The 83,526-nt window shown below is 71.8% G+C and carries 78 protein-coding genes (1 of these 78 only partly in view); 51 read left to right on the top strand and 27 right to left on the bottom strand.

Annotation, left to right across the window (positions count from 1 at the left end):
• A protein-coding gene (locus AB0N81_RS21225; protein WP_365360457.1) for an alpha-L-rhamnosidase crosses the window boundary here: on the bottom strand, positions 1-1,533 show its start. It extends 1,716 nt beyond the left edge of the window; only the first 1,533 of its 3,249 coding nucleotides appear in the window; it begins with the start codon at positions 1,531-1,533; its stop codon lies off the left edge, out of view.
• Positions 1,534-1,760: 227 nt separating this feature from the next.
• Here AB0N81_RS21225 and AB0N81_RS21230 point away from each other — a divergent pair, with 227 nt between their 5' ends.
• From AB0N81_RS21230 to AB0N81_RS21265, 8 genes are all read left to right on the top strand, one after another.
• Positions 1,761-3,257, top strand: a complete 1,497-nt coding sequence (locus tag AB0N81_RS21230; protein ID WP_365360459.1) for a sugar ABC transporter ATP-binding protein — start codon at positions 1,761-1,763, stop codon at positions 3,255-3,257.
• Positions 3,258-3,324: 67 nt separating this feature from the next.
• Positions 3,325-4,338, top strand: a complete 1,014-nt coding sequence (locus AB0N81_RS21235; protein WP_365360620.1) for an ABC transporter permease — start codon at positions 3,325-3,327, stop codon at positions 4,336-4,338.
• The gene (locus AB0N81_RS21240) at positions 4,331-5,320 is read left to right on the top strand and encodes an ABC transporter permease (RefSeq protein ID WP_365360461.1); all 990 of its coding nucleotides are present in this window, start codon (positions 4,331-4,333) and stop codon (positions 5,318-5,320) included. The genes AB0N81_RS21235 and AB0N81_RS21240 overlap by 8 nt, the downstream gene beginning before the upstream one ends.
• Positions 5,321-5,389: 69 nt before the next feature.
• Positions 5,390-6,484 (top strand): rhamnose ABC transporter substrate-binding protein, encoded by a 1,095-nt coding sequence (rhaS, locus tag AB0N81_RS21245; RefSeq protein ID WP_365360463.1) that lies wholly within the window; start codon positions 5,390-5,392, stop codon positions 6,482-6,484.
• Between the two features lie 141 nt (positions 6,485-6,625).
• A complete protein-coding gene (locus tag AB0N81_RS21250; RefSeq protein ID WP_365360622.1) occupies positions 6,626-7,678 on the top strand; it encodes a LacI family DNA-binding transcriptional regulator in 1,053 nt (350 codons plus the stop codon).
• 63 nt (positions 7,679-7,741) lie between these two features.
• Positions 7,742-9,043, top strand: coding sequence for an alpha/beta fold hydrolase (locus tag AB0N81_RS21255; protein WP_365360465.1), 1,302 nt, complete (start codon positions 7,742-7,744; stop codon positions 9,041-9,043).
• Positions 9,044-9,148: 105 nt separating this feature from the next.
• Positions 9,149-9,910 carry a PIG-L deacetylase family protein gene (locus AB0N81_RS21260; protein WP_365360467.1) on the top strand — a complete coding sequence of 254 codons (762 nt, stop codon included), beginning with the start codon at positions 9,149-9,151 and terminating at the stop codon, positions 9,908-9,910.
• Between the two features lie 64 nt (positions 9,911-9,974).
• Positions 9,975-10,808, top strand: a complete 834-nt coding sequence (locus AB0N81_RS21265) for an enoyl-CoA hydratase/isomerase family protein (RefSeq protein WP_365360469.1) — start codon at positions 9,975-9,977, stop codon at positions 10,806-10,808.
• 39 nt (positions 10,809-10,847) lie between these two features.
• On the opposite strand, the gene AB0N81_RS21270 is transcribed toward AB0N81_RS21265, so the two are convergent.
• Positions 10,848-11,801: an SDR family oxidoreductase gene (locus AB0N81_RS21270; RefSeq protein ID WP_365360471.1), complete on the bottom strand. Its 954-nt coding sequence runs from the start codon at positions 11,799-11,801 to the stop codon at positions 10,848-10,850.
• A 35-nt stretch (positions 11,802-11,836) separates the two neighbouring features.
• Here AB0N81_RS21270 and AB0N81_RS21275 point away from each other — a divergent pair, with 35 nt between their 5' ends.
• Positions 11,837-12,082 carry a hypothetical protein gene (locus tag AB0N81_RS21275; RefSeq protein ID WP_365360473.1) on the top strand — a complete coding sequence of 82 codons (246 nt, stop codon included), beginning with the start codon at positions 11,837-11,839 and terminating at the stop codon, positions 12,080-12,082.
• Positions 12,083-12,220: 138 nt separating this feature from the next.
• On the opposite strand, the gene AB0N81_RS21280 is transcribed toward AB0N81_RS21275, so the two are convergent.
• Complete coding sequence (locus AB0N81_RS21280; protein WP_365360475.1) at positions 12,221-12,826, bottom strand: methyltransferase domain-containing protein; 606 nt, start codon at positions 12,824-12,826, stop codon at positions 12,221-12,223.
• Between the two features lie 174 nt (positions 12,827-13,000).
• On the opposite strand from AB0N81_RS21280, the gene AB0N81_RS21285 reads away from it, so the two are divergent.
• The 7 genes from AB0N81_RS21285 to AB0N81_RS21315 are packed head-to-tail and all read left to right on the top strand — an operon-like array spanning position 13,001 to position 18,954.
• Positions 13,001-13,258 (top strand): acyl carrier protein, encoded by a 258-nt coding sequence (locus AB0N81_RS21285; protein WP_365360477.1) that lies wholly within the window; start codon positions 13,001-13,003, stop codon positions 13,256-13,258.
• A gap of 40 nt (positions 13,259-13,298) precedes the next feature.
• Positions 13,299-14,579, top strand: coding sequence for a beta-ketoacyl-[acyl-carrier-protein] synthase family protein (locus tag AB0N81_RS21290; protein ID WP_365360479.1), 1,281 nt, complete (start codon positions 13,299-13,301; stop codon positions 14,577-14,579).
• Positions 14,576-15,877, top strand: a complete 1,302-nt coding sequence (locus AB0N81_RS21295) for a ketosynthase chain-length factor (RefSeq protein WP_365360480.1) — start codon at positions 14,576-14,578, stop codon at positions 15,875-15,877. Before AB0N81_RS21290 ends, AB0N81_RS21295 begins: the two co-directional genes overlap by 4 nt.
• 9 nt (positions 15,878-15,886) lie before the next feature.
• On the top strand, positions 15,887-16,147 hold the full coding sequence (locus AB0N81_RS21300; RefSeq protein ID WP_365360482.1) for an acyl carrier protein: 261 nt from the start codon (positions 15,887-15,889) through the stop codon (positions 16,145-16,147).
• Positions 16,148-16,158: 11 nt separating this feature from the next.
• Positions 16,159-16,980, top strand: coding sequence for a 3-oxoacyl-ACP reductase FabG (gene fabG / locus AB0N81_RS21305; protein ID WP_365360484.1), 822 nt, complete (start codon positions 16,159-16,161; stop codon positions 16,978-16,980).
• Positions 16,981-17,020: 40 nt separating this feature from the next.
• Positions 17,021-18,013, top strand: a complete 993-nt coding sequence (locus tag AB0N81_RS21310) for an SRPBCC family protein (RefSeq protein ID WP_365360486.1) — start codon at positions 17,021-17,023, stop codon at positions 18,011-18,013.
• 44 nt (positions 18,014-18,057) lie between these two features.
• Complete coding sequence (locus tag AB0N81_RS21315; RefSeq protein WP_365360624.1) at positions 18,058-18,954, top strand: MBL fold metallo-hydrolase; 897 nt, start codon at positions 18,058-18,060, stop codon at positions 18,952-18,954.
• Here AB0N81_RS21315 and AB0N81_RS21320 read toward each other — a convergent pair.
• Positions 18,920-19,933 carry an acyltransferase domain-containing protein gene (locus AB0N81_RS21320; RefSeq protein WP_365360488.1) on the bottom strand — a complete coding sequence of 338 codons (1,014 nt, stop codon included), beginning with the start codon at positions 19,931-19,933 and terminating at the stop codon, positions 18,920-18,922. The genes AB0N81_RS21315 and AB0N81_RS21320 overlap by 35 nt on opposite strands.
• A gap of 165 nt (positions 19,934-20,098) precedes the next feature.
• On the opposite strand from AB0N81_RS21320, the gene AB0N81_RS21325 reads away from it, so the two are divergent.
• From AB0N81_RS21325 to AB0N81_RS21335, 3 genes are all read left to right on the top strand, one after another.
• Positions 20,099-21,064 carry a DUF6081 family protein gene (locus AB0N81_RS21325; protein WP_365360490.1) on the top strand — a complete coding sequence of 322 codons (966 nt, stop codon included), beginning with the start codon at positions 20,099-20,101 and terminating at the stop codon, positions 21,062-21,064.
• A gap of 82 nt (positions 21,065-21,146) precedes the next feature.
• Complete coding sequence (locus AB0N81_RS21330; RefSeq protein WP_365360492.1) at positions 21,147-22,052, top strand: nitroreductase/quinone reductase family protein; 906 nt, start codon at positions 21,147-21,149, stop codon at positions 22,050-22,052.
• Between the two features lie 12 nt (positions 22,053-22,064).
• Positions 22,065-23,129, top strand: coding sequence for an aldo/keto reductase (locus AB0N81_RS21335; protein WP_365360626.1), 1,065 nt, complete (start codon positions 22,065-22,067; stop codon positions 23,127-23,129).
• Between the two features lie 81 nt (positions 23,130-23,210).
• Here the strand turns inward: AB0N81_RS21335 and AB0N81_RS21340 are convergent, their stop codons facing one another.
• A complete protein-coding gene (locus AB0N81_RS21340) occupies positions 23,211-24,317 on the bottom strand; it encodes a DUF6081 family protein (RefSeq protein WP_365360494.1) in 1,107 nt (368 codons plus the stop codon).
• A gap of 229 nt (positions 24,318-24,546) precedes the next feature.
• On the opposite strand from AB0N81_RS21340, the gene AB0N81_RS21345 reads away from it, so the two are divergent.
• From AB0N81_RS21345 to AB0N81_RS21355, 3 genes are read left to right on the top strand one after another with little or no spacing between them, the layout of a single operon-like run.
• Positions 24,547-25,488, top strand: coding sequence for a pseudouridine-5'-phosphate glycosidase (locus AB0N81_RS21345; protein ID WP_365360496.1), 942 nt, complete (start codon positions 24,547-24,549; stop codon positions 25,486-25,488).
• Positions 25,485-26,228: an HAD family hydrolase gene (locus AB0N81_RS21350; protein WP_365360498.1), complete on the top strand. Its 744-nt coding sequence runs from the start codon at positions 25,485-25,487 to the stop codon at positions 26,226-26,228. The genes AB0N81_RS21345 and AB0N81_RS21350 overlap by 4 nt, the downstream gene beginning before the upstream one ends.
• Entirely contained in the window at positions 26,228-27,226 is a 999-nt protein-coding gene (locus AB0N81_RS21355) for a DUF6081 family protein (protein ID WP_365360500.1), read from the top strand. Before AB0N81_RS21350 ends, AB0N81_RS21355 begins: the two co-directional genes overlap by 1 nt.
• Positions 27,227-27,539: 313 nt before the next feature.
• Here AB0N81_RS21355 and AB0N81_RS21360 read toward each other — a convergent pair whose 3' ends face one another.
• Both AB0N81_RS21360 and AB0N81_RS21365 read right to left on the bottom strand, forming a co-directional pair.
• The gene (locus tag AB0N81_RS21360; RefSeq protein ID WP_365360502.1) at positions 27,540-28,706 is read right to left on the bottom strand and encodes an acyl-CoA dehydrogenase family protein; all 1,167 of its coding nucleotides are present in this window, start codon (positions 28,704-28,706) and stop codon (positions 27,540-27,542) included.
• A gap of 178 nt (positions 28,707-28,884) precedes the next feature.
• Positions 28,885-30,414, bottom strand: a complete 1,530-nt coding sequence (locus AB0N81_RS21365; RefSeq protein WP_365360504.1) for an MFS transporter — start codon at positions 30,412-30,414, stop codon at positions 28,885-28,887.
• A gap of 250 nt (positions 30,415-30,664) precedes the next feature.
• On the opposite strand from AB0N81_RS21365, the gene AB0N81_RS21370 reads away from it, so the two are divergent.
• From AB0N81_RS21370 to AB0N81_RS21380, 3 genes are all read left to right on the top strand, one after another.
• Positions 30,665-31,117 carry a MarR family winged helix-turn-helix transcriptional regulator gene (locus AB0N81_RS21370; RefSeq protein WP_365360628.1) on the top strand — a complete coding sequence of 151 codons (453 nt, stop codon included), beginning with the start codon at positions 30,665-30,667 and terminating at the stop codon, positions 31,115-31,117.
• Between the two features lie 110 nt (positions 31,118-31,227).
• On the top strand, positions 31,228-32,112 hold the full coding sequence (locus AB0N81_RS21375) for an NAD(P)H-binding protein (RefSeq protein WP_365360506.1): 885 nt from the start codon (positions 31,228-31,230) through the stop codon (positions 32,110-32,112).
• The gene (locus AB0N81_RS21380; RefSeq protein ID WP_365360508.1) at positions 32,109-32,582 is read left to right on the top strand and encodes a nuclear transport factor 2 family protein; all 474 of its coding nucleotides are present in this window, start codon (positions 32,109-32,111) and stop codon (positions 32,580-32,582) included. The genes AB0N81_RS21375 and AB0N81_RS21380 overlap by 4 nt, the downstream gene beginning before the upstream one ends.
• Before the next feature lie 127 nt (positions 32,583-32,709).
• On the opposite strand, the gene AB0N81_RS21385 is transcribed toward AB0N81_RS21380, so the two are convergent.
• The 3 genes from AB0N81_RS21385 to AB0N81_RS21395 all read right to left on the bottom strand — a co-directional run bounded on the left by AB0N81_RS21385 (position 32,710) and on the right by AB0N81_RS21395 (position 35,169).
• Positions 32,710-33,663, bottom strand: coding sequence for a 3-hydroxyacyl-CoA dehydrogenase NAD-binding domain-containing protein (locus tag AB0N81_RS21385; RefSeq protein ID WP_365360510.1), 954 nt, complete (start codon positions 33,661-33,663; stop codon positions 32,710-32,712).
• Positions 33,660-34,445: an AfsR/SARP family transcriptional regulator gene (locus AB0N81_RS21390; protein ID WP_365360512.1), complete on the bottom strand. Its 786-nt coding sequence runs from the start codon at positions 34,443-34,445 to the stop codon at positions 33,660-33,662. The genes AB0N81_RS21385 and AB0N81_RS21390 overlap by 4 nt, the downstream gene beginning before the upstream one ends.
• Before the next feature lie 118 nt (positions 34,446-34,563).
• Positions 34,564-35,169: a response regulator transcription factor gene (locus tag AB0N81_RS21395; RefSeq protein WP_365360514.1), complete on the bottom strand. Its 606-nt coding sequence runs from the start codon at positions 35,167-35,169 to the stop codon at positions 34,564-34,566.
• A 233-nt stretch (positions 35,170-35,402) separates the two neighbouring features.
• On the opposite strand from AB0N81_RS21395, the gene AB0N81_RS21400 reads away from it, so the two are divergent.
• Positions 35,403-36,404 (top strand): beta-ketoacyl-ACP synthase III, encoded by a 1,002-nt coding sequence (locus AB0N81_RS21400; RefSeq protein WP_365360516.1) that lies wholly within the window; start codon positions 35,403-35,405, stop codon positions 36,402-36,404.
• On the top strand, positions 36,401-36,910 hold the full coding sequence (locus AB0N81_RS21405) for a flavin reductase family protein (RefSeq protein ID WP_365360518.1): 510 nt from the start codon (positions 36,401-36,403) through the stop codon (positions 36,908-36,910). The genes AB0N81_RS21400 and AB0N81_RS21405 overlap by 4 nt, the downstream gene beginning before the upstream one ends.
• Positions 36,911-36,959: 49 nt before the next feature.
• Here the strand turns inward: AB0N81_RS21405 and AB0N81_RS21410 are convergent, their stop codons facing one another.
• From AB0N81_RS21410 to AB0N81_RS21440, 7 genes are all read right to left on the bottom strand, one after another.
• A complete protein-coding gene (locus AB0N81_RS21410; protein WP_365360520.1) occupies positions 36,960-37,931 on the bottom strand; it encodes a threo-3-hydroxy-L-aspartate ammonia-lyase in 972 nt (323 codons plus the stop codon).
• A 60-nt stretch (positions 37,932-37,991) separates the two neighbouring features.
• A complete protein-coding gene (locus AB0N81_RS21415) occupies positions 37,992-40,493 on the bottom strand; it encodes a hypothetical protein (RefSeq protein ID WP_365360522.1) in 2,502 nt (833 codons plus the stop codon).
• On the bottom strand, positions 40,486-40,644 hold the full coding sequence (locus tag AB0N81_RS21420; protein ID WP_365360524.1) for a hypothetical protein: 159 nt from the start codon (positions 40,642-40,644) through the stop codon (positions 40,486-40,488). The genes AB0N81_RS21415 and AB0N81_RS21420 overlap by 8 nt, the downstream gene beginning before the upstream one ends.
• Before the next feature lie 26 nt (positions 40,645-40,670).
• Positions 40,671-42,521: a carbamoyltransferase gene (locus tag AB0N81_RS21425; protein ID WP_365360526.1), complete on the bottom strand. Its 1,851-nt coding sequence runs from the start codon at positions 42,519-42,521 to the stop codon at positions 40,671-40,673.
• A gap of 39 nt (positions 42,522-42,560) precedes the next feature.
• On the bottom strand, positions 42,561-44,831 hold the full coding sequence (locus AB0N81_RS21430; protein ID WP_365360528.1) for an iron-containing redox enzyme family protein: 2,271 nt from the start codon (positions 44,829-44,831) through the stop codon (positions 42,561-42,563).
• A 116-nt stretch (positions 44,832-44,947) separates the two neighbouring features.
• Positions 44,948-45,955 carry an IopA gene (locus AB0N81_RS21435; RefSeq protein ID WP_365360530.1) on the bottom strand — a complete coding sequence of 336 codons (1,008 nt, stop codon included), beginning with the start codon at positions 45,953-45,955 and terminating at the stop codon, positions 44,948-44,950.
• Positions 45,956-46,123: 168 nt separating this feature from the next.
• Entirely contained in the window at positions 46,124-47,269 is a 1,146-nt protein-coding gene (locus AB0N81_RS21440; RefSeq protein WP_365360532.1) for a histidine kinase, read from the bottom strand.
• Positions 47,270-47,472: 203 nt separating this feature from the next.
• Here AB0N81_RS21440 and AB0N81_RS21445 point away from each other — a divergent pair, with 203 nt between their 5' ends.
• From AB0N81_RS21445 to AB0N81_RS21485, 9 genes are all read left to right on the top strand, one after another.
• Complete coding sequence (locus tag AB0N81_RS21445) at positions 47,473-48,084, top strand: XRE family transcriptional regulator (RefSeq protein WP_365360534.1); 612 nt, start codon at positions 47,473-47,475, stop codon at positions 48,082-48,084.
• 123 nt (positions 48,085-48,207) lie between these two features.
• Entirely contained in the window at positions 48,208-49,176 is a 969-nt protein-coding gene (locus AB0N81_RS21450; RefSeq protein WP_365360536.1) for an NADPH:quinone oxidoreductase family protein, read from the top strand.
• Positions 49,173-50,360, top strand: a complete 1,188-nt coding sequence (locus AB0N81_RS21455; RefSeq protein WP_365360538.1) for an acyl-CoA dehydrogenase family protein — start codon at positions 49,173-49,175, stop codon at positions 50,358-50,360. The genes AB0N81_RS21450 and AB0N81_RS21455 overlap by 4 nt, the downstream gene beginning before the upstream one ends.
• The gene (locus AB0N81_RS21460) at positions 50,357-51,448 is read left to right on the top strand and encodes an acyl-CoA dehydrogenase family protein (protein WP_365360539.1); all 1,092 of its coding nucleotides are present in this window, start codon (positions 50,357-50,359) and stop codon (positions 51,446-51,448) included. The genes AB0N81_RS21455 and AB0N81_RS21460 overlap by 4 nt, the downstream gene beginning before the upstream one ends.
• A 131-nt stretch (positions 51,449-51,579) precedes the next feature.
• Positions 51,580-53,175, top strand: a complete 1,596-nt coding sequence (locus tag AB0N81_RS21465) for an ABC transporter substrate-binding protein (RefSeq protein ID WP_365360540.1) — start codon at positions 51,580-51,582, stop codon at positions 53,173-53,175.
• A gap of 59 nt (positions 53,176-53,234) precedes the next feature.
• Positions 53,235-54,200 carry an ABC transporter permease gene (locus tag AB0N81_RS21470; protein ID WP_365360630.1) on the top strand — a complete coding sequence of 322 codons (966 nt, stop codon included), beginning with the start codon at positions 53,235-53,237 and terminating at the stop codon, positions 54,198-54,200.
• Positions 54,193-55,059: an ABC transporter permease gene (locus AB0N81_RS21475; RefSeq protein ID WP_365360542.1), complete on the top strand. Its 867-nt coding sequence runs from the start codon at positions 54,193-54,195 to the stop codon at positions 55,057-55,059. The genes AB0N81_RS21470 and AB0N81_RS21475 overlap by 8 nt, the downstream gene beginning before the upstream one ends.
• A gap of 44 nt (positions 55,060-55,103) precedes the next feature.
• The gene (locus AB0N81_RS21480) at positions 55,104-56,033 is read left to right on the top strand and encodes an ABC transporter ATP-binding protein (protein ID WP_365360632.1); all 930 of its coding nucleotides are present in this window, start codon (positions 55,104-55,106) and stop codon (positions 56,031-56,033) included.
• Complete coding sequence (locus AB0N81_RS21485; protein WP_365360544.1) at positions 56,026-56,700, top strand: ATP-binding cassette domain-containing protein; 675 nt, start codon at positions 56,026-56,028, stop codon at positions 56,698-56,700. The genes AB0N81_RS21480 and AB0N81_RS21485 overlap by 8 nt, the downstream gene beginning before the upstream one ends.
• Before the next feature lie 19 nt (positions 56,701-56,719).
• Here AB0N81_RS21485 and AB0N81_RS21490 read toward each other — a convergent pair whose 3' ends face one another.
• Positions 56,720-57,121 (bottom strand): RidA family protein, encoded by a 402-nt coding sequence (locus AB0N81_RS21490; protein WP_365360546.1) that lies wholly within the window; start codon positions 57,119-57,121, stop codon positions 56,720-56,722.
• Positions 57,122-57,230: 109 nt separating this feature from the next.
• On the opposite strand from AB0N81_RS21490, the gene AB0N81_RS21495 reads away from it, so the two are divergent.
• From AB0N81_RS21495 to AB0N81_RS21510, 4 genes are all read left to right on the top strand, one after another.
• Positions 57,231-57,611: a helix-turn-helix domain-containing protein gene (locus AB0N81_RS21495; RefSeq protein ID WP_365360548.1), complete on the top strand. Its 381-nt coding sequence runs from the start codon at positions 57,231-57,233 to the stop codon at positions 57,609-57,611.
• A gap of 217 nt (positions 57,612-57,828) precedes the next feature.
• The gene (locus AB0N81_RS21500) at positions 57,829-58,689 is read left to right on the top strand and encodes a phosphatidylinositol-specific phospholipase C/glycerophosphodiester phosphodiesterase family protein (RefSeq protein ID WP_365360550.1); all 861 of its coding nucleotides are present in this window, start codon (positions 57,829-57,831) and stop codon (positions 58,687-58,689) included.
• A gap of 129 nt (positions 58,690-58,818) precedes the next feature.
• Complete coding sequence (locus AB0N81_RS21505; RefSeq protein WP_365360552.1) at positions 58,819-59,013, top strand: hypothetical protein; 195 nt, start codon at positions 58,819-58,821, stop codon at positions 59,011-59,013.
• Positions 59,014-59,105: 92 nt separating this feature from the next.
• Positions 59,106-60,674, top strand: coding sequence for a hypothetical protein (locus AB0N81_RS21510; protein ID WP_365360554.1), 1,569 nt, complete (start codon positions 59,106-59,108; stop codon positions 60,672-60,674).
• Positions 60,675-60,678: 4 nt separating this feature from the next.
• On the opposite strand, the gene AB0N81_RS21515 is transcribed toward AB0N81_RS21510, so the two are convergent.
• Complete coding sequence (locus tag AB0N81_RS21515) at positions 60,679-61,887, bottom strand: phosphodiester glycosidase family protein (protein WP_365360634.1); 1,209 nt, start codon at positions 61,885-61,887, stop codon at positions 60,679-60,681.
• Positions 61,888-62,033: 146 nt separating this feature from the next.
• Positions 62,034-62,417 carry a DUF779 domain-containing protein gene (locus AB0N81_RS21520; RefSeq protein ID WP_365360556.1) on the bottom strand — a complete coding sequence of 128 codons (384 nt, stop codon included), beginning with the start codon at positions 62,415-62,417 and terminating at the stop codon, positions 62,034-62,036.
• 129 nt (positions 62,418-62,546) lie between these two features.
• On the opposite strand from AB0N81_RS21520, the gene AB0N81_RS21525 reads away from it, so the two are divergent.
• Complete coding sequence (locus AB0N81_RS21525; protein ID WP_365360558.1) at positions 62,547-63,215, top strand: L,D-transpeptidase; 669 nt, start codon at positions 62,547-62,549, stop codon at positions 63,213-63,215.
• Positions 63,216-63,257: 42 nt separating this feature from the next.
• Here AB0N81_RS21525 and AB0N81_RS21530 read toward each other — a convergent pair whose 3' ends face one another.
• Complete coding sequence (locus AB0N81_RS21530) at positions 63,258-65,375, bottom strand: choice-of-anchor A family protein (protein ID WP_365360560.1); 2,118 nt, start codon at positions 65,373-65,375, stop codon at positions 63,258-63,260.
• Between the two features lie 197 nt (positions 65,376-65,572).
• Here AB0N81_RS21530 and AB0N81_RS21535 point away from each other — a divergent pair, with 197 nt between their 5' ends.
• Both AB0N81_RS21535 and AB0N81_RS21540 read left to right on the top strand, forming a co-directional pair.
• Positions 65,573-66,484 (top strand): glycoside hydrolase family 16 protein, encoded by a 912-nt coding sequence (locus AB0N81_RS21535; RefSeq protein WP_365360562.1) that lies wholly within the window; start codon positions 65,573-65,575, stop codon positions 66,482-66,484.
• 157 nt (positions 66,485-66,641) lie between these two features.
• Positions 66,642-68,120 (top strand): esterase, encoded by a 1,479-nt coding sequence (locus AB0N81_RS21540; RefSeq protein WP_365360564.1) that lies wholly within the window; start codon positions 66,642-66,644, stop codon positions 68,118-68,120.
• Between the two features lie 25 nt (positions 68,121-68,145).
• Here AB0N81_RS21540 and AB0N81_RS21545 read toward each other — a convergent pair whose 3' ends face one another.
• Complete coding sequence (locus AB0N81_RS21545) at positions 68,146-69,270, bottom strand: hypothetical protein (protein ID WP_365360566.1); 1,125 nt, start codon at positions 69,268-69,270, stop codon at positions 68,146-68,148.
• Between the two features lie 337 nt (positions 69,271-69,607).
• Here AB0N81_RS21545 and AB0N81_RS21550 point away from each other — a divergent pair, with 337 nt between their 5' ends.
• From AB0N81_RS21550 to AB0N81_RS21580, 7 genes are all read left to right on the top strand, one after another.
• Positions 69,608-70,648: a phytanoyl-CoA dioxygenase family protein gene (locus AB0N81_RS21550; RefSeq protein WP_365360568.1), complete on the top strand. Its 1,041-nt coding sequence runs from the start codon at positions 69,608-69,610 to the stop codon at positions 70,646-70,648.
• A complete protein-coding gene (locus tag AB0N81_RS21555) occupies positions 70,630-71,949 on the top strand; it encodes a DUF6271 family protein (RefSeq protein ID WP_365360570.1) in 1,320 nt (439 codons plus the stop codon). The genes AB0N81_RS21550 and AB0N81_RS21555 overlap by 19 nt, the downstream gene beginning before the upstream one ends.
• 77 nt (positions 71,950-72,026) lie before the next feature.
• Positions 72,027-73,172, top strand: coding sequence for a type III PLP-dependent enzyme (locus AB0N81_RS21560; RefSeq protein WP_365360636.1), 1,146 nt, complete (start codon positions 72,027-72,029; stop codon positions 73,170-73,172).
• Positions 73,169-73,729 carry a GNAT family N-acetyltransferase gene (locus AB0N81_RS21565; RefSeq protein ID WP_365360572.1) on the top strand — a complete coding sequence of 187 codons (561 nt, stop codon included), beginning with the start codon at positions 73,169-73,171 and terminating at the stop codon, positions 73,727-73,729. Before AB0N81_RS21560 ends, AB0N81_RS21565 begins: the two co-directional genes overlap by 4 nt.
• Complete coding sequence (locus AB0N81_RS21570) at positions 73,713-74,900, top strand: MFS transporter (protein ID WP_365360638.1); 1,188 nt, start codon at positions 73,713-73,715, stop codon at positions 74,898-74,900. The genes AB0N81_RS21565 and AB0N81_RS21570 overlap by 17 nt, the downstream gene beginning before the upstream one ends.
• A 167-nt stretch (positions 74,901-75,067) precedes the next feature.
• Positions 75,068-75,982, top strand: coding sequence for a diiron oxygenase (locus AB0N81_RS21575; RefSeq protein ID WP_365360574.1), 915 nt, complete (start codon positions 75,068-75,070; stop codon positions 75,980-75,982).
• A 38-nt stretch (positions 75,983-76,020) separates the two neighbouring features.
• Complete coding sequence (locus AB0N81_RS21580; RefSeq protein ID WP_365360576.1) at positions 76,021-77,694, top strand: FAD-dependent oxidoreductase; 1,674 nt, start codon at positions 76,021-76,023, stop codon at positions 77,692-77,694.
• Here AB0N81_RS21580 and AB0N81_RS21585 read toward each other — a convergent pair whose 3' ends face one another.
• Positions 77,695-78,423 carry a hypothetical protein gene (locus AB0N81_RS21585; protein ID WP_365360578.1) on the bottom strand — a complete coding sequence of 243 codons (729 nt, stop codon included), beginning with the start codon at positions 78,421-78,423 and terminating at the stop codon, positions 77,695-77,697.
• A gap of 323 nt (positions 78,424-78,746) precedes the next feature.
• Here AB0N81_RS21585 and AB0N81_RS21590 point away from each other — a divergent pair, with 323 nt between their 5' ends.
• Entirely contained in the window at positions 78,747-79,676 is a 930-nt protein-coding gene (locus AB0N81_RS21590; RefSeq protein WP_365360640.1) for a DUF5829 family protein, read from the top strand.
• 31 nt (positions 79,677-79,707) lie between these two features.
• On the opposite strand, the gene AB0N81_RS21595 is transcribed toward AB0N81_RS21590, so the two are convergent.
• The 4 genes from AB0N81_RS21595 to AB0N81_RS21610 form a co-directional block, all read right to left on the bottom strand.
• Positions 79,708-81,105 carry an aminopeptidase P family protein gene (locus AB0N81_RS21595; RefSeq protein WP_365360580.1) on the bottom strand — a complete coding sequence of 466 codons (1,398 nt, stop codon included), beginning with the start codon at positions 81,103-81,105 and terminating at the stop codon, positions 79,708-79,710.
• Positions 81,106-81,248: 143 nt separating this feature from the next.
• Positions 81,249-81,629, bottom strand: coding sequence for a VOC family protein (locus AB0N81_RS21600; protein WP_365360582.1), 381 nt, complete (start codon positions 81,627-81,629; stop codon positions 81,249-81,251).
• Between the two features lie 55 nt (positions 81,630-81,684).
• The gene (locus tag AB0N81_RS21605) at positions 81,685-82,203 is read right to left on the bottom strand and encodes a hypothetical protein (RefSeq protein ID WP_365360584.1); all 519 of its coding nucleotides are present in this window, start codon (positions 82,201-82,203) and stop codon (positions 81,685-81,687) included.
• A gap of 46 nt (positions 82,204-82,249) precedes the next feature.
• Positions 82,250-83,470: a hypothetical protein gene (locus AB0N81_RS21610; protein ID WP_365360642.1), complete on the bottom strand. Its 1,221-nt coding sequence runs from the start codon at positions 83,468-83,470 to the stop codon at positions 82,250-82,252.
• Between the last annotated feature and the right edge of the window lie 56 nt (positions 83,471-83,526).

Genomic DNA, 83,526 nt, shown 5'->3' on the forward strand with positions numbered 1-83,526 from the left:
CCACTCGGAGTCGTCGAAGCCGGCACGGGTCCACCCCGGCGTCTCCCGGCGGGCGTCGTACTCCTCGCCCGACATCAGATCCGCGCCGGTGACCGGGCCGAGAGCGGCACGCCACCGGGGCCCCGACAGCACACGCTCGGTCGTCCCATCGGCGTACGTGACCTCCAACTGGGCGAGGAGTGCGGGGCGTTCTCCGTACTGGTGAGGGCCGAACCAGCCGATGTTCCCCGCGTACCAGCCGGTCGCGAGCGTCACGCCGAGGGCGTTGGCTCCGGAGCCGACGAGTTCCGTCACGTCGTACGTCTGGTACTGGACGCGTTTGCGGTAGTCCGTCCAGCCCGGCGCGAGGCGGTCCTCGCCCACACGCCTGCCGTTGAGGTGCGCTTCGTAGAGGCCGAGCGCGGTCGCGTACAACCGGGCCCGGACGATCTTGCGGCCGCTCAGCCGGAACTCGTGGCGCAACTGCGCGGCCGGGGAGTGCGCGGGGACGACCTTGCCCCACGGGCCCCCGCCCCACGCGGCGAGAACCTTGGCGGCGGCCCAGGAGCCGTCGTCGTACCCGGGGGCCCGCCAGTCACCGTCGGGCTCCTTGTCGGCGGCTCTCCACGCGGCATCGGTGAGGAGGGTGCGCACGCCGTCGGCGGTGGTGAGTTCCAGGAGGCCGAGCAGGCCCGCGGGCCCGGCGGTGGCGTTGGTCGCGGAGACGGCGAGGACGGCGGCACCGGGGCGCAGCTGCTCGGTGACGTCCACGAGCACGGGCCGGCGCCAGTTGTCGGCGGCGCTGTCGGCCTCGGTGTGCGCCACGCGCGCGCCGTTCACGTACGCGGTGAACCCGTCGTCGGCCGTGAGGACGAGGCGGGCACGCCGCACGCCCTCGGGGACGTCGAGACGGCCGCGGAACCAGCGGGTGGCGGCCGGGGCACTGTCCGCTGGTTCCCCTTCGGGGAACCAGATCCAGGACGCGTCGTCCAGGGCGGGGGCGCCGACGAGAGAGGCGGGCGCGCCGATCCACCGGGCGGACCAGTCGGACGCGGAGGTGAGACCGGTCTCCCACCAGGACGGCTCGCTCCAGGGGGAGGGCTCCCCGGCGGTGTCCCAGACGCGGACCGACCAGAAGTACCGCGTGCGCGCCTCGAGTTCGGGGCCGCCGTACGGAACGAGGACCGAATCGGGCGAGTCGACCTTGCCGCTGTCCCACACGTCGGGCTCGTCGAGGCGCTCCGGTGCGGTGGCGACCCGGATCCGATAGGCGCTCTGCGCGTGGCCGGGGACGTCCGACGCCAGCGGCCAACTCAGCCTGGGCCGGGCGGTGTCGATGCCGAGCGGATGTCGCGCGTACTCGACGGTGGGCCGGGTGACGCGCAGGGATTTCGTGCTGGTGCCGGTGCCGGTGCCGGTGCCGGTGCCGACACCGGTGCCGGTCAGGGAGGCGGCGGAGGCGGACGCGGCTGCCGAGGCAGGGGTGGTTCCCGCGACAGCTGTGCCCAGGGCGATGGTGCCGGTGGTGCCGAGCAGTCGTCTTCTGCTGATCACAGGGAGCTCCGTAACGACTCGGGAATGAATCGTTTCACGGACGGCGAAGCTAGGCGCAGGGGCTGCCGCTGTCAATAGGTCGGGCGGGAGGAATGTGCCGTTCACCCCTTGAAAATCCGCGACCCCGCAGGATTCTCAAGTCCTCCCCATTGACGGTGCAGTTGGCGCGGGTCTAGCTTCCCTGCCACTTGGTTGAAACCTTTCACGCCCATCGATCGGTGCTACCCATGAGAGAGCCCCCCGTATTGGCCGCGCACGGCCTGAGCAAGTCCTTCGGCGCCGTACGCGCGCTCCGGGACGTCTCCCTGCAGCTCCACGCCGGAGAGGCGCACGCCCTCGCGGGTGAGAACGGTGCCGGGAAGTCCACCCTCATCAAGACCCTCGCCGGCGTGCACCGGCCCGACACGGGAGGGCTCACCCTCGACGGCGAACCGGTCGTCTTCCACGGGTCGGCCGCCGCCCGTGACGCCGGGGTCGCCGTCATCTACCAGGAACCGACGCTCTTCCCCGACCTCTCCGTCGCCGAGAACATCTTCATGGGCCGACGCCCGCGCCGCTCCCTGGGCCGGGTCGACCACAAGGCGGTGACCGCCGCGGCCCGTTCGCTCTTCGCACGGCTGGCCGTCGCCCTGGACCCCGAGCAGCCCGCGCGCGGACTGTCCATCGCCGACCAGCAGATCGTCGAGATCGCCAAGGCGCTGTCCTTCGACGCCCGCGTGCTCATCATGGACGAGCCGACCGCCGCGCTCACCGGCAGCGAAGTGGCCCGCCTCTTCGGCGTCGTGCGCGCCCTGCGCGAACAGGGCGCCGCCGTGCTTTTCATCTCCCACCGCCTGGAGGAGATCTTCGCGCTCTGCCAGCGGGTCACGACCCTGCGGGACGGCGCCCTGGTCGCGAGCGAACCCCTAGACGGCCTCACCGAGGACGACCTGGTGCGCCGCATGGTGGGCCGCGACCTCGACGAGCTCTACCCCAAACAGGCCACCCGGGCCGGTGACATCGCGCTGAGCGTGCGGCGGCTGACCCGCGAGGGGGTCTTCACCGACGTGTCGTTCGACGTCCGGCGCGGGGAGATCGTCGGCCTCGCCGGGCTCGTCGGAGCGGGCCGCAGCGAGGTGGCCAGGGCCGTGTTCGGCGTCGACCGGTGGGACGCGGGGACCGTCGAGGTCGAGGGCAGGCCCCTGACCAACGGCGCCCCCAGCACGGCCATGGCGGCCGGACTCGCCCTCGTACCCGAAGACCGGCGCGCCCAAGGCCTGGTGATGGACATGTCCATCGAACGCAACATCGGCCTGACCGGGCTGCGCGCCGACGCCCGCGCCGGGCTGATGAACCGCCGTGCCGAACGCGACCGCGCCATGGACTGGGCGCTCAGACTCCAGGTCAAGTACGCGCGGATCGCCGACGCGGTCGGCACGCTCTCCGGCGGCAACCAGCAGAAGGTCGTCCTCGCCAAGTGGCTGGCCACCGGGCCGCGCGTCCTGATCGTCGACGAGCCGACCCGCGGCATCGACGTCGGCACCAAGGCCGAGGTGCACCGGCTGCTCTCCGAACTCGCCGCGGACGGCGTCGCGGTGCTGATGATCTCCTCCGACCTGCCCGAGATCCTCGGCATGGCCGACCGTGTCCTCGTCATGCACGAGGGACGGCTCACCGCCGAGATCCCGCGCTCCGCCGCCACCGAGGAGTCCGTGATGGCGGCGGCCACGGGGAGGGCGGCATGACCGTGACACTCCGGAGGGCGATGTGACCGTGACGACAGAGAGTCCCGCATCAGCCGTCGACCCGCGGATGGCCGGCGCCGCCCGCATGGTCGAGCGCGTCTTCAAGATGCGCGAACTCGCCATCCTCCTGGTCTTCCTGGTGATGATCGTCCTCACCCAGGCGGGCAACAGCGAGTTCCTGTCCGAACAGGGCATCAAGGACCTGCTCCTGAACGCGACGATCCTCGTCCTCGTCGCCACCGGGCAGGCCCTGGTCGTCATCACCCGCAACGTCGACCTGTCCGTCGGTTCCACGCTCGGCATCAGCGCCTTCGCCGCGGGCGACCACCTCCAGGGCGGTGGTACGGCCGGCACCGCGATCCTCCTCGCGGTCGCCCTCGGCATCGGCTGCGGGCTCCTGAACGGCGCGCTGGTCAGCCTCGGCCAGGTGCCCGCGCTCGTCGTGACCCTCGGCACCCTGTACGTCATCCGCGGCATCGACTCGATCTGGGTCGGCTCGCGCCAGATCACCGCCTCCGATCTGCCCGGCGGATACGTCGACTTCGGGTCCGGCGGCATCTCCGCGGTGCCCTGGCTCGCGCTGATCGCCCTCGTCGTCCTGGTCGGCGTCGCGTACTACCTGCGCCACTACGGAGGTGGCCGCGAGCTGTACGCCCTCGGCTCCAACCCGGAGGCGGCACGCCTGGCCGGAATTCCGGTCCGCAGGCGGATCCTCATCGCGTACACCGTGTGCGGCGCCTTGGCCGGCCTCGCGGGCGCCCTCTACCTCGCCCGCTTCGGCAACGTCGACTCCGCGACCGGAAACGGCTACGAACTCACCGTCGTCAGCGCCGTCGTCGTCGGCGGTGTCGCCTTCACCGGAGGCTCCGGCAGCGTCTACGGGGCGGCGCTCGGCGCGCTCCTGCTGACCTCCATCAACAGCGTGCTGCCCGCCCTCGGCGTCAGCTCCGTGTGGGTGCTCGCCATCAACGGCGTCCTGCTCGTCCTCGCCATCGCCGTCGACCGCGTCGTGGCCCTGCGGGTCGCGCGGGCCCTGAAGAACAGGTCCGCATCGAACAGAAGGAGTGGCCGCAGTGACTGACTCCCCGCTCGCGCGTGCCGTCCGCTGGGACACGGTCGTCGGCGTCCTCCTCGTGGTCCTGCTGCTGCTCTCCTTCGGCTTCGTCGACGGCTTCGGCAACGCCCTCAACCTGTCCTTCCTCATCGGCAACACCCTGCCGATCGCGTTGATCGCCCTCCCCATGACGCTGCTCGTGGTCTCCGGAGAGATCGACCTCTCCGTGGCGTCCACGGCGGGACTCTCCGGAGCGGTGATGGGCGCCCTCTGGAACGCGGGCCTGGCCATCGAGACGATCATCCCGCTCTGCCTGCTCCTCGGCGTCGTCTGCGGACTCGTCAACGGCCTCCTGGTGACCCGGCTCGGACTGCCCTCCCTTGCCGTCACCATCGGCACCATGGCCGCCTACCGGGGCATCGCCCAGATCATCCTCGGGTCGGACGCCGTCACCGACTTCCCCACCCAGTACCTCGACTTCGCGGCAGGACGCATCGGCGACACCTTCGTCCCGTACGCCTTCCTGCCCTTCCTCGCGCTGCTCGCCCTCGCCGTCGTCGCCCTGCACGCCACCCCCTTCGGGCGCTCGCTCTTCGCGATCGGCGCCAACGAGGAGGCCGCGCGGTTCGCAGGGGTGCGGGTCAAGCGGCACAAGCTGTGGCTGTTCGTCGCCACCGGTCTCATGGCCTCCCTCACCGGAGTCTTCTGGGCGCTGCACTACGCGAGCGCCCGCTACGACAACGCCACCGGACTCGAACTCTCCGTCGTCGCGGCCGTCCTGCTCGGCGGCATCGACTTCGACGGCGGCAGGGGCACCCTCGGCGGCGCCGTCGCCGGTGTCTTCCTGCTCGGCGCGCTGCAGAACGCCATGAGCCTGCTCAACGTCTCCGCGCAGTCGCAGATCGTCGTCACCGGCGTGCTCCTCGTGGTGTCCGTGCTCGCGCCCCGCGTGGCACGGCAGGTGACCATCGCGCGCGCGGGACGCCGAGCGGCGGCCCCCGTCCCCTGACACCGCCCGGAACCAACTGCCCGCCCTCCTCCCGGCCTCTGAGCACCCCGCTTCCGAAAGGGACCCGCCATGTCCTCTCCCGTGCTCCGCAAGCCCGTCCCGCGTCGTGTCGGGGCCGTCCTCGCCGCCGCCGCGCTGACCCTCGCCGCCACGGCCTGCGGGGGCACCACGAAGAACTCGACGAAGGACGACGACAGCGCCAGGGCCTCGGACGCGAAGGCGGACCCGAACGCCGCCACCAAGAAGGACCTCACCGTCGCCTTCCTGCCCAAGCAGGTGAACAACCCGTATTTCACCGTCGCCGACAAGGGGGGTGAGAAGGCCCTGGAGGAGCTCGGATCGACGTACAAGGAGACGGGCCCCAACAGCGCCACCGACACCAGCGGGCAGGTCGGTTACGTCAACACGCTCACCCAGCAGCAGGTCGACGCCATGGCCGTCTCCGCACAGGATCCCGGCGCGCTGTGCACCGCGCTCAAGCAGGCGATGAGGAACGGCGTCAAGGTCGTGACGTACGACTCGGACACCAAGCCCGCCTGCCGGCACGTCTTCGTCTCCCAGGCGAGCGCCGAGGCCCTCGGCCGCAGCCAGGTGCGGCTTCTCGGCGAACAACTCGACTACAAGGGAGAGATCGCCATCCTCTCCGCGGCCCAGACCGCGGCGAACCAGAACACCTGGATCGGCTACATGAAGGACGAGCTGAAGAAGCCCGAGTACAAGAACATGAAGCTGGTGAAGACCGCCTACGGGAACGACGACGCGCAGCAGTCCTTCCAGCAGACCCAGGGCCTTCTCCAGGAGCACCCGAAGCTCGCAGGGATCATCTCGCCGACCACCGTGGGCATCAAGGCGGCCGCCCAGTACCTGTCAGGCTCCAAGTACAAGGGCAAGGTCCTGCTGACCGGCCTCGGCACCCCCAACGACATGCGCCGGTACGTGAAGAACGGCACCGTCGAGGGCTTCGAGCTCTGGGACCCCGCCAAGCTCGGCGCGCTCGCGGCCCACACCGCCGTCGCCCTCTCCTCCGGGCAGATCACCGGCAAGAAGGGCGAGAGGTTCGAGGCGGGCGACCTCGGCACCTTCACCATCGGCGACGACGGTGTTGTGGACCTCGGCAAGCCGACCGTATTCGACAAGAAGAACATCGACCGGTACAGGTTCTAGGGCCGCCTCCGCCTTCGAAGCCCGAAGCCCTGAAGCCCCCACGCCCGACGCCGCCAGGCCCGAGGCCACCGCCCCCGGACCGCGGTGCCTCAGTACGCTGGGCGGCACGGCCGGTGACGGCCTCACAGCAGGATGGAGCACCTGGAACGCATGGTCGGCATCAAAGACGTGGCGAAGCACGCCGGAGTGTCGGTGGGCACCGTGTCGAACGTGATCAACCGCCCGGACATGGTCTCCGAAGAGACCCGCCACCGGGTGCTCGCGGTCATCGACCGGCTCGGCTACGTGCGCAGCGAATCGGCGCGCCAGCTGCGCGCGGGACGCAGCCGCATCATGGCGCTGCTCGTCCTCGACATGGGAAACCCCTTCTTCGTGGACGTCGCCCGCGGCGCGGAACGGGCGGCGCGGGAGGCCGGGCTCCGCGTCATGGTGTGCAACAGCGGACAGAGCCCCTCCGAAGAGGCCGAATATCTCGCGCTCTTCGCCGAGCAGCGGGTGCACGGCGTCCTGCTGACGCCCGCGGACGCGACCGGACGGAACATCGAGGCCTTCCGCAGGCACGGCATCCCGTTCGTCCTCGTCGACCGGGTCGCCGAGGGCGCCACCGAGTGCTCCGTCTCCGTGGACGACGTGATGGGCGGTGCGCTCGCCGTCCGCCATCTCGTGGACGCGGGGCACCGCGCCATCGCGTACGTGAGCGGCCCGCCCGGACTCAACCAGGTCAAGGACCGCCGCGAGGGTGCCCTCCAGGCGCTCGCCGAGGCGGGGCTCGACGCGTCGGCTCTGCGGGAGCTGCCCACCGAACGGCTCGACGTGGCCGCGGGGCGCGACGCGGGCGCCCGCATCCTCGGCCTCGCCGAGCGCCCCACCGCCGTCTTCTGCGCCAACGACCTGCTGGCGCTCGGGGTGCTCCAGGCGATGTACGCGGCCGGGGTGCGCGTTCCGGAGGACGTCGCGATCGTCGGCTACGACGACATCGAGTTCGCGGCCGCCGCTGTGGTGCCGCTCACCTCGGTGCGCCAGCCCGCCGTCACCATGGGGGCGATGGCGGCGGAGCTGCTCCTGGAGGAGACGGCGGGCACAACGGGAACAGCGGCGACGGCGGAGGGGCAGCCCGCCGACGCGCACGAGCACCGGCGCGTGGTGCTCGTGCCCGAGCTGGTCGTACGCCGCTCCAGCCTGCCGCCCCGCTGACGAGGCCCGTGTGCTGGACTGGTGCCCGAACACACGTACCCGCCACGTCGTCCGGGAGCAGCTTTGACCATCACGTACCGCCAGCCGGGAGCAGTCCTCACCGACCGCCGCTTCAGCGTGCCGCTCGACCACGACGATCCGGCGGGGGAGCGGATCGAGGTCTTCGCGCGCGAGGTGGTGTCGGCGTCCGAGGGCGGCCCGGAGCTGCCGTGGCTGGTCTATCTGACGGGTGGCCCCGGCTTCGGGGCGACCCGCTTCAACGGCAGGGAGTCGTGGCTCGGCCGCGCCCTGGAGGACTTCCGCGTCCTCCTCCTCGACCAGCGGGGCACCGGCAGCTCCACACCCGCCAACCGCCAGACGCTTCCCCTGCGCGGCGGCCCCCGCGAACAGGCCGACTACCTCGGCCACTTCCGTGCCGACTCCATCGTCCGCGACTGCGAGGCGATCCGCGCCGAAGTGACCGGCGGCGCCCCCTGGACCGTCCTCGGGCAGAGCTTCGGCGGCTTCTGCGTCACGCACTACCTGTCGGCGGCGCCCGAGGGCCTGGCCACCGCGCTGATCACCGGTGGCCTGCCCACGCTCGACGGCCACGCGGACGACGTGTACCGCGCCGCCTATCCGCGCATGGAGCGCAAGGTCGCCGCGCACTACGCCCGCTACCCGCAGGACGTCGAGCGGGCCCGTCGCATCGCCGCCCACCTCGCCGAGCACGAACCGGTCCTGAACGGCGGCTACAAACTGACCGTCCCGGCCTTCCAGTCGCTCGGCATCCTGCTCGGCCAGGGCGACGGCAGCCACCGCCTGCACTACCTCCTCGAGGACGCCTTCGTGCGGACACCCGACGGGGTGGCGCTCTCCGACGCCTTCCAGGAGAACGTGCGGTCCGCACTCTCGTACGCGGGCAACCCGCTCTACGCGGTCCTGCACGAGGCGATCTACGGCCAGGGCGGGCGGCCCACCGCCTGGTCGGCCGAGCGGGTGCGCACCGAGTTCCCGCAGTTCGACGCGGAGAAGGCCCTGGCGGGCGACGCGCCGCTGCTGTTCACCGGCGAGGCCGTGCAGCGCTGGATGTTCGACAGCGATCCCGCGCTGCGTCCCCTGCGCGAGACCGCCGACCTCCTCGCCGAGCGCACCGCCTGGCCGCGCCTGTACGACCCGGAGCGCCTCGCCGCCAACGAGGTGCCGGTGGCGGCGGCGATCTACCACGACGACATGTACGTCGACACGGAGCACGCCCTGCGCACCGCCCGGACCATCCGTGGCCTGCGCACCTGGGTCACCGACGAGTTCGAGCACGACGGGCTGCGCGTGAGCGGTCCGCGCGTGCTCGACCGGCTGCTCGCGCTGACGCGCGGCGAGGCCTGAGCGCATGGGCGCCTGAGCGCTTGAGAGCCTGAACCGCCTGAGGCCCGCGCGGGCCTGCCGTGAACGCCCGGCTCGTTGTCGGACCCCGGCGATAGGCTGGGACGTATGACCGAGCCGCAGAGTTCAGCCGCCCCAGCCGACCAGCTCACCCCCATGCCCGAGGACTGGCGGCGCGCGCTCGCCGTCGTCGCCCACCCGGACGATCTGGAGTACGGGTGCTCGGCGGCGATCGCCGGCTGGACGGACGGCGGCCGCGAGGTCACGTACCTCCTGGCGACCCGTGGCGAGGCCGGCATCGACACGCTCGACCCGGCCACCTGCGGGCCGCTGCGCGAGCGCGAGCAGCGGGCGAGCGCGGCGGTGGTCGGCGTGGACGCCGTGGAGTTCCTCGACCACAAGGACGGCGTCGTCGAGTACGGCACGGCGCTGCGCCGCGACATCGCCGCCGCGATCCGCAGACACCGCCCCGAGCTGGTCATCACGCTCAACCACCGCGACACGTGGGGCGGCGTCGCCTGGAACACCCCCGACCATGTGGCGGTCGGCCGCGCCACGCTGGACGCCGCGTCGGACGCGGGCAACCGCTGGATCTTCCCGGAGCTGATCGAGGAGCAGGGACTGGAGCCGTGGGACGGCGTGCGATGGGTCGCCGTCGCCGGTTCGTCGGCGCCCACGCACGCGGTGGACGCGACGGCGGGCCTCGACCGGTCGGTGGCCTCGCTCCTGGAACACCGCACGTACATCGAGGCGTTGACGGACGAGGACCCCGAGAAGTACTGCCGCAGGTTCCTGACGGGGAACACCCAAGCCCTGGCGCCGCGCTTCGGTGGCAAGCCGGTGGTGGGGTTCGAGGTCTTCAGTCGGTGAGCCCGCGCCCTTAGCCTGACGGCCCATCAGGAGTGATGGGCCAAGTGATGGGTCAGGAGAGCGGATGATCGACACCATCGGCACGGACATCCCGGAGGGCGAGGAGCGGCTGCGCCTCGACGTCGAGGACGGGCTCGGCGTCCTCACCCTCTGCCGCCCCCGCAAGCTCAACGCCTGGAGTTGGGAATCCACCCGGCAGTTGGGCCTGTTCGCCGACCGGATCCGCTTCGACGACTCGATCCGGGCGGTGCTGCTGCGGGCCGAGGGCCGGGCGTTCTGCGCGGGCATCGACCTCACGGCGCCGGGCGGCGCGATCACGGGCCGCTCCGGTGCCGAGCGCACCCGGAACTACTACGAGGGCATGCGCTGGGTCCACGAGCGTTTCCGTACCTTCGCGGAGCTCCCGCAGCCGGTCGTCGCGGCCGTCCAGGGATACTGCCTGGGGTTCGGCTTCGAGCTGGCGCTCATGGCGGACGTGCGGATCGCGGCGGACGACGCGGTGTTCGCGCTGCCCGAGGCACGGCTCGGCGTCGCGGTGGACGCGGGCGGCGATCTGCGTATCGCGCGGGAGGCCGGCGCGGGCTGGGCCAAGTTCCTCGCGCTCACCGGCCGCCGCATCGACGCGGCGACGGCCGAGCGGCTGCGCCTCCTCCAGCAGCTCGTCCCGGCAGCGGAGTTGGCTGGGACGGCCCGCTCCTTGGCCGCCGAGATCGCGGCGAACGCACCGCTGGCCGTGCAGGGCATCAAGCGCGGCATCGATGCCTACGCCGACGCGGGCATGGCGGGCGCGCTCGACCGCGTCGCGGTGAACGCGGCGCTCACGCTCACGTCCGAGGACTCGCGCGAGGGGTTCGGGGCGAAGGCGGCGGGCCGGTCGGCGTCGTTCGAAGGCAAGTAGGGAGGGCACCTTCACTCTTCACCCTTCATCCTTCATCCTTCACCCCTCGAAGGGCCCCCTCCCCATCTGTTCCCGCACCGTCACCACCGGCGGGCTCACCAACCCCCTCCGCTGCCAGTTCGCACCGTCGACCACCAACGTGTGGCCCGTGATGAAGCGGGCGTAGGGAGAGGCAAGGAAAGTCGCCGCCCAGCCCAGTTCGCGGGGCAGGCCGACGCGGAGGGCTGGCTGGCGAACAGCCTTGTCCCGGGCCGGGTCGGCCGGGTCGGTCCGGCCAACCCGATCGCCCCCGTCGAGTGCGCCGCGGATGTCGTCGGTCATGTCGTCGTGCGGCATCAGCCCCGGCACCAGGCCGTTGATCTGGATGCCGTACGGGCCCCACTCCACGGCGAGGGTCTCCACCAGGCTCTTCACCCCGGCCTTGGCCGCCGCGCTGTGCGCGAAGCCGGGGCCGCCCGTCCAGGCGTACGACGCCCCGACGTCGATGACCGAACCGGGCGTGCCCGCGGCGAGGTGGCGCCGGCCGAACTCGCGCGTCATCAGGAACGTGCCGGTGAGGGTGGTGTCCACGACCGCACGCCATGCGTTCGGCGACATGTCCTCCGCGGGGACGGGGAAGTTGGCGGCCGCGTTGTTCACCAGGACACCCGGTAAGCCGTACGCCTCCTGCGCCGTGTCGAAGACCTCGGCGACGCGGTCGGCGTCCCGGATGTCACAGACGGCGGTCGTCACGCGCCCGCCCAGCGCCGCCAGTTCGTCGCGCGCCGCCTTCAGCCGGTCCTCCTTGCGGCTCGCGATCACCAGGTCGGCGCCGAGCCGTGCGAACTCCGCCGCGACGGCCTTGCCGAGGCCGGTTCCGCCGCCCGTGACGAGGACGACGGTCCCGTCGTACGTGCCGGGCGGCAGCGCGCTCGCTCCTGGCGGGGGAGGGGCGGGCAACCCGGGCAGCGCCCGATCTTGCCCGGAGGAGCGCGGGGCTTCGTCGTCCGTCATGCGCGCATCGATACCGCGTACGGGACGAGACCGCCATGCGGGCGGCTGAATCCGCCGGTCGGCGCGGGCCACTGGTTCTGCTGCCGAGACAGACCACCCGGCCTGGTCCGGACAGCTCATCGCGCGGGCGGGCCTCGGCGCACTGGACCGTCTCACCCGACGACGGGATCCGCGTGGTCGACGGCTACTTCCGCACCGGCGCCCTCGTGCGCCGCACCCCGCAGGGTGACCCGGTGGTGACCGGCCGCGTCCGCGACACTGCGCGGCGGGGAAACAGCTGAGGCCGGTGGGCGGGACCCGGTCGAGTCCCGCCCACCGGCGAACGCCTCGCCATGGCCGAGGCGATGTGCCGCTGGCGGGTCACGCCCGCGGCACACGGTATGGGTGCCTGCCGACCGGAACGACGCCCGGCCGCCCGGCTAGTCGTCGGCCGGCCGACGGGCGAGGATGGCGACCGCGGCGCGGCCCATCGTCCGGCCGCGGACGTCGAGCTCGACGTCCTCCCACCCGTCCTTGACGAGTTCGTCGCGCAGCTGTTCAGGACTGGTGTTCATGGTGTGGCGATGGTGGACGATCACCAGCCGGCCGCCGGGGCGCAACACCCGCCGCAACTCCGCGTACGCGGCCGGGCGGTCCCACAGGGTCACGTTGTTGACCGACAGGGCGGCCGTGACCGACGCGTCGGGCAGGCCAGTCGCGTCCGCGGTCCCCTCCCGGAGCGAGGCGTGCCCCACCGCGAGGTGCAGAGCGCAGCGCTGCCGGGCCATGGCCCGCATCGTGGCCGAGGGATCCACGCCGATCGCCCGGCCGCCCGGCGCGACCGCCTCCGCGGCCAGGGCGAGACCGATGCCCGGCCCCGGGCCCACCTCGAGCACCTGGTCGCCGGGCCGCAGTCCGGCGTGTTCGACCGCCCACGCCTCCTGTTCCGCGTTGCCGCGCTGCATGATGGCGCCTCCGATGAGGCCCGGAATTCCGCTGGGGCGTCCGAAGACCGGCCCGAGGAGCGTCAGTAGGAGCGAGTTCATCCGGTCGGCATCCCAATCTCTGTGAGTGACGGCTGAGGACGAAGCGTGGAGACCGGACCTCGAAGCTCACTGGAGAACGCTGCGTGACCGCCGGACTCCGGCCATCCAGTAGTGCTCGACCACCAGTCGAGCTCTGCCGCCGACGGTGACGCCCCATCGATTGAAAGGGGCGCCATGAGCGGGTTCACCTTCACCGATTTCCAGAAAGTCGTGGAGCACTGCTTCGAAGGGGCGGACGTGACCTCTCTGGAGGATTCCGCGCTGAACACCGAGTTCGGCGACCTGGGTTACGACTCCCTGGTCGTCTACGAGATCGCCATGCGGGTGCAGGACGAGTACCGGGTCTCCGTCCCGGACGAGGCGTTCGACGAGCTGACGACGCCGGCGGCCTTCATCGCCTACGTGGACGCCAGGATCCCGGCCGACCGATGACCGTCACGCGTGGCCGTACGCGTGGGGAGGAGCTGCCGCAGTGAGCCGAACAGTCGCCATCACCGGGATCGGGGTCATGGCCCCCAGCGGTGTCGGCCGCAAGGCGTTCTGGGATCTGCTGGTCTCCGGACGAACCGCCACCCGAACCATATCCAGCTTCGACGCCTCCCGATTCCGCTCCCGGATGGCGGCGGAGGTCGACTTCACGGTGGAGCAGCAGAGCCTGTCGCCCCGTGAGATCCGGCGTCTCGACCGTGCCGCGCAGCTCGCGGTACTGAGCACCCGCGAGTGCCTGGACGACAGCGGACTTGACCTCTCCGCCCTCGACCCCGAGCGCATCGGCGTCAGCGTCGGCACCGCCGTCGGCGGCACCACCAGCCTGGAGCGCGAGTACCTGGTGCTCAGCGACAGCGGCCGACTGTGGGAGGTGGACGGGGCCTACCTGTCACCTCATCTGTACGACGCCTTCGTGCCCAGCTCCTTCGCGGCCGAGATCGCCGCGATGACAGGCGCGGAGGGGCCCGCGGCCGTCATCTCCACCGGCTGCACGTCAGGCATCGACTCGGTGGGCCACGCCCGGGACCTCATCGTCGAGGGCGTCGTGGACGTGATGATCGCGGGCGGCACCGACGCGCCCGTCTCACCCGTCGCTGTGGCGTGCTTCGACGCGATCAAGGCCACGTCACCCCGCAACGACGACCCGGAACACGCCTCACGGCCCTACGACCGCACGCGGGACGGCTTCGTGATCGCCGAAGGCGCGGCCATGCTGGTCCTGGAGGAGCTCGAACACGCCCGCGCCCGGGGCGCGCACGTCTACGCGGTCATCGACGGCCACGCCTCCCGCTGCAACGCCTTCCACATGACCGGCCTGAAGCCGGACGGCCGGGAGATGGCGGACGCGATCACCGCGGCACTGGACGAGGCCAGGATCGCGCCCGAAGCGGTCGACTACGTCAACGCCCACGGATCCGGCACCAAGCAGAACGACCGGCACGAGACGGCGGCCTTCAAGCTGGCGCTGGGCGAGCACGCCTACCGCACACCGGTCAGCTCCATCAAATCGATGGTGGGGCACTCACTGGGCGCGATCGGCTCCATCGAGATCGCCGCCTGCGCCCTCGCGATGGAGTTCGGGGCCGTACCGCCCACGGCCAATTTGCACGAGGCCGACCCCGAATGCGACCTCGACTATGTGCCCCTCGAAGCGCGTGAGCGCGAACTCGGCACCGTCCTGACGGTCGGCAGCGGCTTCGGCGGCTTCCAGAGCGCCATGGTCCTCTCCCGAGGTCCGAGGAACGGGAGAGGAGCGGTGACATGACGCGGACCTCCGCGGCCCTCGCGGATCAGCGGACTCCCACGGCGAACCACCCGCCGGTGATCACGGGCATCGGTGTGGTCGCCCCGAACGGCATCGGTACACAGGAATGGTGGGAGGCGACTCTGCGGGGTGAGAGCGGCATCCGCCCGGTGCCGGGGTACGACGCCACTCGCTACCCCTCGCCCCTCGCCGGAGTCGTGACGGGATTCGACGCAGCACAGCGCCTGCCGGGGCGTCTGCTCCCCCAGACCGACCGGGTCACCCGGCTCGCCCTCGTCGCCGCCGACCTGGCGCTCACGGACTGCGGCGCGGACCTCTCGGCGCTGCCCGACTACGCGACCGGGGTGGCCACGTCCAACGCGACCGGTGGATTCGAATTCACCCACCGTGAAGTGCGCAAACTGTGGACCAAGGGACCGCAGCACGTCAGCGTCTACGAGTCGTTCGCCTGGTTCTACGCGGTCAACACCGGCCAGATCTCCATCCGGCACGGCATGCGCGGCCCCGGCAGCGTGATCGTCGCCGACCAGGCAGGGGGCCTCGACACCTTCGGACTGGCGCGGCGCACCCTGCGCAAGGGGGCCGCGCTGGTCGTCTCCGGCGGCGTGGAATCCGCGCTGGACCCCTGGGGCCTGCTGTCCCACCACTCGGGGGGACGGCTCTCGGGAGCACGCGACCCGCGGCGGGCGTACCTGCCCTTCGACGAGCGGGCCGCGGGGCACGTACCCGGAGAGGGCGGCGCGCTCCTCATCGTGGAGAGCGCGGCGGGCGCCGCGGAGCGCGGTGCCCGCCAGGTGTACGGACACCTGGCCGGACAGGCGGCCACCTTCGATCCGCCGCCCGGCTCGGACCGCCCGCCCGGCCTGGCCCGGGCCGCCCGGCTCGCGATGGCCGAAGCGGGAGTGGCGGCCCAGGACATCGACGTGGTGTTCGCCGACGCCGCGGCGCAGCCGGCGCTCGACGACATCGAGGCCGCCGCCCTCACCACGCTCTTCGGCCCCTACGGCGTGCCCGTCACCGCCCCCAAGACCCTCACCGGGCGGCTGACCGGCGGCGGGCCGCCGCTGGACGTCGCCGCCGCGCTGCTCAGCATGCGCGACGGCCTGATCCCCCCGACCACCCACGTCGGAAGGCCCGTCCCGCGGCACCGGCTCGACCTGGTGCGCGGGGAACCCCGTACGGCCCGCGTCGACGCGGCGCTGATCCTGGCCCGCGGCCACGGGGGCTTCAACTCGGCCCTGGTCGTCACCGCACCGCGCCACCCGCGCGGGGCACACGGCGACCGGCGAACAGATTGAGAGAAGCACATGATGCAGGAGCTGATCTTCACCGATCTCCGCACCATCCTCGTCGAGTGCGCCGGCGAGGAGGAGGACGCCACCTTCACCGAGGAGGTCCTCGACGTGCCCTTCACCGAGCTGGGCTACGACTCGCTCGCGGTGCTGGAGACCGCGGCGGCCGTCGGCCAGCGGTACGGCGTCGAACTGCGCGACGAGGACGTCGCGGACGCCGTGACCCCGCGCGCCTTCCTACAGCTCGTCAACCACGCCCTGTCGACCGCCGCTTGAGGAGCCCCGCCATGACCGAGACCATCGCCGCTCCCGCCGCGCCGCCCGCCGCCACGTCCCACCGGGGCCCGGCACTGGTGACCGGCGCGACCCGCGGCATCGGCCGCTCCGTGGCGCTGGCCCTGGCCCGCCGGGGCCATCCGGTGTTCCTGTGCGCCCGTGACGAGTCCGGTGTCGCCGAGGAGGTGGAACGGCTCACGGGCCTCGGTCTGACCGCGGCCGGCGCCGCCTGCGACGTGACCGATCCCGCCCGGGTCCGCGCCTGGGTCGCGGCCGCCGTCGAACGCTTCGGGCCGGTCCAGGTGCTCGTCAACAACGCGGGCCGCAGCGGCGGCGGGACGACGGCGGAGCTCCCCGACGAGCTCTGGTACGACGTGATCGACACCAACCTGAACAGCGTCTTCCTGGTCACCAGGGAGGCGCTCACCACGGGCGGCATGACCGGCCTCGACACGGGCCGCATCATCAACATCGCCTCGACCGGCGGCAAACAGGGCGTCGTCCTGGGCGCGCCGTACTCCGCCTCCAAACATGGCGTGGTCGGCTTCACCAAGGCACTCGGCCTCGAACTGGCCCCGACGGGCATCACCGTGAACGCCGTCTGCCCCGGCTATGTGGAGACGGACATGGCGGGCGGGGTCCGCCGGGGCTACGCCGCTCTCTGGGGGGTCGACGAGGACGCCGTGCTCAAGCGGTTCGAGGCGAAGATCCCGATCGGCCGCTACACGGAGCCCGAGGAAGTGGCCGCGTTCGTCGGCTTCCTCGTGAGCGACGAGGCGGCCGCCATCACCGCGCAGGCGCTCAACGTCTGCGGCGGCCTGGGCAACTACTGACACGGACCCCGGCAACTACTGACACCGGAAGGGGTCGGCCATGCCGATCGATTCGACCACCGCACCCTCACCGCGCCGGCACCGCGCGGAGCACACGGCGCACTACACCGGACCGGCCGGCCGCGGATACCGGCTCATCGCCGACGTGACCCGCTGGCCGCTGCTCTTCGCGCCGTGCCTGGCGGGCGAAGTCCTGGACAGCGACCGGGACTCGGAGCGGATCCGGCTGTGGGCCGTCACCGGCTCTGAGATCCGCAGCTGGACCTCCTTGCGCAAACTGGACGACGAACGGATGCGCGTCGACTTCCGCCAGGAGACCCCCGGCCCTCCGTTGGAGTGGATGAGCGGGCACTGGCAGTTCGAGGAGAGCGAAGGCGGCACGCGAACGGTCCTCGGGCACGAGTGGGTCCTCGCGGCCGACGCGGCGGTGTCGGCCGAGTGGGCCGCGCAGGCCCTGGACCACAACAGCGAGGTCGAGGTCGCGGCGGTGGCCCGCTGGGCGGGGCGCCCCGAGGAGCTGGAGGACCTGCTGTTCACCGTCCAGGACGAGTGCGTCGTCCCCGGGCCGCTGCGTGAGGTCTACGACTTCCTGTACCGGGCGGACCTGTGGCCCGCGCGCGTCCCGCACGTCGCGAGCCTCGACCTTCAGGAGGACCCGGCGGCCGCGGTCGGCGGCGCGCGGGTCCAGACGCTCGACATGCGCACCCGCGGCGACGACGGCTCCGTGCACGGCTCGCAGTCGGTCCGGCTCTGCTTCCCGTACGAACGCCTCGTCTACAAGCAGACGACGGTGCCCCGAGGACTGCTGGGACACAGCGGCGCCTGGCTGCTCTCGGCGGCGGGGGAGAACACCCGCGTCACCGCCGTGCACCACGTCGCCCTCGACCCCGACGCGGTCGACGAGGTCTTCGGCCCCGGCACCTCGCTGACCGCGGCCCGGGAGCGGACCGGGGCGCTGCTGGCCGGGAACAGCAGGCGCACGCTGGAGAGCTGTGGTGCCCATCTCGCCCCGGCGGCGGGAGGGGGACGGTGACCGCGCCGGGCGTGCTGACCTCGGCACCGCACGGGCCCGCGCGCATGGACGAGATCGCGGACGGGGTCCATGCCTATCTTCAGGAGTCGGCGGGCTGGTGTGTGAACAACGCCGGGGTGCTCCTCGACGCGGGCCGCGGCCCGGTGGTCGTGGACACCGCGGCCACCGAGGCGCGCGCCCGCCGACTGGGCGCCGCCGTCCGCGAACTCGCCGCCGCACCGCCGCGGCTGCTGGTGAACACGCACTTCCACGGCGACCACACGTTCGGCAACGCGCTGGTCGGCGAGCCGGACACGCTCGTGGTGGCGCACGAGCGGGCCCGGCAGGAGATGGCGGCTGCGGGGCTGGGGCTGACCGGTCTGTGGCCGGGCGTCGGCTGGGGCGCGGTGGAACTGCGCCTGCCCGACGTGACGTACGACGGCCGGCTGGAGCTGCACCTCGCACGGCGCACGGTGCGGCTCCTGCACCCCGGACCGGCCCACACCACCGGTGACACGCTCGTGTGGCTCCCCGAGGACCGGGTGCTGTTCGCGGGAGACGTCGTGATGCCCGGCTGCACCCCGTTCATCCTCATGGGCTCGCTGCACGGATCGCTGCGCACTCTGGAGTACCTGCGCACGCTCGCCCCGCGCGTCATCGTCGGCGGGCACGGGCCGGTGTGCGGCCCCGAGGCGATCGACGAGACCGAGGGGTACCTCCGGTGGCTGCTGCGGACGGCGGAAGGGGCTCTGGCGGCCGGGCTCGCACCGCTGGAGGCGGCACGCCAGCTCGGCACCCACCCCTACCAGCAGTGGACGGACCCCGAGCGCCTGGTGGGAAATCTGCACCGGGCGTACGCGGAGCTGCGGGGCGGTGCGTACGGCGAGCCCCTCGACGTGGTGGGGATCTTCGGCGAGATGGTGGAGTTCAACGGCGGGAGACTGCCCGCGTGTTACGCGTGATCGCCTCCTCGATGCTCTCCACGGCCTGTTCGAAGATCTCCGCGTCTGCCGGGCCGCCGGTGGACCGGGGCGGTGCGAGGAGAGGGACCACCCGGGTGGTACCGGCCCGCACGGCCGGGTGACGGCGCGCCGGGGCGCTGAGCGAGCGGCTGGGGTCCGCGTCGAGCAGCAGCAGTCCGGGGTCGGTGCCCGAGGCGTCGAGCAGCGAGGAGAGCGCGGGCCAGTACCGCACGGGCAGGGCCAGTTGGTCCGCCCAGAACGTCGCGTCCACCGCCTGCCGGTCGAGGAGGGGCAGCGCCGTGCGCGTGGAGATCAGGGGCGAGCGGGCCGGCGCCGGCCGCAGCGCGGCCACCTCGTGGGCGAGGCGCCGGGCGGCGCCGGCCATCGACGGACTGTGGAAGGCGCGGTCCGACCGCAGCCGCAGTGTGGTGTGGCCCGCGGCCCTCAGCAGGCCGTCCACGTGCTCCAGTGCGTCGAGGGGCCCCGCCAGCACGGTCTGACGAGGGCCGTTGACCGCGGCGACGACGACCGGGTACATGTCGAGGGGCAGGCCGGACAGCGGTGTGGCCACCGCGAGCATGCCGCCCCGGCCGTCGTCGCCCAGGACACGTGTCCTGGCCGCCGCGAGGCGGCCGAGGTCGGCCTGCCGGAACACCCCGGCAAGACAGGCGGCGGCGAGTTCGCCCACGCTGTGCCCGAGCAGCAGGCCCGGCGGGGCGTGGGAGGCGGAGACCGCCCGGCCGAGGGCGAACCCCACGCCCAGAAGCAGGGGCTGGGCGATGTGCGCCTCGCCGAGGCGCGGGTTGGGGGCGGGGCGCAGCCACTGCGCGGCCAGCCGGTCGCCCTCGGGTCCCAGCGCGTCGAAGAAGTCCGTCATGGCGGCGGTGAACTCCTTGTGCACGCCGTACAGACCCGCGGCCATGCGCTCTCGCTGGGCTCCCTGTCCCGGAAGCAGCAGCACGGTCTGGGGGTGGTTCACGAGCGCCTCGATTCTCCGGGGGGTTCGCCCAGCGGATTGCCTGGGTGGCGGTGCGACGCGGCAGACGGTGGCGGGGGCCGCTCGATCCGGAGTGGACGGGAGCTCAAGTGGCGCTCATTGCGGTGCTCTGACGCTGGGCGCCCTCACGACGAGCCGGGAGGCACCATGCAGCAGTCCGTTCACGTGTCCGGAGAGGTGCTGTTCGACGACGACTTCCGCGACGGGCTCGGCGCACCCTGGGCCGTGCCGATGCGGGACGAGGCGACGCTCCTGCCCGCCGCCGACGGGCTGCGGGTCGTGCCCGCCGGGACGGATCCGGTCACGGGGCAGCCGGCCTTCGCACCCCTGGCCGACCGGGACGAGGCCGCGCAAGGGCCCGGCGATCACCTCAAGTGGGTGGCGCTGGCGCGTGGGCCGGGGGAGGACGGGCGTGGATTCGAGGTGCCGGAAGGCGGAGCGGTCGAGTGCACCACGGTGCTGTCCGCGCGCGGTTACGGGGCGGCGCGCCACCCCTTCGGCGACGCGGTGCCGGACCCCGGCCAGGACGTACGCCTCGCCGCCGCGGCGATGATCACCATGGACCCGGCCACGCACGTGGTCTGCGACTTCCTGCTCACCGACACACGCGTCCACGCCCTGTACGAGCGGGTGCCGACCCCCGGGTCGCAGTACGCCTCCTTCTCCTACGCCCTGCCGGTCGCGCGGCGTCGCCCCGGGCAGCGCCACCGGCTCTCGGTCTCCTTCGAGGAGGGCGGTACGTGCGCCGTGTGGCGGGTCGAGGGGGCCGAGGTGCTGCGGATCGACCGCCCGGGACAGCGTCCGGCGGACCGTCGGCACCTGCTTCTCGACCACGGCGGGCAGGACGGGGAGCCGGTGCGTCTGAGCCGGCTGGTCTGCGCGTTCGGCCTGCTCACTCTGTTGGACGGAGCGGGCCCGGACGGCCGCGGCCTGGTCCGTCCGGCGCCCGGCGGGGCGCCCTGCTACGCGCCGCGCATCGGAGCGCCGAAGCCGCAGGAGTTCGTCGCCGACGCGGGGCTGCTGAGAAGGGCGTCGTGGCGTCCTGGAGCCGAGCTCACGGTGGGCCGGGTGACGGTGCGGGCCGCGGTTGACAGGGGGCTCCGGAGATCCTAGATTCGTTTTAAATTTGTTTTCAAAGCAAATGGAAATGCCCTTCTGTGTCGACCCCGTGTCGACAGATCCGACGGAGACTCTCATGAGTGAAGAGCAGGCAGACAGCGGTCTGAGTTGGAACGAGCGGGTCATCCAGGAATTCCGGGCGAACAACGGCCGGGTGGGCGGAATGTTCGAGGGGGCGCCCATGGTCGTACTGACCACCATGGGCCGACGGACCGGCAAGCCCCATGTGAACCCCGCCATCTACAACAAGGACGGCGACCGCTACCTCGTCTTCGCCTCGAACGCCGGTCGCGACAAGCACCCCGACTGGTACCACAATCTGCTCAAGAGCCCCCAGGTCACCCTGGAGATCGGCACGGAGGAGGGGGCCGTCAAGCCGTTCGCCACCCGGGCCGAGGTCCTCGAAGGGGAGGAGCGCGACCGGTACTGGGAGCAGCAGTGCACCATCGACCCGGCCTTCCGCCAGTACGAGGAGCAGGCGAACCGGACGATTCCCGTCGTCGCGCTGTACCCGCTGAACCTCGGTGCGAACACGGAGCGCAGCCGGATGATCGGCGCCCAGCTCAAGAAGCACCACGAGGACCTGCGGGCGGACCTCGCGCGGGTCCGGGCGGCGATCGACGAGACCCTCTCGCCCGAAGGCGCCGCCGCGCAGCCCGTGGCCGACCTGACGGAGCAGCTCCGCAAGCGCTGCCTGACGTACTGCTACGGACTGCAGATGCACCACATCCGCGAGGACGGGTCCTTCTCCGCCTTCGAGGAGAAGTTCCCCCACCTCGTCCCGGCCATCTCCCGGCTGCGCGACGAGCACAAGGTGGTCGAGGCGGCCCTGGCCGAGTTCGAGGAGCTCTTGGACAAGGGCGGTTTCGACCGGGCCGAGGACGGGGACCGGCTGCGGGCCGAGCTGGACCGTGTCGTGAACGGCCTTGAAGAGCACTTCCGTTACGAGGAAGAGACCCTGCTGCCTGCGTTGGAGGGCTGACGCGTGTCCGGGATGCGCTATCGAGTGCTCGGCAAGACGGGACTTCGCGTCTCCGAACTCGCTTTGGGGACCATGACGTTCGGTGACGACTGGGAGTTGCCCGACGACCGGCCGGCCAAGATTCTGGAGCGCTTCGCGGAGGCCGGCGGCAATGTGCTCGACACCTCCAACGAGTACGGGCGCGGCACCGCCGAATCCGTCCTGGGCGACCTCCTGCAGCACCGGCGGGACGCCTTCGTGCTCACCACGAAGTACACGCTCCAGGTCCGTCCCGGAGACGTCAACGCGGCCGGCAACCACCGCAAGAACCTCGTGGTGTCGCTCGAGGACAGCCTGCGCCGCCTCAAGACCGACCACATCGACATCCTGTGGGTGCACGCCCGGGACACGCTGACCCCGGTGGCCGAGGTCATGCGGGCCCTGGACGACCAGGTGCGGGCCGGAAAGGTGCTGTACGTCGGCGTCTCCAACTGGCCCGCCTGGGAGATCGCCCAGGCCAACACCCTCGCGGAGCAGCGCGGCTGGACGCCCTTCGCGGCCATGCAGGTGCACTACAACCTGCTGGACCGCGCGGTCGAGAACGAGTTCCTGCCGATGGCGCACGCCTTCGACCTGCCGGCGTTCGTCTGGGGACCGCTGGCCGACGGCCGCCTCACGGGCAAGTACCTGAGGGGTGAGGAGGGGCGCCTGAACAAGGTCGCGTGGGGCAGGGCGCGCGGCGAGGGCGACGACGTGGTCCGCGAGGTCGTGCGGATCGCCGAGGAGCTCGGCCGCCCCCCGGCCCAGGTCGCCCTCGCGTGGCTGCGGTCCCGGCCGGGCACCGTCATCCCCATCATCGGGGCGACGACCGAGGAACAGCTGAACCAGAACCTCGGCAGCGTCGACGTGGACCTGGGACGCGACCATCTCGCGGCCCTGGACCGGGCGACGGCGATCCCCGCCGGATACCCGAACCTGCTGCTCCGGTTTCCCGCGATGACCCGCATGATCTACGGGGAGCACTGGCAGCGCGTCGACGACCGCCGCTCCACCAGCCGGCGCGCGGTCACGGACGACCTGTTCTCGACGGTGGACTGACCACCGGTCGCGTGCCCGCGAAAACGCCCGGCCGGGAGGCTCCCGGCCGGGCGTCCTGTCGTATCCCGTCGTGGCGGACGGTCAGTCCGACGTGCTGATGCTGAAGGACTTCACCTTGAAGGTGACGCCCTGCCCCCACAACCGGTTCTTGAGAAGGCTCTTGTCGTCGTGGAACTTCTGCGGCGTCGGAGCGCCCTTGGCAGGGTCGTAGTAGAAGTTGTCGCTGTCCTCCAGCCGGACGAGGCCGGCCTTGTCCCGGTCGCCCGCGCCGCCGCCCCCGTCGAGCAGATTGCCGGTCGCCAGGCCGCACTGCACGGACGACGCCCGCACCACTTCCTCCGGGCCCCCGTGCTCGATGCGCAGGTGCTTGCGGTCGAACGCCCTGGTGCCGATCCGGTCGGTGGACAGCACCCGCTTGCCGTTGACCAGCCAGCTGACCCGCTTGCCGCCCTGGTCGTAGCGGATCGCGAGGCGTACCGGCTTGTTGGCGGTGCGCTTGGCGACCGGGACGGAGTAGTGGAAGGCGGCGTAGGCGCCGCTCTCCACAGGGAGCCGCTCGTACACGGCGTGCACCTCGTTGTTGGTCACCGAGAAGTTGGCCACGGTGTGCGTGGCGTGGTCGACGGTGATGACCGTGGCGCTGGCGAGCCGGGGGTCGGACTGGGGGTCGCTCACCGCCCGGCCGAACGGGTGGTTCTCGACGCCCTCCGCCTTGACGGTGACGTCCGCCTTGCAGTTCCAGGCCCCGGTCTCGGGCACCGGGAACCCGTTCGCGGAGGAGACGCGCGGCTGGGCCACCCACTTCAGGTGGTCGCCGGTGCCGCCGCCGAAGCCGGTCGCGTCCTGGGCGGCGGTGGCGGCGAACGCGGGCCGGCCCGTCCGCGGATTGCGGCCCGTCGGCACCACGGTGATCCCGGTGGCGTTCGACGTGATGACCCCGTCGCCCTGTGCCAGCTGACCGTCCGGGGTGTTGGAAGAGCCGAGCAGCCACTTCTCCCGCGCGTCGAAGCCCTTGGCGAAGTCGTCCTGGAAGAGGACCTTCTCCGAACTCGACCCGGCCGGCTCGGCGGCGCCGGCACCGCCGGTGAGCGTCAGGGCCGAGCACGCGGTGGCCGCGGCCACCAGACAGGCGGCCGCCCGTCGTGACCGAACCAAGGGGCGACGGCCATTAGCAGCCTCTGAGGGCATGGATTCTCCTCCGTACATCAGTCCGTCAAGTGCGCAGGCCGGTTCGCGCAGCGCGGCAGCACCGTGGCAACCACCCCTCGAATACGACTCGAACCAGCTGTCGCCTCAGCGGCCGGCCGATCCAGTGGGCTTCGAGGCAGCCCGCACACCATGTGCGCGAGCACGGCAGCCCCCGTTGTCTGTCGTCCATGGACGGTCTGTGGACGCGCACGGAAAGGACGGCACACGTATGGCACGTATGGATGGCATGGACGCGTTACTGCAGGTCTCCGAGGAAGTGGCGGCCGCTGTCGCGGAGAAGCGGCCGGTGGTCGCACTGGAGTCCTCGCTCATCACCGCCAGCCCGTCGCTCGAACTACCCCTGGCCATCGAGAAGTCCGTACGTGACGCCGGTGCCGTACCGGCGACGATCGGCGTCGCCGACGGCCGGCTTCTGGTCGGCATGGACGCCGACCAGATCGAACGGATCCGGGGCACCACCCACGTACAGAAGGTGAGCGCGCGAGACCTGGGCGCGGCGGTGGCGGGCGGCTCCGTGGGCGCCACCACCGTCGCGGGCACCATCGTCATCGCCGAGCTGGCCGGGATCGAGGTCTTCGCCACCGCGGGGATCGGCGGGGTGCACCGGGGCGCCCAGCAGACCCTGGACATATCGCCCGACCTGCTGCAGTTCACCCGGACCCGCATGACCGTCGTCTCGGCGGGCGCCAAGAGCATCCTGGACGCCCGGCTGACCGCCGAGTACCTGGAGACCGCGGGAGTCCCGGTCTTCGGCTACGGCACGGACCGGCTCCCGCACTTCTACATCAGGGGCGGTGACATCCCGGTGGCGCGCGTCGACGACCTGCGCACCGCCGCCCGGGCCGCGCGGACCCACTGGCTGCTCAACGGCGGCGGAACCGTGCTGCTGACCGTTCCGGTGGACGAGGAGCAGGCGGTCGACGGCGCGCTGGTCGAAGGCGCCATCGCCCAGGCGCTGGCGGAGGCGGAGCGGACCGGCGTCACGGGGAACAAGGTCAGCCCGTTCCTGATGCGCGCGGTCTCCCGGGCCACCGGGGGCCGCACCGCGGCCGCCGGCCGCTCCATCCTGCTGGGCACGGCCCGCGTCGCGGGTGAACTGGCGGTCGCCCTTGGCGCCGAACGCGCCGTCGCGGCGGGGGCGGGACGATGACGGCCGCGGCCCAGGGCGGCCCTGGGGCCGGACCGGCCGCACCGGCTCCTGTGGGAGGGCTCGTCCTGGACCTGGACGGCACGCTCGCGGACACTCCGGGGGCCATCGCCTCGATCATGACGAAGATCCTGGCCGACCAGGGCGCCCCCGCGGACGAGGCGACGGTCCGCGCGCTGGTCGGCAGGCCCCTGGAGCAGAACTTCGCCCATCTGCTGGGCCGCGCGCAGGACGCCCCGGAGGTCGCGGCGGCCGTCCGCTCCTACCGCGAGCTCTTCCGGGCCCACTTGGAGGGGACCGACCCCGCCGACCTCGCCTGCCCCGGCGTCACCGAAGGGCTGCGGCGGGCACGGGCCCAAGGGCTCCTGATGGGCGTCGCGACGTCCAAGCCCCGCGGGGCGGCGGAGCGGTTGCTGCGGCTGATGGGAGTCGCCGACCTCTTCCGCGTCGTGGCGGGCGACGACAGCGTGCGGCGCAGCAAGCCCGACCCCGAGATGGCCTTCCTGGTCGCCGGCGGACTCGGGCTTCCGCCGGACCGCTGCGTGGTCGTGGGGGACGGGACCGCGGACATGGAGATGGGGCGTTCCGCCGGGATGCGGACCATCGGCGTCTCGTACGGGGTCGCCACGCCCGACGAACTGCTGGCCGCGGGCGCCGACGAGGTCGTGGACTCCTTCGACGCCGTCCTCGTACACCTGGCCGGGACCGCCCCGCGCCGCCCGACCGACGACAAGGAGCTGTGATGACGCATCCGACCACCGACCGGGCCACCGTGCTGTGGCAGGACGACTTCCGGGGCGGGCTGCGGGCGGACGGCCCGGACGCGCCGTGGCGCTTCGTCCAGGCGAGCGCCGAACTCATCGCCGACGACGCGGTGATGAGCACGGACGCCGACGGGCTGCGCCTCGTCGCGCGCGGCCGCAACCCCCGCACCGGCGAACCGGCCTTCACCCGCACCGTGCCGAGGGAGACCGGCGAGCCCGGCTCCATCCCCGGTTTCGCCGACCACGCGAAGTGGATCGCCTACGTCAACCGCCGGTCCACGGCGGGGTTCCAGGGGTTCGACACGAGGCCGGGGCGGGTCCTGTCCGTCGAGGCGAGCATCTCCGGCCGGACCTACGGCACCGCGGACCACCCATTCGGCGACGCGGTGCACGACCCGGACGACGACCTGCGGCTCGCCGGGTCGATGCTCAACACCATCGACCCGGAGACCTCCGTGGCCTTCGACTTCATCCTCACCAACAAACGCGTGTACGCCTTCTACGGCCGGACGAACTTCGCCCGGCGCCACCTCGGCGCCTACCGCTCCTTCGCGTGCACGGTCCCGCTGGCGGCGCGGTCGCCCCAGGACCTGCACCGGGTGAAGATCTCCCACGACCACTCGGCCGGCACCGTGCACTGGACCCTGGACGGCGAGAGCGTCCTGACGGTGGACCGCATCGGCCACCCGCTGGACCGGGACACGCTCACCCTGGACGAGGGCGGCACACCCGAGGACGTGACGCCACGTCAACTGAGCGCCGGAATGGGGATGTTGAGCCTACTCGACGGCTCGTGGCCCACCGGGCGCGGGCTCGTCCGGCTCTCCCGGGCCACCACCTACTACCGGCCCGACGCGGGCGCCCCCACCGAGCAGAGCTTCGTCGACGAGGACAGCGCGGAGAGCAGCCGCCTCTTCGGCCAGGGCGCCGAACTCCGCATCAGCGACTTCAAGGTGACGAGCGAACCCGCCGCCTGACCCTGCGCATGCCGTGAGGGGCCACCGCTTCCGGTGGCCCCTGAGAGCGTGTCTTTGAACCCCCGCCTGCGCCCCGACGCCCGGCACGCACTCCCCCAAGCTCTCGGCTGCGCTCGAGCAGGGGGGACCCCCATGCCGCACGGTGTCCCAGGACAGGTGGCTCCGCCAGATGACCTGGGACACCGCACGCCGATCGCACGCTTCCCCAAGCTCTCGGCTCCGCTCGAGCAGGGGAGGCCCCATTCCGCCGCTGCGCCCGCGCTTCGCGCGAACGACGGGGGTTCAAAGACAGGCTCTCACGGCATGCGCAGGATCAGGACACGTCGGTGGCGGCCTCCCGCAGCCGGGCCGACCCGAACCGCCGGGCGGCGGGCTCCCACTTGAGCACGGCGTGCCCGGCCGCCGTGTTGGCGTCCCGCCAGAACCGCTGGAGGTCACCGCCCAGCGACTGCGCCCCGGTGCCACCGGTGCGCTGAAGCCGGCCCACGGCATCGAGCAGCAGGTCCACCGCGACGACGTGATCGCGCTGCGCGCGCGCCCCGGCGGCCTCGGAGCCGAGCAGACCCAGGTCGGCGTCGCGGGCGGCCCGGGTCAGCAGCAGCTCGGCCGCGTCCGTCTGCGCCGCGCTGCGCGCCAGATCGAGCTCGGCCGACACCGACGGCGGCTGCGTCGGGCCCGCGGCCGCGTGCTTGCGGGCCGCCGTCCGCGTCCACGCGTCGAGGGCGCCGTGCGCGGCGCCCAGGATCGGCGCCGCGAAGCTCAGGCCGCTGACATTCTTGTGCGGGACGCGCAGCCAGGCGGGTCCGCCCTCCGGCCCCCGCCCCGCGGCCAGTTCGTTGAGCAGGAAGGTGTGGCCGACCGGCACGAACGTCTCGTCGAGGACGAGGGTGTCGCTGCCCGTGCCCCGCATGCCGACGGTGTCCCAGGTCCGGTCGATGCCGTACGCGGAGCGCGGGACCAGCAGGAAACGTGTCTGCGAGCGCCCGGAGTCGAGGGGGACCTGCGCCGCGAGCAGCGCGAAGTCGGAGTAGTGCACCGCGCTGACGTACGGCCAGCGGCCGCTGAGCAGCCAGCCGCCCGCTGCCGCGCGGGCTCCGCCCCCGGGCACCAGCGCTCCGACCACGAGGGCGTCGGGGCTCCGCGACCACACGGCCTCCTGCCCCTCCTCGGGCAGGAACGCCGCCATGCGGGAGAGCGAGGCGAGGACCGCGGCGCACCAGCCCGCGGAGGGGTCGCTGCGCGACACCGTGGCCACGGCGGCCAGGTACTCCTCGAAGCCGCCCTCGCCCCCGCCCCACCGCGAGGGCACGAAATGGCGGGCGAACCCGGCGTCGCGGAGCGCCTCGGCGACCGCGGGGTGGAGCACCTTCTCCCGTTCCGCGTGCGCCGCGTGCCGCGCCGCCGCGGTGGTCGCTGCCTCTGGGCGCAGTCCGGTCGACTGCCCGGCGGGCGCCTGATACGTCGTCATGGTCTCCGGCACGGGTCCTCCCCTGGAGAGGGCCGCCGCGCTGGGTGCGGCGGCCGGGGCGCCAGGGTCGTGCGGCGGGGTGGAAGCTGCCTTGACGGTGACTGGACCAGTGCGCGGACGGTGCCGGCCGCGTCTCCGGGCGGGGAGAGGCGGCCGGGGTGTCACCGGGCGGGGCGGCCCGGCGGGCGGTTCACTCGGCCGCGTGCCGGGAGGTCAGCGAGCCGGACTCCGCGGCCGCGTCCTCCTGGGCCTGGTCGGACGCCGTCTCCTCCTGCTTCGGCCCGGGGTTCGCCGCGGCGAACATGAGGCGTCCCGGCGGCAGGATGAACGCGGCGGGGGAGGAGAGCAGATACAGGATGACCACGGTCAGGAGCCCGACCACCGCCGCGTCGACGGCGTTGCCGTTGTCGTCCAGGTGCCCGAAGAAGACCGTGCCGACCACGGCGATGCCGACGGCCACACCGATCTGGATGGCGGTGTTGACCAGCGCGGCGGCGGAGCCGGCCAGATGCCCCGGGGTCTTGGCGAGCACGGTGGCGATGAGGACGCCGGAGGTCATGGAGACCCCGAGACCGGCGACGAGCAGGCCGGGGACCAGCTGCCAGGAGTTCAGGTCCTCGGCGACGGCGCGGATGGTGAACATGTTGGCGCTCATGCCCGCCGCCGCGAGCAGCGAGCCGACGACGGCGACCGGACGGCCGTACTGGCGGATCTTGGGGGCGAAGGGGGTGAAGAGCCCCACGCCCACGGCGAACGGCACCATGCTCAGCGCGGTGTGCAGCGGGCTGAAGCCCAGACCGCTCTGCAGGTGGACGGTGATCACCAGGGTGTAACCGGTCCCGGCGAAGAACAGCACGGCCACCGACAGGCCCCCCAGTGGGGCGCGTTCGCGCAGCAGGGCGGGGTCGATGAGGGGTGCGTGGCCGCGCCGTACGACGGTCTTCTCGTAGCGCCCGAAGAGCCACAGCAGGACCGGGCACCCGGCCATCAGGACGAAGGTCCACCAGGGCCAGCCCATGGTGCGCCCCTCGACCAGCGGATAGAGCAGGGTCAGGACGGCGAGGGTCGCGATGATGAGTCCGCGTACGTCCGTGGTGGCGGCGTGCTGGGCCTTGGATTCGCGGCACAGGACGAAGGTGCCGATCAGCGCGGCGATGCCGATGGGGATGTTGATGAAGAAGATCGGCCGCCAGCCGAGCCCGAACAGGTCGGCGTTGAGGATCAGTCCGCCGATGAGCGGGCCGCCGACGCCGCCGATGGAGAAGTTGAGACCGAAGATCGTGGCCGCCTTGTGCTGCTCGCCCGGGGGGAATTCGACCCTGAGCATCGCGAGCACCTGCGGCACCATTAAGGCGGCCGAGGCGCCCTGGGTGACTCGTGCGGCGACGAGCATCTCCGGGTTGACCGCGAGGCCGGTGAGCGCGGAGGTCACGACGAACGCGGCCAGTCCCGCCTGGAAGACGCGGAGCCGTCCGAACCGGTCGCCGAGGCGGGCCGCCGTGATCATCCCGGAGGCGAAGGCGAGGACGTAGCCCGCCACCGACCATTCGAGCTGGGTGCTCGACGCCCCGAGGTCCTCGCGGAGGGAGGGGAGTGCGACGTTGATCACTGTCGTGTCGACCAGGTCCATGAAGGCCGCGGACAGAGTGACGACGAAGGCCGCCCAGCGCCGGGGGTTGTACTCGGTTGTATCCGCTGTGGGGGGAGGGGAGAACGACATGGGCCGTCCCTTTCCTGATCAGTCCTGGAGGGCGGGTGTCCGGTATCGTGGAGAACAGGCAGATGTTTTGCTTTGAAAGCAAAGATATTTGGGGTTGTGGCTGATGTCAACGGAACACGGGGAGCGGCAGCGTCGGCGGAGCCGGCCCAACGCCGCGAAGGCGGCGACCGCCGCCACGGAGGAGGCCGTCACCACGGAAGGGGCCGCCGCCGAGGAGGCCGCCGCCCGGCGGGAGGCCGACGTCGAGGGCATGAGCCGGGAAGAAGCGGTCCGGGCGATGCTCGTGCTGATGCCGCGGGTCGCTCAGCGGCTGAAGCGGACGACCGTCCCTGAGAAGCTCAAGACGCTGAACCTCGCCCCACGGCACCTGTCACTCCTGTCGAACCTCGTCTTCGACGGCCCGGCCCTGGTGAACGAACTCGCCGCCCGGCTGGAGGTCGCGCCCACCACGGTGAGCCTCATGGTCGCGGACCTGAACCGCCAGGGCGTCGTCGAGCGCAAGCCGGACCCCGCCGACCGGCGCCGCACCATCGTCTCCATCTCCGACGACCCCGAGACCAGGGAAGCGATCAACGGCTGGCTCTCCAAGGGCGCCAGCTCGTGGGAGCGCGCTCTCGACCCGCTGACGCCGCAGGAGCGCGCCATGTTCGTGCGCACCATGGGCGCGTACGAGAGCGGGGCCTCGTGCGAGCGCGACGACTGACCCCGCCCGCCGGGCGGAACAAGTGACGCTGGAGTCTCCTTCGAGGACCCGCTGGTGTGCTGCCGCCCCAGCGGCGGGCGTGCGGCCCGCCCGACTCCGGGAGGACGCGCATGCCCGACACTGTGCTGGTCACGGGGGCCACCGGAACGGTGGGGTGCCACGTGGTCGAACTGCTCCGGGCCAGGGAACCGACCGTCCGCGCACTGGTGCGCTCCGCCGGGGCGGCCGCGGCGCTGCCCGCGGGGGTCGAGACCGTCTCCGGTGACCTGACCGATCCGGCAGCCGTGTCCCGGGCGCTCGACGGCGTCCACACGGCCCTGGTCCTGCTGGCCGAGGACGCGGGCGAGGCGTTCGCGCGGGCCGCTCGGCGGGCCGCGGGGCTCAGGCATCTGGTCGTTCTCTCCGCCGACGCGCCCGACGGCTCGGCCCACCGGGGCCCGCTGTTCGCCAGGCACGCGCAGGGCGAGGCGTGGTTGCTCGCCACCGGCATCCCCGTCACGGTGCTGCGACTGGCCCCGTTCGCGACCCAGGCGCATGCGTGGGCGGCGGACTTGAGCGCGGGCGACGTGATCGGCGTCGTCCACCCCGACCTGGCCGTTCCGGTGATCGACCCACGGGACGTCGCCGAGGTCGCCGCTACCGTCCTGCGTGGCCCCGCGCCGGCGGACCGCCGTGTACTCGCGCTCTCCGGACCGCAGTTGCTGGACGTCCCGGCCCGCGTGGACATCCTCGGCGAAGTCCTCGGGCGGAAACTGGCCGTGAGGCGACTGGACCCGGACGAATGGGTGCGCCGCTGCGCACCGCGCCTGCCGGAGGCCTACGCGCGGGGCCTGCTGGACGTGGAGCGCTATCTGTACGAGCGCCGGCTGCCGGTCGTGCAGACCGTGCGGGAGATCACCGGGCGGCCGCCCCTGCCCTTCCGTGTCTGGGCCGAGGATCACGCCGCGGCATTCGGCGCCCCCGACCGGGGGCAGCTCTTCGAGGAGGCAGTATGAGCACCGCAGCACACCCCGGGACCCCGGCGTCCGTACGGCAGACCGCCCAGTCGGGGCTCTACGCGGAAGTCCAGCTCTTCTACGCCCGCCAAGTGCACCACCTCGACGCCGTGCGCGCGCAGGAGTTCGCCGCCACGTTCGCCGAGGACGCGCTCTTCGCCCATTCCCCCGACGCGCCCGCGGTGCGCGGCCGCGCGAACATCGCAGCCGAGGTGAGCGCCTACAACAAGCGGCGCTTTCAGGCGGACCCGGTGCAGCGCCGCCACTGGTTCACCATGCTCGACGTGCGGCAGCAGGCCGACGGATCCGTGCACACCGAGTTCTACGCCCTCGTGGGCACGACCCGGCCCGGCGAACCGCGTCCCGTGATCGCACCCAGTTGCATCGTCCGGGACGTTCTGGTCCGTGAGGACGGTGAACTGCGCACGCTCAGCCGGAAGGTGACGCAGGATCAGGAACTGATCGGCTGACACGCCTTCCTCCGGAAGTTCCTCCCGATGTTCCTCCGGAAGGGGACCTGGGAAAAGCCGGGGAAGGCCGTGAGGGTCGGGACAAAGGCGTCCCGACCCTCACGCATGGTTCCGCGACACGGCTCTCTCAGGGCGCGTCGTCCGCCGACCCCGCCTCCCGCACCGCCGCGATCACGGCGTTCTGCGCCCGGTCGCGCCGGGCGGCCAGCCGCGGGTAGCTGTGTGCGCCGAACGCCTCGTCCGCCTGCGTCAGGAGCTTCTCCTTGAGCGCGGCGTCGACCGGTGGATTGCCGAGCCCGGCCCAGCCGCGCTCCAGACCGTCGCCCAGATGCGCCATGAGGTGGCGCAGGCCGCCCGCTCCACCGCCCAGATGGAAGGCCTGGAACGGCCCGACGACGGCCCATCGGGACCCGATGGACGCCGTGACGATGTCGTCCAGCTCGCCCACCGTGACGACGCCTTCCCGCACCAGGTGGATGCTCTCCCGCAGCAGCGCGGACTGGAGGCGGTTGGCGACGAAGCCGGGCACGGCCCGTCGCAGCACGACCGGGGTCTTGCCCAGCCGCGCGTAGAAGTCCACCGCCGCGCGGACATCGGCGGGGTCGGCGTCCTCGGCGGCCACGACCTCCACCAGCGGCACGAGGTGCGCGGGGTTGAACGGGTGGCCCACGATCACACGGCCCGGCCGGTCGAGGCGGGCGCCGAGGTCGGCCGGCAGCAGTGTGGACGTCGAGGAGAGCAGCAGGGCGCCGGGCGACGCCTCACCGGCCCGGCGGAACACGTCCTGCTTGAGCGACAGGTCCTCCAGGACGTTCTCCTGCACCACCTCGGCGTCCGAAGCGGCCTCCTCCACGGTGCGGTGGAAGGAGAGGCGCGCGCCGAGTTTCTCCGGGGGGACGGCGCCGCCGGGCAGCGAGCGCGCGTACTGCGGAAGGGACCGCTCGACGTGCTCCTCGGCGTCCGCCCGGGTGCTGGCGATCCGGACGTCGAACCCGGCGGCGGCGAAGAGCGCGGTCCAGCCGAGAGCGATCGTGCCGGTGCCGAGCACGGCGACGGTGCGCGGCGGGCCGGGGTTCGTCATGCCGCCCTCCGCTCTTCGCTCCGGCCCGCGCCCAGGATCTCCTGGCGCAGTCGCTGCAACCGCGAGGACGGCGCGACGCCGAGCTCACGGGCGAGCGTGGCGCGCTGCTGCTGGTACGCCTCCAGCGCCCGCCAGGTGTGACCGGAGCGGTGCAGCGCCGTCATCAGCAGGACGCAGATGTTCTCGTTGAGGGGATGGTGGGCGGCGAGGATCATCAGTTCGCCCAGGATCTCGCCGTGGCGGCCCAACTGGAGGTCCGCCTCCAGCCGCAGCTCCTGGGCGCGGGTGCGCGCTTCGTCCATGGCGAGCATCTCGATCTCCAGGATGCGGCCGGCCGGTACGTCGGCGAGCGCGGGGCCGCGCCACAGGCTCAGCGCGTCCCCCAGCAGGGCGGAGGCCTCGGCCGCCGCCCCCTGTTCGAACGCCCTGGTTCCCGCGGTGGCCTTCTGCTGGAAAAGCGTCGCGTCGCACAGGCCGGGCTCTGAATTCAGCTGATAACTGCCGAATCGGGTGATCAGCACGTCCTTCGGGGTGCAGGGAGAGTCCGCCGGGAGCGCCGTCTTGATGAGCCGGCGCAGCTGCAACACATAGGTTTGCAACGTGGTCTGGGCGCTTCGGGGTATGTGTTCGCCCCAGAGCTCCTCCATGAGCGTCGGAATGGGGACGATATGCCCCGACCGCAGCGCGAGGAGGGCCAGGAGCTGACGGGGCTTTCCGGCGCGGGGAACAATCGATCTGTCGGCAATTCGCACGTTCAGCGGACCCAGTATTTCGATTTCCATGGGTCGCCTTTCACTTGGGAATTCTGACGCCCATGAGTCTGGCACGGCGCGATCTAGGTTCCCAGTGATGTCGTCATGCATCGACATGATATTTTCATGCGCCCTGCGTGATTGCCGGTCAGATGACACCTGATTCGCGGGCGATCCGTATGGCGTCCACTCGATTGCGTGCGTTCAATTTGTTCACGATTGCGGTGAGGTAGTTCCGCACCGTGCCGACCGACAGGTGGAGCTCTTTCGCGATGTGGGGGGCGTCGTGACCGTCCGCCGTGCGGCGGAGCACCTCCGCCTCCCGGGGCGTGAGGATCTGCGTGCCCAGTTCGAGCGCGTCGAGCGTCATGCCCGGGTCGAACACCCGCTGGCCCGCCATCACGTCGCGGATCGCCGCCGCGAGCCGTTCCGGAGGTGAGTCCTTCAGCAGCAGTCCGTCGAGGCGTGCGTCCAGGGACCGGCGGATGACCGAGGGGCCGCCCATGCCGGTCAGGATGATGGTGCGGCTCTCCGGGAGGGCTTTGCGGAGCTCGGCGGCCGCGGTCAGGCCGTCGGTGCCGGGCAGTCCCACGTCGAGCACGGCTACGTCGGGGAGTGTGCGGCGGGCGGCGGGCACGATGTCGTCGCCGTGACCGACTTCGGCGACGACGGCGAAGTCCGGTTCGAGCCTCAGCAGGGCGACGAGCGCCCCGCGGACCATCTGTACGTCCTCAGCGATGAGTAGCCGTATCACTGCCGAACCCCCCCCTGGAAAGCAGTTGACCTCCCCCTGGCCAGCGTTGCGAAGGTTACATCCGGTCGCGGTCCTCCTACAGTCAACTGTCGGCCAACTATGCCTGGGGGAGCGGACGAGTTTCCCTCTAGGGACGCTCCAGAGGGCTCGATCAGAATGCGGCCCGTTCCTTTTCCACCCTATGCAGAGTTTTGCTCCGTCAGGACGCTGAATTGGAGAAGGTGTTGACAACAGTGATAAGTACCGACATTCTTCCCGTACGGCCTGCGTGCGCGGAAGGCTACAGCAGAATCCTCGGGGTCGGCGGCTATCGACCCCGAGCGGTGGTGGACAACGCGGAGTTATGCAAAACGCTCGATTCCACCCCGGAATGGATCGAGAGCCGCTCCGGTATTCGTGAACGCCGCTTCGCCGAGGACGACGAAACCCTGGAGAGCATGGCCGTCGCCGCTTCCGGAAAGGCCCTCGCCCAGGCCGGAGTCGACGCCGAGGACATCGATTTCGTGCTGGTCGCCACCATGACGGACCTCCTGCACGCCCCTCCGCTCTCGGCCCGGGTCGCACGCTCCCTCGGCGCGCGCGGGACGGCCGCCCTCGACGTCTCGGCCGCGTGCTCGGGGTTCTGCCACGCGCTCGCAGTCGCCTCGGACTCGGTCCGCTCGGGCAGCGCCCGGCATGTGCTGGTCATCGGCGTGGACCGGATGACGGACATCGTGGAACGCGTCGACCGGGGCGGCGCCTTCCTGTTCGCGGACGGGGCGGGGGCGGTCGTGGTCGGGCCGTCGGACGTCCCGGGCTTCGGCCCGGTCGTCCGGCGTACGGACAGCAGGTACGTCGACTCCGTCTGGATGACCTCCGCCTGGTCGAAGGGCGGCGAGCGGCCGTGGCTGCGCATCGACGGCCGGCGCATCTTCCGCTGGGCGATGGACGAGGTGGCCCCGGCCGCCGCCGAGATGATGCGGCTCGCCGGTGTCGACCCCGCCGGGCTCGACGCCTTCGTGCCGCACCAGGCGAATGAGCGGATGATCGGGCTCATGGCGGAACGTCTGGGACTCGGCCCCGGCACGGTCGTGGCGAGGGACGTCGTCCGAACGGGCAACACCTCGTCCGCGTCCGTGCCGCTCGCCCTGGAGAGCGTGCTGGCCGAGGGGCGGGTGCACGCGGGCGGCACGGCCCTGCTCATCGGATTCGGCGCGGGGCTGAGCTTCGCCGGGCAGGTGGTGGTGCTGCCATGACCGACACGGTCGCCGGAGCCCTGAGCTCAGTGACGGCGGAGTCCTTCCGCTCCGCGATGGCCTGCCACGCGGCAGGCGTGGCGGTCGTCACCACCCGCGACGCCGCCGGACGCCCCTGGGGGCTGACCGTCACGTCGTTCAGCTCGGTGTCGCTCGAACCGCCCCTGGTCCTCACCTGTGTGGCGCACCGCGCGGGCGGCTACGAGGCGTTCGCCGCGTGCACGGGCTTCGCGGTGAGCCTGCTGGACGAGGTCCAGCAGGAGATCGCCCAGCGCTTCGCCCGCAGCGGTGGCGAGAAGTTCTCACCGCAGGACAGCGACGACGACTCGATGTGCTCGCCGGTCGTGGACGGAGCCCTGTGCCAGCTCGAATGCCGGGTGCACGCCCGCTACCCGGCGGGCGACCACCTTCTCCTGGTGGGGCGCGTCACGCAGCTGCGATACCGGCAGGGCGCGCCTCTCGTCCATCACCAGCGGGCGTTCCACACGCTGAGAGACCGTTTCTGACCCCCGACGTTGGCAGGGCCGGGGCGCCGGGGGCCCCGGCACGTGGACCTCAGCGCGGGGCCGCGAGGAGCTGGGCGTAGCGGTCGAGATCGACGTTGCCCCCGCTGATGATCACTCCGACGCGGCGGCCGCGCAGTTCGGCGCTCCGCTCCCGGGCGGCGGCGAGGCCGAGGCAGCCCGTCGGCTCCACGACGGTCTTCATCCGCGAGGCGAACCACCGCATGCAGTCGGCGAGTTGGGCGTCGCTCGCGGTGAGCACCTCCTCCACACGGTCACGGATGACGGGGAAGGTGTACGCGCCCAGATGCTGGGTCTGGGCGCCGTCGGCGATGGTCTGCGGGGTGTCGATGCGGACGATCTCGCCGCGCCGCACCGAGAGCTGCCCGTCGTTGCCCGCCTCGGGCTCGACCCCGTACACCGCGCACCGCGGCGCCAGCGCCTGGGCCGCCAGCAGCGTCCCGGCGAGGAGCCCGCCACCGCCCAGCGGCACGAAGAGGGCGTCCAACTCACCCGCTTCCTCGAAGAGTTCTCGGGCCGCGGTGCCCTGTCCGGCGACGATGTCGGGATGGTCGTAGGGCGGGACGAAGGCCAGTCCGCGTGCGGCGGAGAGCGCCCGCGTGATTTCCTCGGGGTCTGCGTCGTAGCGGTCGTAGGAGACGACGTCGGCGCCGTATCCCTTGGTGGCGGCGAGCTTCGAGGCGGGCGCGTCGTGGGGCATCACGATGGTCGCCGGTACGTCGAGGAGACGCGCGGACAGCGCGACGGCCTGGGCGTGATTGCCGGAGGAGTACGCGACGACCCCCGCGCGCCGCTGCGCGGGCGTGAGGCGGGACAGCGCGTTGAAGGCGCCGCGGAACTTGAACGCGCCCATGCGCTGGAAGTTCTCGGCCTTGAAGAAGTAGTGCCCGCCGAGCTCGGCGTCGGTGAGGCGGGAGGTGAGCACGGGAGTGCGATGGGCGTGCCCGCCGATGCGCTCATGGGCGCGCACCACATCGTCGTACGTCGGCGCAGTCATGACCATGACGGTGAGCCTAATGGGAGGCGCGGACGGTGCGGACGGCGCCGGCGGCTTGTGCCGCGCTCAGCGCTCTCCGGGCGTCGCCGCAGTGGTCCGCCACTCCTGGAGCGACCGCGGCGGGGCGCTTTCCGCGGGACCCCGGAGGGCGTGGATGCCCTGGACGGTGGCGCAGAGGGCCTGGACCGTGGTGACGCAGGGGACGTCACGGGCACTGGCGGCGGTACGGGCCTCCTGGCCGTCCAACGTGGCGACGACGAGGTCGACTTGTTCCTCGCGGACGAGCTCGGCGACCGTCATGTCCCGGTCGTCGGGCCGACCCGCTCCGTTCGCGCCGATCGCGGTGGCGTCGATGCCGTTGCGCCGGAACACGTCCGCCGTGTCGGCGGTCGTCAGCAGCTCGAACCCCATGGCGGCCAGCTCGCGGACGGGGAGGATCACCGCGCGCTTGTCCCGGTCGGCGACGACGATGGCCACGCGGCCCTTGGTGGGCAGAGGGCGGTCGGCGGCGAGTCGGGCCTTGGCGAAGGCCGTACCGAACGACGCACCGAAGGCGGAGCCGTTGCCCATGGCCCCGTCCAGCTGGACGCAGACCGGCGCCCCCGCAGGCAGGGTGCCGCCGTCACCGACGGCCGGCAGCATGCCCTCGGCGCGCAGCTCGGCGACGGTCGCACCGAGCACGATGCGCGCACCGGCCCGGGCGAGGGCCACGGCGGTCGCGCACGAGGAGAAGGGCACGGTCCGCGAGGCAGACGGCTCAGCGCTCAGTAGGGAGAGGCTTCCGCCGGTCAGTGCGAAGCGGATGCTGAGCGGCCCGCGTGCGCCCAGGTCCCCGGCAACGGTCGCGCAGGCGGCGCGCAGGCGCGTGAGGTCGTGCTTGCCGAGGGCGACGGGCGGCAGCACGTGCGTCGTACCGCCGGAGGGGGAGTCGGCGGCCCCCACACATTCCATGACCGCGCCCACATAGAGCTCGTCCCCGTCGAACAGGGCGTCCACGTCGATCTCGACGCCGGTACCGGCGTCCACGCCGCGTACGCCGGCTCGGCGGACGGCCCCCAGAGGGTTCCCGGGAACCGCCACCCCGAGCTCCGCGAGACCTCGCGCGAGACGCAGCGCCCCGGCACCGCCGAACTGGACGACGACGCCCGCCACGGGACCGCCGCGCTGTTCGGCGTGGACCACCTCCAGGACGTCCTCCAGCGTGAGCGGCTCGGCATAGCTCCGGTCGCAGGCACTGCCGTCGGTGGCGAAGTCCTCGGGATCGCAGCCGACCAGTACGGCCTCGTATCCGGCCCCGCGCAGGGCGGCGGCGGCGTGGAGGCAGGAGTGCCCGAGCTCCGCGCCCAGGGCGCCCCGGCGCGAGCCCGGGCCCAGGACGATCACAGCGGGCTTGGCGCGCTGTACGACCTCGGGCTCCCCGTCGTACGAGGAGTAGAGGCACGGACTTGTCCCGGGCGGGCCGTCCAAGGCCCGGTAGACCGGTCGAATGCCCAGAGCGTGCCGCACTTCGCGTACCGCCTCCTCCCGCATCGAACGGAGGGCGGCGATCCACGCGTCGGAGAAGCCGTGGCGCTTGGCGTCGGTGAGCAGGTCGGGAGTCAAGTGCGGTGCCGCGGCGACCTTTTCGAGGAGCCCGTGGTCGTCCTGGGCGCCGGTGGAACCGACGGGGCCGCCGTCCCCGCCCCGCGGGCGCAGCGCCTTGTTCAGCGCTTCGGCGAACGTCCGGCCGGCCGCCGTGGCCCCGCCCCCCGTCGTGACGATCACGTGGCCGAAGGACGACGGCGTCCTCTCGGTGAGGCCGCCCGCTGTCTCGTCGAGGGTGCGGCCGACGGCGAGCTTGGCGGCGAGGGCGGAGGAGCGCGAGACGTGGGGGTTCATCCCGGTGACGATGACCCGGCCGTCCTCGGGGTCGACCGCGAACTGGATGGTGCAGCCGCCGGTGTCGACGCCGACCTCGCGGATGATCGCGATGCCGACGTCCCGCAGGATCTGGTACTCGCGGTCGGTGAGCGTCATCGCGGGGGCAACGGTGATCGAGTCGCCGGTGTGCACGCCCGTCGGGGCGACGTTCTCGATGGAGCAGACGACCGCCACGTTGTCATTGCGGTCGCGCATCAGCTCCAGCTCGTACACCTTCCAGCCGAGGACGGACTCCTCCATGAACACCTCGGCGGCCGGCCGGAACGTAAGACCGGCCTCCTCGACGACTCTTTTCAACAGGGCACCGTCCTGACACCTGTTGATTGTCTGGACGTTGGTGCCGGGTACGACGACGCCGTACTTGTCCAGAACCCCCTGCTCCTGAAGAGAGACCGCGACGTTCAGCGCCGCCCGACCGCCCGGCGTGGGCAGCAGCCCGTCGGGCCGCTCCTTGGCGATGATCCTCTCGATGAACTCCGGGGTGATCGGCTCGACATACGTCGCGTCGGCGATCTCCGGATCCGTCGTGATCATCGCCGGATCGGAGCTGACGAGGATGACCCGCAGCCCCTCCGCCTTCAAAGCCCGGCACGCCTGCGAGCCGGAGCCGATGATCAGGACGGAGCGGAGACCGGTGCGCTCAGGCACGGTGCCGGGTCCAATACGTCCGCGCCCGGGGGCGCGGTGCGCGGTCGAGGGGATCGCGCCACAGTCGTAGGGCGCAACCGACGGGGATGACGATGAGCAGGTAGACGACGGCCAGCAGCGCGGTGACGCCGGCGCGGCGGAGTGCGTCCATGGTGGGCCCCAATCGAGGTCGGAAGGTCAGTCCAACGGGATCAGTTCGCGCCAGTCGTCACTCTCCGACCACTGCGGCTGCTCGGCCTTCTCGATGAGGAAGCCGCCCATGGCGAGCGTGTCGATGTTCGTGCGCATGAAGCAGCGGTAGGCGTCCTCGGGAGTCGCCACGATGGGCTCGCCCCGTACGTTGAACGACGTGTTGACGAGGACCGGGCAACCGGTGAGCCGGTCGAATTCGGTCAGGAGCCCGTGGAGGAGGGGGTCGGACTCTGTGCTCACGGTCTGCACCCGGGCCGAGTGGTCGACATGAGTGACGGCGGGGATCGTGGAGCGAGTGACCTTGAGCAGGTCCAGTCCGCCGGCGTCCGCGGCGGCCGGCGAGGACAGCCGCTGCCCCGCGGCGATCTGTGCGACCAGCAGCATGTAGGGACTGTGCTGGGTCAACTGGAAGTATTCCGCGGCACGTTCGGCGAGGACCACGGGGGCGAACGGCCGGAACGACTCCCGGAACTTGATCTTCTGGTTCATCGCTGACTGCATCGCCGGGTCGCGCGGGTCGCCGAGGATGGAGCGGGAGCCGAGGGCCCTCGGGCCGAACTCCATCCGGCCCTGGAACCAGGCCACCACTTTCCCCTCCGCGAGGTGCTCAGCCACCGCGCGGTTGATGTGGTCAGGGCCGAGCCGTTGGTGCGGGATGGCGGAGGCGTCCAGGTAGGCCTGGACGTGGTCGTCGTCGAAGGCCGGGCCGAGCCGGGAGGAGCGCATCGCGTCGCGTCCCGTCCGGGTGTGCGGCCGCGCCCGGGCGGGGCCGCGCTGCGCGAGGAGTGCCGCCCCGAGAGCGCCGCCCGCGTCGCCGGCCGCCGGCTGGATCCACAGCTCGTCGAAGATCCCGGATTCGGCGATCTTGCCGTTGGCCACGCAGTTGAGAGCCACACCACCGGCCATGCAGAGCCGGTGTTCGCCGGTGAGCCGCTGTGCTGTCCGGGCGAGCTTGAGCATGATCTCTTCGGTGACGAGCTGCACGGAGGCGGCGAGGTCGAACTCCCGCTCGGTCAGCGGGCTCTCCGGTTCGCGGCGCGGTCCGTCGAAGAGCTCCTCGAAGGCGCGGCCCGTCATGACATGGCCGTGCAGGAACGCGAAGCAGCGCGTGTCGAGGCGGAAGGAACCGTCTTCCTTGACGTCGACGAGGTGGTCCCGGATCCGCTGGGCGTAGACGGGCCGCCCGTACGGGGCCAGACCCATGAGCTTGTACTCGCCCGAGTCGACCTTGAACCCGCAGAAGTAGGTGAAGGCCGAGTAGAGCATCCCGAGCGAGTGCGGAAAGGAGAGCTCGGCGACAGGCGCCACGTTCCCGTCCGCGCCGTGCCAGATCGAGGTCGTCGTCCACTCGCCCACCCCGTCCACACAGAGGACGGCGGCGCTCTCGTAGGGGCTGGGAAGATACGTGGAGGCGGCGTGCGACTCGTGGTGCCGGAAAGCCCTGATCTCGGGTACGGGACCGGGGCCCAGCTCCGCCAGCCGGTCGCGCACCGTGTTCAGGGCGCGCCGCTTCCAGCTCAGCCAGCTGGGCATGACCTCCCGGAAGGAGCTCCAGGACCGGGGCGCCGTGCCGAGGTAGGTGGCCATGACCCGGCGGAACTTGAGATCCGGCCGCTCGTAGTACGCGACGGCGTCGAGGTCGCCGAGACGGAGCCCCGCCTCGTCCAGGCAGTAGCGGATGGCCAGTTCGGGGAAGGCCGGGTCGTGCCGGCGTCTGCTGAACCTCTCTTCTTGAGCGGCGGCGACGATCCCGTCCGCGCCGACGACGGCGGCCGCGCTGTCGTGGTAGTAGGCGGACAGGCCCAGGACGGTGGTGACCGGGGCATCGGTGGCCATGGGCTCAGCTCCTCGGTAGGAGATCTCAGCTGTCGGGTGTCAGAGGGAGGGACGCGCCGGCTGGGCGGCGGCCGGCGTACGACGGCGACTGCTCAGGACCGCGCGCAGCTCGGCGAGCCGGCCCGTGGGCGGATTGAGGGAGCGGTAACCGACCCGGACGCGCTCCCAGGCCTCGGCTTCTCCACCGGGACCCGGCGTTCCGGGCAGGTCGGAGAGGTAGTTGTCGATGGCGTCGGCCGCCCAGGCGGAGTGCCCGGTGGCCACGTTGTCGATCGTGTTGTGGAGGTCGACGAACTGGGTGCTGAAGCCGTGGTGCCGCAGGGCCACGCGGGCATTGCGGTAGCTGCCCCCCACCCCGGACAGCTCCATCGCCAGGTTGAGGCCGAGGATCTCCGGGGTGAACTCGTCGGGGAAGCGGGAGACGCTGAGCCAGAACACCGGCATGGCGAAGGACTCGTCGCGCAGCTCGGGCCAGTCGGTGAACGCGCGGGACGCGGTGGGCGGCAGGTCGATGCCCATCTGCCGCAGCAGTTCCCGGTAGATACGCGGGTGGTTGAGCTCCGGTTCGCCGTTGCCGAGCTCGTCCCAGTAGGTGCGGAAGAGGAAGTGGCCGACTCGGGAGGAGGCGAGCCGGTAGTCGGTGAAGGCCTGCAGCCAGCCGCCGTCGATCATGATGAGGGGCGCCAGTTGCAGCGTGGAGTCCACCAGTTCCGCGCGGCTGGGCAGCGTGACGTGGTTCTCCTCGAACCCTTCCGCGTGCTGATCGTGAGCGCGGGCGAGCCAGGCGCGGAGTCCGTTCTCCCGATCCCAGACGACCGGCAGTCCGCTGCGCGAAGGGCGGTTGAGGGCGTAGCGGCACCGCGCCAGCCAGCGCGTGGCGTAGGCATGCGCGAAATCGCGCAGGGCGGGCGAGTCGGCACGGCTCAGCAAGGGCGTGTAGGCGGACCGCGCCGCTCTGTGCGTCAGCGGGGGCCTGCGTGCCGTGAACGGTGCCGGCGCGCTGTCCGCGGCCGGGTGGGCCTCCGCCGGCAGGGCCGACAGGGCCGACTTCGACCCCTGTACGGGCCACTGCGCCTGGGCCCGGTGCAGATCGCGGCGGGGCTCCTCCTGCCCGTCGGCCGGGGCGGTGAGCACGGACCCCGGATCCGGCAGCCGGCGGATCCAGCGGCTAAGCAAGGAGATCTCCTCCTCGGTGAAGATGCGGAACATGGGCCCCTTGGGGCCGATGAGCGACCGCAGCAGCGGGCTGGCCTCGGGCTTTCCGGGGCGTACGAGCCGACTGCGGGCCAGCGCGGTCAAGAACGGTGTCGGACCGGCGTCGACGTCGGCGAACCACTCGGAGAGCGGGCGCCCGTCGAGCAGGAAACGGGAGTGGTACGCCGCCGCCTGGCGGGCCCGCGTGTGGATCAGCCGCCAGACTCCGTAGTCGGGGTGGAGGGAGAGCGCCGTTTCCTGGTGCAGGCGCTCGCTCCAGTCACGCACTTCGCGCAGTGCCCAGCGGAAGCCGCTGACCGCCCGCCCGGCGTCGTCGCCCTCTCCTGAGGCGCGCTCGGCGGAACGCGGACGCGCGGCGTCGAGGAGCGCGTGTACGGCGGCCCAGGACAGCTCGCGCCCGCTGGCCCCGGCACCGGGCCGCGGACCGCCCAGGTCCAGAGCCGCGTACTCGTCGTCCCTGACCCGCGCGGCCCGGAGCGCGGCCGCCAGGGGCGGCAGGACGCCGATGTGGCGCAGACAGAGGTCCGCACCGAGCAACTGGGCCTGGTAGGCGTCGGGGTGACGGCTCATCAGTAACAGCAGGGCGGGCAGCCGGAAGCTGAAGCCGTCGACGTACTCGCTGCCCGCGAGCTGCAGACCGGGCTGTTCCTCCGCGATGCCGTGCCCCCTGAGGAGTTCGCGGAAGTCGGTGCCGCGGTCGGCCAGCGGCATGCCGACGCCCACGTCGGTGGCGTACAGGCTCAGGGTGCGAAGGACCGGTTCCGTCTCGGAGTTGCCGGGGCTCGAGAGCCACTGCAACCAGGCTCCGGCGCTCAGGGCGAAGGGCGCGCAGTTGCGTATGACCCGGCGGACCGTCTCCTGCCGTGCGTCCGCCTCCTGGCCGGTGGCGGCCGGGAACACGTCGGTGAAGCGCTCGCTCTCCTCCGCGCTCCACCGGACGGCCTCTTCGGCCAGCGACCGGAGCGACCGCGCGGCGTCGCCGGGGTCTTCGGACGCCTCGGTCGAGGGGAGGTCTCGGCGGTCCTCCGGCGTGAGCGGCAGCGGAGGGCCGGGGGAGAGCGCACGCAAGTACAGCGTTCGATAGCGCGAGGACATGACGGAGTGAAACCTCCTCTCAGAACATCGGGTAGATAGTGTTGTCCTTGCGGCGCTTGCGCTTGTTCTTGCGCAGTTTGAGCAGCGCGACGAGTTTCCGGAACATGCTGATCACCTCACTGGGGGAGGATGGCGAATTCGTTCCTCAAGATGTCGGTGACGACGCGGTTGCCCTCGTCCGTGCAGTGGGTCTGGTCCACGAAGAGCCAGGAGTCCCGGTGCGGCGAGGAGTCGAGCGCCTGGTTCACGTCGAGGAAGGGCACACCGCTCCGCTTGCAGGCGGCTTCGAGCCGCTGCGCGTAGGAGGCGTGCACGTCGGGATCGAGGATCTGCCGGAACAGGTCCCACATCTGGGAGCGCTTGCTGTAGTTCTCCTCGATGAGGAGGCGTTCCTCCTCGGTGAGCCGCTTGCCGCTCCAGGCCGCGGTCGCCTGGAGCGCGAAGTGCACGCGGGCCCCGGTGGGGGCGGCGAGCTCGACGAGCCGGTTCAGGTTGCGTTCGGTGGCGCGGGCCGCGATGTCGATGCGCTGTTCGGGATCGGCCAGCGCGTGCTTCTCCTGCCGTGCCTCGCCGCTGAGGCGCCGCGCCGCCTGCGCCACCCGGCCCTGGGCCCAGCCGGGCTGCCGGCCGCCGCTGTGGGGAGCGGGCACGCCCAGCTGGCGGAAGAACTCACCGGAGAAGAAGAACTGGCCGTACCCGCTGTCGGCGTCCGGGAGCCCGCCGACCACGAGGTCGTTCAGGCCCGAGTAGACGATGATGTTCCGCACGGCGGGCAGTTCGTCCCGGTGCATGAGGAAGAGCAGCGTTTCCTGAGTGGAGTTGAACGCGGGCGCGGCGAGGTTGAGCCACGGCCCGGCGAAGTCCCCCTGGGAGAGCAGGGACGGAATCGTATGGGCGTCGTCGCTCGCTCCCAGCCCGAAGGCGGGAGAGGCGCCGAGCACCACGTTCACCGGCGCGTCTGGACGGTTCTCTTTGAGGGAGAAGGAGGATTCACCCCTGACCGAGAGACGGAATCCGCCGGAATCCGTGTTGATGGTCGGGGACGTGTGGCCCGGCCGGTTGAAGAACATGACGTACGGCGTCCAGCAGATGTCACCCGTGGCGAATTCCTCGTAGTACCTCATGTGCGGAGTCAGTTTTCTCTGCTGTTCCACTGATTGCCCCTCCGAGCCGACGGTGACCCCTTGAAGGGGCCGCCGGGCCTGGTGCGGCCCGGGCCCGGCGGCCTCGGTGCCGGACTCTGCTCACGAGTGCTCGAGCGGTACTCGAACGCCTCGGAGAGGGAGAGGGATTCAGACGCGGGCGACGGAGGAGGGGTGCGTCGTCGGACAGCAGACCGTCAGGTGGAACCAGCCGCGGACGGCTTCGGCGCGCAGCTCGCCGCCGATCTGCTCCACGCGTGTGGCCATGTGGTCCAGTCCGCTGCCGCCGTGGCGGGTGTCGGACGCGAAGGAGGTGCTCGCCTGCGCGGCCGGGCCGGCCGAACCGTCGTTGATCACCGCGAGTTCCAGGTGGCGCCCGTCCCCGGTGAGGCAGTGTTTGAGCACGATCCGGCACTGGGTGGCCTGGCTGTGCCGCAGCATGTTGGTGACCGCTTCGCGCAGAACCACCGCGAGGACGCTGCCGATCCGGGGGCTGACGTGCTTGAAATCGCCCTCCGCGGACACCTCTATGCCCGCGGAACGAAGGACCCGGCTGCCCAGTTCGAGTTCCTGGAGCAGATGCAGGGACCGCTTTCCGTGCACGACCGCCCGTACGTCGGCCAGGGCGGAACGGGTGATCTCCAGCGACTCGGACAGCTCCTTGAGCGCCTGCGCGTCGTCCTTCCCGATCAGCCTCTTGGCCAGTTCGGTCTTCAGGGTGATCGCGGACAGGCTGTAGCTGAACAGGTCGTGCAGGTCCTGGGTGAAGCGGACGCGCTCCTGGGCGACGGCCACCCAGGCGGATTCCTCGCGCCGCCGATGAAGGTCGGTCACCAGGCCGGCCAGTCTGCTCAGGGCGGTCGAGATCAGACCGATGGAGATGGTCGAGAGCCCCATGAACGCGACGGTGAGGAGGTTGTCCCCGCTGGTGAGCGAGATGGTGAGGACGGCCAGGGAGATCAGCCCGAACAGGGCCGCGGACGCCCTGGGGTTCAGGAACTCCGTCACGGCTCCGGCGAGAAATCCGCACAGAGCGCCCGACTGGTGTCCGACGAAGAGAACCGGTGAGAAGGAGAGCGCGGCCTGCGCGGTCAGCGACCAGCTGGGGTGGCGAATGCGACTGCGCAACTGCGGCGAACAGTGCGCCAGTTGGAGGAGATAGCAGCAGCTGACGACGGCGCAGGAGACGTACAGGCTCTGGGGCGTGTGGGAGAACTTGATCAGGTTCGCTACGCCGATGAGGGCGAATCCGGCGAGAATGACCGCCATGAGGCTCACCGCGTACTTCGGGGGCATCACCGTTGCGTTCCGGGCATGTGGGGGGCCTCGCATTTTCCATGCGGGTGTCGGGGTGCGGGCACGTCGGACAGGCATACCCGAGTCGTTCCGCGGTAAACGATGGCAATAGTCAATGTGTTCGAGAGTCGGCGGAGTTCGGCTCGAGGCCGGACGGAGAGGTGCCCCGACCGCGGAATTCGGCCGGGCCGCATGATGGGCGTATGAGAGAAGAGACCACAGAGCCGGAAGCGATGGATCAGGTCCTCACCGAGGTCGGCCCCCGGCTGCGCCGCATCCGCAAGGAGCGCGGCGCCACCCTCGCGGGCCTGTCCGCGGCCACCGGCATCTCGGTCAGCACCCTGTCGCGCCTGGAGTCGGGTCACCGCAGGCCCAGCCTCGAATTGCTCCTGCCGATCGCCCGCGCCCATCAGGTGCCCCTGGACGAGCTGGTCGGCGCCCCGCCCGTGGGCGACCCGCGCGTGCGGGCCAAGCCGATCGTCCGGCACGGCCGCACCATGCTCCCGCTGACCCGCCAGCCCGGCGGCCTCCAGGCGTACAAGGTCGTCGAGCCCGCCCGCACCGCGGCCGCCCCGGACCCGCAGACCCACGAGGGGTACGAGTGGCTGTACGTCCTGTCGGGGAAGCTGCGCCTGATCCTCGGCGACCACGACGTGGTGCTCGGTCCGGGCGAGGCCGCGGAGTTCGACACGCGGGTCCCGCACTGGTTCGGGGCCACGAGCGAGGGGGGCGCGGAGTTCATCAGCCTCTTCGGGCCGCAGGGGGAGCGCATGCACGTCCGGGCCAGGCCCACTCGTAAGGGTGACGCGGGCTGAGGGCTCCCCGGACCGCCTCCCGGGGCCCTCCCCGAGACTGCCCTCAGGGCTGTTCCCTTACGGGCAAGCGACCGCTTAGTATGCGGACGAGCACGGTCTACGACAGCCCCGTGGAGGCCCCGCATGCAGGCATGGCAAGTGCACGAGAACGGCGAGCCCGGCGAGGTGATGCGCCTCGCCGAGACGGACCGCCCCGCGCTCGACGAGGGGCAGGTGCTGCTGAAGGTCCGCGCCGCGAACATCAACTTCCCCGACGCGCTGCTCTGCCGGGGCCAGTACCAGGTCAGGCCCGCGATGCCGTTCACGCCTGGCATGGAGATCTGCGGCGAGACCGAGGACGGGCGGCGTGTGATCGCCAACCCCGTGCTGCCGTACGGCGGTCTCGCGGAGTACGCCGTCGCGGAGAGCGCCGCGCTGCTGTCTGCCCCGGACGCCCTCGACGACGCGGAGGCCGCCGCGCTCCACATCGGCTACCAGACCGGCTGGTTCGCCCTGCACCGCCGCGCGCACCTCCAGGCGGGCGAGACCCTTCTGGTGCACGCGGCCGCGGGCGGTGTCGGCAGCGCCGCCGTGCAGCTCGGCAAGGCGGCGGGCGCCAAGGTCATCGGTGTCGTCGGCGGCGAGGACAAGGCGCGGGTCGCGCGCGAGCTCGGCTGCGATCTCGTCCTCGACCGGCGCACGGACGACGTGATCGGTGCCGTCAAGGAGGCGACCGGCGGCCGCGGCGCCGACGTGATCTACGACCCGGTGGGCGGCGACGCCTACACCAAGTCCGCGAAGTGCGTGGCCTTCGAGGGGCGGATCGTCGTCATCGGCTTCGCCAGCGGCGCCATCCCGACGCCCGCGCTCAACCACGCCCTCGTGAAGAACTACTCGATCGTGGGCCTGCACTGGGGCCTGTACAAGACCAAGGACCCGGGCCTGATCCTGCGCTGCCACGAGGAGCTGTCCGAGCTCGCCGTCAAGGGTGCGATCAAGCCGCTGGTGAGCGAGCGCGTGCCGATGTCCGACGCCGCGGCCGCCGTGCAGCGCGTCGCCGACGGCGTGACGACCGGCCGCGTGGTCGTCCTCCCGCACGGGGGTGCCGCATGACCGACGCCGCCGAACTCCGTACCCGTACGCAGGAGTTGCTCGCCGCGCACCCGCCCGCCACGACGGACCGAGCCGACTTCCTCAAGGCCCGCTTCGACGCCGGCCTCGCCTGGGTGCACTACCCCGAGGGACTCGGCGGGCTCGGCGCGCCACGCTCCCTCCAAGCCGTCGTGGACACCGAACTGGAGGCCGCGGGCGCGCCCGACAACGACCCGCGCCGCATCGGCATCGGCCTCGGCATGGCCGCGCCGACCGTGCTCGGCTTCGGCACCGAGGAGCAGAAGCGCCGCTTCCTGCGCCCGCTGTGGACCGGCGAGGAGGTGTGGTGCCAGCTCTTCAGCGAGCCGGGCGCCGGGTCCGACCTCGCCGCGCTCGGCACCCGCGCCGTGCGCGACGGGGAGAGCGGTGACTGGGTGGTCAACGGCCAGAAGGTGTGGACCTCCAGCGCCCACACCGCCCGCTGGGCCATCCTGATCGCCCGCACCGACCCGGACGTGCCCAAGCACCGGGGCATCACGTACTTCGTGTGCGACATGACGGACCCGGGCGTCGAGGTGCGGCCGCTGCGCCAGATCACCGGCGAGGCCGAGTTCAACGAGGTGTTCCTCACCGACGTGCGCATCCCCGACGCGCACCGCCTCGGCGAGGTCGGCGACGGCTGGAAGGTCGCCCAGACCACGCTCATGAACGAGCGCGTCTCCATCGGCGGCATGCGCATCCCGCGTGAGGGCGGCATGATCGGGCCGGTCGCCAAGGCCTGGCGCGACCGCCCCGAGCTGCGCACCCACGACCTCCACCAGCGCCTGCTGAAGCTCTGGGTCGACGCGGAGGTCGCCAGGATCACCGGAGAACGGCTGCGCCAGCAGCTCGTCGCGGGCCAGCCGGGCCCCGAGGGCTCCGGCATGAAGCTCGGCTTCGCCCGCCTCAACCAAGAGATCAGCGGCCTGGAGGTGGAACTCCTGGGCGAGGACGGCCTGTTGTACGAGGACTGGACGATGCGCAGGCCCGAGCTGGTCGACTTCACGGGCCGCGACGCTGGCTACCGCTATCTGCGGTCCAAGGGCAACAGCATCGAGGGCGGGACCAGCGAGGTCCTGCTGAACATCGTCGCCGAGCGCGTCCTCGGCCTGCCCGCCGAGCCGCGCACCGACAAGGACGTCGCCTGGAAGGACCTCGCGCGATGAGCGACCTGCTGTACTCCGAAGAGGAAGAGGCGCTGCGCTCCGCCGTGCGCGGACTGCTCGCCGACCGGTGCGATGCCGCGACCGTCATCGCGCGCGTGGAGAGCGACACCCCGCTCGACCGCGAGCTGTGGAAGGCGCTCACCGACGGCATGGGGCTTGCCGGGCTCCTCGTCCCCGAGGATCTGGGCGGCCAGGGCGCCACGCACCGCGAAGCCGCCGTCGTGCTGGAGGAGCTGGGCCGCGCGGTGGCGCCCGTGCCCTACCTCACCAGCGCCGTCGTCGCCACGGAGACGCTGCTCGGTTGTGCGGGGAGCGAGGCCGCCGAGCTGCTCGGGGCGCTCGCCGCCGGACGCACGGTGGGCGCGCTCGCCGTGAGCCTCGCCGTCGCTCCGGGAGCCCCCTTCGAAGGCGTACGTCATGAAAAGGGCGCCCTGCACGGGGAGCTGACCGGCATCGCGGACGCGGTCGGCGTCGATGTGCTGCTCGTCCCCGCCGACGGTGGGCTCCACGCCGTCCACACGGCGCAGGACGGTGTCACCGTCACCCCGCGGACCTCCCTCGACCTCACCAGGCCGCTCGCCACGGTGACCCTCGACGGGGCACGCGCGCGTGAGCTGACGCCGGACGCCGGGGCTGCCGTACGGCGAGGTCTGCGGGCCGGGGCCGCGCTGCTCGCCTCGGAACAGCTGGGCATCGCCGAATGGTGCCTGACCGAGACCGTCCGCCACACGAAGGAGCGGCACCAGTTCAACCGGCCCGTCGGCTCCTTCCAAGCGCTCAAGCACCGGCTCGCCCAGCTGTGGACCGAGGTCGTCAACACCCGCGCCGCCGCCCGGTACGCGGCCGACACCCTCGCCACGGGCAGCGCCGACGCGGACGTGGCCGCCGCCCTCGCCCAGGCCTACGCCGCGCCCGTGGCGGTGCGCGTCGCCGAGGAGGCGCTCCAGCTGCACGGCGGTATCGGCATGACCTGGGAGCACCCCGTCCACCTCTACCTGAAGCGCGCCAAGGCGGACGCGACCGCCTACGGCACGGCGGGAAGGCACCGCGAGGCGCTCGCCGCTCTGGTCGATCTCCAGGCGCCCTGACCCGCCCGACGCAATTTGATGTAGCCCGCACCTATCAGGTGCGGGCTGCGCGTTTTACGCCGCTATTACGTAGTGCATAATTGCGAGCTGTTCGCAACAACAGCTGATCTTCAGTAGTAGGGGTGTGGAGCATGAGGGCCCGATCGATACGGGGCGCAGGCGCGGTGGCGACGGCGGCCGCGATAGCGGTCGCCGCCTCCGCCTGCTCGGCGCCGGGCGACGGCGGCGGTGCCGGCGGTGCCAAGGACTCGGCGGTCGTCGGCATCGCCTACGAGCCCGAGACCCTCAGCCCCCTCCTCGGCTACGGCAAGGACGGCAACTCGAAGATCTTCGACGGGCTGCTCACCCACGACGCCGACATGAAGCTCAAGCCCGCCCTCGCGGCCGAGCTGCCCAAGGTCACCGACGACGGCAAGACCTACACGTACAAGCTCCGCAAGGGCGTCAAGTTCAGCGACGGGAAGCCCTTCTCCGCCAAGGACGTCGTCTTCACCTACGAGACGATCCTCGACAAGAAGACGAACAACGCGTCCAAGACCGAGCTGGACGCCGTCAAGAGCGTCGAGGCGAAGGGCGAGGACACCGTCGTCTTCCACCTCAAGTACCCCTACGCGCCGTTCGCCGAGCGCACCGTCCTGCCCATCGCGCCCGAGCACATCGCGGGCGAGCAGGACGTGAACACCGGCGCCTTCACCACCAAGCCGGTCGGCACGGGCCCCTACGAGCTCGTCAAGTGGTCCAAGGGCGAGAAGCTCACCTTCAAGGCCAACCCCGACTACTGGGGCGGGGCGCCGAAGGTCAAGAACTTCACCATGGCGATCATCAAGGACGACGACATCCGCGCCACCCGGCTCGACGCCGGTGAGCTCGACGGCGCGATCCTGCCGCCCAACCTCGCCAAGAAGTACAAGAGCGACAGCAACAAGAACACCTACGCCGCCAAGACCTTCGACTACCGCGTCGTGACCCTGCCCACCGGCAACAAGGTCGCGGGCGACACCGCGGTCCGCCGCGCCCTCGACGTCGGCGTGAACCGCAAGGCGATGGTCGACTCGATCCTGTACGGCGAGGGCAAGGAGGCCTACGGGCCCGTCCCGACGGACAGCCCCTGGTTCACCAAGGGCACCGAGCGCAAGTTCGACGCGGCCAAGGCGAAGAAGATCCTCGACGACGCCGGCTGGAAGCCCGGCAAGGACGGCATCCGCGAGAAGGACGGCGTCCAGGCGAAGTTCCCGCTCTGGTACCTCTCCGGGGACAAGCTCCGCCAGGACCACGCCCTCGCCTACGCCTCCGACGCCAAGAAGATCGGCATCAAGGTCGAGGTGCAGTCCGGCACGTGGGAGGTCATCGAGCCCCGCATGCCCAAGGACGCGGTCCTCGCGGGCGGCGGCTCCCCGGCCGACCCGGACTTCGACCAGTACACGCTCCTGAAGTCCTCCCTCGCCGGCGACGGCTTCAACAACATGGCGCACTACGACAACCCCAAGGTCGACAAGGCCCTGGAGGACGCCCGCAAGAGCGGCGACCACGCCGAGCGCCAGGCCGCGTACGACACGATCCAGCGCGAGCTCGTGAAGAACCCGGGCTACACGTTCCTCACGCACATCGACCACCTCTACGTCGTCGACAAGAAGTTCGGTGACCTGACCACCCAGGTCGAGCCGCACGACCACGGCCTGGCCTCCGGTCCCTGGTGGAACGTCGAGGACTGGCAGCCGAAGAAGTGACGTCAGCGATATCCGAGGCCCCGGGGAAGACGGCGCGCCGCCGCCTTCCCTGGGGGCCGATGGCGCGCCTCGCGGCACGGCGCGCGCTGTTCGCCGTGCCCGTGCTGCTCGTCGTGACCTTCGGCGTCTTCGCCATCGCCGCCGCCTCGCCCTTCGACCCCGTCAAGGCGTACGCGGGCACGGCCGGGCTCACCGCCTCGCAGGAGAACCTCGACCAGCTCCGCGCCAACCTCGGCGTCGACAAGCCGCTGGCCGCCCGCTGGTGGGACTGGCTGACCTCGGCCCTCACCGGTGACCTCGGGGACTCCAGCACGCTCCGGCAGCCCGTCGCGGACGCCATCGGCGAACGCGTCGGCTGGTCTGTGCTCCTCGCCGCGACCGCCTTCCTCGTCGCGATCCTGCTCGGCACCGCCCTCGGCGTCCTCGCCGCCCGCCGCCCCGGCGGCTGGCTCGACCGCGCCGTGACCTCCCTCGCCTACACCCTGGAAGCCGCGCCGCCGTTCTGGCTCGGCCTCCTCGCCGTCTGGTTCTTCGCGCTGAAGCTCGGCGTGCTGCCCTCGGGCGGCCTGACCGACACGGCCAGCTCGACCGTCACGGCCGGACAGGTCGCGAGCCACCTCGTGCTGCCGGCGGGCGTCCTCGCCGTCTCCCAGCTGCCCTGGTTCGTGCTGTACGTACGCCAAGGCGTCGGCGACGCCCTCGGCGACGACCCCGTGCGCGGGGCACGCGCGCGTGGCCTCGCCGAACGGACCGTCCTGCTCGGCCACGCCCTGCGCTCCGGCATGCTGCCCGTGCTCACGCTCATCGGCTCCCGCGTACCCGAACTGATCACCGGCGCCCTCCTGGTGGAGACCGTCTTCAGCTGGCCCGGCATCGCCGCGGCCACCGTGCAGGCCGCCACCTCCGTGGACTTCCCGCTGCTCGCCGCCCTGACCGCGCTCGCCACCGCCGCGGTACTTCTGGGCAACCTCGTGGCCGACCTCCTGTACGGCCTCGCCGACCCGAGGGTGGGATTCGATGGCTGACATCGCCTGGCGCGCCCATGGCGGCGTGCGCCGCTCCACGCGAGCGTGGCGGGTGCGCATCTCCGCGGTGCTCGTCGCCGCGGTCGTCCTCGCCGTCCTCGTCGTACCGCCCCTCGTGAACCTCGACGAGCAGGCCGTCGACCTCGCGTCGAAGCTGCGGCCGCCGTCCCTCGCGCACCCCTTCGGGACCGACGACGTCGGCCGCGACCTGCTGCTGCGCTGCGTCTACGGACTGCGCGTCTCGCTTCTGGTCGGCGTCGTCGCGGCCGTCGTCGCCACCGTCATCGGCACGGCGGTGGGCGCCCTCGCGGCCGCGTCCGGAGGCTGGGTGGACCGGATCGTGATGCGGCTCGTGGACGTCTTCTCGTCCGTGCCGCACCTGCTGCTCGGCATCTTCATCGTCGCGATGTTCCGGCCCGGCGTCTGGCCGGTCGTCGTCTCCGTGGCGCTCACGCACTGGCTGTCCACCGCCCGCATCGTGCGCGCCGAAGTCCTGTCACTGCGCTCGCGGCCCTACGTCGACGCGGCGATCTCCGGCGGCGCCTCACGGCTGCGCGTCGCGGTGCGCCACCTGCTGCCCGGCGTGCTGCCGCAGGCCGGCCTCGCCGCGGTCCTGATGGTGCCGCACGCCATCTGGCACGAGTCGGCGCTGTCCTTCCTCGGCCTCGGCCTCCCCACCCACCAGGCCAGCCTCGGCACGCTCGTGCAGAGCGCGCGAGGCTCGCTCCTCGCGGGGGACTGGTGGCCGACGCTCTTCCCCGGCCTGTTCATCATCGTGCCCACCCTGGCGATCGCGGGCCTCGCGGGCGCCTGGCGGGAACGGATCAATCCCCGGCGCCGATCGGAGCTCATGCTGTGACGGTCCCCGTCCTCTCCGTAGAGGGGCTTTCCGTACGGTTCCGCATGCGCGGCGGCCACCACGTCTCCGCCGTCACCGACGCAACCTTCGACCTCGCGGCGGGGGAGTGCCTCGCCCTGGTCGGCGAGAGCGGCTGCGGCAAGTCCGTGCTCGCCTCCGCGCTGCTCGGCCTGCTCCCCGAGAACGCGGAGACCGCGGGGAGCGCACTGATCGGCGACGCCGACGGCGTGGGCCGCGTCGACCTCCTCACCGCCGACGAGCGCACCCTCGCCCGCACCGTGCGGGGGCGGCGCGTCGGCCTCGTACCGCAGAGCCCCGCCGCCCATCTGACGCCGGTCCGCACCGTGCGCTCCCAGCTGGAGGAGACGCTGCGCGAGCTCGCCGGGGTGCGCAAGCCGCAGTTGCGGGCCGCCGCCGAGGCGGCCGCCGAGCGCGCCGCGTTCCCCGCCGGACACCTCGACCGCTACCCCCACGAGCTGTCCGGCGGCCTCGCCCAGCGCGCCGCCACCGCCCTCGCCCTCATCGGCGACGCGCCGCTGCTGCTCGCCGACGAGCCGACGACCGGCCTCGACCGAGACCTCGTGGACCGCACCGTCGACGAACTGCGCCGGCACGTCGGCGACGACCGCGCGCTGCTCCTGATCACCCACGACCTGGCCGCCGCCGAACGGATCGCCGACCGGGTCGCCGTGATGTACGCGAGCCGCGTCGTCGAACTCGCCGACGCCGCCGACTTCTTCGGCACGCCAGGACCCCGGCACCCCTACGCCCGCGGACTCCTGAACGCCCTCCCGGAGCGTGCCTTCACCCCTGTTCCCGGCATGCCGCCCGAGCTGTCCGCGCTCCCCGCGGGATGCGCGTTCGCGGCCCGCTGCGAGCGGGCCGACGAGGCGTGCGGCGCACTGCCCGCGCTCACGGACGGGGCGGCCTGCCACCACCCCCACGCGGACGTGCTGGAGGCCCCCCGTGCTTGAACTGCGCGCCATCACCGCCGGATACGACCGGCGCGCCCCCGTCGTCCGGGACGTCGACCTCACCATCGCCCCCGGCGAATCCGTGGGCCTGCTCGGCCCCAGCGGCTGCGGCAAGTCCACCCTCGCCCGGGTCGCCGCACTGCTGCACCGGCCCGATGCGGGCCACGTCGTCATCGACGGCGAGACCGCCCGCGGCTGGCGCCACCGCGCCCCCCGCGAGCAGCGCACCGCCTTCGGCGTCGTCTTCCAGCAGCCGCGGCTGTCCGCCGACCCCCGGCTGACCCTGACCGATCTGATCGCGGAGCCGCTGCGGGCGGTGGGCCGCGGCTCCGAGGCGGCCCCAGCGGTACCGGAACTCGCGGCGCGCGTCGGCCTCGGCGAGGAACTCCTGGGCCGCCGCCCGCACGAGGTCAGCGACGGACAGCTGCAACGCGCCTGCCTGGCACGGGCGTTGGTGCTGCGCCCGAGGTGGCTCATCTGCGACGAGATGACCGCGATGCTGGACGCCTCGACGACGGCGGCACTGGTCCACGTCGTGGAGGAGTACCGGGCCGAGAGCGGCGCCGGACTTCTCGCCGTCGGCCACGACCGCGTCCTTCTGGAGCGGTGGTGCGACCGCACCACCCACTGGGGCGAGTTGACGGGCCGGGCGCCTTCCGCGGCCTAGGGGCCGGGGCCCGCCCGGGTCAGGCGGGCAGCTTGGTGTCGATGACGAAGCTGATCTCGACGGCCTGACCGGGGAAGGCCAGTTCGGTGATGCCGAGCACCGTGCTGACCGGGCGGTGCTCACCGAAGTAGGCCAGGTTCCCCTCCATCGTCGCCTCGGCGTTCTGCCGCAGGTTCACCAGGTACAGGGTCTGCGAGACGATCTGGTTGCGGGTCGCTCCATAGTGGGCCAGGACCTTGTCGGAGTTGGCGTACGTCTGCTTCAGCTGGGCGGCGAAGTCGTCCGCGTGCAGGAAGTCGCCGGTCGCGTCGAGCGAGAGCTGCCCGGAGACGTGGATCAGGTCGCCGGACCTGATGGCCTGCGCGTAGCCGAAGTCGCTCTCGGCGGGCACGTCGTGGGTGAAGACGTCGTCGGCGGTCATGGTGCCTGCTTTCTCGTCATGAGCGTGCGCTCTCTTGTGGTTACTCAGGAACCGTAGGAGAGTGACGCCCGAACAGGAAGAACGCACTTTTCGGCAACTGAGGAACCTGATGGTGACCAAGCAGTTCACGGGCTCGCCCGAAGACGCGGACCTGCGGCGCGCGGACTCCCTGGCGCGCGAGATCTTCTCGGACGTCGCCAACAAGTGGGCGTTTCTGATCATCGAGGCCCTCGGTGAAGACACCCGGCGCTTCAGCGAGTTGCGCGACGACGTCGAGGGCATCAGCCACAAGATGCTCACCCAGAACCTGCGCATGCTGGAGCGCTACGGCCTGGTCGAGCGGACCGTGCACCCCACCGTGCCGCCACGCGTCGAGTACCGGCTCACCGAGCCCGGCCGTGCCCTGCGCGCCACGGTCGACGGGATGTGCGGCTGGACCCACCAGTACCTCGGCCACATCGAGGCCGCCCGCCGCCGCTTCGACACCTGACAGGCCCGGGACGTCGACCTCACCCGCTCGCGCACCGCGCCGGCCCCGAGGTCTTCACGGACCCACCGTGAACGCGAGGCGTCGATAGCGCCAACTCCCGTACGGCCGGGGTTTCCTGGCGTGGGCTGAGACTCATACTCACTGAGGTCCCGCTCACCGTCGTACCGGCGCGCCGCGCTCCCGGCGTGCCACGACCCGTCCCCTCCGGGAGGCAGACATGGCCCTCACCACCCGTCGCAGAGCCCTCACCACCTTCGGAGCCGTCCTCGCGGGCGGCGTCGCGACGCCCGCCTACGCGTACGCGAGCGGCGGTGGCCGCCACCCCCGGCCCCTGATCCGCGCCCACGCCCACAACGACTACGAACACCCCAGGCCCCTCTTCGACGCGCTCGACCACCGCTTCGGCAGCGTCGAGGCCGACATCTTCCTCGTCGAAGGACAGCTCCTCGTCGCCCACGACCCGGTGGACCTCGACCCCGCCCGCACCCTCGAGTCGCTCTACCTGGAGCCCCTGGCCGCACGGGTGCGCGCCCACCACGGGTCCGTGTACCGCGGGTACCACCGCACGCCCTTCCAGCTGCTCATCGACATCAAGACCGAGGGCGCGTCGACGTACGCCGAACTCCACCGCCGGCTGCGGCCCTACCGGCGCCTCTTCACGTCGTACAGCCACGGCAAGGTGCGCCGCGGCGCCGTCACGGCTGTCGTCTCCGGCGACCGGGCGGCCCGTGCCCCCATGGAGGCGCAGCGCGTCCGGTACGCCTTCTACGACGGCCGCCTCGCCGACCTGGGAAGCGCCGCGCCCGCCTCGCTCATCCCGCTGATCAGCGACAACTGGTCCCTCAACTTCAGCTGGCAGGGCACAGGCCCCATACCCCCGGCCGAGCGCGACAAGCTGCGCGGCATCGTCTCCGCCGCCCACGCGCGCGGGCAGCGCGTGCGTTTCTGGGCCACCCCCGACCTGCCGGGGCCGCAGCGCGACGCGGTCTGGGGTGAGCTGCTCGCCGCTGGTGTGGATCACCTCAACACCGATGACCTCGCGGGACTCGAGGCCTTCCTCGACGCGCACCGCGGATGATCTTCGAGGATCAACCCTCGCGCAAGTAACACCCGTTCGGAGCACAGGTCATAAGCCCGGACGCTTCCTCCGCTGCGCCAGACTGACGGCCGGAAGCCGCGGTTCCACGTGGCGGAGGAGGTACTTCCCATGGCTGTTTCGATCTCTGTCGTGCTGCTGCTCGTGGTCCTCGCGGTGGTCTTTCTGCGCAACGGGGCGCTGAAGGTCTCGCACGCCATCGTCTGCGGGCTCCTCGGTTTCTATCTGGCGAGCACGAGCATGGCGCCGACCATCCACGACGGACTCACGGCCACCGCCGACATCGTCAGCTCGATTCGGCCGTGACCGACCGGCCCCGGCCTGCCGATCCTTTCGAGTTCATGAACAACTGACGCACTGTCATGGACAGTTGCTGAGGTGCCCTCTAGCTTCGGCGCATGTCCAGCAGACTGCGCCGCCTCGTGCCCGCCACTGTCGTGGCCCTGACCGTGTCCCTCACGGTCCCCGCGTACGCCGACGAGATACCCAACGCCCCCGGGCACCGGCTCGTCGAACAGTACGAGGGCGCGCCCGCCGACGCCCGCCCGCTGCCGGGCACCCCGCCGCCCCAGCACCCGTACCTCGCCGCCAACGGCCGCAGCGGCATGCACGCCGACGCGGCGGGCAGCGGAACGTACCCCTGGAACGGGCCGCTCGGGAAACGCCCCGCCGTCGACAGCGAGAAGATGGCGGCGCTGGGCGGCGAGTGCGCGACCGTCACCTTCGACCGCGAAGGACGCATCGTCACCGTCTGCGGCACGTTCACCGGCTTCCTGGTCAAACTGCTCGACCCGAAGACGCTGGACACCCTCGCCGAGTACAAGCTGCCGCAGCGGCCCTCGACCGTGGAGGCCATCACACGCCTCGACTTCTCCAAGATCTTCAAGGACACGTCGGGCGGCGCCTATGCGTACCTCGACAACGAGGACAGGCTCGTCCTCGCCGACTCCCGTCAGCACATCGTGCGGCTCGCGCACGAGCGGACCGCGGACGGCCACTGGCGCTTCGTCGTCGACAAGGAGTGGGACCTGACGGCACACGTCCCGCACGACTGCGTCAGCTGGACGAACCTCTACCCGAGCGGCGAGTGCGACCCGGTCACGTCGGTGATGCCGGACTGGGACGGGCGCATCTGGTGGGTGACCCGGCAGGGCCGCGTCGGCACCGTCGACCCGCGGTCCGGCGCCATCCGCTCCGTCCGGCTCGACGGCGAGGAGATCCAGAACTCGTTCTCCGTCGCCGAGGACGGCGTCTCCATCGTCTCCGACCACGCCCTCTACAGCTTCAGGGCCACCGCGGACGGCACCCCGCAGACCGTCTGGCGCCAGACGTACGACCGCGGCACCGGCACCAAGCCCGGCTCCGTGAACCAGGGGTCCGGCACCACCCCCGACCTCTTCGGCGATCACGACGACTATGTGGCGATCACCGACAACGCCGACGACCGCATGAACGTCCTCGTCTACCGGCGCGGCGCCGGCGTACCGGACGACGAGCGGCTCGTCTGCAAGGTCCCCGTCTTCGGCTCCGGCGCGTCCACCACCGACAACTCACTGATCACCTGGGGCGACAGCCTCGTCGTCGAGAACAACTACGGCTACGAGAACATCACGTCGCTCACCTTCGGCCGCAGCGTCGTCGGCGGCGTGAGCAGGATCGACGTGCGCGAGGACGGCAGCGGCTGCGACACCGCCTGGGAGAGCGGGGTGCGCGCCCCGTCCACCGTGCCCAAACTCTCCACCGCCAACGGCCTGCTGTACTTCTACACGAAGGAGCCGAATAGCCTGGGCATCGACGCCTGGTACCTCACCGCGGTCGACTTCCGTACCGGCGACACCCGCTGGAAGCGGCTCGCCGGTACGGGCATCGCCTACGACAACAACTGGGCCCCGGTGACGCTGGGACCCGACGGCACCGCCTACGTGGGCGCCTTCAACGGGCTCGTCGCCGTGCGCGACACGCAGTGACGGATCACGTCCCGGAGAACACGCCGATGCCGTTGGGAACCGGCCGCTCGATCCCGCCGCTGGGGTTGTTGCGGACCGTCACGGCGTCGGCGCCCGGGGCCCGTGCGACCAGGGTGGACGTGGCGGAGACCAGGGTGGAGGAGCCGCCGCCGTCCAGACTGAAGCCGTCCCGCGCGCCGAGGCCCCGCAGCGTCTCGGCCACCTCGGCGATCGTCAGACCCGCACGGAACTCGGGGGAGCCGTCGAGCGACAGCAGCAGCAGACGGTGACCGTCGTCGGAGATCCCGGCCGCCGTCCGCACCGCCGACGTGGTCCGATCGAGGCCGGGCAGCGGCACGCCGTTGCGCAGCACGGGGTAGCCGCCGAGCGCGAAGCGGAACGGAATGTGCGACTCGGCCGCCACCAGACGGTGCCTGACGTGCACTCGGTCGCCCGCCGACAGCTTCCGCAACTCCTGCGCGCCCGCCTCACGGCCGACCAGGACCGTGCTGCCGCGGGCGATCGGACCGGTGCCCGGCGTGTCCGCCGAGGCCACGACACGCCCGCCGCGCACCGTCACCTCGTGCGTGTCCGTGCTGCACGGCGCGCCACGGCTCGTGTCGGTGCCGCAGGTGGCACGCACCCGCGAGACAGTGCCCCAGTCGCTGGTGAAGGCGCCCACGGACCCCACAGGCAGCGCGTACTGGTTGAGGCCGCCCAGCGGGAGACGGGAGTGCCGGGTGCGGACCAGCCCGTCCAGCGTGAGGTTGTCCAGGCGGGCCCTGCGGTCGTAGCCGACGCCGAGGACCGCTTCGGTGGTCACGCCCGGCGGCATCGCGGGCCCGAACCGCTGCCCGTTCGGCACGGCGGCCTTGAGTGCGCGGCCGTTCGCGATCGCGGGCCCGACGGGCGCGCCGGTCGCCTCGACGCCGGGGTGCTGCGTCTCGGTGATGTTGAAGAAGTCACCGTTGATGCCGCCGACTGCACCGGACCCGTCCGCGAGCGCGGAGACGGCCGCACGCGCGGCGACCTTGCCCGGATACAGCAGACCGACGCTCGTGCGCGGGTCGCGCAGATCCACGTCGAGCACATGCGCGCGGGCCGTGCCGTGCGATGCGGCTATGTCGAAGTACCGGTACTCCACCCCCGGCGCGATCCTGCCGCCCGCGCGCTCCGGACCCCCGGAAGCGCTGCCGGCCGGTGCCGCTCCCACGAGAGCCGCACCGGCCAGCATGCCGAGCGTGGTGACGAGAGTGCACGCTGTTCTGAACCGTCCACCGCGTTGCTTCTGGCGTGCCACAGATCCCCCTGGTCTCTAGTGACGTCGGGCAGGCGAAGTAACTGTCGCAGCAGCCAGGGGAGTTCACCAGATGCCGGTTGCTACGTTCCGACCAGCCGGGAACGGATGAGGAAACGCACGCCCTCCGGCGCCTCCAGTGAGAAGCCGCTGCCTCTCCCCGGCACCACGTCCACGATCAGCCGGGTGTGCCTCCACACCTCGTACTGGCTCTTCGACATCCAGAACGCTACGGGCTCGGCCACCCCCTCGACCGTCAACGACGCGAGGCGTATGTCGGAATCACCGGTGCGGAACTCGCCGGCCAGGAAGCACATGGGCGCGCTGCCGTCGCAGCAACCGCCCGACTGGTGGAACATCAGCGGCCCGTGCGTCTCCCGCAGCCGCCGCACGAGCCGGGCGGCGGCGGGGGTGAGCTCCACCCGGGGGGTACTGCCCCCGGAGTCCTTCGTCTCATGGCGGTCCATGGGACGACTCTGTCCCCCGGCACGTTGCAACAGGGTTGCGCGACGGGCCGCGGGACCCGTGTGGACCGATCGTGGGATGGTCGGGTCGTGTTGCCGGGAGTACGGCGGCGCACGGGTGAAGCTGGTGCGATGCGCTGGCTCCTCGCTTCGATCGCCGCCCTGTCGTTGGCCGTTCCCGCGTCGCCCGATGCCCCTGCCCCCGCCGGACCGGCGTGTCGCGCCGGCACCGCCCCCTACCAGCGCGAGCTGGAGCGTGAGCTTCGGCTGACGGTCGACGGGCGCCAGTCCGCCGCCGACTGCGCCGCCATCAGAAGGCTCCAGCAGCGGCTGGGCATCCGTCCGGCGGACGGGAGTGCGAACCTGCGGACGTACCGCCTCGTCGTCGCGGACAAGATCCGGCGGAACCCCGCGGAACGGCGGGCCTGTCCCGCGCGGCCGTACCGGATCACGTGCGTGGACCTGAACCGGCAGGTCCTGTGGGCGCAGTCCGGCCGCGGGCTCGTCTTCGGCCCGGTGCCGGTCCGCAGCGGCCGGGACGGCCTGGAGACCCGCCGCGGCTGGCAGCGGATCTACCAGAAGAACCGCTACCACTACTCGACGATCTATCACGTCCCCATGCCGTACGCGCAGTTCTTCAACGGCGGGCAGGCCCTGCACGGTACCCGTTCGGACCTGTTCTCCTCCGGCTCGGGCGGCTGCGTGAACCTGGCGCTGGGTGACGCGAGGCGGCTGTACGACCTGCTGCAGAAGGGCGACCGGCTCTACCTCTGGGGCACGAAGCCGGGAACGGGCGGCTGACGCCACCCGTGCCCGGAGGGGATCACTTCGGGGAAGAGGGGGTCACTTCCCCTTCTTGCCTCCCCCGCGCTGGTTGGTGAGCGTCACCGTGACGCCCTTGGCGGCGTTGCCCGCGGTCACCTTGTAGGGGCCGCTGACCGTCTTCGACGGCAGGACGTAGCCGTCGGGGACGGCGGTCTCCTTCAGGTAGTACGAGCCGAGGTCGAGCCCCTGGAACTGGCACCGGCCCCGGCCGTCCGTGGCACAGCCCCCGTCGGCGAGGGTGTCCCGGCCGGCGCTCGACGTCTGGAGGCCGGGCCTGCCGTTGGTCTCCTGCCACAGCTGGAAGACGGCACCGCCCAGCGGCCTGCCCGTCTTCTTGTCCTTCTTGACGACCGTGAGGGCGCCGAGCTCGCCCGGCTCCTCGCGCACGCTGTTCAGCGCCACGACGGAGACGCCGCGCGAGGCGTTGGCCCCGGTGAGGGCGAGCGGGCCGAAGACCGCTGGGTCCGGAAGCTCGTAGCCGTCCGGAGCCTTCGTCTCCACCCAGTAGTACGTGCCGAGGGCGACGCGCCTCTCGCAGACGCCGGACGCCGTCGTCGTACAGGGGGAGCCCGTCGACGTGTCGGGGTCCGAGCCCCTCCGTTGCAGCCCCTCGACGCCGTTGGTCTCGCGCCACAGCTGGAAGACGGCGCCCGGCAGCGGCTTCCCGGTGTCCTTGTCCTTCTTGACGACGGTGACGTCGCCCTTCACGACGGTGGGCTTCTCCTTCTTGTTGGTGGCGGTGACCGACACGCCCTTGGAGGCGTTGGCCTCGGTCAGTTCCAGCGGCCCGAAGACGTTCGGCGAAGGCAGCTCGTAGCCGTTCGGGGCCTTGGTCTCGCGCCAGTAGTAGGTGCCGAGCGGCACGGTCCGCGCGCACTCGCCCTGGCGCTCGGTGACGCAGGGGCCGCCGACCTTCGTGTCCGGGTCGGAACCGCCGGTCTGCAGGCCCTCGTCGCCGTTGGACTCCTCCCACAGCTCGAACTCGGCGCCCGCGAGTCGCTTCCCGCCGTCCTCGTCGGTCTTGACGACCTCGACCTGGCCCGAGGCGGGCGCCTCGGCGCAGTCGGGCAGGTCGCCGAGGAACGGGTAGTTGTGGATCTCCTGGCCGCCACCGCCCGACGCCGCGCTGGTGTGGGTGAGCGAGCCGGTGGTGAAGAAGCGACCGTTCATGCCCGGCACGCTGACCGTGGCCATCGACCTCTGGTCGCCGATCAGGACGCTGCCCTGGAACTGTCCGGTGCCCTTGATCTCCACCGAGGTGGCGTCGGGGAAGTTCCACAGCAGGCGGCTGCGCATCTTGTTGAGCTGACTGCTGTCGTCGATGGTGCCGCTGTACGTGTTGATGGTGCGCTTCGTCCCGAGGATGTTGACCAGCACCGTGGCGCCGTCCGGGATGCCCTCGAAGCGGATGCCCTCCTGGCCGCCGCTGCCGCCCATCAGGTCGAAGTCCACGTTGAAGACTTGTAGGTCAGAGGTGTTGTCGCCCCGGAACAGGGTCTCGCCGCCCGCGTGCGTGGCGGTCCCCGTCGGTGTGCGGGTGCCGCCTTCGGGGTGGGCGTAGCACTGGCTGGCGGCGGTGAGCTCGTCCCGCAGCGGGATGTAGGGATCGGCGGCGTCGCGGTCCTTGCGCACGGTGGCGGCGATCGTGCCGGAGGCGTCACCCGCGTGGCGCACCACACCGCCCTCGGCGAGGAGCCGTTCGCCGGCGGCGACCGTGACGTCATCGCCCGTGGTGAGCCAGTCCGCACCGGCGGGCGGGGCCACCCGGGAGCCGACGCCGGCCTCCCCGATGTTGTAGACGGCGCTGGCGCCCGCCGCCTTGTCCTGGTCGAAGTCGCCGAGGACGACGACGCGCCCTTCGGCCTCCGAGGCCTTCTCACGGACGAGGAAGTCCTCGCCCACATAGACGTTGATGCCGTTGTCGCGGTACTTGATGCCCCCGTTGTTGATGGCCGGGTAGTCGCCATCGGGGCAGTTGCCCGGCACGCACGGGCCGAGCCCGCCGGGCAGGGGCTTCGCCACGGCGGGCGCGGTGGAGTGCGCGGCGGCGGGCACGGCCGGCAGGCCGCTCCCCGCCACGACGGCGAGGAGGCAGAGGTACCTCGTTCCGGACCGGAAGAGGGAGGGGAGGGTCACGTGCAGATCAGCTCCTCACATGGGACAAAGCGACGTGGAGGAGGCTTGCACGATCGGTGGCCGGTGCCGTTCAGCCAATCCGCGCTTCATACGAAGAACACCGCAAAGGACGAGCGCGGCGGCCCTGGCGGGGTGGGCCGGGGTCCACGAGGATGACCCCTCCTGTGGGGCGTCGTCCGTGGAGCGGAGGCAGCGCGATGGGTTCACACGCGGCGGCGGGACGGCGGCGCAGGCGGCCGGTCGTGTTCGGCGCACTCGGCGCGACACTGGTCGGGGCCCTGCTGTCCATCCCGAGCGCGGGCGGCGCACCGGTGTCGGCCGACGCCTGCCGCACGGCGGGCAGCACGCTGCCGCGCGGTGACTGCGGACCGTTCTGGCAGGTCCTCGCCGAGGACTTCAACGGCGACCGTGTGCCGCTGGGCGCGTTCAGCGACTGCGACCACCACGCCGACACCTCCGCCGCCCACTGTGCCGGACTCGAGGGCGACTACCGCGACAACTGGTGGGCCTACCCCACGGGTTGGCGCGACACGGCGAACGACCGTGACCGTGACGTCGTCGGCGTCTACCACCCGGAGGACACCGTGAGCGTGGGGCCTGCGGACGACGGCGACGGCCGGATGCGCATCCGCATGTGGCGGCCCGCCGACGGAGGACCCGTCCACGCCTCCGCGGTCGTACCACGCGCCGTCATGCAGATGAAGTACGGCAAGTACAGCGCCCGCATCAAGGTGACCAGGCAGGCTCCCGGCTACAAGTCGGCGTGGCTGCACTATGGCGGCGGCTGCGAGATGGACCATCCCGAAGGCGAGTGGACCGGCTCCCTGAACGCCTTCCACCACCCCTGCGGCGGAGGCGAACAGGGCTCCTACCCCGGCGCCGCCGACTGGACCGAATGGCACACCGTGTCCACCGAGTGGACACCCGGCCATGTGCGGTTCTTCGTCGACGGACGCGAGACGGGACACGACACGAGGGGCGTGCCGGACCGCCCGCTCTCCTGGGTCCTGCAGAACGAGAGCGCCCTGGAGGGGCCGGGCGCGGCGCCCGGCAGCAGCGCCCAGCTGGAGATCACCTGGGTGGCGGCGTACGCGTACGGCTGGAAGTGACGCCCGCGGCCCGGGAGTTCACCCGCATTTAACGGAATCGTCGCCTCGTACAACCCTTGTGCCGCATCCCGTGTCGAACAGGGCGCCGGACAAGGAACGGGCCCTTTCCGGACACCCCCCGCGCCTGCCCGGCCACCTTCCTTCACAGGAGCCGCTCGTGCGCAAGAACCGTTCAGCCGCCCTCGCCGCGGCATCGTTCCTTCTGCTGACCGGGGCCGGTATCGCCGCCGCCCCCTCCGCTTTCGCCGGCACCCCTGGGGGGACCCGCGCCGACGACCGCAACAGCGACTTCAACGGCGACGGATACGAGGACGTCCTGGTCGGCGCCCCGGGCGCCACGGTGAGCGGGGCCAAGGGAGCCGGCCTCGTCACGGTCCAGTACGGCTCGACCAGAGGCATCGGCACCACGAACGTCGCCCGGTTCAGCCAGTCGACGGGTGGTGTGTCGGGGGCCGCCGAGGCGGGTGACAACTTCGGCAAGGCCGTCGCCACCGGCGACCTGGACGGCGACGGCTACGACGACGCGGTCATCGGCATCCCCGGGGAGGACCTCGACGAGGGGGCGGACGCCGGTGGCGTCGCCGTCCTCTGGGGCTCGAAGTCGGGGCTCACCGGAGCCGCGAGCAGTTGGCTGCAGAGCGGGGAGGCCGCCGCGGGCCAGCAGTTCGGCCTCGGTCTCGCCGCGGCACACTTCACCGCGGACACGCCCGGCGACCTCCTCGCCGTGCTCGACCGGGACAACGTGGATCTCTTTGTGTACGACCCCGCGCCGCAGGCCCGGGGCGAGGCACCGCTGCGCCGTCAGGCCACCGAGCGGCTCGGCAGGTCGGCCGACGCCAGCCAGATCGTGTCCAAGGCGCTGACCACCGGTGACTACGACAAGAACGGCTACGCCGACCTCGTCGCCTCCGGTACGACCGAGGGTGACGAACCCGGTCACGGCTGGTCCGTGCAGTTCGCGGGCGGCGCCGACGGCCTCACGTACAAGAACGACCTGCGCGGCGGGCCCGCGGCCGCGTCCGGCGACATCAACAACGACGGTTACGACGACCTCGTGACCGGCGAGCCGGCCTCCCCGGACGACGGCGGCGAGACGATGACCGGCGGCCTGGTCGGCGTGCGCTACGGAACCCCGGACGGCCTCAAGGAGGAGGCCAAGTGGTGGACGCAGGACGCCGAGGGCGTGCCCGGTGTCGCCGAGCGCGGTGACGGCTGGGGCGCCGACCTGTCCGTCGCGGACACCAACGGCGACGGTTACGCGGACGTCGCGATCGGCGCGCCGGGCGAGGACATCGGGACGGTCGCCGACGCGGGCGCCGTCTGGGTGCTGCGCGGCTCGGGGAACGGGCTGACGGCGAGCGGCGCCAAGTCCTTCGACCAGGACTCCGCGGACATCCCCGGCGAGCCGGAGAAGGGCGACAAGTGGGGTGCGCAGGTGCGGCTCTCCGACCCCAACCGTGACGGCCGCTTCGGGCTCCTCGCGGCCGCGCCCGGCGAGAACGCGGGCGACGGCATCGTGTGGGTCCTGTCCGCCGGATCGGGCGGCGTGACGGGCACCGGGTCCTGGACGTACGGTGCGGGCTCGCTCGGCGCGCCGGCCACGGGAGCGGCGTTCGGCGCGGCGATCGACGAGTAACCGCCGGTCCTGGGAAGGCCTGGCCCTAGGAGAAGCGCTCCACCCGTAGTTGGGCCGGTGGGTACGGCGAGAAGGAGGTCGTGCCCACCGACCAGTGGTGGCCGTCCGTTCCAGGGATCCGGGTGAGGGCCTCCGTCATGTAGGTGTCGGGCGTCTCCGGGCCGCGCTCACTCACCCAGGTGGTGCCGTTCCAGCGCAGGTAGTGGGCGCGCTTCTGGTCCCAGAAGTCCCAGCCGGAGATCAGGTCGGGGCGGCCCCGGTCGTCGCCCGATATGCCGCTCAGCAATCCGACGCCGAAGGGGGCCCCGGGGTTGGTCCACTCCGTGCCGTCCCAGTGCTGGAGCCGGATGCCGGGCGGCTTTCCGGCCGGCCCGCCGATTCCGTACGCGAAGCCGGTCAGCCAGATGTCGTCGTGCGCGACCGGCAGCAGTCCCGTCACCGAGGCGCGGTAGCCCGGCAGGCGCGGCACGACCGTCCAGGCGCCGTCCCAGCGGGCGATGATGTCGCCGAACACCCACACCTCGCCGCCGAGTGCCACGGTGACACCGGTGGGCGTCGGCGCGGCCGGGTCCGGCAGGGGCCTGCACCAGCGCCAGGACTTTCCGTCGCCGCGCAGCAGTCCGGCACGGTCGCCGTGCCGCCCCGACACCCAGAAGCGGCCGTCGGGCCCGGCCGCGACACTCGTCAGTCGCGTCCCCGCCTCACCGCGCCCGGGGAAGCCCGCCTCGCGCCAGGTCGTGCCGTCCCAGGTGAGGAGCTGGTCGTGGCCCGCGGTGTCGGTGCCGATGGCCCAGGCCGCCCGGCCCGCGGGGGCGGCGGCGACGGCGCGCAGGGCGCCCTTGTACGTCAGGTGGGACAGGTCGTCCTGCGACCAGGCGGTGCCGTTCCAGCTGAGGGAGATCGGGGTGCCGTCGGTGCCGCCGTACCGGCCGTGTTCGCCCACGGCCCAGGCGAGTCCGGGCCCCGCGGCGGCGACGGAGACCAGGTGGGCGGCGGGCTGTCCGGCGGGCGTGGCCACCTCCTGCCAGGTGCCGGGGGCAGTCGCGGGACGGGCGGCCGCGGTTCCGGCCAGGGGTACGGACAGGGCCGCCCCTGTGCCGGTCGCCGCCAGACCACTCGCAAGGCCACGGACAAATACGCGTCTTCGCATGAGAAGAGCCCTCCTCTGAGGGGAGGGGTTCACGGTGCGTGAGGTTCGGGGCGCGCTGAGGTGTGCAACACCCTGAACCGGGCGCCGTGCGGCGTCAATGCACGCGGGTGAGTGTTTCCCGTCCTGGTCCGGACCAACTACCGCCCAGTAGAACCGAGTTGAGCTGGTGGTTCTTTGCCGAATCCTCATATGGCGGGCTCATGAACTGGGGGTAAATATCGCCCTTTTGATACTCAAGGCGCCCAATTCAATTGTTGACACGGAGAGTTGGTCTAGTCCATTTTGGTGATCCGGCGTGGAGTCCTGCCGCCGGAAGAACCGATCCTTGGAGCACCACATGCCAGCGAGCGACCGCTACCTCCATCGCGCCCCCTCGGATGTCCCGTACTTCAGCTCGGACGGCGACACCTACCTGGCGCAGACCCAGTTGCGCGACCTCAGCAAGACGCGTCCCCTGCGCGTTCTCTCCGAAGAGGACTTCGCCTTCTGGCAGACGTACGGCTACGTCGTCGTGAAGCAGGCGATCCCCGCCGAGGCCGCGAAGGACCTCCTGGACTTCGCGTGGGAGTTCCAGGGTCTGGACCGCGGCCGCCCGGAGACCTGGTACGAGGAGCGCGAGTTCCGCTCGGACCTGGACCGCGAACTGCACGTCTACGGCTTCGTCGAGGCCTACCACCACCAGCTGATCTGGGACAGCCGCCAGACGCAGCGGGTCTACGACGCGTTCGTCGACGTATGGGACTGCGAAGAGCTCTGGGTGACCCTGGACCGGCTCAATCTCAACCCGCCCAACGTCAGGAACCGTTCGCGCTCCCTGATCGCGCCCACCGAACGCGGCTTCGACATCAACCTGCACTGGGACGTCGACACCACCCTCGGCGTCCTGCCCCAGCGCGTGCAGGGCATCATTGCCCTGGACGACACCCGCCACGACCACGGCGGCTTCCAGTGCTGCCCCGAACTGTTCCGGCAGTTCGACCGGTGGAAGGCCCTCCAGCCCGACGGCCGCGACCCCATACGCCCCGCGATCGACCGCGACGAGATGCCCGTCGTACGACCGGAACTCGAAGCCGGCGACCTGCTGATCTGGAACGGCCTGCTGGCGCACGGCGTGGCACCCAACACCTCCGAGGACGGCGTCCGGGCGGTCCAGTACCTCTCGATGATGCCCGCCCTCGAGACCCACGACGAGCTCCGCCGCTCCCGCGTCGACTCCTGGAGCAACCTGTCCACCCCGGACTGGAACGCCACGCTCCTCGGCGACGCCCACAAGCACGAGTCGCTGCGGTACGGCACCGCCGCGCTCAACGACCTAGGAGCCAAGCTGCTCGGCCTCAAGTCCTGGAACGGGGAAGCCGCATGCGACGCATCTGCCTGACGCTCCCCACCAACCGGGCCTGCCCGGAGACCATCGCGGCGATCGGCGAGGAAGCGGCGTACGCGGCCGCGCACTTCGACGTCGAGGCGCACCTGCTGATCCTGGACTCCTCCGACACCGCCACGTTCGCCGGACACGCGCGGGCCGTGCGCGCGCTGCCGGACGTGCCGCGCGTCGTCGTGCACCACCTGGACGAGACGCGGCAGCGCGACTTCCTGCGCCGGGTGATCGGCGAGGCCGACGTCGCCAAGCCGGAGCACATGCTCGAACTCATGCTCCCGGGCGGCCTCTCCTACGGCGCCTGCACCAACCGTGCCTTCCTCATCGCCGCCGCGCTGGGCTGCGACTCCGTCCACCGCAGGGACTCCGACAGCCGGTACCAGAGCGTCGACGGCAAGCCCGTCTTCCCCGTGCACCACGAGCTCATGTCGCTGGGCAGGACCGCGGCGCAGGCGGCGCACGGCGTCACCGAGAGCGCTCTCGAACCCCGGCACGCGGACAAGCGCGTGGCGATGGTCGGCAGCTCCTTCGTGGGGGAACTCTCCGTCGACATCGGCGAGATCCACCGCCTCGACCCCGACGTGTACCACGACGTGGTCAGCCTCTGGGCGCCCGACCACTGGACCGAGGCCGAGAAGCGCGACCTGGTCGACGAATCCTTCCGCGGAGCGGGCACCGACACGTTCGAGCGCGACCACGCGCTGCTGACCCTCGTCGACCCGATGCGCGTCGACATGTGCAACATCAGCTTCCACGACGTGCACGAACGCGTACCGCTGCCGCCCGCCACCGACACCATCGGCAGCGACTACTTCCTCATCCACCTGGTCCACGACGCCGCGCTGCCCGGCGTCCTGCACAACCGCAACATCGTCAACTACTACACCCCGGAACGCAGGACCGACGCCGGCTTCCTCGCGTACCAGACGCGCTTCGTCAAGTTCTTCCTGTCGATGCTCTACTTCAACCACATCTACGAGCGGATGGCCGCGGCGGGCGAGGAACTCCTCGACGACCAGGGGCACGTCCGCGCCGCGGTCGTCGCCGAGTTCGCCCGCCGGAGCACCGGACTCGACCAGGCCGGGAACGTCCGGCGCCTGGACCGCCTGGACACCGCCTACCGCCGACTCGGGGGCAGGTACGCGGACTTCGCCGACCACCTGGCCACCCGCCGCGAACGCCTGCTGGACGAGGCGCGGAGCGACATCGAGGACTTCGCCCTGCTGACCGAGGCATGGCAGGGCCTGGTGCGCGCGAGCAAGGACGCCGGTCCGCTCCTGACGGCGGGACACCCCGCGTGAACGCCACGACGACGTACGCGACGCACGAGGCGCTCGGCACCGGGACGGCACACGACAGCGGCCCGCTCCTCGACGCCCTGGCGGCCGCCGCCGAGGACCAGATCGTCTTCGACCTCCCCGGCATCGAGGAGCGCTACGACACCCTGCGCCGCGAACTCCCGGGCGTCGCCGTCCGCTTCGCCATGAAGGCGTGCCCGGTGGACGAGGTCCTCGCGCGACTGGCGCGGCGCGGCTCCGGAGTCGACGCGGCCGGCCCCAAGGAGGTGGAGCAGGCGCTGGCGGCGGGCGTGCCGATCGGCAGGATGCACTACGGCAACACCGTCAAGTCCGACCGGAACATCGCCGACGCCTTCCGGCTGGGCATCAGGGACTTCGCGACCGACAGCCTGGAGGACGTACGGGCGATCGCGGCGCACGCCCCGGGCAGCCGGGTGTTCTGCAGGCTCGCGACCACCGGAGAGGGCGCGCTCTGGGGGCTCAGCAACAAGTACGGCTGCTCGCCCGACGACGCCCTCGTGGTACTGGAGACGGCACGTGAGCTGGGGCTGACGCCCGCCGGTCTGTCCGTGCACGTCGGCTCGCAGCAGATGACGGCCGACGCCTGGCAGGGCGCCTTCGACCGCATCGCGGACGTGCTGACCGCCCTCGCCGGGCGCGGGATCTCCCTCGACCACGTCAACCTCGGCGGCGGCCTGCCCGCGCTCGGGTACCGCGACAAGCGGGGCAGGCCGCTCGACCCGCCGATGGACAAGATCTTCACCGTCATCCGCGAGGGCATGGCCCGCCTGGACGGGATACCCGGCCACCGGCTCGGCTTCGTCGTGGAGCCGGGGCGTTATCTCACCGCCGACCACGGGGCCATCCGCGCACACGTCGCCCGGCTCTCCGCGCGCCGCCGGCCGGACGGCGAGCGCCAGTACTGGCTGTACCTGAGCTGCGGCAAGTTCAACGGCCTCTACGAGATGGACCAGTTGCAGTACCGGCTCGTCTTCCCCTCGCACCGCGACGCCGAGTCCGTGCCCGCCGTGGTCGCGGGCCCCACCTGCGACAGCGACGACGCCTATTCGCACGAGGAAGGACTCGTCCCCGTGCCCAAGGGGCTCGCCTCCGGCGACCCGGTCTGGGTGCTCTCCTGCGGCGCGTACGCGACCAGCTACATGACGCAGGGCTTCAACGGCTTCAGCCCGCTTCCGTACACCTGGATCGACGGCGAGGCCGCATGACCGAGGAGATACGGGTGCGCGGCATCGCCGACGGCGACTGGGACGGCATCGTGGCGCTGGAGTCCCGCGCCTACGCGCCCCTCGGCCTGTCGGAGGGGCGGGCCGCGCTGGAGGCCCGGATGCGGTCGTCGCCTGCGACCTGCTTCGCACTGGACCTGGGACGGCGCCTCGCGGGATACCTGCTGGCGCTGCCGTACCCGGAATCCGAGTACCCCGAGCTGCGCGGGGTCGAGCGGACGGCGCCGCTCCGCTCGCGCAACCTGCACCTGCACGACATCGTCGTCGCGGAGCACCTGCGGCACAGGGGACTCGCACGACACCTCCTGGGACGCCTCACGGCGACGGCCCGCGCCCACGGGTACGAGCAGATCTCCCTGGTCGCCGTCGGCGGCAGCGAGACGTTCTGGTCGGGCCGCGGCTTCACCGCCCGCAGAGGCGCCCCGCCCCCGGCCGGCTACGGCCCGACCGCGGTGTACATGTACAAGGCGGTGACGGCCGACGCGCCGGCACCGGAAGAAACAGAAATGTGGGCTGATGCGGGTGCTCCGCGTGCGTGATCCCTTCCACCGAAGCCAGTTGGCGATCGCGGCACTGTTCTGCTCGCTGGGCTTCCAGTACGCGACATGGGCGTCGCGGATCCCCGCCATCAAGTCAGACCTCGACCTGACCGCGGCGGAGGTCGGCGTGCTCCTGATGGCCGCCGGCATCGGCGCGGCCGTGTCGTTCCCCGTCGTGGCCGTCCTGATGCGGCGCCTCGGCTCGCAGCGCCTCGCGCTCCTGTCGGCGCTCTGCCTCGCCGTGCTGCTCCTCGCCCTGGCCGCGGCGCCCAACTACCCCGTCGCACTGCTCGTCATGTGTGTCGACGGCGTTCTCGTCGGCTGCCTCAACGTCGCCATGAACGCCCAGGGCGCCGAGCTGGAGAGCCGGTACGAACGCAATGCCATGGCCCGGCTGCACGCGACGTTCAGCGGCGGTTCGCTGCTCGCCGCGCTGCTCGCCTCCGGCATGAACGCGGTGACCTCGACGGTCGTCGTGCACTTCGCGGCGGCCGCGGCGCTCCTGCTCCTGCTGGCGGCACTGGCCAGGACAGGGCTCCTGACCGATGAACAGCCCGCCGTACAGGAGGAGGCGGCGAAGGGGGCGGAGAAGGAGGAGGGCAAGAAGAAGAGCGCCAAGTGGACCGTCCCGTCCCGCATGACGCTGTGGATGTGCGTCGCCATGGCGTTCGGCACCGTGACCGAGGGCGCCATGAACGACTGGTCGGCCCTCTACCTGGAGGACGTGGCCGAGGCGTCCGCCGAGCTCGCGCCCCTGGGCATCGCCGTCGTCTCCGGGATGATGCTCCTCGCCCGCCTGTTCGCCGACGGCTGGCGCAGCCGCTGGGGCGACGGCCGCATCGTCCTGTCCGGCAGCGTGCTGGCCGGCGCCGGCCTGGCGCTCGCCCTGCTCAGCGGCGGCCTGGTGCCGGCGCTGCTCGGCTTCGCCTGCGTCGGCCTGGGCATCGCGGCCGTCACCCCTTGCGTCTACGTGGCCGCCGCGGGCCAGGGTTCGGACTCGCTGACCCTGGTCGCGGCCATGGGGACGACGGGTCTGCTGGCCGGGCCGCCGCTGATCGGGTTCATCGCGAACGCGAGCAGTCTGGTGTGGGGTTTCGCCGCCGTCGCCGCGTCCGCGCTGGTCGTCTCCGCGTGCAGCACGCGGATTCGGTGGCCCGCGACGAGTGGCTGACCCGCACCGGTCCGCAGGCCGGCGGACCGCGTTCGATCTGCTCCTTACTCGAGGGTAGGCGCACCCGACCCCCTTGTTATACATTCCGTCTAACAAGGGGGTCGCGGCCTGCCGTGCGACGAGGCGCCGCGCCCACTGCCCGGACGTCTGAGTCAAGGAGCCGCAGCATGGCAAGCAGCACTGTTCGGCCGAGCACACAGGACCACTCCCCGGAGGGCGATGTCGCCCGGCGGCTGCTGGACTCGGCCGCCGTGCTGGCGTACGACCCGGCCACCGAGGTCGACTGGGAGACGCCCCTGGACCGCGGCTTCCACGGCGCGAGCCCGGAGTGGAGCACGCTCTACGGCACCGCCTACTGGCGGGAGATGACCGAGGAGCAGCGCAAGGAGCTGACCCGCCAGGAGGCCGCCTCGGTGGCCAGCACGGGCATCTGGTTCGAGATGATCCTGCAGCAGATGGTGCTGCGCGACGTCTACGCCAAGGACCCGACCAGCACCGAGGTGCAGTGGGCGCTGACGGAGATCGCCGAGGAGTGCCGCCACTCCATCATGTTCGCCCGCGGCGCCGAGAAGCTCGGCGCTCCCGCCTACCGGCCGCGCCGCTGGGCGACCGAACTCGGCAGGGTCTTCAAGTCGGTTGCCTTCGGCGAGGCCGCGTACGCCGCGATCCTGGTGGCCGAAGAGGTCCTCGACGTCATGCAGCGCGACTGGATGCGGGACGAGCGGGTCGTGCCGTTCGTCCGCACCATCAACAACATCCATGTCGTCGAGGAGTCGCGGCACATGAAGTTCGCCCGCGACCAGACGCGCACGCGGCTCGCGGGCGCGGGCCGCGTGCGCCGCGAGATCAACGCCCTGGTCATCGCGATCGCGTCGTACGTCATCGTCACCAGCATGGTGAACCGCAAGGTGTACGCGAACGCCGGGCTCGACGAGGAGCGCGCGATCGCCGAGGCGAAGGCCAACGAGCACCACAAGTCCATGATGCGCTCCAGCTGTTCGGGCCTCATGGAGTTCCTGGCCTCGTGCGGCCTGCTCACCAAGCCGGCCCTGGTGTTCTACAAGCGCGCCCACCTCATCTGAGCCGACCCGACCCACCTGAGCCGAGCGAGCCGACGAACATGACCTACGCCATCACCCAGACCTGCTGCAACGATGCCACCTGCGTCGCCGTGTGCCCGGTCAACTGCATCCACCCCACGCCGGAGGAACGGGCGTTCGGCAGCACGGAGATGCTGCACATCGACCCGAAGACGTGCATCTCCTGCGGCGCCTGCGCCGACGCCTGCCCCGTCGACGCGATCTTCCCCGTGGACAGCCTGTCCGTCGCGCAGAAGGAGTACGCCGAGATCAACGCGGCCTACTACGAGGGCGACGCGCCGGACACGGCCCCCGAACCCGCCCCGGACGGCCCGAACTTCCACGCCTGGGGCGAGCCGTCCTTCCCGCGCGTCCTGCCCGCCGACTTCGCACCGCCGAAGGTCGCCGTCGTCGGCACCGGGCCCGCCGGCATGTACGCCGTGCAGGACCTGCTGCTGCACACCGCCGCAGAGGTCACCCTCATCGACCGGCTCCCGGTGGCGGGCGGCCTCGTGCGCTACGGCGTGGCACCCGACCACCCCGCGACCAAGAAGGTCGGCGAGACCTTCGCACGCTTCCACGACCACCCGCGCGTGCGGATGCACCTGGGCCTCGAAGTGGGCACCGACGTCACGCCGCAGGAGATCGCCGCCCACCACGACGCGGTGATCTACGCCGTGGGCGCATCGGCCGGCCGCCGCCTGTCGATCCCCGGCGAGGACCTGCCCGGCAGCGTCTCCGCGAGCGCGTTCGTCGCCTGGTACAACGCCCACCCGGACGCCGTGCCGGACGGCATCGACCTGTCCGCGGAGCGCGTGATCGTCGTCGGCAACGGCAACGTGGCCCTGGACGTGGCCAGGATCCTGCTCGCCGACCCCGACACCCTCGCCCGCACCGACATCGCCGACCACGCGCTGCGCGCCCTGCGCGACAGCAAGGTCCGCGAAGTGGTCCTGCTCGCACGGCGCGGCCCCGAGGACGCCGCGTACACCAGATCCGAACTGATCGCCCTCAAACACCTGCCGGGCGTGGAACTGGTCGTCGACGACCACGATCCGCGCATCGCGCCCGCCGTCGACACCGCGGGCGCGAAGGAGAAGGCGGCGGTCCTGCGCGGCGTCACGCGCGCGCGGCCGGACTGGGAGCGGCCGCCGGAGCCGGGCCGCAGGATCGTGCTGCGCTTCCACTGCGAACCCGTCGAAGTGCTCGGCGCGGAACAGGTCGGCGCCGTGCGGGTGGCGGCGGGCACGGGGGAGCGGACGATCCCCGCGGGCCTGCTGCTGCGCGCGATCGGCTACCGCGGCGTGCCCGTCGCGGGACTGCCCTTCGACGAGAGCGCCGGCACCGTGCCGAACGAGGCCGGCCGGGTCGCCGGACAGCCGGGAACCTACGTCGTGGGCTGGATCAAACGCGGCCCCACCGGCGGGATCGGCGCCAACCGTGCCTGCGCCGCCGAGACGGTCTCCACGCTCCTCGCCGACGCGGTCGCGGGCGCCCTCCCCGCCCCGCCGCACACCCCCAGGGACTTCCACCGGCTGGCGCGCCGCCGCAACCGCCAGGTGGTCGACGCGCGCGGTCTGGCCGCCATCGAACGGGCCGAGGTCACGCGCGGCCGCGGCGCGGGCCGGCCGCGGGTCAAGCTGGCCACGGTCGCCGAGCTCGTCTCCACGGCACGGTCGGGCCGCGCGGGCCTCCTGCGCCGGGCCGGGCGCTGATCAGTCCACCGCCGATGTCTCGTCGACCTCGTACGCCTCCAGGCCCGGGGTCGCGAGGATGTCCGCGACGCACTCCGCCGAGCCGCCGACGTACGTGCTCACCAGGCCGACGTCACCGCCGACGCACCACGCCCGGTCCTCGGGCCACCACAGGTCGGGCAGGTCGGGCACGCCTTCGTGGCTGCCCGGCGCGGGCGAGTCGGCGTCGTCGAGGGGGCCCGCGAGCAGGACCTCCTCGCGTCCTGGCGTCTCGAAGACGGGCACATCGCCCCACTCGACCTGGCCGTAGCCGGCCCACAGCCCGTACCAGCAGCGGTCGGCGGTGCGGGTGTGCCGGGCCAGGACGGGGATCAGGGCGCGGGCCACGTCGCCCGGGGTCGGGCCCTCGTGCGGGTGCTCGTCCCAGACTCCGGGCACGGCCGGGGTGTCGTCGTTGCGGTACATGAGACGGTCCTCGGCGCCGATCAGCTCGTGCCAGCGCGTCGCCGCGCCGACCCGCTCGCCGTAAGAGGCGGCGGCGCGGTCCCACCGCACCGGTGCGTCGCCGAGCCGTGCGGGGTGCAGAATCCGCGCGTACGCCTCGAAACCCGGGGCGCACACCGCCGCGACCGTGCCGAACGCGTCCACGCCGAGGGGGCGTCGCGTCAGCCAGCGGGCGGGCGTGAGGTCGTGCCGCTCGACGCGGAGGCGGCCGTAGACGGGCGGGGACGAGAGCCGGTCAAAGAACATGCCACCAGTGTCGCCTGCCGGCCGACTGCGGCCCGGCACTGGCCCGCGCGGACGGGAACAGCAGAAGGCCCCGGGCTCCGTCACGGAACCCGAGGCCTTCTCTCGCGAGCGCTGGGCAGGCCTTGCACCTGCATCTCCCCACAGGAAGTGGGGCGCCTTTCCTTGGACCACCAACGCCGGGCCCGGCACCGTCTGTTCGGCGGCGAGCTCATGATCGACTCTACCCCACCGGGCGGGTGGGAGTGAAATTCAACCGCTGCGTCTGTCCCAATCATCCCGCTCGCCCTAGGATCGTCCGCATGCTGCTGCGCCGGAAGTTGCGGATGCTCATGGCCCTCGTCGTGGCGCTCGCCGCCGCTCTCGTCTGGGCGGTCGAGGCAAGCGCGTGGGCGGCACCGCCCGGCGACGACAAGCCCTCGCACGGCCGGCAACTGCTCTTCTACAACCACGCCTACGGCGTCGTGGACCGGGAGACCGCCGACGCCATCGAGCACTCCGCCTTTCTGCGGAAGTTCGCGAACTTCCAGGTCCGCACCACGACCGGCTCCGGCGGACAGACCTGGACCGGCCGCTACCTCATGGGCCGCGAGACCTACCTAGAACTGTTCGGGGTCGGCGATCTGCCCGGCAGGGACGGCGAGTTCGGGGCGACCGGCATGGCCGTCTCGGTCGAGCGCGCGGGCGACCTGGCGACGGTGCGCGAACGGGTGCGGGAGCAGGGCATCACCCCGGCCGACTTCCTCCAGACGCGGGACTTCGGGGACGGTGTTCCCGTGCCGTGGTTCGACGGCTTCTTCGTCATCGCCGCCGACCAGTACGACTCCTTCGGCACCTGGGCGATGGAGTACCGGCCGGAGTACTTCGCCGACCCGCGCGGCAAGACCGAGCCGCCGAGCCGTCCGGGTGACGTCGGCCGCGAGCGCTATCTGAACGACGACTACCGCGACCACGACATGCGGGACGTGACGTCCCTGCGCCTCGCGGCCACACCGCGCGACATCGCCAGTACGGTGCCGTTGCTGCGGGCCGGCGGGTTCGTCGTCCGTCCGCTGCCCGGCGACGGCGCCATCGCCCGGCGGGGCGGCACCACGATCCGGCTCGACGCGACGACGCGCGAGGAGGCGGGTCTGCGGGAGGTCGGCTTCTCGCTCAACCGCCCCGCGCAACAGCGCCACGAGGAGCGGATCGGCCGGTCCACGCTTACGGTCGGACCGGGCGCCGAAGCCGCGTGGACGTTCGACGGCGCCCGCTAGCACCGCGTGCGCCAGGACCGGCCGCCCGGCCTCAGGAGCGGTCGTCGAGCAGGGCGCCCATCCACTCCTCGACCCCGGCGACGGTACGCGGCAGCGCGCCGGACATCAGGCGGGCGCCCTGCGGGGTGATGACGAGGTCGTCCTCGATCCGGACGCCGATGCCCCGCAGTTCGGCGGGCAGCGTCTCGTCGTCGGGCTGGAGGTAGAGGCCGGGTTCCACGGTGAGGACCTGGCCCTCCTCCAGGACGCCGTCCAGATATGTCCCGGCCCGCGCCTTCGCGCAGTCGTGGACGTCGAGGCCGAGCATGTGGCCGCTGCCGCACAGGGTGTAGCGGCGGTGCAGGTCGCCCTCCGCGTCCTTGAGCACACCCCAGTCGGCGAGCCCTTCGGCGATCACCCGCATGGCGGCCCGGTGGAAGTCGCGGAAGCGGGCGCCGGGCCGCAGAGCCGCGATGCCGGCGTCCTGGGCGGCGAGGACCAGCTCGTACACCTGGCGCTGCACGGGGGAGAAGCGGCCGGAGAGAGGCAGGGTGCGGGTGATGTCGGCGGTGTAGAGGCTGTCGGTCTCCACGCCCGCGTCCAGGAGGAGGAACTCGTCGGGGTTCAGCCGTCCGTCGTTGCGTATCCAGTGGAGCACGCAGGCGTGGGCGCCGGAGGCCGCGATGGTCTCGTAGCCGGTGCCGTTGCCCTCGGCCCGGGCGCGCAGGCCGAAGGTTCCCTCGATCCAGCGCTCGCCGCGCGGGTGTGCGAGGGCGCGCGGCAGGGCGCGGACCACGTCCTCGAACCCGGCGGTGGTGTGGTCGACGGCGAGCTGCAGCTGCCCGACCTCCCAGGCGTCCTTGACCAGCCGCAACTCGGAGAGCGCGGCGGCCAGTTCGGCGTCGGTGGCGGCGTTGCGGCCGGGCGGTGACCCCAGAGGTTCCAGGGGCTCCAGAGGGGCGCAGCGGATGCCGGTGAGGCGTTCCGCCTCGGCGAGGTCGGGGCGGCGGCCGACCCAGAACTCGCCGTAGCGGCGGTCGCGGTAGAACTCCTCGTCCCCGTCGGCGCGCGGGGAGCGCGGCCGCAGATGCAGCACCGCCTCGTGCCCGTGCGGGCCCGACGGCTCCATGACCAGCACGCTGCCCGCCTGGTCCTCCCCGGTCAGGCCGGTCAGCCAGGCGTACGCGCTGTGCGGGCGGAAGCGGTGGTCGCAGTCGTTCGAGCGGACCGTGAGCTCGCCCGCCGGGACGATCAGCCGCTCGCCGGGGAAGCGGGCGGAGAGCCGGGCCCGGCGGGCCGGGGTGACGGCGTGCGCGGGGACCCGGGCGGAGTCGGGGAGGGCCGAAGGGGCCCAGGAGGCCGCCATGAAGCGGGAGAGTTCGGGGGAGACTGCCAGATCGTGGCTGCCGGTGTTGAGCGTCGGAGCGGGGTGGGTGCCGGATTCGGTCACGAGGACTCCCTGGACAACGCGAACGGAGACCGCGGAGGCCGGTCAGTGAAATGTCACATTACTATGGCGGTGAGGGGTGGGGGCATTCCCTCGACGCCAAATCCGTTGCGGAGCGGGCGAGTTGAGCGGGGAGCGGGAGCCGGTCAGCCCAGGTAGTCCGTGCGGCCTTCGTCGTCGAGCTCGAAGGGGCCGTCCGGGATGATGCAGAACTCGTTGCCCTCGGGGTCGGCCATCACCAGGAAGCCGCCGTCGGCGTACTCGTCCAGCCTGCGTCCGCCGAGCGCCTCGACCCGCCGCTGCTCGGCGGCCGGGTCGGGCGATGCGAGGTCGAAGTGCAGACGGTTCTTGCCCGACTTGGGGCCGGCGTCGTCGTTCCGCTGGATTCCCACGCCCAGACCGTTCTCGCGCCGCAGCCATACGTACGGTCCCGTGCGGCCCACGACCGGCCTGCCGAGCAGCTCGGACCAGAAGGCGGCGAGCCGCTCGGGGTCGGTGGCGTCGATGATGAGGGCGTTGATCTGCACGATGTTCCTCCCGGGGTGCGGTCACACTGGCTCTCGGCCACCCTCGCAGATCGCGCTAGTTTTCCCGTGAATGCGCGAGCGACGCGATGTCCGCCAGGGACATTTTCAGCTCGTCGTGGAGGAAGCGCACGACCGTCCAGTGCGGCAGGGCGTCCTCGTCGTACGGCCCGAACGCGGCGGTGTAGAGGGGAATCCAGCGCAGCGCCTCCTCCGCCGCCGTCTCACGGCCCGGCTCCTGCTGGTAGGCGTCGTAGGAGACGCTGCGGTGGTGGATGAAGTGCCCGCCGGGCAGCCGCTGTTCGCACAGCTCCCGGTACTCGCGGGTCTGCAGGATGAGGTAGTGCCAGATCTCGTCGATGTCCTGCTCGACGGGGAGGAAGAGGCCGCCGAGCCGGTCGGGGTGGCGGGAGACCAGGTAGAGGTAGCGGAGACACTCGCGTACCTGGTGGGTGACGTAAGAGGCGGCCGGGGCGTCGGGCTTCGCCGCGAAGTGCCGGACCACCTCGTCGTGCAGGTCGGCGCCGAGCAGCTCCTCGGCGGTGGGGGCGGGGGCGTGCGGTGCGGGTGCGCTCATGGCGGGTTCCTGTCGGGTTCGGCGTGTGGTCGTCGCTGGGGTGCGCTCAGGGCTGGGGCGTGGTCAGCCAGGCGTACTTGCCGGAACGCCCGATCGGTACGTGGGGGACGTGCTCCACGCGGCAGGCCCTGCCCGTCAACTGGCCGATGGATACGGCGAGTTCCGACTCCTGCGCCGTTGAGAGCGGCTTTCCGTCGAAGGTCGTGCACCGCAGCAGGCACCCGTCCTCCCCGGTCAGGTGCAGCTGGTGCAGGAAGACGCGGGGGGAGACGGCGTCGACGCGCGCGTCGAGGTCGGCCTGTGCGACAGGACCGCCGGGCGTGGGCAGCAGTTCCTTCTCACGGCCGCAGAAGGAGACGATCCGCTCCGGGTCGGTGCTGCCGTCACGGGTGCGGACGCAGTCGCCGGACCGATAGCGGACCAGCGGCATGTACGGGTTGCGGACGCTGGTGACGATGAGGCTGTGGATGCCGCTGCCCGGCTCCACCGGGATCAGCTCCACGCTCATGTCGTGCAGGTAGGGGCGGTAGCCGTGCTCGTCGCCGTAGAACAGGTAGCCGAGTTCTGTGCTGCCGAAGAGGTCGACGATCGGGCAGTCGAAGCGGGCGCGCAGATACGCGCGGACGTTCAGCGGCGTGTACTCGTAGGCGTGGATGATGCCGGCCGGCCGCGGGAACCGGTCCCACAGATCCCAGGCGTCGACCTTCTGGACCAGGTGCGCGAGGTGGTAGCCGGAGCAGTCCAGGAGGTACGAGCCCTCGGGGTGCCCGGCACTCACGGCACGGATCTCGGCGAGCATCCGCTCGACCTCGGCGCGGTCCCAGTCAGCCGGGTCCAGCAGGCGGTTGAGGTACAGCGTCCGGTCGTCGAGCCAGCGCTCGCCCGGCGTCGCACCCGGCTTGCGGGCGTTGACGCGCGCGACGTGCTCGGTGGCGAGGACGGTCGTGAGGGAGACCCGCCGGGCACCCTCATGCCAGAGGGCGCCGAGGTCGGGGTGTTCGCTCCACAGGCGGTAGTAGGAGCGGAGCAGGAAGTACGGCGGCCGGATGAGCTGCATCCGGGCGTGGTTGGTGCCGGTGGACAGCACGAACTCGGCGTCGCCCGCCTCCAGGGCGCGCTCCAGTTCCGGCGTCATCCAGTTGGCGGGGAAGTCCCGGGCGATCTCCGGCTTCTCCAAAATCGGGAAGTCGCCGCGCTCGACGGAGGCGCGGTACAGGGGGATGTCCCGGACCCGGTCCAGGACATCGGCGCTCGGCAGGCGGTTCAAGGGGGCTCCGGTGCGGTGCGGAGGGGCGTGGGCGCGGTAGTCGGCGACGTCCGTGG

Origin of the sequence: Streptomyces sp. NPDC093510 (assembly GCF_040683555.1) — a bacterium.
In the GTDB taxonomy this organism is placed as follows: domain Bacteria; phylum Actinomycetota; class Actinomycetes; order Streptomycetales; family Streptomycetaceae; genus Streptomyces.

Coding starts and splice junctions, on each gene's coding strand:
- AB0N81_RS21230 (WP_365360459.1), top strand. CDS start 1,761: ATGAGAGAGCCCCCCGTATTGGCCGCGCACGGCCTGAGCAAGTCCTTC.
- AB0N81_RS21235 (WP_365360620.1), top strand. CDS start 3,325: ATGGCCGGCGCCGCCCGCATGGTCGAGCGCGTCTTCAAGATGCGCGAA.
- rhaS (WP_365360463.1), top strand. CDS start 5,390: ATGTCCTCTCCCGTGCTCCGCAAGCCCGTCCCGCGTCGTGTCGGGGCC.
- AB0N81_RS21260 (WP_365360467.1), top strand. CDS start 9,149: ATGACCGAGCCGCAGAGTTCAGCCGCCCCAGCCGACCAGCTCACCCCC.
- AB0N81_RS21265 (WP_365360469.1), top strand. CDS start 9,975: ATGATCGACACCATCGGCACGGACATCCCGGAGGGCGAGGAGCGGCTG.
- AB0N81_RS21270 (WP_365360471.1), bottom strand. CDS start 11,801: ATGACGGACGACGAAGCCCCGCGCTCCTCCGGGCAAGATCGGGCGCTG.
- AB0N81_RS21275 (WP_365360473.1), top strand. CDS start 11,837: ATGCGGGCGGCTGAATCCGCCGGTCGGCGCGGGCCACTGGTTCTGCTG.
- AB0N81_RS21280 (WP_365360475.1), bottom strand. CDS start 12,826: ATGAACTCGCTCCTACTGACGCTCCTCGGGCCGGTCTTCGGACGCCCC.
- AB0N81_RS21285 (WP_365360477.1), top strand. CDS start 13,001: ATGAGCGGGTTCACCTTCACCGATTTCCAGAAAGTCGTGGAGCACTGC.
- AB0N81_RS21295 (WP_365360480.1), top strand. CDS start 14,576: ATGACGCGGACCTCCGCGGCCCTCGCGGATCAGCGGACTCCCACGGCG.
- AB0N81_RS21300 (WP_365360482.1), top strand. CDS start 15,887: ATGATGCAGGAGCTGATCTTCACCGATCTCCGCACCATCCTCGTCGAG.
- fabG (WP_365360484.1), top strand. CDS start 16,159: ATGACCGAGACCATCGCCGCTCCCGCCGCGCCGCCCGCCGCCACGTCC.
- AB0N81_RS21310 (WP_365360486.1), top strand. CDS start 17,021: ATGCCGATCGATTCGACCACCGCACCCTCACCGCGCCGGCACCGCGCG.
- AB0N81_RS21315 (WP_365360624.1), top strand. CDS start 18,058: ATGGACGAGATCGCGGACGGGGTCCATGCCTATCTTCAGGAGTCGGCG.
- AB0N81_RS21325 (WP_365360490.1), top strand. CDS start 20,099: ATGCAGCAGTCCGTTCACGTGTCCGGAGAGGTGCTGTTCGACGACGAC.
- AB0N81_RS21330 (WP_365360492.1), top strand. CDS start 21,147: ATGAGTGAAGAGCAGGCAGACAGCGGTCTGAGTTGGAACGAGCGGGTC.
- AB0N81_RS21335 (WP_365360626.1), top strand. CDS start 22,065: ATGCGCTATCGAGTGCTCGGCAAGACGGGACTTCGCGTCTCCGAACTC.
- AB0N81_RS21340 (WP_365360494.1), bottom strand. CDS start 24,317: ATGCCCTCAGAGGCTGCTAATGGCCGTCGCCCCTTGGTTCGGTCACGA.
- AB0N81_RS21345 (WP_365360496.1), top strand. CDS start 24,547: ATGGCACGTATGGATGGCATGGACGCGTTACTGCAGGTCTCCGAGGAA.
- AB0N81_RS21350 (WP_365360498.1), top strand. CDS start 25,485: ATGACGGCCGCGGCCCAGGGCGGCCCTGGGGCCGGACCGGCCGCACCG.
- AB0N81_RS21355 (WP_365360500.1), top strand. CDS start 26,228: ATGACGCATCCGACCACCGACCGGGCCACCGTGCTGTGGCAGGACGAC.
- AB0N81_RS21365 (WP_365360504.1), bottom strand. CDS start 30,414: ATGTCGTTCTCCCCTCCCCCCACAGCGGATACAACCGAGTACAACCCC.
- AB0N81_RS21370 (WP_365360628.1), top strand. CDS start 30,665: ATGAGCCGGGAAGAAGCGGTCCGGGCGATGCTCGTGCTGATGCCGCGG.
- AB0N81_RS21375 (WP_365360506.1), top strand. CDS start 31,228: ATGCCCGACACTGTGCTGGTCACGGGGGCCACCGGAACGGTGGGGTGC.
- AB0N81_RS21380 (WP_365360508.1), top strand. CDS start 32,109: ATGAGCACCGCAGCACACCCCGGGACCCCGGCGTCCGTACGGCAGACC.
- AB0N81_RS21385 (WP_365360510.1), bottom strand. CDS start 33,663: ATGACGAACCCCGGCCCGCCGCGCACCGTCGCCGTGCTCGGCACCGGC.
- AB0N81_RS21390 (WP_365360512.1), bottom strand. CDS start 34,445: ATGGAAATCGAAATACTGGGTCCGCTGAACGTGCGAATTGCCGACAGA.
- AB0N81_RS21405 (WP_365360518.1), top strand. CDS start 36,401: ATGACCGACACGGTCGCCGGAGCCCTGAGCTCAGTGACGGCGGAGTCC.
- AB0N81_RS21410 (WP_365360520.1), bottom strand. CDS start 37,931: ATGGTCATGACTGCGCCGACGTACGACGATGTGGTGCGCGCCCATGAG.
- AB0N81_RS21420 (WP_365360524.1), bottom strand. CDS start 40,644: ATGGACGCACTCCGCCGCGCCGGCGTCACCGCGCTGCTGGCCGTCGTC.
- AB0N81_RS21425 (WP_365360526.1), bottom strand. CDS start 42,521: ATGGCCACCGATGCCCCGGTCACCACCGTCCTGGGCCTGTCCGCCTAC.
- AB0N81_RS21430 (WP_365360528.1), bottom strand. CDS start 44,831: ATGTCCTCGCGCTATCGAACGCTGTACTTGCGTGCGCTCTCCCCCGGC.
- AB0N81_RS21435 (WP_365360530.1), bottom strand. CDS start 45,955: ATGAGGTACTACGAGGAATTCGCCACGGGTGACATCTGCTGGACGCCG.
- AB0N81_RS21440 (WP_365360532.1), bottom strand. CDS start 47,269: ATGCCCCCGAAGTACGCGGTGAGCCTCATGGCGGTCATTCTCGCCGGA.
- AB0N81_RS21445 (WP_365360534.1), top strand. CDS start 47,473: ATGAGAGAAGAGACCACAGAGCCGGAAGCGATGGATCAGGTCCTCACC.
- AB0N81_RS21450 (WP_365360536.1), top strand. CDS start 48,208: ATGCAGGCATGGCAAGTGCACGAGAACGGCGAGCCCGGCGAGGTGATG.
- AB0N81_RS21455 (WP_365360538.1), top strand. CDS start 49,173: ATGACCGACGCCGCCGAACTCCGTACCCGTACGCAGGAGTTGCTCGCC.
- AB0N81_RS21460 (WP_365360539.1), top strand. CDS start 50,357: ATGAGCGACCTGCTGTACTCCGAAGAGGAAGAGGCGCTGCGCTCCGCC.
- AB0N81_RS21465 (WP_365360540.1), top strand. CDS start 51,580: ATGAGGGCCCGATCGATACGGGGCGCAGGCGCGGTGGCGACGGCGGCC.
- AB0N81_RS21470 (WP_365360630.1), top strand. CDS start 53,235: ATGGCGCGCCTCGCGGCACGGCGCGCGCTGTTCGCCGTGCCCGTGCTG.
- AB0N81_RS21475 (WP_365360542.1), top strand. CDS start 54,193: ATGGCTGACATCGCCTGGCGCGCCCATGGCGGCGTGCGCCGCTCCACG.
- AB0N81_RS21480 (WP_365360632.1), top strand. CDS start 55,104: ATGCGCGGCGGCCACCACGTCTCCGCCGTCACCGACGCAACCTTCGAC.
- AB0N81_RS21490 (WP_365360546.1), bottom strand. CDS start 57,121: ATGACCGCCGACGACGTCTTCACCCACGACGTGCCCGCCGAGAGCGAC.
- AB0N81_RS21495 (WP_365360548.1), top strand. CDS start 57,231: ATGGTGACCAAGCAGTTCACGGGCTCGCCCGAAGACGCGGACCTGCGG.
- AB0N81_RS21500 (WP_365360550.1), top strand. CDS start 57,829: ATGGCCCTCACCACCCGTCGCAGAGCCCTCACCACCTTCGGAGCCGTC.
- AB0N81_RS21505 (WP_365360552.1), top strand. CDS start 58,819: ATGGCTGTTTCGATCTCTGTCGTGCTGCTGCTCGTGGTCCTCGCGGTG.
- AB0N81_RS21510 (WP_365360554.1), top strand. CDS start 59,106: ATGTCCAGCAGACTGCGCCGCCTCGTGCCCGCCACTGTCGTGGCCCTG.
- AB0N81_RS21515 (WP_365360634.1), bottom strand. CDS start 61,887: ATGCTGGCCGGTGCGGCTCTCGTGGGAGCGGCACCGGCCGGCAGCGCT.
- AB0N81_RS21520 (WP_365360556.1), bottom strand. CDS start 62,417: ATGGACCGCCATGAGACGAAGGACTCCGGGGGCAGTACCCCCCGGGTG.
- AB0N81_RS21525 (WP_365360558.1), top strand. CDS start 62,547: ATGCGCTGGCTCCTCGCTTCGATCGCCGCCCTGTCGTTGGCCGTTCCC.
- AB0N81_RS21535 (WP_365360562.1), top strand. CDS start 65,573: ATGGGTTCACACGCGGCGGCGGGACGGCGGCGCAGGCGGCCGGTCGTG.
- AB0N81_RS21545 (WP_365360566.1), bottom strand. CDS start 69,270: ATGCGAAGACGCGTATTTGTCCGTGGCCTTGCGAGTGGTCTGGCGGCG.
- AB0N81_RS21550 (WP_365360568.1), top strand. CDS start 69,608: ATGCCAGCGAGCGACCGCTACCTCCATCGCGCCCCCTCGGATGTCCCG.
- AB0N81_RS21555 (WP_365360570.1), top strand. CDS start 70,630: ATGCGACGCATCTGCCTGACGCTCCCCACCAACCGGGCCTGCCCGGAG.
- AB0N81_RS21565 (WP_365360572.1), top strand. CDS start 73,169: ATGACCGAGGAGATACGGGTGCGCGGCATCGCCGACGGCGACTGGGAC.
- AB0N81_RS21575 (WP_365360574.1), top strand. CDS start 75,068: ATGGCAAGCAGCACTGTTCGGCCGAGCACACAGGACCACTCCCCGGAG.
- AB0N81_RS21580 (WP_365360576.1), top strand. CDS start 76,021: ATGACCTACGCCATCACCCAGACCTGCTGCAACGATGCCACCTGCGTC.
- AB0N81_RS21585 (WP_365360578.1), bottom strand. CDS start 78,423: ATGTTCTTTGACCGGCTCTCGTCCCCGCCCGTCTACGGCCGCCTCCGC.
- AB0N81_RS21590 (WP_365360640.1), top strand. CDS start 78,747: ATGCTCATGGCCCTCGTCGTGGCGCTCGCCGCCGCTCTCGTCTGGGCG.
- AB0N81_RS21605 (WP_365360584.1), bottom strand. CDS start 82,203: ATGAGCGCACCCGCACCGCACGCCCCCGCCCCCACCGCCGAGGAGCTG.